This is a genomic window from Prevotella phocaeensis, from assembly GCF_900065875.1.
Classification (GTDB): Bacteria; Bacteroidota; Bacteroidia; order Bacteroidales; family Bacteroidaceae; genus Prevotella; species Prevotella phocaeensis.
This window is the reverse complement of sequence record NZ_LT160626.1, coordinates 230,686-346,028: the sequence shown is the minus strand read 5'-3', so window position 1 is coordinate 346,028 and position 115,343 is coordinate 230,686. Positions and strand designations below refer to the sequence as shown.

Sequence of the window (115,343 nt, the reverse complement as noted above, 5' to 3'; positions counted from 1 at the left end):
GAGCAGTTCAGTGGTAACCAAGCGGTCGTTACTGTAGGCCGAAACATCGAATTTCGTGCCCTTTACCACAACATCATAGCCTTTCGTCTTTACTGTAAACTCGATTCCGTCGTGCTTGGCCACTTCGAAATAAGCCTCACCTTGCAGTTCTACCTCGCGATGTTTATTATTAAATAAGGTAGAATAGCGCAAAGTAGAGCCGGCATTCAGCCATATTCTGGAGCCGTCGGGCAGAGTTACCTGCGACCGGCTGCCCATTGGGGCCTCACAGGTATAGAAACTCTCGGCGGTTGTCATATCTGCAAATTTCAACGTAAGTACCGACGATAGGGCTATGAGCGCCACAACCGACGCTGCCGCCACGGCAATACGCCACTTCTTGGTCATGCCGCCACGGTGCATATGCGCCGTTTCTTTCGTTTTATCGATATGTTTCTCAATGGCATGCCATGCCTTTTGAGTATCGGCATCGGCAATATGTATCTTCGCCCAAAGGTCTCCCCATTGGCGAAATAGTTCGCGGTTGGCATCGCTCTGCTCCACAAATTCCAGCAGTACATGCTCATCCTCGCGCCGAATACTCCCCTCGAAGTATTGCTTAGCAAGATTTTCCATATCTTGTAGATTGTTCATCTTCTTGTCTTGGTTGTCAGGTTATTTTCCGCTGTTTAGAGTTGCTTATTCTGTTTGTTCGCTCCTGTATTTTCATGCGGTTACATTTATATGACAACTCAAAAGTTCGTTACCCCCCTCTACTCCTACAAAAAAATATTTTTCCTTGCAGAAAATATAAAAACTCTCTGCACCACACGCTCCGCACAAACCGTACATCTATCGAAAACAGAAGTACGGTCTGTGCGTAATAAAGATATGCTCCGACCTCTGTAAACAGGCCGTCTATCGTCGGAACCTCGGCCAAGATGCCAAGAAAAAAGACCGTTTTTTCCTCGTTTCCGAATAGTTTTTTTATCTTTACAACCGAGATGCAAAACTTATGAACACAGAAAACAAAAAAGACAGAAGGAGACAACAAACAATGATATACATTAATATATATAAATCACCCATCGGAGATATCGAGCTTTTCAGCGACGGCAAAGCGTTGATAAGGTTACAGTTTACAGGACAAAAATATGCTGCCGACACATGCAATACCGATATCTCGCATCCCCACCTGCCAGTGTTTCTGCAGACAAAGGCATGGCTCGATGCCTATTTCAGCGGCACTAATCCAAACAATCCGCCTCCCCTGAGCCCGCAAGGCACGGCTTTCCGCCTCGAAGTGTGGCGCATTCTGCAGACCATTCCCTACGGAACAACCGTAACATACGGGCATATCGCCCGCCACATGGCGAACCTGCGCGGCATCGAAAGCCTATCGGCACAAGCCGTAGGCGGCGCCGTGGGGCACAATCCCATTAGCATCATCATTCCCTGCCACCGTGTTGTAGGCGTCGATGGCAGCCTTACCGGCTATGCCGGAGGTACGGAACGTAAGGCGTGGTTATTGGCTTTAGAGAAAAAGAACCCGCTTCGCACCGCAGGAACTCTGCTCATCTAAATCTTCTTAAAATAGCTATCATCCCCTCAGCGGCCTATTTCAGGGAGGCATGAAAAACTTAAACGAGCCAAATTCCCGCTATTCCCGCCTCTCATCTCCCATAAACCTGCCTCCCCTCTTTTTCCCGCCCATTCATCATCTCACCCCCAAACAGAAACAACAAACCGTACCGCAAAAACAAACCAATATATCGGAAAAAAGGAGAGAATATTTGCTATTTCTTATTTATTTTTGTATTTTTGCGACACAGTTTGCAATCTAAAGATGCCAAAAATTGTAGGAGAAGATCAACTATTTATAGCCATTAAAAACGGAGACAAGCATGCCTTTGAGTTCCTTTTTAAAACTTTATATCCTCGTCTCCGTAATTATGCGTCGCATTTTCTCGATGTTCAAGAAACATCTAAGGACATTGTTCAGGAGTGTTTCCTACAACTTTGGGAAGATCGCAATACCATCGTCGTCACTTCCCTGTCGTCTCTACTCTTCACAATGGTACGAAATCGTTGTCTTAACCATCTGAAGCATTTGGCCATTGTACAAGACTATAAAGCCAAAATCATGGTACATACACAGGGTTCGGAGTTGCTGTATCATACCGACTTCACAGGAAGAGCCGACGGAAAGATGCTCTTCGATGAACTGAGAGAAGAAATATATAAGGCGATGGAAGAACTTCCGCCGCGCACACGCGAAGTTTTCGAACTGAGTAGAATACAAGGACTCAAGAACAAGGAGATAGCCACACGGTTGGATATCTCCGTAAAAGTCGTAGAAAAACATATCACCAAAACGCTTTCGGCATTACGGAAACGCTTCCCGCAATATACGAAAGAGGTCATCAGCGTACTGATTCTTCTTTGGGCGGAGTCGCATGTAATGTAGATGCAGGGGCGAAACATACACGTCGCCACAGCCAATTGGGCAGCCTGCGCCATAGAAATACGAGCAGCCGATAACGCCAATCTATCACGCACACATGGCGCCTACGCCCGATAGCCCGCACAATCTGCCGCGCCACAGGGCCTTTTTGCATCAACATAGGATAGCTGTCGCCCGTCAAGAGGTCGGTATCTACGAAGCCGGGACGTATGTCTGTAAACGATATACCGAGCTTACGGCTGTTCGAGAGCTGCTCCAAAGCCTGAATATAGGTGCTCTGGAAAGCCTTCGAAGCGCTGTATGCCGCTGCCGGACCTAAGCCCTTGGTACCCGCAACCGACGAGATAACGGCGATATGTCCGCCCCCATGCGCCGCCATATAGCCGAACATGGTGTCGATCATGCTCGTAAAACCCGCCACATTGGTAGCTATCGTGCGTGCTTCAATGCCCGCTTCGAGCTGCCGGTTCTGCTTTCCGATGCCCGAAGCATGCAGGTACAACTGCACTCCGCCCATCGTTTCTACGAGTTGCAGCAGCCGTGCGGGAGCATCATCGGCCGTTATATCAATGCGCATTACCGTCGCCAAATCGGGATAGGCCTTGCGCATTTCTTCCATAGGCTCCGTGCGCCGCGCCGCCAAGCCTACGCTCCACCCTTCTTCCAACAGCAGTTTAGCCACCTCGCGCCCTATGCCCGACGAGGCTCCCATTACGATTGCATGCTTCATTTTCTTCCTCCTATCAAAAGATTATTTGCCTTCCTTGCGCGTTACAGAGAACGTCTCTTTGCGGAAAAGGAAGATCGGGATGACACAACAAGCCACCATACCGAACATAACCATTACCGTAAGCGACGAATTATGGAAGAACCGTGTAATATATTCGTTCGCCACATCGGGCATCTGCACTATATCTATCAGGTCGCGAACGGCTTTATAGGCAAACATTCCGGGCACCATAGCAAGCAAAGCAGGGAATGCAAAGCCCTCAGCCGGATAGTGTATCTTCATTGCAGCGGGCACTGCGAGCAATCCCACCACAAGTCCGGCAAGCGAAGAGGCTACCACTTGGTCGCACATGAATTGCGGATGGTGCATGAAGAAATAGCGAACGCCGTGCCCGACACACGAAAGACAGGCTGTTATAAATAATGCCTTTCGCGGCGGATTGGATATTATAGCGAAGCCGGTTCCCGCTACAGCGGCGAAAAGTCCATCGGCTACGGCTGCTGAAACGACATCCGGCCGCGTTAGTTTGGTAAACACGAAGGGGTTGACATCAAAGATGGTAAGCGTAAACGACAGTCCCAAGGCTATACTTACGATAAGCAATCCGGCATTGAGCAGTCGGGCGAAGCCGTTAAGTACATGCTTATCGATCGTATCCATTACCCCATTGATGATAGGAACGCCCGGTATAAGGTAAAGCATCGACGTTCCTAACGACATATCTTCGGTGCCTCCGTGGAAATAGAGATAATCGGTGGCGCCGATCATCGTGGAAACAAACGAACATATAGTGAACACCGCGAGCACGTTCCAACGGCGTTTTGTCAACTCCTGTCGTACGAAGAAGCCCACGAAAGTGGCTATCCAAACGATACACATCGAGGTATAGTTGCCATCGAACAGCCTGCAAAAGCAGGCATTGGCAAAGGCTACGAGGATCAGCACCGTCCAACGACTCTCACGGGGCTCACTTATAATCCTGCGAAACTCACTCCATAACGTCTCTAAAGGGAGCTTTTCGTCGAACGCACGCCACGAGAGATGCGACAGTTTCATATTTATTTTGAAGTTCAACGCCATGGCCGGCGTCTTTTTCACGTAGGTGTAGGAATGCTCGCGGTTCTCGTTGTGCAGCGTAATGCTGATAGTTTGCGGGAACATCAATATGTTGCACCAATAACCGAACGACTTGGCAATGCGGATAGTATTATACTGTATGCGCGACGTCTGTACGCCCACAGCCTCTAAAGTGGCCGCATACTCCGCAAGGAAAATGGCTTTTTCTTTCAAATCTTTATGAATATCCGCCACACTTTGCACCGGATGTGTTTCCTGAATGTTATCGTTCATATCTGTTTATTCTGTTGATAATACAATTCGGTCGTGCAAAGTTACTAAAAACCGTCATAAAACACGAACATTTTGCCAAGAACCTATCTCAAAAAAGCATTACCTGCATCGCAAACATTTCACCTTAATAATATATATAAAACGTTGTACCTGAAAAAGACTTCTTCACAGCATTCCACCGGTATACAGCATCTTTAGCAGGCATACAAATATGATACAATCTAAATAAAACATACAGATAATACAGACAAATTGCCTATATACAAACCATACAACTTATTTTCAATATAAAAACAACATATAAGCGCGTTCCTAAAAACCAGCCAATTTTTACAACACCTCGTTATCTACCCGCTTCTTGATGATAGGAACAAATTTCTTATCCAATTCAATTCCAAGCCCTACTCTACCCAATTTCTGGGCAGCTACCAATGTGGTACCACTACCAAGAAATGGATCCAGCACCACATCTCCCTTATGTGTAGTCATCTTGATAATACGCTCTATCATCGGCGTGGGAAATATACATGGATGTTCAGCAAGCCCAAGTTTGTTCTTAGTCATATTGTTTACACGGTCAAAATACCAGAAATCGCTCCCTTCCACATCGAAGTTCCACGTATCAGTCGGGTTTCTTCCTGCCCCTCCTTCTAATCTTTTGTCGTTTTTGGTTATATAAGGAATCCTTATATCATCCAAGTTAAATTGATAATTATCTATATCTTTCACAAACCACAATATAGCTTCCCATCTGCCACTTAATCTATTTACGCAATTTTGCATATTATTAAAATGCCACACAATGCTGTTCCTAAGAGCATAACCATGCCTTTTAAATATAAAATAAGCCATAGCATCGAGCGGTATAATCTCTTTTGTTTTCTTATCGGGTACAGGAGATACATTCAATAAGAAGCTACCATCATCGGTAAGAACACGCTTGGCAGCCTCGGCAACACGCCCAATTAAATTCTCCCATTCGGCAAAACTCCGGTTATCATTATACTTTCCATATTTTTTATTCAGATTATATGGAGGCGACGTAACGATCGTATTTACCGACTTCTCGCGCATTTTCTTCATCGTAGAGACACATTCCCCGATAGCAAAGAAGCAGTTGTTTACCGAATATACATTTCGTTGTTTCGGACTAAAATAAATCTGTCCCGCCATTATTCTCAAGTCTTTTATTTGCTATTTCGATATATTCCGGCTCTATTTCGTAGCCCACATAACGACGATTGAGCCTTTTGGCTACGACAGCTGTCGTTCCGCTACCCATAAACGGATCGAGTACGAGGTCTCCTTCGTGGGTTCCGACTTTAATGATACGCTCTACAAGTTCTTCAGGATACTGGGAAGGATGCTCTGTACGTTCCGGCGAATTTCCACTTACCAACGATATTTTCCAAACATCCGTAGGATTTTTCAACTGGCTTTTATACCTATCGGGACGATAGTTCAAGGCAGGAATTTTCACATCATCCAAATTGAATGTGTATTTATCCTTGTTCTTCGTAAAAAAGAACACATATTCGTATCTTGAACAGAAACGTTTTTGAGTAGCTCCCCCCCAGTCGAAATTCCAAATAACAATATTCTTAAGGTACATATCTTTAAAATATTCCATTATCCAAAACGGGGGCTGTATTACACAGTTCTCGTATCTATTCTTGATATTGAACCAAATTTGGCCGTCGTCTTTCAACACTCGTTTGGTCTCCTTGATCACCTTACCCAGCATCTTTCGGTAATCTGCTTCGGATTGCTTATCGGCATACTTCTTCCCTTTAGAGCTTACAATACGCCTGTTTTTCCACTTATTACCGTAAGAAATATCTATATTGTAAGGCGGAGAAGTAACCATAAGCGAAACAGACTTATCCGGAATTTCGCTCATGAACTCACTACTATGATTGAATATCTTATCCATAAAGCTAATTATAGTATGCTAAATTACTGTTTTTCCATAACTCTGCCAACTTTCTACCGAGCATTATACCTAAATACATCGAAATTATGAATTATTAACCTTGCCCTACACTCATAGGTATATGAGGAAGATTGCCCCGATTGATGCAGAAGAATACCTTTGAGTATTTCTTTCATATCAGACATATTGAAATATGCTACCTCCAACGCCGCCTCATGAAGTTTGAGTATTTTGCGGTATGTATCGGGAGTAATTCTAATCAATTTCTTCGTTACGTAATCAAAATAACCCGAAAAAGCCGTATTCTTTGTGTTACCGTCAATAGCTCTATTGTAAGCTGTAGTGTTATCTACAGAAAAACATTTATTATTTCCAAGCGTATTCTTTATTATTTCTGCTTTGGCTATACCGCCGCATCCCAAGAAATGAACCTTATTAAATCTTTCTAAATGCAATAGGTTATCCATTGCTTGTAAGCGTACCTGCATCTTATTTTTAGGATAATCGGCAAGTCCACCTATACCAAGTTTCGTCGGCATATAATCCAGTTGTGACAGATAATACTCTATATCTTCATTTGTCCAAGCGACATTTATAATGGTCAACAGCTTATCTGCATTCCTTCCGGTCCCGCGATATGTTATATTAGCATACCTGATGCAAGCATCTATCAACTGTCTCTTACTTAAGGTATCACTAAACAAATCCCTACTTATATTACCACTTTGTGTCCTTACTTTAAACAAGTTCGGAATATCAAAAGTAACGGCATTATCGATAGAAGAACTATTGATGACCGAGCAATACTTATCAAGTATCTGTTCTTTCTCCATAATATCATCGAACTTCCAAATAATTTCTTCGGCGTTGATATTATCATATTTTTCCGTTATATAGCTCACTATCTTGGTCGTTCCTACATCCATAATCAAATCACTCTGCCTCAGCATCACTGGATCATCGGTATTGTCACATACCCACTTACGGACATTATCGACCGTATTCCATATTTTAGGTTTTACAATACTCGTATGTGAACGATGATTAAAGAATATATCGCCGAACTTAATCAGTATATGATCCTTAAAATACTTGGGCATGTATTGTAAGAAGATACGATCTATACCGTTCCAATCTCCTGCACCACCACCCGAACTATATACAAAATAAAAGTCCATTATCGGTTATTATTTTAACGAAGTTATAAACTCTTTGAATGTTATCATATTCAACATCGGTGGATATATCTTGGTTATCTCTTGATGAGCGATGGCGTCTCCCTCGCGCGTTTTTCTTGTAAACTGATCGTTCTCTAAGTGATTATAATAATCAAACACCTCCTGTACCGGCATCGCAAATATGCCCTTAATATGGAAACTATCGAACCACCAAACGTAATATACCGGTATACCCAAAGGTAAAATATCATTTTCTATCTTCGTTCGTTGCAACTGCAATTTCTTTCCGGTATCTAATGTAAGAGAAGATTCATAATCATACCGAGACGTTGCATAAGGGTACGTATTCTGTATTTTAGTATTGGCATAAATAAACGGTATCTGAATATATTTCAATTCATAATAAGCAACTACTTTATTACCTGACAATACTTCAAAATCAGGAAAAGGAAACCCTTTCTTCTTTACATATATATCTTTCGTAGCAAGGAACATTTGCAGAGCTTTCTCATACCACTGTCCTTTCTGTATGTCCATTCCCTTTAAGAATTCATTCTTTCTTCCAAGGCATTTCGGTACTTCTTTTTTATATATTTCCGCAAGCCCTTGTATCTGTTCTTTCAGTTCTTTTACAGAAATCGGTGCCGATGTCCTTCTCTGTTTCCAAAACATCTCTTTATAACAGGTTACATTAAAATCAGTAAAAGTTAAAAGACGTTTGAATTTCTTCTCTATTTCATTCTGATGCTCGTTACAAAAATCGATGAGTTCTCTATATAATTCCACCTCTTGTTTCATAGTTCATTCGAGATTTTAAGTACCACTTCGGGCAAACGATCCATTCCGTTAAGGATAAACTTACTCAATTCATCCAACTTATGAGAGCCCAACATATATTCTCTTATTACGTTCCCCTCTACGACATTGGATACCCCATCATCGTCTTCTATAATAAGGAACAGAGGTCTGTCTAAAGTCGAAAACTGAAATTTTATAAACTTACCAAGCATACCACTGAAAGTTTCATGGTTCCAATAGGAACTCAAAATGGCATCACCCGACTTCTTACAAAAGATAAGATACGAGTGGATATTCCTTGTATGGTCAAGAAGAATATGCTTGGGTATACCATCAGTGGCAAAATTTGCCTCTTCTATATGGAATCGATAAAGCTTTTTCAGCCGTGCGACATAATTATTTTCAAATCGTACGATATCCATATCAGTCGAATAAATCTTTTATATCTATACCGAGTGCATCGGCTATCTTCTTTATATTACATAAAGTAACATTCTTTTCTGCCCGTTCGATCATACCAATATAAGTACGATGAAGACCTGCACGGAATGCAAGTTCCTCCTGCGAAATATTCATGTCTTCTCTATACCGCCGAACTATTTGCCCAAATCGAACAAGAACGTCTTGCTTTATATACTTCACATCTGCTATTTTTAGTATGCAAAAGTAGGATAAATACACAACCTATACAACATACTATAATTAGCATTATGCAAAAAAGAAATAAAATAAAATCGGTTATCCGGATATCTTTTCGAAACAGATGGTATATCTAAGGGCCTTAAATAGCATATCTAAGCAACTTAGAACACCTATCTGTCTGAGACATTTGTAAGATGTTTGTAATCAAAAAAATAGGCACAGGTCTGCAACATACGCCGTATCTCTCTTTCGAAGAGGGCGGAAAGACTACTCGAAATACATGCTCACCTCCCGACGGATATACAAACACTCGAAAACAGATATGCGGAACGTATGACACATTTGTCACACCACAGACTGACAGATGTGGCACATATCATCTTTGGCACACTTTTCGCATTGCCCCAAGTGTTCGCCCTGCAGGCCGAAAACCTTACGGACGGAGCATTTACCACGCCTGAAGCGCGTGCGAAAACGTTTAATCATATTAATATAATAATTATGAACATCAAACCATTAGCAGACAGAGTGCTGGTACTTCCGGCACAGGCTGAAGAGAAAGTAGGCGGTATTATCATCCCTGATACGGCCAAAGAAAAACCGCAACGCGGCAAAGTAGTTGCAACAGGTAACGGTACAAAGGATGAAGAGATGGTGCTCAAAGAGGGCGATACCGTGCTCTACGGTAAATATAGCGGCACTGAATTAGAGGTAGAAGGCGAAAAATACCTGATGATGCGCCAAAGCGACGTACTCGCAGTGGTAAAATAAGCATCCGAAACATAACTTTTAAAAATAACATTTAAAACATTTAGAACAAAATGGCTAAAGATATTAAATTCAATACCGAGGCACGCGACGTGCTCAAACAGGGCGTAGATCAATTGGCTAACGCCGTAAAAGTAACGTTAGGCCCTAAAGGTCGCAACGTTGTATTGGAAAAGAAATTCGGTGCACCGCAGATAACAAAGGACGGTGTTACCGTGGCTAAAGAGATTGAACTCGAGGATAAGCTCGCCAACACGGGTGCACAACTCGTAAAAAGTGTAGCTTCAAAGACCGGAGACGATGCTGGCGACGGTACTACAACGGCCACTATCCTTACACAGGCTATCGTTAATGAGGGTTTGAAGAACGTAACCGCCGGTGCTAACCCGCTGGATTTGAAGCGCGGAATAGACAAGGCAGTAGACAAAGTGGTGGAATATATCAAGGCTAATGCCGAGGTTGTAGGCAATAACTACGACAAAATAGAACAGGTAGCTACGGTATCTGCCAACAACGATCCCGAGATCGGAAAGCTCTTGGCCGACGCTATGCGCAAGGTATCTAAAGACGGTGTGATCACTATAGAGGAAAGCAAGAGCCGCGAAACCAACATCGGTGTGGTCGAGGGTATGCAGTTCGACCGCGGATATCTATCGGGTTACTTCGTTACAGATGCCGATAAGATGGAATGCGTGATGGAAAATCCGTACATCCTCATATATGATAAGAAGATCAGCAACCTCAAAGACTTCCTTCCGATACTGCAACCAGCAGCAGAAAGCGGCCGTCCGTTGCTCGTAATTGCCGAGGATGTCGACTCTGAAGCATTGACTACGCTGGTTGTGAACCGCTTAAGAGGAGGATTAAAGATATGTGCTGTTAAGGCTCCGGGCTTCGGTGATCGTCGCAAGGCTATGCTCGAAGATATCGCAGTGCTTACGGGTGGCGTCGTTATCAGCGAGGACAAAGGCCTCAAATTGGAACAGGCAACGCTCGAAATGCTCGGTACAGCAGACAAAGTTACAGTGTCTAAGGACTATACAACGATTGTTAACGGCGCTGGAAAGAAAGAGAATATCGCCGATCGTGTAGCTCAAATCAAGAATGAAATAGCAAACACCAAGAGTTCTTACGACAAAGAGAAACTGCAGGAACGCTTGGCAAAGCTCGCAGGCGGTGTGGCTGTGCTTTACGTAGGTGCCAACAGCGAGGTCGAGATGAAAGAGAAAAAAGACCGAGTTGATGATGCTCTCTGCGCTACACGTGCCGCAATGGAAGAAGGAGTGGTAGCCGGAGGCGGCACAACCTATATACGCGCACAAGACGCATTGAAGGACTTGAAGGGCGAGAATGCCGATGAACAGACGGGTATCAATATTGTTGCTCGTGCTATTGAGGAGCCCTTGCGCCAGATTGTTGCCAATGCAGGCGGCGAAGGTGCTGTGGTTGTCGACAAAGTGCGTGCCGGCAAAGGCGACTACGGCTTCAATGCACGTACCGAAGTTTATGAGGATATGCGCAAAGCAGGTGTCATAGATCCGGCAAAGGTTGCCCGCGTAGCGCTCGAAAACGCTGCTTCTATCGCTGGTATGTTCCTTACTACAGAGTGTCTCATTGTAGACAAACCTGAGGAAAAGCCCGCTATGCCGGCACAACCCGGTATGGGTGGCATGATGTAACAGCACATGCAACATCAGTAGGAAACTGAAATAAAAAACAAAGACAAAAGGGATGGATTGTTACAATTCATCCCCTTTTCGTAGTATTTTTATGTTAAAATCAACATTTAATCACCAAAAAGTTTTGTTATTAGCATGAAACTACTTAACTTTGTGGCATCAATTAGACAGAATTAAACAAAATCAATCTCTATTTACAATAAACTATACGGCCGGAAAACCGGCGAGATATTTTTGATTTGTTTTAGTAGATTAGTTTTTAAGTAGTTTGTTTTTGGAAATCGGTTGTCGTGATGACATCCGATTTTTTGTATATTTTCCCCACCTCCATACACCGTCTGCCATCACATGTTTATGGTATATTTCGGGCTATTTTATTTTTTTAGAGAAATTTCCGTAAGCGTTTTCATAAAATAGACTATCTTTGCAGCTCAAATAATTAGAATAATTACAAATTATAAACAAACAGAACAAATCATGAACAAGAAACTTAATACATTGATAGGAATAGTTCTCGAACTGTCTGCATCGCTTAAAAACCTCGGCATTCACCTCATCCGAGTAGCCATATTCATTATTTTTATTTGGATCGGCGGACTGAAATTCTTCAATTACGAGGCCGAGGGAATCGTACCGTTTGTTGCCAACAGTCCGTTTATGAGCTTCTTCTACGCCAAACAAGCACCCGAATATAAGGATTATAAGCTAAAAGAAGGCGAGTTCGATAAGGCTAAACACGAGTGGCACGAGGCCAATAATACCTACACATTCTCTAAAGGTTTGGGCATTCTCATTATGACCATAGGCACACTGACGCTGCTTGGAATATTCTTCCCCAAGGTAGGTTTCGTCGGTAGCGGGCTCGTCATTATCATGACTATAGGCACTCTGTCGTTCCTAATCACCACACCAGAAGTATGGGTACCCGATATGGGAAGCGGCGAACACGGCTTCCCGTTGCTCACAGGAGCCGGAAGACTGGTCATTAAAGATACGTGTATTCTTGCCGGAGCCATAGTTGTACTTGCCGATTGTGCACAACGTATCTTGGGCAGAAAGCCGTCTTCCCTGCACATTCATTAAACACAATTGGTACCTGCTTACACTTTTAAGATGGTTTCCACGATAATTGGCATCGATATTTTACTGATGCCAATATTATTTATTATCTGTTCGTGCACATTCGTTCCTATCAGAAAACAGCGTAATACAACGGCATACCCTATCCGTTAATAAACATTAACGCAGAAAAGAATTATGAATTACAAATCTTGAAGTATAAATTAAAAGTATTATCTTTGCAACCGCAAAAGGATAAACACATGGTGCCATAGCTCAGTTGGTAGAGCAAAGGACTGAAAATCCTTGTGTCCCCGGTTCGATTCCTGGTGGTACCACTCCTCCTTTCATTAACCCTGTTCGCATTAGCGGCAGGGTTTTTCGTTGGTAGACGGACATACGCCACCGCGATTTCTTAGGAACAAAGAAGGTAAAACAGGGAGCGAGGAGTGGCATTAATCGCTTTAAACAAATACAAACGCCATACGTACATTCAATAGAACCACCGTTGGCAGCCGATAGGCACGCTCACCGCCGATCACGCTCACAGCAACATTGTGCCCCAATTGTTCCGCCTGCTGAAACAACAGCCACGTTCCACTCATCCCCCCTCCCTCATCTTCCATCCCTATTCCACTCTTCCGAAGTAGGCGGAGGCGAGGCTTACCGCATGCTGTGCTACCGGACAAGACTATAAAAACAACTGCCGGCAGCCCTTAGCGAAACCATTCTGCCTTAATACAGGGCACCACCGTGTTTCACAAATACGGCAACAAGCGGCTGATCATCGGGTATATTGCGCTGTTCTTTGCAGCTATTCCGATCTACGCCCTGCTACTCTTCGTGTGGAGTACAACTGTTATAAAAACGCCAAACATGCCATTCGACATCTCCACATCTCTTGTTACGAAGCTCTACATGGCGGTAAACGCCATCATTCTTACCAATCTGGCCTGCGTAATAGCAAGGGGCGGCATCGACAAATTGCTCGATTTCCATCGGAAGTACAATACTTTGAACCTCGAAAAGCACCCGTTAAAGTTCGCTATTGCCCATCAACAACAGATTGTGAACATCTATAGATATTTCCTTCTGCCGCTATCTGTTTTTATACTATGCGCCATTTGGTTCAGATAAATCGGCCGACAGCACGCCCTGAACCCATGAAATAAAAATTAAAAAAAGGAAATACGATTGAGATAATAAAAGATATAAAGCACAGAAGATTATTGTACTTTATATCTTAAGTTGCTTTATTACGACACCTGCTTTCAACATTATAGCAAGCTACGAAACAGATTTGGCAAAGACGCCACTAAGGTCTTTCTCCCTCGACATCATAGTGCATGCCGGCAACAAATACCAACCAAAGAGTTGATACAACTGTTTCGTTAAAGCAGCCGATATCTTGTATCGCAGATAGAATATCTGTCTATACCCTACGAACCGCCCGTCTATCGGGTTTAGAATATCTATGTAAGCGCGTTATTTGCTCCTTCTCTCTTGGCCTTTCCTTGGAAAAACAAGAGGAAAACCGATCATCTATGCCGGCGATATGCCTTGTATATTTGCGCAGGAACGCCTTTCAACAGAGATGAAGTTATCTCCTTGGGCGAGAGTTTATAAAGCATACGGTAGTGAGAAGCCTTGAGCAACAGCGTTTCTACATAGTAACTTAAGCCCGAACGCACACGTGTTTTCTTGGCATACTGACCGAAGTTACCGCCCGTAAATACGATTTTCAGGATATGGGGCTCATAGCTTTTGTCCTTATCGGTAATGGTTATGGGAAATTCTTCCTGCGGAAAACCCAGCTTATCGATCAATATCCAACCGACAGCAGCAAAGGCATGCGTAAACGACATGGCATGGAGATGCCTCCAGAGCGCAGCTCTGTCGATGACATTACGATGATGATGCAGCAGACAAGCTACATCGCAAAACTGCCGAAAGCCCACTCCCAACTCTACAAGATGATGGTATAGGTGCAAGAAAGTATAGAGTACGTTCAGCGTAGGGCTCAACGTAACGACCGTAGTTCCCGCAACATTCACGGTTACAGGCTCGTCGCACGCCAGCAACTCCTCCCAATAACGCTGTATATCGCCGTTCTCGAACTTTATCATACGGAAATGCATCTCCATCGTAACACCGTTGTGTTCGAACTCTGCATGCTGTTCAGACTCTTCGTGTCCGACTTTTAGGTTCCATGTATGTTCGATTACGGCGACTGCCTTGGCATAATTAGCAGCATTGCAATAGAAGTCGATATCGCCCGGTTGCCTCTCTATCGGGCTCGGATAGAGCTGTGAAAGCGTTTGCCCTTTGAATATACGGTAATCGATGCCCTTGCTGTCGAACATATTTACAAGGTTTGTCACCTCGGCATTTATCTTATTGTTGGCCTGTGCAATGCTCTTTTGCAACATAAATGCCTTGAGTGCATCCTCTCGGTCGAGCCTAATATCGTTTTTGATGAGTGCTCCGCACACAAGACCGCATACAGTTTGCCGCGACGCAAGGTTCATCAACGGCACGAAAACATCATGAGGAATGCTCTCGAAAGGCAGTTGTTCGCCCCACAGAGCATTCCTCAACAATGCGAAAAAAACGTCGGTAACTGTTTTCATATATGCTACTCGTCTAATGAGGCATATACGGAATTCTTGCTGGTGAACTCGGGTACGATCTCTTTCATCTTCCTCACGATGTCCATATCGCTATATGTATCGGCAATACGGAACAGTTCTTCGATTTCTTTTTCCACATCCTTATAATCGTACTCGCGCACCTTGGCAATTCTAATCTTATCATTGAACGACGGCAATGTGCCCTCCTTGTCGTTCAACACCTCTTCGTAAAGCTTTTCACCCGCACGCAGTCCTGTGTACGAAATCTCCACATTCTGCGCTCCGGAGAGCTTTATCATTCTTCTGGCCAAGTCGGCTATGCGCACCGGTTTGCCCATATCGAACACGAATATCTCGCCTCCGTTGCCTTTGGTTCCTGCTTCCAAAACCAATTTACAGGCTTCGGGAATAAGCATGAAGAACCGAATAATATTGGGATCGGTAACGGTTACGGGGCCTCCCATCTTGATCTGTTTCTCGAACAACGGAATTACGGATCCGTTAGAGCCCAGCACATTGCCGAACCGAGTGGTAACGAAATGCGTGTTCCCCTGCACCGTACCCTCCTTCTCTGCCTTGTCGAGGCTCTGCACATATATCTCGCAAATGCGTTTGGAGCATCCCATTACGTTTGTAGGGTTTACGGCTTTATCCGTCGAAACCATTACAAACTTCTTCACACCGTACTTCACACTAAGATCGGCTATTACCTTTGTTCCCCATATATTGTTCAGAATACTCTCACTGGGGTTATTTTCCATCATGGGAACATGCTTGTATGCCGCTGCATGAAATACGTAATGGGGCTTGAATTCCGAGAATATTTTCTCCATACGTTCTTTGTTCGTAATGGATGCGACAATGGTTTCGGTCTCTATTTCGCCATAATCATGAGCCATCATCAGCCGGATATCGTGCTGCGGAGTTTCTGCCTGATCGATCAGCATGAGCTTTGCAGGCCTGAACTTGCATATTTGTTTAACCATTTCAGAGCCGATACTGCCCGCTGAACCCGTTATTAAAACGCGATAACCATTAAGTAAACGGCCCACACTTTCCATGTCTACCTGTATTTCATCACGCGGAAGCAGGTCTTCGATGTTGATTTCTTTTAAGGTAGACTTCGATATATTTTCGGTATGTACGTTCCATTCCTTCGCTCCATCGGTCATGTAGATGTGTACTCCGGCATTGATAAGGATATCCTGCAGCTTTTCATCATTCCTAAACTCATCGTTTCGCAGCGGTGAAACAAGCACTACCTTGATACGTCCGCGCCCTATAACATCGGTCAGTTCATCATTTACGGGATATACTTTCTTCCCCATCAGATAATGGTTCTTAAAACTCGGTTCATGAGATATAAAACCTTGTACACGAAAACGCTGCGGCTTCTCGTTCTGTGCATTCTTAGCAAGGCCGATACCACCATCCTTAATACCATATATTAAGGTGCGCTCGGCCTTCTCGTTGTCGAATGCAGAGTCGTAAACCAGCTTTACTATCACGCGAAAAGCCCACATAAGGATGGTGGCAACGATATATATACTTACGATATGGCGAAGGTGTAACGGAACCAACCAGCCGTTCCAGCCCCCCACCAAATAATGGGATAGTGCAAAATGGCAACGCAGATAAAACCTACACCCATGGCATAGCCCACTCGTTGCAGGTCTACAAATGAGGAATAACGAATTACACCGTAATAAGTATGGTAGAATTTAAACCCTAAGAGGTTAAATATCGTGTACAAAAGAAGGGTTCTGGTGATGGGAAATATATTGTCTAAGGTTGCAGCCCCGCGGAAGAAGAGCCAACATACGAATATTCCGGATACGTAACAGATCAGGCTATCGATGAACAAAATGCACCAATAAGGCAAAGACTCTCTCTTAAAATACCAATTAACAAGTCTATTTAGAAATCTCATAACATATTTCTTTATTAGATAAGGCAAAATTAAAACTTTTTTAGGAAAACACCTAACATACCTTTGAAAATTATGATATTTGCCGTCAACCGGTCTGATGAAGACGGAAAAACTTCTTCATAAACAAGATATACATAACCACAAGGACCGTTACAATAAGTAAAAAAGCAGGATATCTCGGGCTAAGAATGAAACAAATGCAAGCTATTCCTTGTATAGACATATAGATTAGCGAAACTACAACATGCGGAATGCGTAATTCGTTGGCCATTATTTGATAAGCATGCTTTCTGTGCGGAAGAGATACATTTTCGTGCAACATCAAACGGTGGATAATTGTAAGGCAGCCGTCTACACCATATACAGCAAGAAAAGCAAACCACGAAAGATCTTGCGTATGCAGAACTAACCGGCCGATATAAAAAAGTAAGATGAATGCAACGGACACCGAACCGATATCTCCGGCGAAACACTTGGCTTTGGTCCTAAAGTTAAAGAAGCAAAACACAGCAACCGCGATAGCTGTAATAAAGATGAAACGAACATCGACAAACTGTGTAACCCGCATATCCACATAACCTAAGGCCGCTAAAACGACCAATGCATAACCTCCGGTGATGCCATTGATGCCATCCATGAAGTTAAAAATGTTCATAGCTCCCGTACATACGACGAGTGCAACGGCAATCATCCACCAACGGTCGGCCGTAAACATGCCCAATTGATAGAACATAAGAAGCATACCCGCGAATTGCATCAGCAGTCGGAAGCGCGGACTCAACGAACGAACATCGTCCCAAAAACTGACGACCGATACAAGCGTGAGTCCTGCAATGAACCACGGATACTGCCAACCCGAATAAACAAAGTACACAAGTGCACCGAAAAAGAAAACTATACCGCCACCTCGCAGGGTTACATCTTTAGACGATCCACGCTCCGAAGGCTTATCGATAATGTTAAACCGATCGGCTATCCTGAAATAAAGCAATTCGAGCGCCAGAACGGACAACGCAATAACGATGTAAGACATAACAGTTTTATTTGTTAAACGACTCGATGGTTTCTCTCAAACCATCCTCAACGGTAATCGGCAGAGCCTCTATGCCGAACACACTTTTAATCTTTGCATTCGAAACAACATAATTCTCCGTAAGTTTCTCTATCCGTTCAGTGTTAAGAGGCAGATGAAGTACATCGCCAACCTTTGCCACTTTCTTCATCAACAGGGGAGATATATTGAGGATATGCGCCTTTCTTCCCAAGACTCTACAGATAATCGAGATCAATTCGTTGGTAGAAATAGCCTCATCGTCGGCAAGATTATAGATGCCACTCGGCGCATGTTCTTCCAACAGACGGCACACCAAATAGCACACATTGCCGACAGAAGCGAAGGAACGACGGTTTTTGAAAGCGCCTAAAGGCCACGGAATACCTTTACACACTACCTTGTAAAGCAGATTAAGATTGCCCTTGTTACCCGGTCCATGTATCATGCAGGGGCGCAAGATAAACACTTCTTTATCTTCAGCCGGATGATCGAAGATATATGTTTCGGCCTCTATTTTGCTCTCGCCGTAGGGGCCAACGGGCTTGGGCACGACATCTTCCGTAAGTACAGTGCCGTTTACGAAGTCGGCTGCTGCCTTTACAGAACTGAAAAAGATAAACTTTCGGGCCGCAGAATGACGAAAATAATCGTACACTTTAACGGTCAGATCGCGGTTTACAGTAAAATATACTTCTGCTCCGGTTTGCTTCTTCGTGTCATGGGCCTTACCTGCAAGATGGATGATTGCATCGACTTCGGGAAGCATACCACGATCTAAGTCCTCCCAAGTGTACATTTTTTCTACACCGGCCACATTCCCTACAGCTCTTCCAAGCCCATATACTGTATGATCGGCAAATAATGCAGGCACTAAATTCCGTCCGACAAATCCGTGTACACCAGTTATCAATATTTTCATAATTGCTATTATTTTTATCTAAGAAAATACCTTAATCTTCGTATAACCGTTCTATTTCCCTCCATACTTTCAGGTTATCGAAGCAATCTACCACCCATGCACGCCCCTTACTTCCCGAGACTTCGGTCTTTCCGTCGCGTATTTTCAAGATGTCGACAACCAGTTCACGAGCATCATGTTGTACAAATAAGCCCGTTACCCCTTCTTGTATCGAGTCGCAACAGCCCGTTGCTTTGGTCGTAATCACAGGAATTTCCATCGATTGAGCCTCGAGTACACCTGTTGGAAAGCCCTCTCTGTAGCTCGCAAGCACGTAAACATTCATCATAGAATAAAAATATTCCATGTCTGCATTTTGGAAATCGGTCCACACAATCTGCGGATCATTCCTGATATCCCGCTGTACATCTTCGGGCAGAGCATCTCTTATCTCGAACATTCCTACCAGCAGAAGTTTGAAACGAGGATCGTATTCTTTCAAAATTCGGAAAGCCTTTACCAGCTCGATTATACCTTTATCCCGCACAAGTCGACCTGTGTAACCTATCACCCAGTCGCTTTCTGCTACTCCCCACCGCATTTTCAACGCCGACAACTTACCGGCGTCTATCTTTGCAGGGTTGAATTTTCCTTGCGTATCGATGCCCGAACAAGTGCCTTTACCCAGAATAATTTGCTTATGTGCAGGCGCCAGCCGGTCTTCTATACTGTGTTGCAATACCGAGGGGCTCACGCAAACAATCTTTGTTGCCAAGCGCGAGGCCACTCTGTCTACCGTCATCAAGACAAAGCGCTTCAGGCCAGTAGACGTTTGATATACCAATCCGTGACGAAAATATATGCGCTTGGGCACACGCATCAGCCATCCGGCAATCATAGACAGCAATCCACCCTTGGGAGTGTGGCCTACTACAACACCTATATTCTGCTCCTTGATGTATTGGCAGATACGTCTGATAGACTTAATATCCTGTATCGGATCGATCGATCGCAGCACCGGTATCTCCCGATAGTCGAAATGCTGCTCCTTGGCATAGTCTTTCAGATAGGGACTTTCGGAACATACCACATGCAGGTTATAGCCCTTTTCGCGGAAATACCTGAATTGTCCGCCTATAAAATAGGGTATCACAAAATAGATATTTACCACATGTAATATATTTTTCTTATTATAATTCATCCTCAACGATTTATTTTTCTCCGACAAACATACCTCTCAAGGCCGTTACACATACCTTTTACAAGCGATATGCAGTACCTCTTCTTTACATACATATATCATATACTCATATTACTGCGAATATCCATATCAAGAAGCTGAACAACACACTATTCGCAACTGTGCGAATTATGTCCGACGGCAGCAGCATATTTAGGAGCGAGAACCTGCGACAAGGCTTTCGTACACGGCTTCGTATCCTTGCACCATCTTATGTATATCGAACTGCATGGCACGCTGGTAACAAGCTGCAGCCACCGTATCGTAATATTCCTTATCGTCCGTAAGACGACTGATGATATCGGCAAGCTGGGCACTGTTGCTTTCCTGAAAGAGGATGCCGGCACCTGAGGTAACTTCACGCAGGCCATCAACATCGCTTGCAATGAACGGCTTACCTGCCGACATACCCTCGATATTGGACAATGAAAGGCCCTCCCAATGAGAAGACATAACGACGATGTCGGCCGATTTCAGCACATTAGGAACGTCGGTTCTTAATCCGAGAAATCTTACTCTATCCTCCAACTTCAACTCTTTTACTAATGTTTTGACGGTATCCATTCTAACACCGACACCTGTCAGCCATACTTCGTAGCGCTCACTGTCAAGTCTGTTCAAAGCATTCACAACGGTATCTTGGTCTTTAGCCTCACGGAAACCGGCCACCATCACTACTGCTGTCCGACTTCCTTTCATCTGTAAAAGTTCATTGTCGGACTGCGCATCATGAATAGCCTCCACATCTACACCATTATTAACGGTCGAAATGCGATTGTAGTTTTTAGACTTACGATCGAGCCACCGGCCTCCCATGTATTCTCGCAGCTTCTGCTCGGCAATCTTGCTGATGCAAATTACATGGTCGTATCTTCCGTACATCCAGCTTTCTATGGGTGCATACCACTTCCAACCGCGCTTGCGATTGGAAGTGGTATGCTCGGTGGAGCATAGTTTCACCGAGCATAATACACTCGCAATTGCCACGAATAATTGAGGTGAAGAATTATGTGTATGCACGATATCATAATGCCTCATTATCTTAACCAGCTTAAATATGTATAGCGGATTATAATATCCGTGACCGAGTTTGTATATTCTGATAGTGGGAATTTCCGTACGCAGCTTCTGCATCAATGGTGTTTCTTCTCCGTTAAAAACAACTAAATCAACGGTATGCCCGTCAGCTGCCAAGCGTGGTATCATATCCACTACAAGTTTTTCGGCCCCTCCCATCAAGAGAGACGTAATAACATATAGTATCTTCATAATGTTCTATTCCAAAATATCGTTCTTGCCAGCGGATGTATAAGATGCCCTTTCCTTATATACCCACTTAAATTATCTGGCACACATTACTCTCCGCATCTCATTAAATCCCTCCTGTGCATCATCCATCCAAGAGGTTTAGCCCATCTCCACGCTTTGCCTATCTCTGGTTTATCCGCCACACGTGAACAGAACCAAAAACGCCAATAGTTAACGGCAGCACGCACCTTATCCTTAACGGGTATATTCAAAGCATTCATTTCTGCATAACACATCATGGATGCTACGGGACTTTTCATCCTTATCTGTGTCATCTTAGAAGTAAGACCGCCCTGCAAATAATCCCGATAATATATTACTTTCTTAAAAATACGCAACCGATATTCCTTGGAAATTCTGTTCCATATTAACGCTTCGGGACAAAACTTCTCGCCTTTAATCATCGGAAAAGGAAACTTTCTTATTACTTCAGTTCTGAAAATCTCTGCCATATCGCCAACGATACGATACTTATATCGCAGTTCGGATGAATTGGCATCAAGCACATCTTCTTCATTTCCGTGGCCTATAACGGTGCCATCGTGGTGAGACATATACCCACAAACACCTCCGAACGAAGCGTCTGCTCTAACTTGAGAATAGAAACTATTGATTATTTCTAACGAATTATCCGGCAAACTATCGTCACTATCGACAATAAAAAATAACTCGCCATGGGCATTATTTGCCCCTAAATTTATCGCTACATGCTTTCCTTTATTTTCTTGTCTGATATAACGAACCGAGATTTTATGCTCCTCTATGAAAGTTTCGACTACTTTTTGCGTATTATCTTCAGAACCGTCGTCGACAATAAGCCACTCGAAGTCGGAAAACGTTTGCCGGCAAAGACTTCGATACAATGCAGATAACAGTTCTGCCCTATTATAAGTCGGTGTAAATACAGTTATCAGCATGCTTATCTATAGAATTTGTCTAAATCATATTGTTCATCATATTCATCCATTTCATAAATACGATCACCTTCCCTATGTCCATTGGTAAAGAACGTTTTATAAGGATAAAGCATGCTATTCCATTGCAACAGAATACGCAAAAAAAGTAAAGCAGAGACCGCAATCATAGAAAAACGATAGGATTTGCTGCGTTCTTTGGTTACGGCAAAATAGGTTAACGTAGAGATAATACCTATCATATAATACCATCCTAAACGTCCTCCGTTTTCCGATTTAATAAAAACAAGCAATATTGCACAAAACAACAACGCCACATTGAGCAACACTATTCTTTTGGGATTTTCGGGAATTTTATGATAATTTGTTAGGATGAAAAATAAGAAGAAAATAACTTCAATCAAATAAGCTATACGAAATCCCGATGTATCAGCGTATCGAGAAGCTCTCATCTCCATATCTGAAGCGGAACCGTATATTTCGAACAATGAACTCGGTAGCCCCGTTATACCTAAAATAAAACAAACAGCCAATATTATCAGAACGGTAGCTTTGTCGAATTTTCTTATCGGTATCCAATACACAGGTATCAGTATCAAAGCGGAATTATGCATCAGGAAAGCGATGAACATGACAAGTAAAAACTTCCATACCTTACGCTCATACACATATTTAATGGAAAGCCATGCCACACCGACTCCCAATATTTGCCTTAAATAGGTAAAAGAGAAAAAGAACAGCAAACCTAAAAACAACAATAAGGCAAAAGGATAATTGTCTGTATAATCTTTAATAGATTTATAGAAAAGGGTATATATAATTAGCGTTATAATAAAAATAAATATGTATCGATTGGCAGTAAAAGTGGCTATCAGATAGTTCAAACCGACATAACCCAACTCTTTCGGATATGTTTGAAGTACCCAACTATCCAAAATACTATCCTTGTTTCGAATGCCATCTGCCAAATCATCAAAGAGCATGCCGTAAACGTACCGGTCGAAACCGCCGAGCATATCTGCAATACCGACAAACACTGCCAACCCTCCCAACAGCCATGCAAGTTGCTTATTGCTAATTCCACCTTTCTTCAAGGTAAACGAATACACCGATAAAACAAAAATAAAAATAAGGATATAAAGATACATTAGACTTATTTAAATAAATTAAAGAGCTGTTCGGAAATCGATCTGCGGCTGTGATATCGGCATACGATCTCCTTTCCTCGCTTAGCCATCTCTTCATATTTTTTCCTTTCCATCGGAATATGCCGTAAGATATCCATAACTTCAGCCGCAGAGCGGTATTCGATACACGACTCCCCTGACTTTACAGCAATATTCTCTAAAGCATAAGGGGTACCTATCACAAGCAATCCGTTAGCAATGGCATCGAGCACCTTTCCCTTTGTGCCTGTACCGATAGATATAGGTGTGAGCTGAATATCGTGCTTTCTGATTTCCTTAATATAATCAAGTGCAAACGGAATATGACTTACTTTCCATCCTTCTGCTTTCAAAATATCTACGGAATGCTCCCATCCTTTCCCCAAGAATAGTAATTCATAGTAATCACGAATATCTCTCCCATCGGGCAATACATCGCTAAAAGTACAAAACTCTTTTACCAGCATATCTGCATCACGACGCATATATAGATTATATTGCCCAGCTATAAGTAAACGTATGGGAGTATGAAATTCTCTGCTTTTAGTATCATCAATAGCTTCATAATGAGGATGTCTGATAAAATAGACTTGCAATTTTGGATTATGCTCCACAAGGAAATCACGATCTGCCTGTCCCACCAAATGATACTTTACATCTTTGGCATTCAGATAATGTTCCTCAAGTCTGTAAAACTTACGATAGTTGATTTTGGCCTTCAACTTATTTATACAACTGTTTAGTAATCCAGATTTTAACAATCTATAATAGTACAAGGAAGTACAATCCACAGTCGTATGCACTCGTTTTAAATTAGAAAATTGATTTATAACAAGAGACATTTCTTCTCCATATACCCATATTCCATCGGGATGAATACCCTCAATTTCTTTTGTATAAGACGAAGACAATCTTAAATAATGATGTAAAGGATATTTTAAGAACAAACGAAAAAAAAGTAAATGGTATTTAAAAAAGAATACGAACCAAAGAGGCAAAGGCATAATATGAATTTTCACTCCTAATTCTTGTTCTACCTCGTTGATCTTTTCCTTAGGCAATTCATTGATATTGAACGAATATATTTCAACCTCTATCTGCTCTCTCTGCGAATCACAAGACTCTAAAGCGACAACAACATCATTGCCGACCTTTACTGCATTACGATGATAAAGTAAATGATATAGGAGAGCTGATGTTCCATTAAAGTTCTCTCGATAAGGTGTCATATTGGATATTAATACGATCTTCATTTACTTATAGCCTCCACCAAACAACAACAGATTTGTATATCTATTTCTTTTTAGAAACAAAACGACATAATATGATAGTAAAGAAAACAAAATGCCAATTATAGGTGTGAGAACAAAATCGTTCACAGTATCTGATACAAAAAGATTAATGGTCGGACATAGCATATAAAATAAACGTTCCAAAAGCAACGTTTGAATAATATAAATACCTAAAGTATAACATCCAACATTACCCAACCATATAAAAATTTCATAAAGAGTGCTATTTACAGGTGTTATTCCACATATATAATAAGTAATACCAATGACAGAAAATGAACCAGCAATACTCACAAAAAATTGACGAACTAAATACAAAGGATGAGTAAATATAATTTCCGAAGTAATTTGTTGCACAGGTTGAGCCATATCAGTACATATTGCAAAAACAAATAACAATATCGACATCTATATTAACATTAATTTGCAATTCCTCTTCCCCCATTTACATTTATTAGCAAAATAACCTGTCCAAAACATTATAAGCAGAAAGTTTACTTGTAATGCCCCTCCATGTGGGAGAATTAGAAAGAGAACAATTGAACTAAGGCAAGCAATCCAATCCGGTAAATTTATATGTTTAAAAATATAAACTATCAGGTAACAAATGAACAGAGTTTTTAAAAACCATAATCCGCCATATAGCTCAGTTACAACAATATTCAAGGAAAATCTTTCTCTTGCAAAAATAAATATCAAGCAAAGCGATAGTATAATTCCAGATAAAGCAGGTAATAATAATTGTTTTGCTTTCTGCTTTAAAAAGCTTTTAAAGTCTTTTGAAAAAGAAGATATAGAAAAATATCCACAGATAAGCATAAACAATGGCATATGAAAAGAATAAATTACTGAACGAAAATAACTCTCATTTCCTATTGTCAAAGGATAACTATGTCCTATACAAACAAGTGTAATTGCAATAAATTTAACAAGATCAAGATATAATATCCTCTGTTTCACCATTATTTCAACTAATTATAATCCTTTCAAATTCTGCACCACCTATCTTTGCTGCATACTCGGGAAATGCGCTCTTCCACATTCCGGGAGCAACAATATTATAAACTTTCTTGGCTCCAGCTATCAGATAGTAGTCAATAAACATCTTGACGTTTTCCGTATCATTCGTTTCATTAGCAGTACCGATATGTCGTATTTCTCCCGGTACGATATATACATCAGGAAGCATTTCCCTAACATATTCGGTAAAGCAATTGCTATCTGTGGCTAACATTATTCGATAATACGGATATTCCTCTATTATTCGTTTCATTTCTCCTACAGACAGTTCCATCAGCTCCCGCCGCCGCTCCAAACACAATGTAGGATTTATATTGAACTCTGTATGATCACCCAGAAGATTTAAGAAGCGGAAATGAAGTACAATATAGTCTTTTCCGATGTCTTTTTTATAAAAATCTATATACTTCTGCAAATATATTGTAGGACGAAAAAGCTCATTATAAAGTTCTCCCCAATCATAGGCAACACCATATTTAGCACTTAGGTAGTCAAGAGAGTCATAACCATAATAAAAATGGGCTTCACACTTTCGGTTTTTAACAAGACGCCGAGGATACGAACATTCCCCATACAAGAATAGAGGACGAGATGAGGGATAATGATAATCCAGCTCTTTTTTATCAATTGTCCAATTATATTGGTTAGGCCTCAAATACTTTTCCAAACAAAAAGGGGAAGAGAAATTTAATTTGAACTCTTTCCCTCGAACTTTAGAAACAGCATATACAGAAATTGCTCCTTTTAAACGATCGAACATTCCCCCATGAGGAAATCTTCCATCAGCCATAAAAACAAAACGCTCTTCTACAGGCTTATGCACTGAAAAGCTAAATGGTTTATAATATTTCAGAATAAGTCTCGGCTCCCGAATAGACAAATCCAAGAGATAGGCAATCCAATATTTAGCTCTCATATAATCTTCAAATCGCAATCTTTGAACTTCACCTTCCTAAAAGCTTCTAAAAATAATTTAATAAATTATTCTTTATCTTTTTCTTAAAGGGCAAACTCCCAATATTATTCAATAATAATTATTTTATTAAATATTATATTATTAATATACAAAAGAAAAAACTTATTTATATCTAATTCTAATTTCATGATTTGTTATTTTCCGACAAGGCAGCAAATAACTTAAAACAATATAACATAAACAGAAAACTCTCTGTGTATTAATAAATGGGATTAGAACTGTCGTATTCAAAGATAGAGTCCGCCCCTTTATTGGATATAGCTTATTATCCTGCAAAAATTCATACATTTCTTTTATAAAGTCAATATCTGCCCATCTATATTTTTGCAGAATAGTCAAAAAAGTAGACACGATAATAGAATTACATGTTCGTAAATAATAAAATTTTAATTGCTTCGAAAGACCTATGATATTAGTATATTCCTTTGTCCTCATTGCAATATGGAGATCACTTAATAATCCTCTCTTTATCCTACTTATATCTCTACTCCTATCTGTCGAATCTGGATTCCAACTATATATATAAGTACATATATCCAAGAACATAATACGTTGAGCAAAGGCATAAGCATGCATATTAAAATCAACATCTTCATGCGCTATTCCAACAACAAAACTCAAATGATTTTTTTTTATAAATTCTAAAAGATAAACATTGGTACATACAGATGCAACAATAATCTTATTTAAAAGGGCTTCTTCACCTGTAAATATTTGATCAATAGGAAAAGGCTGAATTAATCCAATCTTACGATTCCCACAGTGATCGTATTCATACAATCGTGTTTCACAAATATCTAAACAATTTATTTCTGCAATACTAAGAACTCTTTTAATAGTATTTTCGATCAAATAATCATCGGAATCGACAAACATTACATATTTTCCTTTGGCTTTCTCTAATCCAACATTACGTGCTACAGCTTGTCCGGAATTTCCTTGAGTATAAACAAAAATATTTTCATGTTCTGAAGCTATAGCCAATGCAATATCATAACTTTTATCTTGTGAGCCGTCATCTATAATAATAACCTCAAATTCATTATCATTCAATCCTTGCTTAAATATGGAATCAACACAACGCCGTAAATAACTTTCAGCATTGTATGCAGGAATTATGATAGACAACAATTTATTCATTTAACTTCACTTAAAGCCTTTTTCAAAGCATCTATATATCCACGTCCATTAGTTAAATCTGGCTCCATATAATTTCCTTCTCCCCATTCATTCCAAGACTTTAATATAAGAAGTTGATATACTTCTGGTTTTTTTTCTACAGCTTTCAAAGCTTCTCTTACATGATAATAAAAATATTCAGGAGTAGAATTATAATAAATTGTGGCGGCCTTATTTCCACTACGTGGACTATGATCCCATTGAGGAACAATCTCAGGAATAACATCTATCAAAGAATCCTCCTCAGTAATAAATTTTGAATAATCTTTTTGATAATCTCTTGCACCACGAGGACGCCCAGTAACTATTTGCTTAATAATTCTTCCTATTCTATTATATTTTTTTTGAAAAGAATTCATTGCTTTATACTCACAATCCCAAAGGGAAACAACACGCCCATAAGTAACGGCATCATATCCCATTTCTCTAAAATATTGTGGTGACTTACTTACATCATAACTATTTGCGACTGCATAAATATCCTTTAGACCTTCATCTTTTATCCATTTCCGAAAATTCCGCAAATATTCTTGTGGTAATGTTATTGGATCAAATATATATATAAATGGTTTACCATCTACCTTAAAATAACGAGGATCTTTAAATGCTTTGAGCAAATACTCGAAATGTCTTCTCGCATCTTCAATCCCTGGATAGGTCTGTTCAATAAGTAATCTATCTGGAATATCTTTATTCCACCCTTTCGCATACCATGGATGATTAGCCCAAGCTAAGCAAAAAGGAAAAACAGGTTTGCCTGAATTTAAAACATCGTCAAATACATCTGCCAAAAGTCTTCTACCATTCCCAAACCAATAATGCCAATAACAGAAAGCAGTTATACCCGCTTCACGAGCCATCTTAGCTTGTTCTTCACGAACTTCAGACAACCTTAAATCATAATATCCTAAATCAGTTGGGACCCGAGGCTGATCATGCCCTCTAAACAAAGATTTAGCTTTCCCTACATTTGTCCATTCGGTAAATCCTTTTCCCCACCATTTATCATTTTCTTTACATGGATAAAATTGAGGTAAATACAATGCAATAACTTTAGGTTTAACATCCATAAATCTTCTTTTGAATTATCTCATTTTTGCTTTATTTTCTTAAATCTTCCCACAATCTTACGTAAACGTACTAATACTTCCGCTAAAGGATAAAATACTAATGCCAGTTTTATCAAATATCCATTATAATTTATTACTTCCATATCTTTCAGTTCATAGAAAGATTCAGAATATTCTTTTCCACTTATTACTCCATAATAAAGCGATAAATAAGCAATCCATGGCATCTCTTTTACAACATAAACAGACCAATATTCTCTGTATGGTGATAACAATTTACGAAATTCCATATTCATGATCCATGCATTATAACCATTTTTAGAATTATTATCCCGAGTAATGCTGTTCACATTCACATCTCGCTCATAATGATAATAAGCATGAGGTAAATAAGTTATTTTTATATTGTTAATCAACAATTTTATCATTACATAAAGATCTTCGCACAAAATTAAATTGTTTGGCATATCCTCATATAACAAATATTGTGTATAACAATCTCGACGTATTAACTTATTCCAATAAGTACCTTTTATCGTTTCAAACATTTCAAGCAACAGGTCATCATGTCTTAGAGATTTTGGTTGTTGGGATGAATACACTACATTGTTACCACAGTGTTCATAAAAATCACAAATTACCATATCTGCCTTCTCTCTATTTGCCACGTTCACCATTTCTTCAAGCATATTAGGTTCTACCCAATCATCAGGATCAATTTGAATTATATATTTACCTTTGGCATAATTGAAACCATATAATCGAGCGGAAACTAATCCTCCATTCATTTTATGGATAGATTTTACTTGAGAAAAATTTGTAGCATAAGAATCACATATATTACCAGAACAATCTGGACTTCCATCATCAACTAAAATAATCTCATAATCTTTATATGTCTGCGCTAACAATCCATTTACACATTTATGAAGATACTTCTCTGCCTTATATATTGGAACTATAATTGATACTGTCATTATACATTAATCACTTTTTATGAAGATAATTTAATCCAAGTATCCGGATAAACATCTCTTATAACAACTCCTTTAATAAACTCCTTTGGACAGATTGTTATTGAATTGTGGAAAATACTCAGCCATGCTCCCCACCAAGAAAAGGTACTATTCGCAATTATATGATGTTTGCATTGAGAAATAAGAAACATATCGCGCCAAGATTTTTCACCACAATTGCAATCAACAAAAATAAAATTATTTTTCAAAAATGTTGTTTTACACCACCCAATATCATCAGAGAAGACATAAAACGTTGGATTTTCGATTCGTTGATAGATTTCATCTATCGCTTTGTGATAATATTCAAGCGTTGCAACCCCTCCAAACTGAAAATAAGAATATTCGTTAGCACCAACATAATCTCCTCGCCTTATATGCAAAGAGACACTATTAATATCATTATGTATTAGAGAGTAAAACTCATAAAAATCAATATCTTTAATTTCATCATCTATTTTAAATGAAAAAGTATTTTTTATTTCTTGCAAAATTTCTGTATAATATTTTTCACTATGCCAACCACCAACGAAATAATTTAATCCCCATCTCGAAACTCTTGGTAACAAACTCGCCGTATAATCATAATTCCTTGGTTCTCTTATAATATGTATTCCCAAACTATTTAACTTTTTCCTCAATTTAGGTATTCCATCAAAAATATCATATATCTTACTGAGCAATTTGCTAAAGATACCTTTTTCATATTTAATCCCAAAAACCTTATCAAGTTCAGAACCATTATGAAAACCTGTAGAAACATTGTGGAAAATACAATGACAACGACTACCGCTTTTCCGTTTAGCTAAATAGAAAGCATATTGTGACATCTGGTTCCCCAAACCATTAAAAATAACAACTATATCCATTTTCTCATAAAATATAATTTAGAAAACATGATATTTTTTATCCATTTTTTTTCCGACATATCCAAGAGATAGAAATAAGAAAATCCTCCGACACTAAACATTCCAAGTATTCCTACAAGCAATAACCTGCAGAACGTTTCTTCCCTTAGTATAAGATGCATCAAATAACCAAGAAATAAAGCTATACAGCTTATAAAAAACAATCTAAATATTACTCGAATGAAAAATGCGACAACAGGAAAACATACTTTTTTTGATAAATAAAGAAAATTAGCAAGCAAGAAAAAAGATTGTAAGAATATACTTACCCATAAACATAATTCCGGCTTATGAATAAAATGCAAAAGCACATAACAAACAGGAATATATAACAACATAACAAAAGTGCTAAATATCTGATATTTTTTTATATCTCCATTAGCAAGATATAATGCCCCATATCCCTGAGCCAATGTGCTGATAATACATAAAATAATCATTAACCGAACGAACAATACGGTATAATCAGGGAAAGTGCCTAACCATAGGTATAATAAATAATGCGTCTCACACAACAAAGGAACAGCAATTAAAAGCATGATGACACCTTGAAATTTCACTTGTTCCCAAGTTAACTTTATTGCCTTATCTGTGTTTCCTGAAGCAAATTCTTTTGTTATTTGAGGATTAAATGGAACACCAATATTAGAACCAAACTGAGAAACTAAAGCCATTATTTGATTAGCAATACCCAATGCTGCATTATAAACTAACCCAAAAAAAATATTAACTAAAATATTTCCTCCCTGATCTTTCAATATGCCTGCTGCTGTTCCAATACCAATCCATATAGAAAATGAGAAAATTTTTTTTAATATTTCTCTATCTAACAAGAACTTATTCTTTACATTCTTAAAACAACACTTACAGTAAAGACCATATCCGAATCTATCAATAATAGCTATTATAACAAGTAAAAAAGCATAAAGCCGGAGCGCATTACTACCGAAAAAAGGTAACACTAACACTATTACCAACTTACCTACTGACACAAACATCCCCATGATCGCATAAAATCCCATCTTTTCATAGGCCATGACAAGTGATGTATATGGAAGAGCATACATATCCATCACAAAAACAAATAGCGAACAATAGTAAACAAAATATGCATCACCTAACTTCTCATACGGAATATTCAATTGAGATCGAATAAACCATGGACCAATAACTGCTCCAAGAATTGCAATTCCTATCGCAAACAATAATAATACAGTTAGTATTGTTGAAAAAGTCCTTCTTAGTTTATCTTCATTTCCAGTACCTAACTCATAAGTAATAAACCTGACAGAAGTTCCTGTTATAGCCGATGTTAGTATGCCTAATAAAGCGACAAAACCTCCCACAAGATTATATAATCCAAAATCTTCAACCCCTAAAGTCCGTAAAATAACCCTACTTGTATAAAGCGAAATAAAAAGAGTTACAATCATTCGAATATTAAGAGATAAGGCGTTTTTAGCTAACCGATTTGTTGAAGACATCAAATACTTAGAACTTAATTTATTTTTACTTTAGGTCATTTAAATTCATACATATTCTCCTACACTATACGATTTCCTATCAGGTGAGGACATCTTTTTTGCATCCATAAGATCGGATAATATAAAACTAACATTATCACCATGCTGAACAAAATCCTCCATCACAAAGAATCAGAAAGCCATAAAGGACTCACATGTTTCAAAATAGACTTTAGATAGACTACCGTTACCCGATGTAATCCCATAATGACGACGGTACCTGATGATAACACTATAATGAATTTAACTCCATATTTATTTAAAAGAGATGACAAACATATTGTCATGAATATTCCAAAAAAGCATGGATATAATATAACCACGCATAATTACCAAACAAACGTAAATAACGACACATAAGGTATTATTAGTGTCTTAAGACTTTTCTTTAACAATGCATGAACTCCACTCTTATCTTAAAGAGAAAACCAGAAATAAAGAAAAAAGAGGCATGTGAAAACTATATATCAAATTTCTATACCCCCATTCTACAGAATCTTTATCGTAAAGCTTATACCCTAATACCACAAGGTAAACGGCAAACACTTTTGCCCAATCAATCCAATTGATATGTTTTTCTATCATATTTTTGTATGGTAATTCGTACATCTCTTTCTTCTGTCTCTCATCTTTAGCAAATACTTTAAATTTATTAAATAAAAATATAAGTAACAGCCAAAATATATTTTAACTTCATCTCCACAATTCCCTACGCCTTCCCCTCCTCGCCTTGACTTACGAGTTATCTACATGATGGATATGACGCAACGACTGCTGTAGTTAAGATACCGCATCTGAGACGATCAAGAGCTTTATATGGTGCATTCCTCGGGTGCAACTGCCAAGAGTTCAGACTGTTGCCTTTTAGATTTTTTTCCTTTATACCCCCTCTCTAATCGGTCTCGCAGAATTGTAAATACGAGTCACATTACAAGTGCAAAGTTATAAAAAAATTGTGACATTTGCCATCATCAAATGCTTTTTTCTTTATTTCCGCACGCAATATTTGTCTTATCCATAAAAAGTTACGCAGAAAACTCATACAAATATCCCCCTTGTTTATAGATAAAAAACAACAAAAACTACAAAAAAACAACAGGCACCACCCTTTCAAAAGGAGTAACACCTGCCGATTTCCACATATAAAACAATACTATTTCTTGTGATACACTACTGCCTGATTCTCATCTACGACCTCATCTCCGAGCTTAACCTGTGTTATCGTTCCGGCAGCCTCGTCTACTTTCAACTCTATCAACAAGGGAGAAGTGTTAGATTGCGGCAATGTGATACGCAAAAGCGGTGCGGCATAAGTATATGTAGCGGTAACAGTGGTCTCATTCTCCCTCTTTGAATTATTTGAACCCGAACCATTTCCACTTTCTGTCCGCAACTTGTATCCCGATGTTACCAATACTTCAGTAGTAGAAATAAACTCTAATCTGCCCCAATGACGTTCGTGTTTAACGAAACTTCTATTATCTGTTTTCTCGAAACTCCATACAGTTTTCACTAACGAATTTGTTGCCTGCGACATGTCTTCATCATGGTTACTACACGCTATCAAACTGAAAACAACGGCTACCAAAGCCAATAAACTTTTTACTCTCATAATTTTAAATTTTCTATTTATGCGATGCAAAGGTACGGAAAAAGGTCGATATCTACGGCAATAATACAATTATTAAGTCATTTTTTATAAATAATGTTTCACTACATAGCCGATTTACAATATCTGCCAGCTCTCACCGATAGCATAATGAAGCTTGCCCGCAGCATCTGTTTACCCTACCGATTGCATTCGGTTCCTGCAAACAGGGCACATCTCTCATCGATTAACTTCCGTTAACCTAATGCCCTGTCAACCGATAAGCATGCATTTACGAGTGCATCCCATCCTTTATATGCACCTTTATCCCTGCAACCGCTTATCTCATCTTACCGATACAAGTTCGTCGATATCTTTTCTCGATGTAAATTTATCGGGCCGACTGTTCACATACCCTATCGGAACGATGGCCACGGGATATTCGTCTGTACCCAACCGAAAATTGGTTTTCAGCTGCTGCACATCGAAGTTACATACCCAACAGCTGCCCAATCCCTGATCGGTAGCTGCCAGACAAACATGTTCGGTGGCGATGGCGGCATCGATATCAGCATGATTTTTCCCATCGAAACTGCGCACCCAAGCCTCCGATACCTTCGTATATATAATAATGTATAGGGGAGCCTGTACGAACCAATCCCGCGGATAGCACTGTTGCACGAGGCACCTTGCCTCGTCGCTCTGCGCCACAATAAACCGCCAAGGCTGGTGGTTGACCGCCGAAGGCGCCCGCCTCGCACACTCAAGAATATAGTCCACCTTTTCTTGTTCCACCGCTTTGGGCGAATAGTCTCTCGCCGAATAACGCTTTCTTACCAATTCCAAAAAGTCCATATCGTTGTATTTTAAGTTTTTCTTTGTCAAAATGCGGTTTATAAATAGAAGCCCAATAGGTTTACGGAACATACGTATCGGCCTCTTCATTTTCTTTCCAAGGTACCTTAGCACCCTTCTTTATCACTCGCAAAGCAGGCTGGAAACCGTAAAGTTTGTTCCTGAAAGGAAACTCCACGCCGAGCTCTGTCGAGTATCCAACCTTGCTCTTCGTGCCTTCAGAATATCTCCCAATATAATCGGAAAGTACGACACCTCCCTTTATAAATGGCCCCGGGCCATTCTTTATATAATCGGTATTATCGCCTCCGAATATCTGTGCACGCCCTGCCAAGGGCAAGAAAATCAACAAAACAGCAAAAATAAAACTTTTCATGCGTATTAAAGTTGATGAGTATCGATAGATATTAACTTGGAACCGCATAGCAGAAACAACACTCCACCCTGCATTGCGGCGGCCTGCACATCGAGAGTAACATGCCCGACCGTACTGCCCGACGGTCTTATAATCCAGAAGTCATAACCTTTCTTCTCTCTCTTTCCAACGAAACAGCAGTCGCCATAGCGCTCATATACCCGATAGAAGTTATCGGCAGAATAGTCGTCTGTAATCTTCAATTGCCTATTGATACAGAACATTTTGCTCTTATCGGTAATCACAATACAGCGGTCTTCGGTGTTAAAAAGCGGTGTCGGTGCAGCATCACCCTCACGATAGGCGTAGATAGTATCTTGCGGCACCACGATTATTCTGCCGTAGGCTTTCACGTTCCACGGCCGAACGTGTGCCACGGTGTCTCCCAATGTCTGATACGCTATACTGTCATCAAACACGCTGAACACCCCGTCGGGCGACACAGCCGTACCTGCTGCCGCTTTCTTTTGGGCTGCATAACAGACGGTATTACGCCGTTCACCCGTCATCATATCGAACGATGAAAGCGACGGAACGCCCATCGGCTTCTTAAAGCCGCTGGCTTTCAGTCCGTAACCTTTATTGAGCAGATACAACGTTTCGCCTCTTGAAAACAGTTGTGATGCCCCCAAAGCCCCATGCGGAAAGCCATACGACCACACCACATTCAGGCGGTTGTCGAAACAATACAGGCTGTCGCGGTCGGAAACATAGCTATATTCGCCTCTTTGGAAGATATTCGATTTGAGATGCGACACTGCAAATTGGTTCACGTTCGGTATATAGTAGGCAGCATATCCTGCCATGCCACCCATTAATCCACCCGCTATACCCATGGCAAGTCCCGCCATAAATGCCTTTCCCGTCTCGGTGTAACCGGTTCGCGCACGGTGTGTTTTATATTCACCTGTAAGGAGATCGATCAGCATTAGATGGTCATTCATCACCAACACCGACGACTTACCCACACGCCTTGCACCATTCCAGCCCCAATTCGTGTCATGCGAAGCCTTCAGTTCCCAAAGCATTTCGCCCGTACTTAGCCGCAATGCACGCAATTTACCCGAGGTTACAGACTTATACCCCACCGCCACGTCCAAACTGTCGTCTACCATCAGCAGTGCGAGTTTGTTCTTCCATTTCTCCTGTTGTGTACGCGGATCGAGCATTCGCAGCGTATTTCCGTTGCTCAACAGCAGTCCCTGTCGTGTCCACATCATATCTTTGTCTCGGATTACACCCACTTCCATGAACGATACGGAGTAATCATCGGGCATCTTCCCGCCCAAGTATGTACCGGTCGTCCCTATCGGTCGTTCCCACAGCATCTGCCGCATGCGCATGTCGTACATGCAAAGTTTCCACGTGCCTGAGCCTTTGCGCGCACCGCGAAACAATCTTACGGCCAGCAGACCACCATCGGGTGAGAGCGAAAAAGAATATCCCTGACTTCCGAAGTCTGCATACGGAGCTTTCAGAGGAGTGCCGTCCGGCATTTCTGCAAACGCTATAGAGTCGCCCTGTGCATGTGTGCCGAGAGTAAACAGCAGATAAAATAAAATCGACAAATATTTTTTCATCGCGGATAACATTTCATATTAATAAGTGCTACAAAAATAGTTTTTCCCTGTCAAAATAGCAAGTCATAACAAATAAATCTTACAAATAGCAGTAAAAATAATTTGTATTATGAAGGAAAGAGGATGGATTAAGGAGGAACGTTTAACAGCTATATTATCGGGACTCTGCTTGCCTAAGTTCCCTTGTGCCATTCGGTTATTGTGATACGCGTACAAAAAGATGTGCAAGTTAGGTCGTTACAGTTCAACCGAAGTAACTACCTGCAAAGCATAGAGGCGCTGCCTAAGCCTGTTAGCAATACTACCTGAAGCCGACAGACATGCCTTCTAACGACAATACACATAACATATTCTCAACCTACAGATTATAAATAAAACACAAACACCATACTTCTCTCCTTAGTAAAGGGAGGTTGTTAGGGGATGAAACATGATAACCGAAAGCCATCCATCCCCTCTCCATCTCCCCTTTCCAAGGCGAGAAGTACGGTTAGACTGCAAATAGTTTTCATTTAGAACACTGAATAAAAACATTTTTACAAGCAATTTACCCATCTTCCGCAAGGCACTCCCCTCCTTTGGAGGGGTTGGGGGAGGTCCACACTCTTCCCTCCTCTCTAATCCATCACCTACACCCCCCTCCTTCGGAGGGGCAGAGGGAGGTTCACAAAATGCCTACTTTTAGGTATTGCATTCTTACAAAACAATCCGTATCTTTGCAAATTCGAAGAAAAGAATGTCATAGGGATGCCTAAAATCAAGTTATTCATCGCACTCTGTCTATACTGTCAGCTTGGCTTTTCACAGGCAACTACGGGCGGTGTCGTACTCGAACGTGCCACGAAACAACCCATCGTAGGAGCAACGGTTACACCGGAAAACTCAAAAAATATACTGGCCATCACCGATATTGCAGGGCATTTTACACTGAAAAACGCGGCGGGCAAGCTCATCAAAATATCCTACTTAGGTTATAAACCCATCGTGGCAAAAGCCTCGGCCAATGCGGTTTACTACATGGTAGAAGACTCCAACGCCCTCGGAGAAGTAGTTGTAACGGCGCAAGAATCGCACGGTTTAGCCAGTGCCTCCACCATCCGTCGCCACGCCATGGAGCATCTACAGCCATCGAGCTTTGCCGATTTGCTCGAACTTCTGCCCGGCGGGCGCGCCAGTGATCCCTCTCTAAGCACGCCGAATACCATCCATTTACGCGAAGTTCCCATTGCCAGCAGCAACTATTCCACCTCTTCGCTCGGCACACAGTTCGTAATCGACGGCGCTCCCATCAGCACCAACGCTAACATGCAATACCTTACGGGAGCCTACGACCGGCAGTCTACCTCGCGCGATTTTACCAACGAGGGCGTAGACATGCGCAGCATATCGACCGACGATATACAGGATGTAGAAATCGTGCGCGGCATTCCGTCGGCCGAATACGGTGACCTAACGAGCGGACTTGTCAAAATAAGACGCTTAAAGGGTGGGAATAACATCGTTGCAAGGTTTAAAGCAGACATGGATTCGAAACTCTTTTATATCTCGAAAGGCATGGAATGGCAGAATAGACGGCTCTCTCTCAACCTCAGCGCCGACTATTTAGACAGCAAAAACGATCCGCGCAACCTGCTCGAAACCTACAAACGCCTCACATTCTCCGCCCGTCTGAACAAGCAATGGCTCACCGATAAGTGGGACGCAGACGCAGGTTTGAACTTAGACTACGGCGGTTCGTTCGACGATGACAAGGTAGATCCCGAGATTAACTACGGCGGAGTAGACAGATACAAGTCCGAATACAACCGTTATGCAGCCAATCTGTCGCTGAATTTCAGCCGCAGGAACAGGCGAAGTTTTTTCCGGCGTGCCGAAATGGTGGCCGCTTTTTCTTTTGAAAAAGACATAACCGAGCGCACAAGACTGGTGCAGTTGAGCGGCGAAACACCTGCTGCAACGACGATGACCGACGGCGAAAGCGACGCCGTTCTTATCTCTCCTTACACCTACACCGCCACTCAAAAGGTAGATGGACGCCCCCTTAACCTTTACATAAAGGCAAATGCCACGTTCAGCATGCCCCTCAAGAGCATCTCCAACCTGCTGCTGTTGGGCGCAGACTTCCGGTTAGACAAGAATATGGGCGACGGACAGGTGTTCGACCAGCTGCATCCGCTCTATCCGGGTGTATCGGGCAGGCCTCGTAAATATTCCGATGTGCCTGCATCGCACGAGCTTTCGTTCTTCGCAGAAGAACGCTTCGGCACTAACATCGGGCGCAACAAACTGGAGATTGAGGCCGGTGTACGGGCGCAAACTATGCTCCGTCTGCCCGACAACCGCGCATTGAGCGGCAAGTATTACCTCGATCCGCGCGTTAACATCGGGTGGACTTTCCCCGCCATACGCATGGCCCGTCGCAACATGTTTTTCACCATAGCGGGCGGTATTGGGCAACATACCAAGTTTCCAACGGTCGATCAGCTCTATCCGGACAAGGCTTACATGGACCTGACCGAACTGAATTACTACCATCCGGTAAAGGCCTATCGCCGCATTTACCTGCAAACATACGTCATCGATCCCACAAACACGCAACTCAAAGCGGCCCGAAACCTGAAATGGGAGGTACGCACAGATGTGAATTGGGGCGGAAACAGGCTCACCGTAACCTACTTCCGCGAGGACATGAAGTCGGGTTTTCGCAGCATGAACAGCTATTCACCTTATTTATATAAGGAGTATATTACCGATGGAATAGATGCCAACAAACTCACGGCACCGCCTGATGTGGCCACGCTTCCCTATAATGTACATAACAGTCTGCGCGGTCATTACATCATTTCCAACGGTAGTCGGACGCTGAAGCGGGGCATCGAGTACACTCTTTCTACCATCCGTTTCCCCATTATCAACACCCGACTGACAATCAACGGCGCATGGTTCCGCACCGAATACCACAACTCGTTGCCCATTATGTACAAACCGTCGCGCATCATCGGGGGACAAGAGGTCGAAGTCGTAGGCATTTATAAAGACGACGACGGCTACATACGCGAGATGACCAACACCAATTTCACTTTCGATACGGACATCCCGAAGCTCAAACTGGGCTTCTCGGTATCGGCGCAGTGCCTTTGGATGACCGCCCGACAGTCTATGCGGAAGCAGAACGAGCCCGAACAATACATGGATTCCGACGGCAATTTGCATCCTTTCACGCCTGCCGACCGCACCGATTCGCGCCTCCGACTGCTCATACGCGATTATAACGAGGCTGCATTCGAGCGCGAGACAGTGCCTTTCAGCATGAACCTAAACCTGAAAGCCACAAAGAAATTGCTGAACGATAAGCTCATGGTAGCCCTCTTTGTGAATAAACTATGGGATGCACACCCCGACTATGAGCGTAGAAACTTTGTCATCCGAAGGTACGTAACGCCCTACTTCGGCCTCGAAATGAACGTAAAGATATGAAGAAGATATTACAAACGGCACTCTTGCTCGCCATGCTTTCGGCACTTATCAGCGCCTGTCATGCCGATAACGACGACTATTATACCACGGCTGTCATCACCATTAATGTGCCCGACAGCTTCACTGTGGTGCGCATGCAAGGCACGGTTACACTCAGCAACACCAGCAACAAACAAACCTACTCCTCGTCTTTGTTCCAAGGAACCTCGGTTTCCATCGACGTGCTGCGTGGCGCCTACGCCCTTAGCGGCGAGGGTACGGTGCTGCTGCGCAGTAGCGGCGGTACGGAAAGAGTGGCCAATTTCAGAGTGTCGTCAAGCTATTTGGAACTCGTACAGCACCCCTCTGCGGTGTCGACAGACATCATATTCATGTAGAAAATGAACGGAATACGCCTCATCATCATAGCCTTGGCAATGCAGACAAGTGCTGCTTTCGCCTCCGTGGCAGACACTACGGCCGCCGTAGAACATTACTCTCTGTGGCACGATGTGCTACAGGAAAGCCGTCAGAACCCCGTTTTCATGCTCGATGCCTACGCCCGTTCTTATTCCGAATTAGGCCTCTACGCCGATTACAAGCACGCCAACCGACCGTTACTCTACGAAGTCGGCAAGGGCAATTTGCTGTGGGGAGCCGCCGCAAAGTCGTATATACGCCTCTCAAAGCGTACATCTGTATGGGGCAGTGCTTCATATAGAACGGGTAGGAAGTATGCCGTGAAGTGGAATTCTACCTCTGATTACCTGCTGCTTCGCCCGTATGTGATGGGCGACACGCTGGGCGGAGACCTTCACAACGAACGTTATACCTTCTCAGGAGGCTATGCCGTGCAACTCGGAAAGCTGGCCTTGGGGGCCTCCATCGACTTCCGAGCCGAACATGAATACCGAACTACCGATCCCCGAATGCGCGGTATCTCGACCGACATGACGCTCCGAGGGGGCGCAAAGTATGCATTAGGCGACTATGAAGCTGGCATCGGAGTGGGCGGAACATTCTATAAACAGACCAATGACGTTAAGTTTTTCCGCGAAGCAGGCGTCATTCCCGAGTATCAGATGAGCGGTCTGGGAGCCGACTACGAACGCTTTTCGGGCAGCAACAGGTCGGCCTATTACAAATCCACAGGCGTTCTAACCGACATAGCCCTACGGCCTATCGCCGACAGGAGTGGCATCTATGTTACCGCAAACTACCGTTTTGCACCCTACAAACGTATCTTACCATCGCTCAATTCGTTACCGCTATCTACGCTATACCTAACGGACGGCGCCGTTACTGCAGGCTGGAAACACGAAGGCAACATCGGTTGGAGCGTCTTCGGCGGTATCTCTCACGAAGGTAGGAAAGGCGACGAGCATATCGCGGGCAGCCCTTCGGGCTCGGAATACCGTACTATCGCCACGCTCACCATGTACCACAGTCGGCTGAACGACTACCACGCAGGGGGCGCATGCAGCCTCGGCAGCGGTACCGGCCTTACCATTGAACTGCGCGGGGGGTATCAGGATTTCGCTTCAGATTATGTTTCTCCGGAGCGCAAAATGTCGTTCTCGAAGGCTTACGGAGCACTCGATGCACAATGGATAAGGGCATTCGGCAACATTACACAGCTTGTTTGGAACCTGCATACCGCTTTCTATGCCAACACCCGCAAGGCTATAACGATGCCATATGCCACGATGGACGAGGCAAGAACGGATCTTGTGAACCACACTTACGAGGCTCTAACCGCCAATTATGCCGTTGCCGGCACCGACGTTCGCCTGTTTTTTGCACCCAAGAAGTGGAAAGGATACGGCGCGTTCGTATCGTTTTCGGGCGGATATACGGGCAACGAAACCTACCACAGCCTGTCGCTAAAATGCTCGGCAGGCATCACATTCTAAAACAGATATATAATTTCTACATAAAAAATAAACCAAATAAATAAAGAAAATGATTAAAAAATTTTTAGCATTCACAATGGCCATCGTAGCCATGAGTATGGTATTCGTAGCTTGTAGCGACGACAACAAGACCGAACCCGAAGTATCTGTCAGACACGCTCTTACGCTCGACCTGCCGTTGAACGTACAGGCAGGCACGCTGACCGATGCAAAAGCCGTGTTTACTAATGTAAATACAAAGGCGGCATACACACTTTCCAACTTCAAAAAAGCAGGCACACAGTTCGCCGACACGCTGACTCTGCCGGCGGGAACCTATACCATCGAAGTGCACGGAAACGTAACCTATCAGCTCAACGGAGAAACGGTAAAATCGCCGGTAAGGGCGGTGAAGGAAAACGTACGCATAGACCAAGCGTCACCGAATGCCGCCATAGGCAGCACAACCGTGGCTCTCAGCACTTATAACGCTCAAGACGGCTTCGTTATTTCCGAGATATTCTTCACCGGAACACTCACTCCGGATGGCAAACAATACAGTTATGACCAATATATAAAGATAGGTAATAACAGCGACACGGTAATGTATGCCGACGGACTTGCCATTGCCGAGTCTGCATTCCTTACCGTTCAGAAGCAAAACTACACCCCTGATTTGATGAATCAGGCTATGACTGTCAGCTCTCTGTACGTTATTCCGGGCAGCGGAAAGGAACATCCGGTGAAGCCGGGAGAAGAACTTGTGCTTGCTTTGAATGCCAAAAACCACAAAGAGATCAATAGTAATTCGATTGATTTAAGTAAAGCTGACTTCGAATTTTATGATAAGTCGAGCAATCCGAACATAACTGACGACGACAATCCCGATGTGCCTAACCTGCTTAGCTGGACTACCTCAAGCGCCACTTTTTTCACTCTACACAACAGAGGCTTTAAGGCTTACGCCATTGCAAGGCCGCAAGTAGACCAAGAAACCTACACTTCGAAATACGCATACGATTACAAGTGGACATATACCTTTAAGGGGAACTCTTATCCGATGAAGAGAAATGCTTGCTTCCTGCCCAACACTTGGATCATCGATGCGGTGAACTTGAGTGTTACTTCAATGTATCAATGGGGCGTAGTTGCCGCAACTCTCGATGCCGGATGGTCGCATTGTGGCTCCACAGACCACGATAAAACACGCTATGGCAAGGCTGTTGTGCGTAAAAAGTCGGGCAACAAATGGACAGACACCAACAATTCGACCAACGACTTCGAGGCGGATGCCAAGCCTACACTGTTTAAATAACGGCGGCATACGGCATATATAAGCCGGACATACGGTACATGTAAGGCTGTTACATGTGCCGTATGATTTTTACAGGCAGCAGACGGCACGACAACATTCCGACCACTCCGTTGCCTTTAGGCATCATTTCAACAATAACAAACAAATCAAACAAGTAAAATAAATGAAAAGTAAAATCTTAGCATTCATAATAGCTTTCGTGGCTATGAATACGATCTTCATAGCCTGCAGCGACGACGACAAGACCGAACCCGAGGTATCTGTCAGGCATGCTCTTACGCTCGACCTGCCGTTGAATGTGCAGGCAGGCACGCTGACCGATGCAAAAGCCGTGTTTACCAATGTAAATACAAAGGCGACATACACACTCTCCAACTTCAAAAAAGCAGGCACACAGTTCGCCGACACACTGACTCTGCCGGCGGGAAACTATACCGTTGAGGTGCACGGAAACGTAACCTATCAGCTCAACGGCGAAACGGTAAAATCGCCGGTAAGAGCGGTGAAGGAGAATGTACGAATAAACCAAGCGCCCGAAAGCTCAGCTATAGGCAGCACGAACGTGGCTCTCAGCACTTATAACGCTCAAGACGGCTTCGTTATTTCCGAGATATTCTTCACCGGAACGCTCACTCCGGAAGGTAAACAATATACAGACGACCAATATATAAAGATAGGTAATAACAGCGACACGGTAATGTATGCCGACGGACTTGCCATTGCCGAGTCTGATTTTCTTACCGTCGATAAGCAGGATTATACCCCTGATCTGATGCAACAAGCTATGACCGTCAGTGCTCTATACGTCATTCCGGGCAGCGGGAAAGAACATCCGGTGAAGCCGGGAGAGGAACTTGTGCTCGCTATAGATGCCAAAAACCACAAGGAGTTCAATAAAAATTCGATAGATTTAAGTAAGGCTGACTTCGAATTCTATGATAAATCGAGCGATCCGAACATAAGTGATGACGATAATCCCAACGTGCCTAACCTGCTTAGCTGGACTACCTCGAGCGCCACTTACTTCTCTATGCACAACAGAGGCTTTAAGGCTTACGCCATTGCAAGGCCGCAAGTAGACCGCGAAACCTACACTTCGAAATACGTATATAATTACAAATGGACACTTACTTTCGACGGGGAGACCTATCCGATGGACAATGATGCCAACTTCCTGCCCAACACTTGGATCATTGATGCGGTAAATTTGAGCGTGGCTTCAGACTACCAATGGGGCGTAGTTGCCGCAACTCTCGATGCCGGATGGTCGCATTGCGGCTCCACAGACCAAGACCAATCGCGCTATGGCAAGGCTGTTGTGCGTAAAAAGTCGGGCAACAAATGGACAGATACCAACAATTCGACCAACGACTTCAATGCAGACGCCAAGCCTACACTGTTCAAGTAACAGCGACATGCGGCATATATAAACCGGATATACGGTATATGTAATTGCCTTACATATATCGTGTATCTTTCACAGGCAGCGGACGGATCGGCCACATTTCGGCCACTCCGTCGCTTTCAGATATTATTTTAACAGGAACATTCATGAAAAAAATAACTTTCATATTGTGCATTTTCGCATGGTGCACAGCAGCTTTCTCGCAGCAACTCCCGCAAGACAGCACCATCAGGAAAGGCGTTCTGGCGAACGGAATGACCTATTACGTGCGCCATAATGCACAAACTCCAAACGTTGCAGAGTTCTACATCGCCCAACGGGTGGGCTCCATATTGGAGGAACCAAGGCAACGCGGACTGGCTCATTTCCTCGAACACATGGCGTTCAACGGCACGCTGAACTTCCCGGGCGACTCGTTGCGCCCCGGTATAGTAAAATGGTGTGAGAGTGTGGGCATCAAGTTTGGCGCTAATCTCAATGCCTATACCAGCGTCGACGAGACCGTCTACAACATCTCGTCGGCCCCTGTAAAGCGCGAAGGGGTGGTAGATTCGTGCCTTCTGATACTGCACGACTGGAGTCACTACCTGCTGCTATCGGACACGGAGATAGATAAGGAGCGCGGCGTAATACACGAAGAATGGCGCACGAGGCGCGCCTCGATGGCGGTGCAGCGGCTCATGGAGCGTGCCATGCCGGTGGTCTACGCAGGCTCGAAGTACGCAGATTGCCTGCCGATAGGCTCGATGGATATCGTAGACCACTTCCCCTATCAGGATTTGAAAGACTATTATCAGAAGTGGTACAGGCCCGATTTGCAGGCTATCATTGTGGTGGGCGACATCGATATAGACCGCGTAGAACAGAAAATCAAGACACTTTTCGGTTCTATACCCATGCCCCAAAACGCTGCGGAGCGCATTTATTATCCCGTGCCCGACAATGATAAGATGATTGTTTTTACCGCTACGGATAAAGAGCAACCCACCGTAAACTTCACACTCTATATGAAGCGCGACGCTACCCCCATGGAGCAGCGCTCTACAGAGGCCTATTTTGCCGACGAATACAAAACGGATTTGGTCAGAACAATGCTGAACGACAGGCTTACAGAGCTGGTCAAGCAGCATAATCCGCCTTTCATATCGGCATCGGTACGCGACGGCAACTTCTTTTTGGCCGATACCAAAGACGCTTTCATGGCCTCTGCCATGTTCAAACAAGATAGTATTTCGAGCGGTATAGCGGCCCTCTTGGGCGAGATAGAGCGCACCCGAAAGACAGGATTTACACAGGTCGAGTTCGACAGAGCCAAGCAAGAGCAGCTCAACATGCAGCAAAGCAGCTACAATGAGCGTGCAAAACGCCGCAACAGGAGTTTTGTACGTCAGTGTTTGAACAACTTTCTGCAGGGAGAACCCATGCTGAGTCCCGACACCGAACTGGCGCTTATCAAGAAACTCACCGACCGGACAACGCTGGCAGAGCTTAACGATTTCGTGCGCGAAATGATCACCGACCGCAATCAGGTGGTAACGCTATATGGCCCCGAAAAGGGCAACTTCCGCATGCCTTCGCACGAGGCAATAGAAACAGCCATACTTCGCGCGCAGCAAAAGACATACGAACCTTACCGCGAAAAGAAACTCCCGAGCCAACTCATCGGCCGATTGCCCAAGCCCGGAAAGATTGTCTCGGAGCGCAACTTCAAGCATGGATACCGCGAAATGGTGCTCTCCAACGGTATGAAAGTATATGTTCGTCCCACAAATTTCGACGATGACGACGTGAACATGAATATATTCAGCGCTGGCGGAAAGAGTCTCTACCCCGCTTCTTCCATGCCCGATCTTACCTATCTTATATCGGGTGCCACGGCCGGAGGCGTAGGAGAATTTGATGAACTGACACTCGAAAAGATGCTGGCAGGCAAAACTGTCTCCGTAAGTCCGTTCATCAGAGACGAGACTGAAGGCATTAAAGGCAGTAGCAACGTAAAGGATATGAAAACTATGTTCGAACTTACGTACCTTTACTTCACGGCTCCGCGCCGCGATACCACGGCATTCCGCAATCTTATGACGCGCCAGAGCGAGTTCTTGACCAACCGTGATGCGAACCCGTCGGTAACCTATAACGACTCTCTCAGTGCCATCGTCTACGGTCATCACCCGCGTATGCTGCCCATGACCAAGGAACGTTTGAGCCAAGTAGACTACGACCGTATCTTGAAGATATACCGAGAACGCTTCGGCAACGCAGCTGATTTCAGCGTTATTCTTACCGGAAACATCGATTTGAAAGCGCTCCGACCGCTCGTATGTCAGTATCTGGCGTCGCTACCCGCCACGGGTAAGCGCGAAACAGTACACGACACGGGCGCCAACATCATCAATGCAGACGAGGTGCACCGCTTTGTGAAACCGCAAGACACGCCCTCTTCGATGACCACCATCATACTTACGGGCCGGATACCCTATACTGCCAAGAACGATCTAAGGCTGGATGCGCTCTGTCAACTGCTGCGCATAGCCTACACAGAGAAAGTTCGAGAGGAACAAGGCGGTACCTACGGCGTTAGCGTAAGGGGCGACTTGCAACGCTATCCCCACAGTGAAGCGATGGTAAAAATCGCTTTCCGCACCGATCCCGACAAGTATTCAAAGCTTATCCCCATTATCTACGACGAACTGAAGGCGATGGCAGAGAAAGGGCCCGATGCAAACGACCTCGCAAAGGTGAAAGAGTATGAGCTGAAGACCTACGGACAGGTGCAGATTATGAATAACTATTGGGAGCAAGTAATCTACAACGAGCTCTTCAATGGCATAGATCTCGACACCACGTTCAAGGCAGATGTCGAGGCTCTGACCACGGAATCGATACGCGACTTGGCCAAACAAATCTTCGATCAGCACCGCCGTATCGAAATCACCATGTCGTCGAAACCGCTGAAAACAGACTGACCGTCGGGGCCGTGAAGGCAGCGGCCCCCTCACACTCCTCCGCTACGAACGGAATGTTATTTTCTGTTATCATTGTTGCATATTCCCGATATTATTCGTAATTTCGCGCAGAAGCGCTGATAGGCAGGCCGTTCGACTGACCGTGGCGCACAGGAGATTTTAAAACTTTGAATAACCAACGTAAAACAGAATAACATGTTAGGAACACCGGAGATTATACTTATCGTGATCGTTGTACTGCTGCTCTTCGGCGGAAAGAAGATTCCAGAGCTCATGAGAGGACTGGGTAAGGGCGTTAAAAGCTTCAAAGAGGGCGTTAACGGAATAGAAGAAGACCTGAATACCGACAAGACAAAGAAGACAGAAGCACCGGAGAAAGACAACGACAAGACGGAATAAGGCGATGACAACGCCCAATGATCTCACTTTTTGGGAACATCTCGACGTACTGCGCGGCTGTTTGTTGCGCATACTTGGTGTTTCCGTGGCTTTCGGTATTGCCGCCTTCTGCATGAAAGACACGCTTTTTGCCGTGCTGTTGGCACCGAAAGACGGCGATTTTATTACCTACCGGCTGCTCCATATCGAGCCTTTCAGCATTCAGTTGGTAAACATAGGGCTGACGGAGCAATTCATGGTGCACATGAAAACGGCATTCTGCGTAGGCGCGTTGTGCGCTTCGCCCTACATACTCTACCAGCTCTACCGCTTTATTTCGCCCGCCCTTTACAGCAACGAGCGCCGTTATGCCGTGCGAACTGTGGGGTGCAGCTATGCTATGTTTATGGTGGGTGTGGCCGCGAACTACTTTCTGGTATTCCCGCTCACGGTACATTTTCTCGGTACTTATCAGGTGAGTGCGGAGGTGATGCCCATGCTGTCGCTCGAATCTTACATCGACACGCTGCTCATGATGTCGCTCGTGTTCGGATTGGTGTTCGAGATACCCGTGATAAGCGGACTTCTGGCAGTGATGGGCGTGCTGCGTGCCGATTGGATGCGCAAGTTCCGTCGCCACGCCATTGTGGCGATACTCATCGTAGCTGCCGTTATTACGCCCACTTCGGATATCTTCACCCTGCTCATAGTATCACTCCCGATCTGGCTATTGTATGAGGTCAGCATCGGTATAGTGAAGAAATGCGAGGGCACCACTGCCTTGCATAGCAACTAAAAGATAAGGAGCATCCCTTCCACACATCCTTTTTTAATACAACAATCTAATTACCTAAATACCTACCAGACATGATCAACCACGTATGAAACAGGATGCTCCTGTTTTTATTCTTTATGTCTAAGCCGCATATACGGTATATCTATATTCCGCAGGTAGTATATCTAAATTCGACAGACGGCGCGTCTATATTCTTTCAACATTCTTTCCGAAAGAAGAAAACGTCTAATAGAAATCGACATGACAGCTTCATAAACTGTTTTTATCTGCACTTCGAGAGAACTTGAACAAACCAAGCGCCTACGGCAGAACCATCGAACACTCCTCCCTAATCCCCCATCTCTCATCCCTGCTCCCCTACTTTGGAGGGGCTGGGGGAGGCCGCCGTTTATTTTTAAAGCACCTTTTTACGCTTTCCGCTATACTCCGTAAAGTCTATACGGATGATCTGTACGCGGCGAAAACTCTTCTCGGAATACTTCCGACCGAGCTCTTTAAAGTCGGGCGACAGCTTGTCTACCAACAATTCCAATGCATGCATACGCTCTTCGGGGGCAAGGTCGGCACGAGCGTTGCCCGTGAGTACCACGCTTTCATATTCGGTTGTGAACCTATCGGGCAATAAATTAACACGACCGACGATACAGAACGACACAGCCGGATGGCGTTCTATCGCCCGCAGTTTCTTGCCCTCGGGCGCACAGTGTATATAAACAGCATCCTCGCCATTCCACACAAAGTTCACCGGAATGCCGTAAGGTCTGCCTTCCTCATCAGCCATGGAAAGCACGCCATATTCCGACATGGCGAGCAGTTCGCGTGCCCGCTGTTCGTCCAGCAGCCTATCGCGCCGCCTCACGGTATCGTTTACATACTTCATCTCTTCGCCGAATGTATAATGATACAAAGATACATCATCATAACATACGTAAACGATAACAAATGTTACCGCAACACGTTAAATATAATTAAAAACAGTATATTTATTTTCTAAGGATTACAATATATTCATTGCTCATGGTATTCACCTTTCTGCCGGATATATTCGTGGGACTGGTCTTAGATGGCATTCTCTTATTGGGTATTTCTCTTACCAGCGTATCTACATAGTGCAATCCACAACGCTCAAAACATTCTGCCGTAAAATAGTCTAAAGAAATCCGTACACCTTTCACATTCCTATTGCCCACCACATAGCAAACCACGCCGCCTCTGCGTACTGTCTGCGCAACATTCCGAATGGAAAGCCAATAATCGTTCAGAAAAGAAACCACTTCTTCGTACCTTTTAACATCAACTTCGTGGATTTGCTGCAATTCCGAGGCTATCGTATCGGTAACAAACATCTTTTCACGACGCTTTTTACCGCCCATCAACAGGCTGTCGAGCTTCTGTGCATTCTCGAAAGAGAACCATTCATTGGCCCATCGAGAGAACTGTCCGTAGGCTACAGTGGTACGGCTGTCGCCGTAGGGAGGCGATGTAACGACCATATCCACACTTTCGGGCGCGATAAACGATAGGGGTATTCCCGCAGAAGTATCGAAATTACAAATTCGGGCAGTGGCATTACGGGCCACCTTTTCGTATTCTATCAGTCCTTCGATATTCCTCCATACCTTTTCTTCGAACAACCCGAATACGTCAGGATGAAAATCTTTTAGCTTTTCTTCATCCATACGGAAGCGTTTAAACTCTCCGTTACGAGTAAAAGAGGCCTCTCTTACGACCTCTGACAATGCTACATTGAAAAAGTCTTGATTACTGCTGTATTCCTTGATTGACTGGGATAGATAAGACAACCGCAGCAACACGGTTTCCGAATACCAATAAGTATGGTTCGAAATACGGTCGAAATTGCGGTCTACCACCCTATCATAAGAAAAAAATACATTGCGCTCTCGGATTTCATGAAACTCCTTTTTCAAGGTTTCAACATCGTAGAAAGTGGTCTTTACCCTAGATATCAGACGGGCAAGCGGGTTGATGTCCGTACCTACAGAGTGGATATTTGCGAGAGAGGCCTCTACTAAAGAGGTGCCGCTCCCCATATACGGATCGAAAAGAAGGTTACACTTTCCTTGGGGCCTGAACTCTTTAATGAGTGTTCTTGCCACTTGCGGTATCATCATTGCCGGATATATATGGTAACAATGAGTATATTCTTTGGTATTCGCATCTCGGAAATTCCACCGGTCATCAACTTGCCTATGATACATAAATGTATTGTTATAATACGATGGCAAAGATACGAAAAACTCTCAAATTGAGAGCACATTTCATTTAAAAATAATCTACTTTTGCATAAAAGCATTACTAAATGAAAACCGAATATCAAAATTATATCATTTACCGCATACGCCAATTACGCGAAGAAAGAGGATACACGCAAGGTAAAGTAGCAAGTGTAATAGGCATAAGCAATGGACAGATGGGAAATATAGAGAGTCCTAAAACTTCACACAAATACACTCTTTCGCATATCTTGCGTATTTGCAGGGAGTTTCGTTTCCCTATAGAACAGATATTTCTCGAAGATGAAGACTTCAAAAAGAATACCGATTTGATAAATTTGTTAATCGAAAAAATCGTAAAATATGAACAACAATAAGCAACAAATCATAGAGCGTTTCAAACAAGTTAAGGCACTTGGTTTTATAAAAAGCAACAGGAAAAACAATACAGGGATAGGAAAAACATTCGAAGACTATATCGGCGTGTTGGAAAATAATATAGACGAACCTGATTTGTTCGGCTATGAAATCAAATCACATCGTGAAGAAACGGCCTCTTACATTACGTTATTTACTAAAAGTCCGAACTTTCCACGTAAGGCAAACAGCTATTTAAGAGATAAATATGGTATGCCTTACGAGGATAATACCGATTTGAAAAAACTTCATACCTCTATGTTCGCCTCGAAATACAATTCTTTTGGCAACGTTTTCTCTTTCAGACTAATCAACGATCGTAACCGAAAAGCTGTAAAAATAGGTATATACGACCTCGATACAAAGAGACTTATTGATGACACAGTGGGCTATAGATACGATTGTCTGGATAAAATATTGAACAGAAAGCTAAAGAATTTGTTTTATGTAAGTGCTGAAAGACAGACCGAGAATGGCGATGAATACTTCTTCTTCAATAAGGCTGAGATATATTCGCACCCCACATTGGAGAAGTTTCTGACACTGATAGACGACGGTCTGATTATGTTCGACATACGTATAGGCAGTTATCGATCGGGGAAAAACTATGGTAAAACGCATGATCATGGTAGCGGGTTCAGAATATTGGAGTCTAATCTACGGCTGCTGTTCAGTGAACAAGAATACATCGATTAAGGTTTATTCTTGCATTCTGCGATTATTATATCCTAAACGAACACCCGCCCCAACGGTAAAGTTTTATTCGTTAATTTGATAAAAACTCTTTGGGCATGTCGCTCGGTTTGACTATCTTTGCATGCTACTTCATACAGGAAAGAAGAATGCAAACTATTTTTATAGGCTGATCTTGAGTATGATAATCTATATAAAAAAGTTTTTTGCGGTTTATTTTTCATGGGTGTTGGTGTTCATGATGCAGAAACCGTTGTTCATGTTATGCCATTTCGGATTATATAAAAGTTGCAACGCCATCGATTGGTTCGGCGTGATATTGCACGGACTCCCCCTCGATTTTGCTCTTGCAGCATACCTCACAGCACTTCCGGCATTGATTCTAATTGCAACGGTATGGACTTCTTCGCGCGCTCTACATATTATTGTACGCATATATTTCGGTATTGCAGCCACCATCGTGGCCACGGCTTTCGTTGTAAACATTGCCCTCTACAGCTTTTGGGGCATCCCTTTAGATACCACTCCCCTATTCTATTTCTTATCTTCACCTACCAATGCGCTCGCCAGTGTAAGCCTTTGGTTCGTATTGGGCGGTGCGGTTGCCATCATCGTATGTGCATTCCTTATCTATCGTATATTACTCATGGCGTGGAAAATCGGTGGAAAAGGCACCCCTAAACGAGTGCTCTGTACAGCACTGATAACCATCCTTACGGCGTCACTATTTATTCCTATCCGCGGCGGATTTACCACCTCTACCACCAATACGGGGAAAGTGTATTACAGTGAGCACATGCCTTTGAACCATGCAGCGGTAAACCCGCTGTTCAGTTTTATGGAAGCATTCGCCCATGAGGAAGACTTTACGGCACAATATCGCTTTATGGACGACAAACGGGCCACCGAGTTGTTTAACGAAATGATAGAACATAAGCCCGATACACTGAATGACAGTCTCTTTACAACAAGGCGCCCGAACATCGTATTCGTAGTATTGGAAAGCTTTTCGGTAAAGCTGATGCAGACACGCGAGAACGGTGTAAAAGTAACGCACTGCATAGACAGTTTAGCTCACGAGGGCATCTATTTCGACAATTTCTATGCTAATAGCTTCAGAACCGACCGAGGTCTCGTAGCTATTCTTAGTGGCTACCCTGCCCAACCCACCATGAGCATCATGAAATATCCCCATAAAACGGAACATATACCCTCTATCTGTAGCATTTTAAAGCAGAAGGGATATCGCTCGAAGTACTATTATGGAGGCGATGCCGACTTCTGTAACATGCGCTCTTACCTTGTTTCGTCGGGCTTCGGCAGCATTGTATCGGAGACAGACTTCCCCATCTCCACCAGAAGAAGTAAGTGGGGAGCCCCAGATCATGTGGTATTCGATCGCGTACTCAACGATTTTAAACGCTGCAAAAGTAAGGTCCCGACGTTCACTGTGGTGCAAACATTGAGTTCGCACGAACCTTTCGACGTGCCTTGCAACCGTTTCCGAACCCAATCACTCAATGCTTTTGCCTATACAGACAGCTGTTTAGGGCGCTTTGTCGACACATTTCGCACGCTTCCGCAGTGGAAGAACACCCTCATAGTAATCGTTCCAGACCACTTGGGAGCCTATCCCGAGAAACTTAGCTATTACCAGCTTTCAAGATACCATATACCTCTGATTTTCACAGGAGGCGCTATACGCCGAACACGCACGGTGCATACCATCGGTTCACAGCAAGATATCGCAGCCACACTGCTCGGTCAACTCGGCATAGATCACCGCAAAATGATTTTCAGCAAAAACATGTTGAACCCACATGCACCCCACTTCGCCTTCTTTGCCGTGCCCGACGCTTTCGGTATGGTGACCGAAGACAACCAACTGATCTACGATAATTCGTCGTCGAAAGTAAAACTCAACACAGGCAAATGCCCCGGGCAAAACCTTGAACGCAGCAAGGCATACTTGCAAAAGCTGTACGACGACATAGACAAACGATAAACTTAAAACACCGATAACGATGCCTATCCTGACAATAAACATCCTTCAACCGCTGTTAGATTTAGACCGCGATATGTTTCTTGCCATCAACAATTGGCACAACTCGTACTGGGATGTTTTCATGATGCTATGCAGCGACCGCCGTATATGGTTGCCATTCTACCTGAGTTTTATTTACATGATGTTCCGAAACTTCCCTCTTCGCGTCAATATAATCTGCCTTTCGGTCATCGTGATACTCATTACAATCTCCGATCAAGTAACATCTACCTTCATACGTCCGTGGATAGGTCGGCTCCGACCGGCTAACCTACATAACCCGATCAGCTCTTTCGTCCACATCGTAGACGGCTATCGGGGTGGTAATTTCAGTTGCCCGTCGGCTCATGCCGCCAACTGTTGGTCGTTTACTTTCTTCATCATTTACCTTTTCAGACGCCATATTCTGTCGGCTTTCATGATATTTTGGGCACTCGTAATATGCTATTCGCGCCTCTATCTCGGCGTTCATTATCCGTTCGACCTGTTGTTCGGCATGCTTATTGGTTTTGTTGCGGCCTCGGTCATCTACTATATTTTCCAACGACTGCGCGGAGAAGACACGCATATATATAAGCCCGCGGGCAAGAATTTGAAGCATGAATACGTGCCGCTATATGCAGGTATCATCACTTTTATTACCATGCTTGTGTGGGCGATATAACGTCTGCAGGCACTATTTCCTCATTCCGATGACTCCGATAGCACATTTCCATTCTCCTTTCAGTACCAAATTCGGCATTCCCAAGCAAAGCGGATTGGTGAAAGCGCTCGAAGGCGAAATCGTTTTCGAGCCCGAATACCGCAATCGGGATGCCTTACGAGGACTCGAAGAGTTCGATTATTTATGGATAATATGGCAATTCTCGGCCAACAAACACGAAACTATAAGTCCAACGGTTCGCCCTCCGTTACTCGGAGGCAACACGCGTATGGGCGTATGGGCTACGCGGTCGCCGTTCCGCCCGAACGGCTTGGGCCTCTCATCGGTACGTATCAAGAAGGTTGACTTCGAGCGATGTGTCATTCATGTGCTCGGTGCCGACCTGATGAATGGCACACCTATCTTCGACATTAAGCCTTACATTACCTATGCAGATAGTCACCCGAAGGCCCGGAGTGGCTTTGTAGACGCACATCCCATTGTGCGTTTAACAGTGAAGATACCCGCACATCTCGCTTCTCAGTTAGGGCCGGAACGCACAGAAGTACTGCGCAAAACGCTTGAACTCGATCCGCGTCCGCATTATCACAGCGATGACACCAAGACTTACGGCATGTCTTTTTACAACATGGATATCAAATTCAGAGTTTGCAATGGAAAGGTGGTAGTAATAGCTCCCCCTGCAGACTCCCCTCTACCCTCTCACGATGACAGAAAGAAAGACTGAGTAATGAAGATGGTCGTACAAAAGATAAGCGGTTATATCTTCCTTTAACTGTCATTGCAAGTAACTGAAAGCTATGCTTTTTCTCTACCTATCTTATTTAATTCCACAAAGTCAAAGAACGAAACTGTAAGAATGTTCGACTTATACAAACGTGCCATCCGCTCGAACCCACAAAATTAAGAATACAAAACAGTAGAAACTTAGACAAGCCAAGTCTCTACTGCCTTATGTAACAGAAGGATTTTTCGTTTACATTGCAGGGCTTTTCCCACCCACTTCCTACAAAATAAAACCTTTCTTCTGCTCCTCTGAAGAGGTTGAACAAGGTTCTCACTCCTCGCTAAATCCCTATTCCTTCATCCCTCCTCCCACTCCTCTCCTTAAAAGAGGGAAAGGAGAAGGCCTATCCTTCCAGCGTCTTCTGTCCGCCTAAGATACCGAGAATAGCGGTAGCGACGGTGATTACGATCTTGATGATTACCTTCCAATCGTTGTTATTCATAGCATTACTCATATTTTTTGTGTTTTACGTGGCCCCCGACTGCCATGTACGACAGCCGGCGACTACAAAGGTTAATAAAATTGGTTACCAATCCGTAGACCGTTCCTGTAACAATCGGGCCGAACAACTCTTAGGCATGTTCGCCGGGCTGGGCAGGTGTTTTGGTCTTCTCTACTTTATGCTCCGGACTCAACTGTGCCGTAATACCATGCAGAAATGCACGCTTGCGGTGAGAACCTTTGGTGCCTCCGCCCGTCATTTCGGGGCAGAAATTCAGATGATAGCCCTTGATATTCTCGGTAACATTAAAGTTTTTCGGCTCATTAGCGGGCGCTGTAGTCAGTCCAACCCTAAAGATACCGAAACCATTGAGCTTTACTGCATGGCTTGCCTGCAACTCATCGCGCATCACTTCTATGAGTTCGGTCAACACAGCTACCACATCACTGCGCTTCACCGTACAGTTGCGTTCGATCTTCTCTGCCAAGGCAGCCGTATCCACCATATCGGTCATCACCGCACGAGCATACCACTTACCCTTATAGGCAGACTTCTTGTTGTTGTTCTGATAAAGTTTAAAAAGTACTGACATAATAATACATTATTTATAAATTAAACCATTCGCGTTGCGGTTTACGATGTTTTTCATGCGTATCAGACTATAGCCGGCGTCATCCTCTGCACTTTTCGTTCCGCTGTGCGGTCAACCTTTCTGATTGACAATGCAAAGATAACACCCAAACACTGCCTTTCCTAATATAACGACTATAGTTCTTCATGGTATTTTTTATGGGATGTATCGGGTATATGAAGAAAGAAAAACGGGGAAAGAGGAGAGCCGAAACTGTCTTTCGTAATTCTACTAAAAATATTTCTCCCCGTATAAAGAAAAAATTGAGAAGGGATCGATTGAGTTGATTTATCATGTACAATTCCCACCACAGCTCCCTTTTCCAAGGGAAAGAATATGTTATAAATCTTAGACTTAGCCCATATTTAAAGGATAAAATAAAAGAATGGAGATAAAAAATAATTTGATTATGATGAATGCCTAATATCTGCATTACAGGAATTCAACTTGCTTTTAAATAAAAGACAAATGATGAAAGGTAGATGGTTGACTGCTGTACCATAAGGATTTAGCTTACCCAAATCTTTTAGGATAATATTGCTTTTATCGTATTTTTATAAGGACTTATGCATGGCAGGTCTCTATAATTCTATTAAACCATCTGTCTGCCGGGCACAAACGCCACGTCTAACCTACATAGGCAACACATCCGATAAAATTATCTCGTGGCAGTATCTGCTTTTGATGATTATTTTATCAAAAACACGACTACCATTTCTGCCCAATAAACATCAGCCGAAAAGCTTCACTTCCATACGGTTCCTTCTTACAGAAGTTTCATAAAAATCGATAATATCATCATAGTTTATAAAGTTAAACCTATTCTCTTGGGGCTTATATATCTCCAATTCAAGAGTCCGTTCGTATTTATTACGGTGCTTTTCGGGTGCCACGATCGTAAAACTCGTATCAAAATTCTTTAACTGAAAGCTTCTGTTAAAGGCCCCATTGAGTGTGCTAACGCTGTCGACCACTTCAAATACGCACTTCGGGAAAGCGTACCCTTGCTTATTGAACCATATTACATCTATGTATTTCGCCTCGTTTACAATTCCTTCATAAGAAAAACGGGGAATATCGGGCATGGTTGTAAAATCGCGAAGTTGCAGATGATCCCGATATGCAGCCGAAGGATCGGCCGTATAAGTAAGATAGTTATTCAAATTGCCCAATTCGATGCAGATACCTTCAATATACAAATGCATTCGCACTTTATCCGTTGTATCGGGCCTTTGTTCCTCCTGATAGTCAGACAGAGCATAAATACTCAATCCTATTTTCTTAAACCTACGGTTATTCTTCAGCTCTCTATACAACACGCCCGTTCACTCCACTCTCCACACTCCCTCGCTCCACGAAAGGGAAATCCCCCTGCAAAAGAGGCATTTCCCTAATCTGTTTTAGGTAAAACTCTTCTTTGATACGGCGAGGCTTGGCTACCTTTGCAGTAGATCAATACAGGAAACAATATTTCCTCGGAGATACAGAAAGAGAATGTCTAACAATATAAAAACCTACGATTATGAAACGATTACTGATGATAGTGGCTGCTTCGGTTGCAATAGCGCTGTCGGCCAACGCAATGGGGTACAGAGAAGCCTGCGAGGAGGCACGTTACTTAACCGACAAAATGGCATATGAGTTGGGACTTTCGCCACGAGAATACCGGCGCGTATACCGCACGAACCTCGAATATCTGCTTAGCGTAGACGATTACGACGACCTCTACACACGTCATTGGCGCACCCGAAACTCGGCACTGCGCGTGGCTCTGAGCGGCAGACAGTGGAGCCTATTCATCGGAACCGACTATTTCTATCGTCCGCTGTCGTGGCGTAACGGTGGCATAGTACTCAACATCCGTTCATATGCACCGCGTTATCGGGCGCCGCGTTACTGTCCTCCGCCTCCCAGACCATATTGCGGGCCGCGCGATGGGTGGGATCGACCGCACGGAGACTTCAAATATAAGCATCATAAACACCACAGACATTATAAACACTACGACGATGACGATGATTAATGATGCCACAGATAATTCTTGCTTTTCTTGGTATTGTTCTCCAAGAAAAGCGAGAATGTTCTTTCATTAGTTACTTCTTTGCAACGGGAAAGGCCGAAATTCTGAGACGAGCCGCACCCATCGGCACCAGAGTAATAGTCTCTAAAGTATCACTTTTTACAGCATCTTCGGCGGGAAGTACACCACAGAGGCCAGTTTCATCTATTTTCCACGAGGGAATGCGACGACCTTTAGCCCTAAATTCCAAGGGTACATTTTCTAACGAGAATGGGAAGTTATCCGCAGGCATCGGCTTTTTTAGTATCTCGAAAATACCAAGCGAACTATTTGGAGCTACCAATAAAGCATAGTTCCACGGGCTATCGGCATAAATCTCCCACGCAGGCCACTGCGATGCATCGGCATTTTTCTGCCATTTGCTGTCGCCGATAGCGGTTTCAGTGCTACTGCGTTGTACATATCGTTCTTTGATCTTGAGCGAGAGTGTCAGCGGGCCATAGTCGATGCTCGCACTGTTTTTGTTGACTTGCCACCGGCGTATATGCAGTGCCATCGGTACATGTAACGTTATTACATCGCCCTTCTTCCAGTTATACACCATACGAATATACTTGCCGCTTACAAGCTCCGCGTTCTGTTTCACACCGTTGATACTTACTTCGGCATTGTTTGTCCACGAAGGAATACGCAAATATATGGGGAAACGCCCGCCGCCCTTGCTAATGGTGAAACGTATTTTGTCGCTGAAAGGATAATCGGTTGTCTCCGTTATCGTTACTTTCTTGTTTCCTTCCACCTTCACTTCTGCCTCGCAAGCTGCATACAACGCCATGGCGACACCATTGTCGGGGGTGGCATAGATCAAGTTCTCGGAATAATAAGGCCATCCTTGCGAATGATTATGCTGGCAGCAACGGCTGCTGAAAGGATTCATGGAAAGGAAAGGGCCGCTGTTGTCTATGCCCGGATGATGGTTTTTAGAATCGCTCTGCACCATGTTGGGCGAGGTGATATAACGCAACGCCTTGAAGTCTGGCATGACGGCTGCAGGATAGGTATTAAAGGCAACATCTTCGCAATTATCTGCCCAATAAGTGTCTCCGGTGAACCGAAGCATAATCTCGTCGGATGCCATCTGCTCCACCATTCCGCAGGTTTCAACACCCTGACGCGGATCGATATATCCCATGCGTGCATTCTCATCGGCGCCGAACATGCCGCCCGGCACCTGTCCGAACGTACGACGAATGAGTTGCTGATCATTATACGAAGCATCAAGAAAAACCTTTTCGCCTGTGAGCATGTAATAAGTAGCAGGCTCGCGAAAGCATTCCGCAATATTCACGTTATGCCAATTGGGAAGCGTGGAGGCCTGACACCAGTCGGCGGTATTGCGGTGTATCTTCCGTGCCAAGTCGAGCAGAAAGGTATTGCCCGTACGGTTATAGAGCCAAAGCACGGTATAAAGGTTATCTCCACCGCGGCTTTTCTCCCAATAATCCTCAAGAAAATGGTCGTCGGGAAGCGAGAGTTCCCACTTGAAGTACTTGGTCATCAGGTCGATAACACGCCGGTCACCTGTATATTCATAGTAAGACTGCAGCGTGGTGAGCATGATCATCTGCGCCCAGAGCTCCGGTTTGCCGTTCGATAAGTTGACAGGTCCGAACGATCCGTCGGCACGCTGGCTCTTGAACACGGCCTCGATCCACGTCTTTGTCTCGGCTATCATCTTCTTGTCGCCGAGGATATAGGCAAGACTGCTGTAACCCTTGAGCCAGTAAGGCACCTCTTCCCAACCGTGGTCTCCGCCGTTTGTCAGCCATGCATTGTTGTTTTTATCCAGCCAAGCCGATATTTCGCCGAGATGACCGGTAAGTCCGTCGCGCTGTAATTCCAAGTAACGCCCCAACCATCCGGCAGGCCTGATGCTGCCAACAGGGAGTTTCATAAAAGCCACCTGCTGCAATGGAGCTCGACTATTAATATAATTTGTACTGCGGACATGGCGATCGGGACCGTCTACCACCTTTATTTTTGCCGTTTGGGCAGAAACTCTAACGGTACTGCCCCCAAAGAGAGACAGCACCATTAATATAATAGATAATCTGAATTTACTCATCCTGTTATTGCCCTTCCTCTGACCATTGAATTGCATAATCAGGATTTTTAATCTGTGTATTGAGCTTGCGTTCGAGTGTTAACGTGCCTTGGGCCGTGTAAGACATCTCATAGCCCGGCACAGAAGTATAATCCACGTAAGTGTAGTTTACATTATTGATGATTACATAGCGATGCTTCAGGTAAGGTCTCACCTCATCCATCTGCTCGTAGATACGGAAAGAAGCCTTGCCGTCTGTCTGGAATTTAAGATCGGCATTATCCGACCAAAAGGTAACCGTTCCTTGCGTCTCACCGTTAAAGCGGGCATATATTTTGTATTTGGCGCGGTCGGTACGAGTTTCATCGATATTTCCGGCATAAAAGAACACCGTATTTTCATCTACAACATAAGCACGCGACGTTTCAAGGCCGATGGCATTTGCCGGATCATCACTATTGGCAAGCGTCAACGTCGTAGCAGAATAATCTCCCGAGAAATTATTGTAAGGATAAATACGAAGCATTGCCTTTGCATAATTCTTGCGGGGATGGGGGACGTAGTTATACGACGCATCGTTCAATATTTTGATGGGCAGCACCCACTTGTCAACCATATTGATGTTCTTGAAATTGAAACGGATGTCGAGCAAACCTATATCCTCTCCCGAATTAACTGCAACTGTTTCCGGATATGTAGCATAGTTGCTCATGTCCACATAATAAAGGTCGCTGCGATTTTGATAGCGAGCGTAGTTCAGAATGCCTAATGTATCGGTATCATGCGCCACATGTACGGTAATATTATTGCCATTCTGTGTAGAACCGCTTATAATAAGCGGCAACAAATAGTTTGAAAGTCCGGCCTCTCCAAACTGCAGATTGCCGTCATCGGTATGGCGGCTATAAGGCACATAAACTGCAGTTACGCCATTATCATTGAGCGGAGCTTTGAAACTGACATACTGTACATATTGCTCTTTTGTCCATTCATCATTGCATGATGCAGTCAATAGTAACATTGACAACAGAAACATCTTGAATATAGATATGTGTTTCATATTCATTCTAATTTACAATTAATCATTATAAGTCCACCCCGGATTTTGGGTTAACTTCTTGTTTCGTTTCAATTCGCTATGAGAAATCGGCCAGAAATACATTCTGTCAGAGAAAGTTGCCGATAGGTTATAGGTAGGAATTACTTTCTGGAATTCGTCTCGTTTGGCCTGTGTTTGGAACACATTTAGACCATACACCCTTTTCGACTCCTCGATCGGAGCATCCATCCAACGGCGAAGATCGAAGTAACGCTTGCCTTCTCCCATAAATTCTATCATGCGCTCACGCTTGATTTTGGTACGCAGTACATCCTTATCTGAATATTCTGCACTTGTGTAGTCGGGCAATCCGGCACGAATACGAACGGGATTGATGCCCTTTTTCATCTCTTCTACATCACGGCCGATGGTATAAGTAGTAGAGCCATCCCATGAAGCGATTTGGTAAGTACCGTTGAGTTCGTTCAATGCTTCAGCATACATCAACAGGATATCTGCATAACGAATAGCGGTTTCTACTTTTTCACGAATTGTAGAATAACGATCGCTTGTATTCGAAATATAGTCGTAAGGGTTATACCATTTCCTGCAACCGATACCGGTACGCAGATAAGAGAACGCATTCAGATATCCGTTACCGCCTGCACGATAATAGAAAATCTGTTTATTGCGTTTAGCTACCGAGGGATCACCAAGGCACTCCCAAACAGAACCGTTGAATGCTACAGAGGCATAGAAACGAGGTTCACGCTTGACATATTGCAAAGATACGTTTATTCCGCCTTTCGAAACGCTGGCCGAAAGCTCCGGATAAAGTCCGTTACGGATATCGGCACGAGTAGTCCACCCCGTTACGCGCTCGGAACCATCCCCACCATTCATCTCGCTGTCTTTACCGGGAACATCTGTTCCGTCGTTCATATAGTAGGCATCTACCATCTTTTGTGTCAGTCCGTGAGTATTCCATCCGCCAAGACTTACGGGCATTTCATGCACAACCAGCGCACCAATACCGAACTCATTATCGCTTGTTGAGATGTTGCTGACGCGTGAGAAAATCAATTCGGGATTTTCTGCAGCATTTACAACTCCATCGAACAAGCTACGATAAGACAAATACGGATCGATATCTTTCCAGCCATTAGGCCAATTCTTCGTAGAGAAATTACCGTCATCGGGAGGAGTTATTGTAACCGGAGCATCATCTGTGGCCGAATTGCGATAGCTCGCATGATACAAGTCATACACACCAAGATTCATCACATCTTTACAAGCCGCTGCAGCACGTGCCCATTTAGCTTCATCGTACTGCATGGTGAGCAAGGGTGTACCATCGTAATTAACCAACTGTTTGGCTGCGGCATCCGTCACACCGGCAGGATGACTGCCGTTTGCCAATTGCCCATTTGCCAACGGACTCGCCGCATAAATGTAAGCAATAGCACGCGTTGCCAAGCAAGCCCCCTTAGTCGGACGAGCTGCATTTCCCTCATCACGCTTGGTGTACTTTATCTCTTTGGCAGCCTGTATCATCTCTGAAGAAATATAGTTGGCTACCTCTTCATAGGTACTGCGTGGCGTTGCAATGTCATCATAGCTCTGTGTGTAGTCTATGCCATCATCAGGAATAATTGGAACAGGACCGTATTTACGGAGCAATAACCAATAATAATAGGCACGTACAAAACGGGCTTGCCCCCGATAATCTTCGATCTGTTCGGGCGTCATCTCTTTATTACGGTAAATATTATGGATGAATACAGATGCTTGGAAGATGCCCTTGTAGCAATTATACCATGCTTCTTGTCCCACATTCTCGTCGTACCTGCCTTCATGAAATGCATTGTAAGAAGCGAAATTGCCGTCTTTACTATCACCATATATATTATCGCGGTCGCCATAATACATATCGTCGTCGAAGCAGAAAGGATTAAATGCCCCGCCACCGCCACCGGTTCCGCCCTTTGTTCCTACTTCTGCATTCACACCTTTGAGGAACGAATAGGCGTATGCAAGCCACTCCTCCGACTGTGTTTTTTCGGAAAACACAGATTCGAGCGTTTTACGATCCTCGAAATATTTGTCTGAGTCGAGGTCTACACATGAGTTGAGAAGAGCTCCTGCACCGATAATCGACATCAAGAATATAGAAAATTTCTTATTCATAATTATCATATTTTTAAAGACTTAATTGCACACCTGCCGTTATTGCCTTTGTGATAGGATAATCCTCACCACGTGGCTGGAGCGATTCAGGATCCCATGTATCGAACTTCTTGGACAAGAAAAGCAAATTGCTTCCCGATACATAGAAGCGAATATTCGTAAAATGGAGTTTGGTTACCAATGTTTTGGGCAAGGTATAACCAAAATCAAGATTCTTCAAACGGAGATAACGGCCGTCGCGAAGCCAATAAGTAGAAGCGCGATAGTTATTATTATTCCCTCCGTAACTCAAACGCGGATAAGATGCATTGGGGTTCTCGGTAGCCGTGGTTCCTGAAATATCAGAAGAAATCCAACGGTCATCGAGCATACCCTTGAAGATATTGCCCCACTGTCCTTCGCTGAATGCATAAACGCACTTACCATAAATCAGGAACGTAGACTTGCCCGCACCTTGGAAGTGCATATTGAAGTCGAAACCTTTCCACCGCACAGAAAAGCCGAGACCATAAATCAAGTTCGGTCTGCTTGTCGCACCGATCGCCACTTCATCGCCACTATTAATAACACCGTCGCCATTGACATCCTTATACTTGATATCACCGGGCTGGACGGTTCCGAACTGTTGCGTTGGACTGTTGCGGATATCATCATAGTCTTTGAACAATCCGAGAGCTACGAGTCCGCGCACTTGATCCACACGGTAGCCTTTCTGATTTTGGTAAGGATAAACATTATTTTCCTCATCGTATTCAAGTATCTCGTTCTTGCTGTAGGTAACATTGCCTCGCACGGTTACACCTACCTTTCCGATATTCTGCTCGTATTTGAAGTTGCCGTCGAAACCACGCGATCTTACAGCACCCACATTGGCTCTTGGGTAGTTGCTACTGTTAAGCTCAAGACCTGTTATTCCCGGCAGATATTTACGTTCTGTATAAATACCGGTACGCTTTTCATTAAAGTAGTCCATAGTCAGAGAGAACTTATTATCAAACAAAACAAGGTCTATACCGACATCATTCTTGTGTGCAACTTCCCAAGTAACATTGTTCGAAGCCATCTGCGTATAATGCAATCCGCGATACCAAGCCCATGTACTACCGGCCAATCCAAAATTATATTGTATTGCATCTCCGGTACTCCCGATGTTATAAAGATAGGGGAAGCGGATTCTCTCATCTCCTCTTCTCATATCATCATTCCCCACCTTACCATGTGAATAACGTACCTTGAACATGTTCAACCAAGGAGCCACCTTTTGAACGATAGGTTCTTCACCAATATTCCATGCCACAGACCATGCAGGGAAAAAGCCCCAACGATGTCCGTCGGCAAAGTTCTCGGAACCATTATAACCAAAGTTATAATCCAAGAAATAACGATTCTTATAATTATAGGTGAACTGACTGGCCAATCCCATATTCTTTCTTGAGACAGAATTCTTTATATCGGTACCAAGATTTTGCGTAGTGATGTCCTCATCTTGGGTAAACTTTACGTTTACACCCAAATTATGAGCCTTGGCAAACTGGCGATCCCAGTGCAAGAGCAAATCCAAGAATTCGCGACGCGAACCGTCGTTCTCCGTAAACTGATACATATCACGAGCATCTAACATCTTCTCGAATATTATCTCGCCCGTATCGGTATCGCGTTTAGTTGCCGAATACAGAGCAGGAATACGACGATGATGAATATTATTCTTATTATAGGTATCATAGCCAAAGCGGCCGGTAAAATGCAATCCTTTTGTTATGAAGTCCAAATTCTGTTCCAAGGTTACATTCGTCTGAATATTGTTCTCCCAATTTTGATTATATCCTGTTTGCGTTGCAGACACCCATGGATTAACATAAGCAACTTGAAGGTTCCCATTACTATCCTTATACCCTCTCGACGGTACGTATCCGTTTGAATACAATACAGGAGAATACAAAGGATTATAACCGAGTATCTGTCCCCATACTTGATCATCGCCAAGCCCCGGACTGTTGCGTTTAGATAAGTCGCCGGAGATACCGAGCTTCAATACAGTTGTCTTAGTTATATCGATATCCACGTTTAAACGGTAGTTCCAACGCTTATAATTGGCATTTGTATCGTACTTCTTTTTTAAAGTTTCATCGGTCTTATACATGCCTTGATCTTCGGTATACGACATGGAAGCATAGTAACGTGACGTTTCACCGCCGCCACTAAGGTTCAGATTGGCACGATAACTGAAAGCTCCGTCTTTCAATAACAAATCTTTCCAGTCTACATTAGGATACATATCAGGATCAAGTCCCGACTTGATAAGTTCTATTTCTTCCGGTCTGTAAAGCACACCGTAGTTACGTGTGATACGCGCCTCGTTAATTAAATTGGCATATCTTTCTCCGTTTTCGAACTCCGGAGTTATCGTACGTGTGTTATAAGAAGTTTCTACTTTTCCACTAATATTGATCTTTCCGGCTTTACCGTGCTTGGTGGTAATCAAGATAACGCCATTAGCACCTTTGGAACCATAAATAGCCGTTGCCGAAGCATCTTTCAGAACCGAGAAAGATTCGATATCTTCAATGTTGATATCATTGATATTCTCACGTTCGAAACCGTCTACAAGAATGTAAGCAGATTTACCTGCACCGAAAGTAGAAATTCCGCGAATCCAGAATTCCGATGTATTCCTACCGGGCTGTCCAGATGTTTGGAAAGCCATGATACCCGGGACATTTCCGGCAAGGGCATTCGTAAAGTTAGAGGTGGAATAATGTTTTAAATTATCCACGTCAACATTCGTAACAGCTCCCGTTACCGTAAGTTTCTTTTGGGTTCCCATACCCGTAACCACCACTTCGTCGACTGCATTGATTTTTTCTTCACTCAATGTTACATTGACAACAGTCTTGTCGCCTGTAATCAGTACTTCCACATTCTGGAAACCGATATAAGAGAACACCAGTGTCTTGTAACGTTCCACTCTTATCTTATAGTGACCGTTGATGTCTGTAATTACACCAAGTCCTGTAGCGTCTTTAACGGTTACATTAACACCGATGATCGGATCGCCCTGCGCATCGGATACGGTACCGGTAATTTCAAGCCGTTCCTGTGCCAAGGCATTAACAGCCATACCCAACAGCACAATCAGCATTACTAAATATTTTTTCATATTCATAGATATTAACAAGTTTTACTTAATTACTTGTATTTTCTTCCATCGTAATCGTTCTAATAGTACAGTTTCGAGAATCCAAAATATAGAATATAAGCGTATTCTCTCCTGTAATAGCATCTCTATGGAAATCATTCACCAATCCTGTAGGATTATTGAAACGCGCAACACTACGAAGCTCTCCATTTTCATTTCCTTCCGTTTTACCATCGGCATGAGTTGCAGCGCTTCCTCCGGCATAAGTTCTAACAATACCCTCCGGAGTAAGATACCTGATTGCATTATTATAACTATCGCAAAAATAAAAGTCGTACACATCATCGCGTCCTTCTTTTACATATTCATCGTTCTTAACGAAAGTACCCTGATAAGGATGATTCATCAGTACATTCTTTCCTACACCATCGGTAAAACCGCCTACTTTCATCTGGCCTGCAACTTGATAAGGAGGAGAGAAACGTTTAGTACGCTCATCATAATCAGTACGGAGAATATAATTGCGATTGATAACGACAATATAAGCATACTTGCCAGAAGGATGGATGTCTATTTGAAATTCCCAAGCCGTATCTTGAATAGTGAACAGTTTTTCAAAAGCACCCGTTCCTGTAGAAGAACCGCTCGCAGAGTCATACAAATTATCATTGGCATAAGGATTCCATGCTGTCGATGCCTCAACAGACTCCCAATACTTTTCCATATCAAGGCGTAAAACCTCGCCATTGGTGTAGCTGGTAAAGTAAAGTTCGCCGTTTACAGGATGGAGCGAGGCACCATTACACTGGCGATAGCAAGCAAGAAGACGATGAGGAGAAGTGCTGCTGAACTCTCCATTTGCATCACGGTCTACGATATACACGGAGTGGGCTTGATAATTATTATCGTCATTATCGGCAGAAATGATAAGATGTTCACGCCAACGCTTTTGTTCGGCAGTAGCACTTGCGAGCCACGCATCATCGCTACGTCCTAAAATCGTGCCGCTGTCATCGTACTTGAACGGATCGACAGCAAAATCGATCGTACGCAAGCGTTCGTTGCTAAACATGCTTAAAGGCAATATGGTTTTTACATTCTTCTCCTTTAAGTCGAGTAATTGGATACCATGCGCAACATTTCCGTAATAAGGTTCTTGATCATAAACAATAAACAGTTGATCATGATTATAAGGCGAGAACTGCATAACACCGTAATTACGGAAACCGGAACAGGTTTCAAAAGGCCCGTCGTTCCACCCTTGATCGTCGCGTTCGTTCTTGTATCCGCACAACTTACCGACCACCATCTTCCGCAAATAGTCAAAATTCTTAGAAGCCTCTGCGGTTTGAGTTCCTACAGAAGTATCGCCCACAGTAACGGCTATTTTTCCAGTAAAAGCTCCCGAAGGCACGTAGCAATACAAACAATTGCCCTTTACACTGACAAGTCGGGCCGCCTTTCCTCCTATATTAACCTTCACTTTAGAGGTGTCGTTTCCGAAATTGCTGCCATAAATAACGAGTTGCTGCCCTACACCGCCTGACTCCGGAGTAAACTTGGAGATGCTTACCGGCTTGGAAGGATCATACGGATCAGAACTCTGTACTCCGACATAGTCCTGTACAGTTGTCGAATCGTTACAACTCGTCATTACAAACAGCATCAACAACGCTGCGAAAATCCCTAACGGAATAAAACGCATAGTTTTAAGGTTTCTATTCATAATTATAGTTATTAAGTTATTATCAAAATTTTATCGTTTCTTTGCAAGTTTATCGGCAAGCACTTTCATCCAATAGCCACCGATCACGGAACGCGCTTTAAAACCTATCATCTTGGCGGTCTTAGTGTCATGCCAGTCGCTGATAGGCACTCTCGAGGGTGTCTCTTCAATATATGTATACAAAGGATCGACGAACTTGAGGAACGTTTTGTTATCGTTAGACATGGCTGCAGTCCACATAATCCAGTCGCTCTTAGTATAATCCTTACGGCTGTCGAGTGGCAAACCGTACTTATTCTGGCGGCCGAGATAATACTTAATTTCGCGGTTCATGGCATCGTTAGGAAAGATATTCGTGCCCCACAGCTTGTCCCACACCATATTATATTTCTGGCTCCATGTGCCTGTACGGTCGAAAGCCAGCCGATAATGGTCGCCTTCGCGGGCATCCTGCTCCCACTTGGCAGCCATTTCTTTAGCCTTTGCCATATATTTGTCTGCCGTTGCAATATCTCCTTTCATGCGTGCCATCTTTGCAAATCCGGCCACACCCATAATGGCTTTGATGGAAAGGTTGCAATTGTGTGCCCAATGTCCGGCGAAATCGTCGGTACATAGTTGGTTAGAAGGATTCTGTCCATTCTCGGCCAAATAGTTTGCCCACGTCTGCATAATGTCCCAGTATTTGCTTACATAATTCACATTTCCATCAAGGTCGGCAAGTATCGCAGCAAGAGTAAGCATATTGCCAGCCTCCTCGAGTGGCATATCGCCGCCATACACCTGTCCGTTTGCCCGCGGATAAGTTCCCAAATCATGCGCAGCGAAAGGTTTCGTCCATCGTCCCGAACGGCTATACTCGAAGATACTCGTCATCATTCCCTTTTGTAATTCGGGATTATATATAAGGAACAGCGGTGCACTGGGATAGGTAAGGTCTACCGTATTTACGCACCCGTTGGAGTTATTCTCCTTGGAGAAGAAGAGCAGATTTCCCTCATTATCGCGGAAGAGCTTGTGTGCAGCGATGACATGTCGATAAGAACCCGAAAGTATTTCGGCATATTTTGCATTTCCGGCGGCCAGCCCGTCGTCGTAGATACGCTTGTCAAGCGCACGACATTCGCCCATTATCCGTCCATATCCCTGCTTCAGTTCGTTGAAAGCTTGGAAGATGGTCTTACCATCGCGTGCCCAATAACCTTTATAACGATGATACATGTACTCGATATCGTATATTTCGTCGTAGCCAAGCATGGCGAAGCTCGCCCCCGTTTGCATTGTTCCGAAGTCGTGTACATACGCCAATGCAGGCATTTGCGATGCCTTGTAGCTCACAATCTTTTTCTGCGAAGGTGCTAATTTGCCTGAAGAAATAAAACTATTTTCCATCTCTTGCACCGGTGCAAGGCTCACTTCGCCATTCACCGCAGGCAGATACAGGTAGCCCCAGTCTATACAAATACCGTCACCCGTCTTGGCTAATATCGGCTGATCGATGGTTCCGGTCTTCAGGAAATCAATTCCGTCTTTGCTTCCATGCGTAGACACCGTTGGTTGATTAGCCTTGTTTACGGCCATTAGCGGCGAGGCACCGAGGTAGAACTGCACATTGTGCGCTTTCTTATCCGTGGAACGAACTTGATAGGATATATAATTAATAGGTGTAGACAGCAGATCTAAATTATCGATTAACATCGGTGCGGTAAACACAACATCAAGCTCTACCGGCCCGCACTTAAAAGTATAATAGGTGTTCGTGGCAAGTACGTCGACGCTCTTCTGTACAGCAGTCTTCACTTCGGCACCTTTCTTCTTCACGTTCTTGAACACTCCGAAGTCCAAATAAGCTCCTCCGGTAGTGTTATGACAGTGAGCTGCAATCAGATTACGGCCCGATTTCAACAGTCCTTTCAACTTTCCGTCAAGGTGAAGTACCTCGCCTGTTTTCCACGTTTCGCCCGTATCGACCACTTTCGTGCCGTTGATATACAATTCGAAAACGTCATCATGAGAATAAATCAGATACAGATCGGCGTCTGCATCCGCATTGTTCAGCTCGACTGTACGGCGCACATAGATATCGGAATGCTCCTCTGTCCAGCGTGTTCTTACATCCGGATACTCCTGCGAACCGAAAGCGCCCTGTTCATCTTTCCATCCATTCGCATCAAAGTTTACGGTCTGCCACCCCGTTTCCGGCTTTTTACGGGTAACAGATGCACTCCACGCCGCCTCATCTGCCATAGGTACAACCGGTTCAAGAATATATTCCTGCTCCGCACCCATAAAACGATAGGTCACTCCATCTACCCGAAGCAGTCCGTCCAACGGCTTTTCATCGTTCGTCCAATGCCGTGTTGTTCCGTCGGTTAGCTTGTCGTAAGGCGACCAAACAGAGAAATAAGGATCCGAAACCACTAAAGGTACCGATGGCAAACACAGGTTTGTAGCCTTATAAGGCTTAAAAACCTCTGCTGTCTGCGCCCCTACATACATAGTTAAAACGCATGCGACAGCAAGCATAAAAATTCTTTTCATTCAAGTTTTATGTTCTTAGTTAATCTAATTTAATATCCAGTCTACGATCTTTATCACCTAAAAGGATGATGTTGATCAAAAGAAATTACTTTTTTATGTATTTCAGTTAAGGTGCTACAAAGATATAACTTTTTTTGGTAAAAAAAGAAAATATGCTTCAAATTATCAAAAATAACCGATAAAAATACGAAAATATTCAAGAAGCAGACATATAGCATCCGAATTATATACATATAAGATATTTTTCGCAATTATTTATCGCCATCCTCAGTTAATCATTGTTTTTCAACTACTTACGCATCGAGTTACGCCTATAGAGACTGCCATACGCAAGAGGTTTACAGTCAACATAACGACCATAAACCCCAAAATTAAAAAATCTATATTTAATTATCGTCTGGCTTGAACGAGCAAGTCGATCTTTCCATCATCTATCAGTTTCAGTATCAGTTCGCCGAACAGCGTGTTTTGCCATGCGAACCACGAGCGGGTAAAGTTCGCTGCGTCGTCTTTATTAAACGATTCATGCATAAATCCGGTGCCTGCATCCGTGCGCTGCAGTGCCTCTATACACTGCTTAATCTCCGCATCATCGGTGCTTGTAAAGGCTTTCATCATAATCGTCATGGGCCAAATCATGTTGTAGCCCGTATGCGGACCGCCGATACCTTGCCCTGCTTTTCCTTTGAAGAAGTAGGGATTGTCGTCGCTCCAAACGAAACGACGGGTATTCTGATAAATGGGATCGTTCGCATCTACATCTCCTAAATAAGCCATACCCAACAGGCTCGGCACATTGGCATCGTCCATAAGTAGCTGACTTCCATAACCGTCTACCTCGAAAGCATATATTTTACCGTATTTGGGATGATCGTAAACGGCATATTTTTTCAGTGCTGCCGCCACTTCATCGGCCAAAGTCGTGCACTGACCGGCCAATGCTGCATCACCGTTCACCTTATTCAATATCTCTGCAGCCTTGCGCAACGAGCTTACAGCCATAAAGTTAGAAGGAATAAGGAAGAGGAATGTGGTTGCATCATCAGACGGACGGAATGCCGATGCAATCAGTCCGACAGGCTTCACCGGCGTTCCTAATCCGCCATTGGCCATGGTTTCGGTTGGGCGAGTAGTCCATCTTTCGAACTTATAAGGCCCGTAACCACTTTTACGTTGCTGATCATGGAATACTTTTAGAATGTTCTTCATCGCCTGCATCCACTCTTCGCCGAACACAGATGTATCGCCCGTGACCTGCCAATAGTAGTAGGCAAGGCGCAAGGGGTAGCAAAGCGAGTCGATCTCGTACTTGCGTTCGTGCAATTCGGGCTTCATGTCGGTAATGTCCTTATCAAATTCGCTCCCCGTAGGCCCCATGTTGAAAGCGTTTGCATAGGGATCGATATTGATGCACTTCAACTGTCTGAGGATGACACCCCGCAGCATCTTCTTGAGTTTGGCATCCTGATTGGCGAAGCGTACATAAGGCCAGACCTGCGCACCCGAGTCGCGCAACCACATTGCATGTATGTCGCCGGTGTACACGAAGGTATCGTCTTTGCCGTCGAAATGCACGGTCGTGTCCATCGTATTCGGGAAACAGTTCTCGAACATCCACGCAAGATAGGGATTATCTTTTAGGAGTTTCTTCACTTCTTTGATTTTTTTCTCCACTGCATCCGACACAAACAGGCGTTTCTCCATAGGTGGACGATTGGTTTTCAGCTTTGTATTGTCTTGAGCTGCCACTTGTATCTCGGATAAGGCATTGTTATTTTTCGCCGACACGGTGTTGGCAGACGTGCCGAACATTATAGCTACTCCAGCCAAAAATTCAATTTTTCTATTCATGATATATCATTTAACAGTAATAAAATTCCGATTTCTTCCGCCCTCTCTTACAACGAAGCAAAGACAAACATTATAGTTAAGCTGTGTTTTCGTCCGATTTTCGTGCGGTCATTATTGGTGGCAAAATTAACGAAAATAATATTTATTGCCAAATATCCATTTCGTAAATTGCGTTAAATGGATAATATAACCGGATTATTATTACCAAATAATCGAATTAAATGGGGAATATAACGACAGCAAACAGCCATTCTATAAAAAATAAATACTATTTTTGTACATTAACTCACATTATTATAATAGAACGACATGAGACAGTTATTTATTTTACTCTTTGTACTCGTGCTTGCTACAGGCGCAAGTGGACAAGACAAATACAAGATAATCAAAGACATTCCTTATGTATCTGCCGGCGATACTTCGACTTATCGTAAGGAAAGGTGTAAGCTCGATATCTATTATCCTACCACGAAAAAGGGGTATAAAACAATAATCTGGTTCCACGGAGGCGGCTTGGAAGGCGGCAATAAGGAATTTCGCGATGAGCTGCTGAATGCGGGCATCGCCATGGTGTCGCCCAATTACCGACTGTATCCATACTGTAAAAATCCGCAATATACACAAGATGCCGCTACTGCCGTGGCTTGGGTATTTCATCATATTGAGGAATACGGAGGCGATCCGTTACAGATATACGTGGGAGGGCATTCGGCCGGCGGTTATCTAACCTTGATGCTCGCCTTAGACAAAGCATACCTAAATGCAGAAAACATAGATGCAGATGCCGTAAAAGGTTATTTTTCCGTTAGTGGACAGACGGCCACACACTATACTATACGCAAGGAACGGGGATTGTCTTTCAGCTCTCCCTTCGTTGACCGGTATGCCCCGCTCAACAATGTACGCAAATTGTCTACACGATTGGTCCTCATCACGGGCGACAGACACTTGGAACAAATGGCACGTTATGAAGAAAATCTCTATCTGAAAGCGGTACTCGAAGGAATTGGTAATAAAGAAATTCCCCTTCATGAGCTTAGCGGATTTGATCATGGCGGTGTGCTCCGTCCCGCCGGACTGCTCATTAAAGAATATCTGATGAAACTTTAAGCCCGAGAATTTATCATATTTACAGCAAACGGAATAGGTACCTCGCATCAACACTTACCATATAAAAAGCACATACGCTTTACATATGATTATGCATAGTCTGCCATACTTATACATATCCCAGCCGGTTATGTAACGGCTATGCAATTCTCTGTTACCGATACCGGAATGATTATGACTTCAAGCAACTTGGCTATATTTTATATTGTCATATTTATCATCTATTAAATAACTGGTATGCTCACCGTATGTATCGATACTTTATGGAATACATTTAAAACAAATTATTCTACGATTAGGTTATCGTACGAAAAATAAAAAATGACAGGAATTTCCTTTTCCTGCCATTTTAACTAAAACTGGAATGCAACCTGTCTGCCACATTCTATTGTTCCCAATACCTAACCTTTATTCTTGGTTATACTGACTTTCCCAGTTCGCCTCTTCTGGAGCGTCCCCCTTTCTTCCTTCCAACTGAATAACGAAACTCTTTGCTGGGAAGTATGGAGTAAGATGGATATCAAGCAAAACTCGGTCTTTCTGTTTCGGATCTTGCTCAATCCTAATAACTTTGAATTTTTCAATCAAACGTGTCGGCCCCTGTATGCTATCAAGAAACTTCACGATCTGACTTCTCAAATCGGCTTCCGTACGTGTTGTCCAATTCTCGAAAGCCCTCCTGTTGAGGAAATCGAACAGCACCTTGGAGATATAATCGAACACACGTACGACAGAATAAGTCTGAAGACCGAGGTTATCGCCATTGAAAAGTGTCTTCGCAGAGAATGCCATAACCTTACTGTACTCATTGACCATAGGCACAAGTCCCATGCGTTCGAGTTCTGAAATCTCGCTCTTCTTCAAATCGAAACGCACGCTTTCCACTTCGTCAAGGCTTCCGAATTTCTTTCCGGCAACAACCTGCGACATCAGCGTACTATATATTTTGCCTGCCAATGCAGAAGAACCGGGAACATACAGGTTTTCTTCTTCGCCTACTTCTGCCACCCGCTGTCTTCCCAACAGCCAGTTACAAGTCATGATGATATTGGACTTATACACATCTCCGCCCGTATGGTCGGCATTAAAGAATATATCAACGACATCGTCCGGCGTTTCCAAATCCTGAAAGTCTGTCACAAGCATCACCTTGTTATTGTGTGCCATCTTCCCCCATTTATCAAGTACGGCATTAGAACCGAGATAGCCCGGTATAATAAGGAGGGAATAGTTACGACGCAAATCCAACCTATCAAAGTTTTGTTTAAGCTCATTACCGATATAATCGATAAAAAGCGTATTATCCAAGTCTTTCAGCTGTGCCATGTCTGCATTGACAATCGTCACATTCTTGACCTTGCTACTTTCTGTATTCTTATAGAAAAGGGCCACAGAACGATAGACAGTCTCCAAATCATGAACACGATTTAATGCAGTGTGCAGGTTCTTGTAAAGTAATTCCTCTACACTTTTAGCCTTATCTTTGGCTTTGTCTCGCATCTTCTCGGCAGATTCACCTGTTTTAAGTAAGTCCAACCATACGCCAAGACGGTTTGCAAGCACCTTGCGTTCATTAGCCCATTGGTCGTCTGTCAGAAATATATTACGACGCGCCTTGCGTGTAGGGTTCAGATTTGAGAAGCCATCAATGATATTTTCAAGGAATGCGAAACCACCATATTCTTTCAACTTGTCTAATGAGGAGGCTGCCGATGAGGTTTCTTTCTTTATCGCCGACTTGCCTGTAACAACTGTCTGCTGCTGTTCTTTTGCTTTTATCTCATTTTCCATTGTAATAATATTAAAAGGTTATTTGGCATTCATACCTTTGATTTCTTCAAGGGACTCTTCCAACAAGTCAATAATTGCCTGTCTCTTCTCCGGATTTTCTAAAGCTTTCAACAACGCTTTGTTGGAAGACAGCTGTCGGGCAATCTTCGTATTCTGCTCTTTCTCAACACTGAGTTTACTTAGAAATTCGCTGTGTTCCATAATGCTCTTTGAGTCGAAATCACCCAAATTCTTGAAAGCCATTGTCTCTGTAACATCTTCTCCATTTTCGTTCTGCATTTCAAGTTCGATAGATGGAGCAAAATGTTCAAATACATCTTCAACTGTTTAAAGTCCATAAACTGCCTCCGGACTGACAGGAGCATCATCCGTAAGTTTCTGTACCAATAACTTTCGGTTGAAGTAATATCCGCGATAGACTTATTAGCGTCGACATTGACTTCGTTGCCCCCAACTCCATAATTATAGATTGCCATAATTATATGTTTTTAATATTATAATTTTATATTCTTGCTTATACAGCGTATATTATATTGCTTACAAAGACATGAAAATAATTCTAAATGGCTTTATATTTAAGCATAAAATTTTAAACTTGGCGTTAAAACCTTTCAGTTCGTGTATTTTGGTAGACTACAAAATTGAAGGTTACACAAGTTGGCTATAAATATAAAACTGCTATTATCATAGCGCTTGTAAATGAAGTGCCTCCTATAAAATCGTTAATTTCTATTGATACACGCCATATTTTCAGAACATCCCGGAAGAAAGGTATCAATGAACTTCACTTACAGCTATCATACTCCAAGTCAAGGTGTTTTCAAAAATGGACACAATAAGCATTTGTTGGTTCCTTCACTCGGTAAGCAATTTAAGTTTGGCGGCATATTGAGCTTCGACGTGTCAAACTTGCTAAACTATAAGCCAAGTTATTATTATGAATCTGACATTCATTCAACAAATTATACACCTTATACGAACAACATTTCAGTCCAAGTGTTTGCATTTAATAACAAGAACTGTATCTCCGCTATCTAAGTAAACTTCTTATGGCATCACCCAACCACGGCTTCTTCATCTTTTCCCAGAAAGCGTCGTATTTGGGCATTTTGAAAGCGTCTTTGTTGATGTTATCCCCCTTAGAGGTTGAATACGTGGGGACGCTACAGACTACCGAACTGAGATGTGTGGTATCTGTTACAACCTTAGCTTGACTTTTCATTGCCAATGAGTCTTTAACCTCTTTCGGAAATTGTTCTGTTTTCGTTTGCGCAAAGAGTACACAATGAGCAGAAAAGACTAACAATAACATCACCAATATCTTTCTCATACACATTATTTTATATATAAGCACCACACAAAAATACATAATTCATCTTTGAAAACAGAAATAAATATGAAATATCTTTTTTAATTTTATCATTTTTTATACCTTTGCATTTATGGGTTAGAATGCCCACAAAAGAAAATCAAGAACCATATCAAATATAATTATCATGAAGACCAAACTTTTGTCATTTTGCATTTTATGCAGCATTGCATTAACCTTCTGCTCATGCGAAAAGCCGGTATTCGAAGAGAATACAAAAGAAGAAGAGAAAACATCCGATAAGTTTAATCTGACATTCGATATAGCGCAATTCGAACAAATACCTTTCGCCCATGCCATAGCCTATTCACGTTCAAAGGATATCAGGCAGGTGTGCACACGACTCAACTTTGCCGTATTTAAGGATGATACCAAGATTGCATCGGTTAACCAGATTTCTTCAGACAAGAATTTCGGAAAGATATCCGTATCGTTACCGGCCGGTACCTATCGTTTCTTGGTACTTGCCCACAATTGTACGGGCAATGCAACGATTACAAACCTTTCGAAAATCAAGTTTCCCAATAACAAAATTACCGACACTTTCTATTATTGTGAAGAGATAAACGTAGATGCCGCCGCCTCTTATCAGTTGGAATTGCGGCGATGCGTTGCCCAATTCAAACTGATAGTAGAGGATGCCATCCCCGATGAAGTGAAGAAAATGAAGTTCTTCTATACCGGCGGAAGCTCTACGTTCGATGCCATCAACGGAAACGGAAGCGTAGCCTCGCGCCAGACGGAGGAGCGAAATGTAAAGGAAGAGCAGCGCTCCGGCAATGCCGAGTTCGGGGTTTATACCTTTCCACACGATAGCAAAGGCGAGCTAAAAGTTATCGTAACGGCTCTCAATGCATCAGATGTGATGGTGAAAGAACAGCTTTTCGAACACGTACCTATTACGAAAAACCGCATAAGCCTGTGCAAAGAAAACTTCTTCGGTACGCCTATAAACACCAACAATAATACTTTTTCGTTCGTCATCAACGATGAATGGGAACAGCAGGAATATACACATTAACACATATCACCAATTCATTACGGAAAAAGTTTATACCATTTCGACAATCAAACGGTATAAACTTTTTTCGTATTTATACGATTTTTCTGCCTTCAAACTGCCATTTTTTATACTTTTGGGGTTGGGAAATCGTTGTTCAGAGGATATTATAAGTAAACGGCAAGGTTATGCAAACAGACAAAGCAACGGCAGAAACGCTTTTCAATACGCACCGCAACAAGATGTATGTGCTGGCTCTAATCATGCTGCACGATGCTGCTGAAGCACAAGATGCGGTAAGCGAAGTGTTCATGCACATCGTAGGCAATGATACCGAAATACAGCCCGAACGGGCGGAAAGCTACCTCTTAACGTGTGTGCGCAACCAATGTTTGAAAACAATTCGCAGCATGCAACTGAAAGAAAGAGTGCGAAAGTTGCTCTCCATCGGCGACTCTGTGGAAATGATACCGTTCGATGAACAGAAAGACCGCCTGCAAATGGTGCTCGAATACAGCAGCAATGAGTTCACTAAACAGACCTACAGGATTTTCAGGATGCGCTACGAACAGCACTTATCCTACAAGAAAATAGCCGAACAACTGCGCATCAGCGAGGCTGCCGTTTACAAACATCTGGCACAGGCACTGCTGAAATTAAAGAAACATTTTAATCCTTAGACAATGAAAACAAAGGAAGAACGCATCGAGTTGCTTCTGAAAATGCAGGAACATCCCGAAAATTACACGGAAGAACAGCTGCAACAACTGCTCAACAACGAGGATTGCAGGCAGATATACGAGATGATGAGATGGAGCGAAGAGGCTTTTCTGCTGCCCGAAGCCGGTCATACGAAAACCTTACGCCGGTCGCATTTCGGCGCATGGCATAAGGTTGCGGCGGCCTGCATCAGCTTCGTTCTGCTGGCGGGTGTGGCATTTGCCGCCTATCGCATACAGTCATCGAGGCACGAGAGCAAGCAAACAACACCGTCGGCTGCCATGCAAAACACAGCCACAGACGGTGCTCAAAGGGTACACCCCTCATCCGCAGCAGACAAAAGAACACCTGCCACCGTGATTTTCTCCGATAAATCGCTGCCCGAAATATTATCTGCAATAGCAACGTTCTACCATGTTTCCGTAGATTACCGCACGCCCGAAGCCCACCATCTGCGCCTTTTTTACAAATGGCAACAAGGTAATTCAATAGAAAATGTGGTAGAAGACCTCAATCATTTCGACCGTGTGAGTCTGCGACTCGAGGGCAATACGCTCATCGTCGAATAACACTATGCACACAGATGAAAAACAATAATATCCTTATTTTGCTGATATTGTGCAGCCTTGCAGGTACCGTGTCGGCGCAGCAGCTCACACGCAGCTATCACGCCGTATCGCTCTCAAAGGTTCTGGAAGACTTGGGAAAGGCGACAGACCGCTACACCGTTAACTTTATCTACAACGAGTTGGAAGATTTCACCGTAACGGAATCGTTCAAAAACCTGAGCGTTCCCGATGCCGTACGCACCGTGTGCGGGCTCTACCCCATCAAGATAACGTTCGATAACGACCGCATTTACGTAGAATGCACGCAGAACATGGCGCAAAAGATTACTGGTAAAGTGGTGGATAACGGTAACAATCCCATCGAATTTGCCAATGTTTCGCTGCTTTCTCCGCGCGACTCGTCGTTCATCAACGGCGGTGTTACCAACGAAAACGGTGACTTCGTAATCCCCTGCAACGTATCGAACGTGCTCGTAAAAGTAACATGTATCGGCTACAAACAGTGCTTCCATCGAGCTTACACTGCACATGTAGGCATCATACACATGGCAAATAAAGCTTATTTCGTTAACGGAGTAGAGGTAAAGGGCGAGCGTCCGCAGTACAAAATGACCGCAGGCGGCATGACTATAGATGTGGAACATTCGCTTCTTTCGCAGATGGGAACGGGCCAAGACGTGCTTGTTCAGCTGCCTCGGATAACGGTAAAAAACGACGGCACTATCGACGTGTTTGCCAAAGGCAAGCCTCAAATCTACATCAACAGTAAGCTGGTGCGCGACAACAACGAACTGCTGAGGCTGAAATCTGCCGATATCAAGTCCGTCGACCTTATCACTAGTCCGGGTGCACAGTACGATGCAACGGTAGAGGCCGTTATCCGTATCAAAACCAAACGTAAGCAGGGCGAAGGCTTCAGCTTCCGTTCAGACGCGAACATCGGGTACGGTCATAAGGGGAAAGGATACGAAGATGCCTTTCTAACCTACCGCCGAAACGGTTTCGAACTATCGGGCAACCTCTATTGGTACAACAAATATTACGGCGAAAATAACCATATGGGAGCAGATATCTATGCCAACAACAACCACGTCAACATCAGACAGTATGTCGATACAGACGCGAGAAGCTCTTATCTATACGGAAATATCGGCGCCAGCTACGATATCGACGACAACAACTCCGCGGGCGTATCGTACACAGTGAGCAAACAACTCTTTTTCAACGCATGGATGAACGGCGGTACACAGACCATCTATCGTAACGGGGTGTTGGAGGGAGAAGTCGTACAAGATATGAAGCGCACTGCAACCGGTGCCCCCAAACACGAATGGAACGTATATTATACAGGGAAAGCAGGACGCCTCGGCATCGACTTCAACGGCACCTACATGTGGAACAAATCGGAAATGAAGATGCACGAACGCGAAAACAGCACGACGATAGAGAGCCGTAACATCAATACACAGACAACCAAACACAATCGGCTGGTTGCCGGAAAGCTCGTACTTCGCTATCCGGTAGCCAAAGGCGAACTAAGTATGGGCTCTGAACTGTCGCATACCAACACTGAAAGTACGTATAAGAACGAAGAGAGATACATTCCGGCGTCGGAAACCGATATTCACGAAAGCAATACAGCTGCCTTCGCCGAGTTCCAGATGCCGTTGGGAGACTTCAATATTCGTGCAGGTTTACGCTTCGAACATGTAAAGACCGACTATTATTCGTTCGGTTCGTGGATGCAAAATCCCAGTCTGCGGCACAATAACTGGTTTCCTAATCTCTCTGTTTCGTGGGCGAAAGGCTCGTGGGAGCTGCAGCTGAACTACGTAAACAAAACCAAACGCCCCTCTTACAATTCGCTCCGTAACGAGGTTCAGTACGATAATCGCTACTTATACGAGGGCGGCAACCCTTATCTGCGGTCTGCCCGAAACCACAACATAGAGTTCGGAGCAACGCGAAAGTGGCTTAGCGTCAGTGCCGGATATACTTACATAAAGGATGCTATCGTATGGACACCGACTTTATACAACGGGCAGGAGATTGCTTTCCTGCGCAACTTGAACTTCAATCACAGCCAAAATGTCTACGTATCTGTAGTGGCTTCGCCCAAATTCAGGTGGTATCAGCCCACGTATGAAGTCGATTTCGTGCACATGTTCTTCAATGCTGCGAAGTATGACAGTACCCGTCCGGCCGCCAAACCGCAGTGGACATTTGCGCTGAAAAATAAAATCGTGTTCGATAAGACCTGCTTCGCCTTCCTCAATATGCAGTATAAAACCGACCAAACCACCGATTTCATGGTTTCGAAACACAACGGTTACATCAATTTGGGCATCATAAAAACGTTCTTCAACAAGGCTCTTACCGTTAATCTCTCCGTAAATGACCTGCTGAAAACCGACAAAGAACACTGGACGCTCTACGGAATAAACGCCAATTTAAGCAAAGACTGCTATAATTACGAGCGCAATATAAACCTCACCGTAAGCTATAATTTCAACACTACGCGTAGCAAATATAAGGGAACAGGTGCCGGTAATGAGGAGAAACGCCGTCTGTGAAACAGCGGTAGGCAGGTGCTTCGGTTTTGCTTTTTATGCTTCCCCTAAACCATAGGCGATGGCGGTTTTTGTATTTCTTTTCTTGTGTAATGTCGGTTTATTTTGTATATTTGCGACAATAAAAACTGCTTAAAGAAATACATTCAACACCATTCCGTATGAAAGGAACCATATCAACCGTGCTTGCTTTGGGGCTGTTAGGCTCGCAGGTGCAGGCACAAAACATCGATTACACGGCAAAGAAAATAGCTGTCTGTAAGGCGAATGCCAAGAACCAAGTACACTTCGTTCCGCTCGAAATAGGCGAAATACGCCCCACAGGCTGGCTCTTAGACTGGGCAAAGGATGCTGCAGCGGGCATAACCGGTCATCTCGACGAATACGAACCGGTGTACGGCAACGGCTGGAGAGGCTTCGGATTTAAAGCGCGCGGTGCGGATGAGCGCGACGGAACGGGGTGGCCGATAGAACAGTGCAGCTATTGGTTAGACGGAGGTGTAAAACTTGGCTACATTCTCAACGACGAACGTCTGATACAAAAGACATCGGAACGCCTCGATCTTGTAGTAAACGGCGTACTTAGAGGGGCCTCCACGTTCATTTATTGGAAACCGGATACGATCGTTAAAGACGGTTTCAACAACTGGGGGCACGGCATTATGGGGCGCGCATTGGTATCGTATTATCAGGCCACCCATAACCCCAAGATACTTCAGGCATTAGAAAAAGTGTACACAGAATACCGCATGATTGCCCCTTCAGACCGCGACATGCTGACGCTCGACACCGCCCTTATAAGAGGTGCCACCAACGTAGATGCCATGACAGAAACCTTTTTATCCACGGGAAACCGTACCATTATGGACTCTATCATAGCCTACAGCAACCGCGACAATGTAGAAAAACTGAACCGGAAACTATGCGCTATGACCGACAGAAGCGGCAGAGGTTTCGAGTCGCTCCACGGTGTAACTTTTTACGAAACAAGCCGTGTGCCGGCCATCATGTCTGTATGGACGGGCAAGCAATGGGAAATGGATGCCACAAAGAACTTCATCGACTGGGGACTGCGCTACAACGAAATGCCCTACGGGCTCACTTCGGCACAGGAATGGCTGTCGGGTGCGGGCAGTATGCACCATATAGAAACCTGTATTGTGCCCGCTTCGATGTGGACATACACATGGCTTATGCGCATTACAGGGGAAAAGAGCTGGGGCGACCGTATAGAGAACGTGTTCTTCAATGCCGGTGCAGGCTCGATAGCTCGCGATTTCAAGACGATGAGTTACTATCAGACACCCAACAGGTTTAGCGAAGACCTGCCCGAGGATCCCTCTATTCCGGGCCCGGGCGACCAGAAATTCACGCCTTTCGGTTACGAAGTGCTGTGTTGTGTGGGCAGTTGTAACTGGATAATCCCTAACTATATCAGCAATATGTGGATGGCTACCATAGACGGCGGACTGGCCTTCACGCTCTACGGGCCGTGTACGGTAGCCAAACACCTTAACGGTGCCGACGTCAGAATAGTCTGCAACACCGACTATCCGTATGGCGAAAAACTCGATATTACCTTCAATACCACGCACAGCACAAACATGCCGCTCTATTTCCGCCTGCCTTCATGGTGTACGAAACCGGCAATCAAGGTGAACGGCAAGCTGGTTTCGGCTCGTCCTGTAGACGGTTTTGCGCGCATAGACCGCACATGGACCGACGGCGATAAGATAGAACTCCGTTTCCCCATGCACGTTTCGGTAACCCAAGGCAGAGAAACTCCCTACCCCAGAGCGCACTACTTCAACGGAGGGTTCGGTGCTCCGACGCCAGCATACAAGGACACTGTGGCCAACCAGCCCTACGAATACGTGAACTACGGCCCGCTGCTGTTTGCCCTGCCGCTTTACGATGTAGATGAAAACAAAGTCGTCCGAGGTCAGAAATTCAACTATGCGCTCGACATACATCCCGCGCGTCTCGCAAGCGAAGTACGCGTGCAACGCTCGCAGATGCCCGTCCGCTGGCGATGGAAGATAGACGAAGCGCCCGTAAAGTTACTGGTAAAAGCACGCGAAACGGAGTGGAAACCGAGCATCACCGCCCCGCTTCCGCAGCAACCCGTAACGGGCGGTGCCGACAAAACAATTATCCTCGTGCCCTACAGCTGCACAAAGTTCCACGTAACCATGTTTCCCGTTACCAAGCGCACTTGGGTAAAAGATTGACAAACAGACGCCCTAACGGCGACAAAGCGCCCTTTTAATGCTGATAGGCACATGCTCTATCGGCGTTAAAAGGGGCATCTTTTAAATTTATCTTGACAAGATTACCGACACGAAAGAGAATTATAGGTTTGTTCGTTGGAGTACTTAGGACGAGCAGATATTGTCATTTACAATTCACTTTCTTAGAAATAACGGAAAAAGAAAGTCTTTATTTTCTTCACATTTTCTATCTTTTCATAGAACGATTATTCCAAGAAAGAAAAATATTTTATGGTTAAATAAGTTGTTCTTTCAGATAAATGCAACAAAATTCCTACATTTTTCACTACCTTTGCAACAAAATAGCAAAAAACGAGTTTATAAAATAGGTATAATACAATCTCTTGTAAATTCAAACAACAGCAAGTAGAAGGTACGGAACACAAAATAAGTAAGAAATTCAAAATGAATATGAAAAAGCTGATCATATATCTTATGTTGGCAATGTTCTGCCCTGCAAGCATGATGGCACAGTCGGCTATGACCGACGAACAAGTTATGCAATTTGCAGCCAAGGAACACGAAGCAGGCACATCCAATGCGCAAATCGTTACCAAACTGATACAAAGGGGCGTAGATATCCAGCAGATACGGCGCGTAAGGAGTAAATACGAGCGACAAATCAAGCAGAGCGGACTCGGTAATATGGCCGATAAAACGCAGGCAGATGTGGAAAGTCGCATGCGCAAGAATAACGGAAAAACCAAAGAATACGATAACGAAGACAACCTGAAAAGAGGTGCTACCACAACTAACCGAATACAAAGTAACACCGGTTGGCAACAAGGATATGACGAAAACGGCGAAGAATTCTTGTCTATACAGACCGAACTCGAACAGATATTGCCCGCAGATACGGCCCAACTCGTAAAACAATTGCTGGCAGAACGCGAGAAATCGAAGCGTCAGGTATTCGGACGTAACATCTTCAACAATAAAAATCTTACGTTCGAACCGAGCATGAACATCGCTACACCGCAGAACTATCGCCTCGGCCCGGGCGATGCGGTAATCATAGATGTTTACGGTGCTTCTCAGAAATCTATCAATTCTACCGTCTCTCCCGACGGAGATATCGTGATAGAAGGCTTCGGACCGATTCAAGTTAGCGGACTTACCGTGAGCGAAGCCAATGCCCGTATTCGGTCGCAGCTCGGCACACGCTACACCAGCAGCCGTATCAAGATTTCTTTGGGGCAGACACGCACGATAACAGTTAACGTAATGGGCGAAGTAAAAGCACCGGGCACTTACACTCTGTCGGCCTTCTCTACAGTGTTTCAGGCTCTTTATATGGCGGGAGGCACCAATGATATCGGAACTCTGCGCAACATCAAAATATATCGCAGTAACCGTCTCGTCAGCGTATGCGATATTTACGACTATATTCTGAACGGAAAAATGACGGGCAATGTGCGCTTGGCAGATGGCGATGTGATAGTAGTCGGCCCTTACGATTGTCTTGTAAACATCAGCGGTAAGGTAAAAAGACCGATGTATTACGAAATGAAAAAGAACGAGAGTGTGGGCACGCTGCTGAAATATTCGGGCGGTTTTACGGGCGACGCCTATAAAAAATCGGTGCGACTGAACCGTAAGACAGGGCGCGAATATTCCGTATTCAATATTGGTGAATTCGATATGAACAGTTTTCATGTTGCCGATGGCGACTCGGTAAGCGTAGACTCTATACTACCTCGCTATGCGAACACAGTAGAAATAAAAGGAGCGGTATTCCGCCCGGGGATGTATAATTTGAGCGGTGAAATCAACAGCGTGCGCTCGTTGATAGAGCATGCGGAAGGACTCACCGAAGAGGCTTTCAGCGCCCATGCTGTAATGCACCGCATGAAGAGCGACCGCACACTTGAAGTAGTACCGGTAGACGTGGCCGGCATTCTGAGCGGAAACGTGGCAGACATACCGTTGAAAGAGAACGATGTGCTATTCATTCCCACCAAAACAGAGAGGATGACACAGCGCACGATCATCATTCATGGCGAAGTACAATATCCGGGTATCTACAAATATGCCGACAATGAAACCATTGAAGACTTCATCTTGCAGGCGGGCGGACTTACTGATAGGGCATCGACGGTAAAGGTTGACGTGGCTCGGCGCGTGGATAATCCCAAAGCATTCACCACAGATAGCATCATTGCCAAGACCTACACCCTCTCGTTGAAAGACGGTTTCGTGATCGATGGCACACCGGGTTTCAAACTTATGCCTTTCGATGAAGTGTACGTGCGCAAGAGTCCGGGCTACGTAACTCAACAAAACGTGACCATAGAGGGGCAGGCTATGTTCGCAGGAACCTATACCCTCTCGAACAAGAATGAAAAGCTGAGCGATTTGGTGAGGAAAGCCGGTGGCGTAACCGATCTCGCCTATGTGAAAGGTGCACGCTTGGAACGCCGCATAACTCCCGAAGAACGTCTGAAAATGCAAACGGTAATGAAACTTCTGCAGGCACAGGCAGGAGAGAAAGACAGCATAGACGTCAGCAAGCAACAGCTTGGCGACACCTACTATGTGGGGATAGAGTTGGACAAGGCATTAGAGAAACCTAACGGAGACGCCGATCTTGTGCTTCGCGAAGGCGACAAACTCATTATTCCGGAATACAACGGAACTGTAAAGATCAGTGGCGATGTGGTTTATCCGAATGCCGTAGCCTACGAAAAGGGCAAGAAAGCGTCTTACTATATAGACCAAGCTGGCGGCTGGGGAAACCGTGCCAAGAAGAGTCGTGCCATCATTGTATATATGAACGGCACGGTGGCTAAGATCAGTCATAACGCAAAAGTTCTGCCCGGCAGCGAGATTATAGTGCCGAGCAAGCCTAAGCCTACGGGTAACACTCTCGGCCAGTGGCTCACCATCGGCACCTCTGTAGCCAGCATAGCCACCATGATTGCCACCATCGCTAATTTGATAAAGAAATAAATACAGTATAAAAAAGCACCGACGGCAGTACCCATACTAAGATGATGGTTTAATGAATATTCTACAAATATTAGGCAATAACAAACGAACCGCATTGATGCGAAAGAATATATTAGCTTCTTTTCTAATCAAAGGATGGACAGGATTAATATATCTACTTATTGTTCCTATAACCCTAAAGTGTCTTGGAGAATATGAAAATGGTTTATGGCTTACTATCAGTGCCCTATTGATTTGGATCGACAACATGGATATCGGACTCGGAAACGGATTACGGAACAACCTTGCATCCTGTATTGCCCATGGTGAAACAAGGCAAGCTCGTCAATTTGTTTCCAATACTTTCTTCATGCTTATATTTATAATAGTTCCCACTCTACTGCTACTTATATTTTTAATTACCCACACCGATATTTATACTTTTTTAAATATTGATCACAAGTTGGTGCTCAATCTTGATAAAATCATCATCACTGCATTAATATTTGTATGCAGCACGTTTATCTTTAAATTTATAGGAAATCTATATCTCGGATTACAATTGCCAGCAGTCAGTAACTTGCTGGTGTGCTGTGGATATACACTGTCTTTTGTGGGGACATATATTCTCTATGTTATTCATCATGGAACTTTATGGAATATAGTCATAGTAAATACAGCATCTCCTCTCATCGTATATCTTATTAGTTATCCTTATACATTTTTTATCAGATATCCACAATTAAAGCCAAAATTGAAAGATTTAAACTTTCAAATAGCAGCCAATTTATTTAAAATCGGAATAAAATTTTTTTTATTACAGATGTCTTCGTCTTTCGTATTTCTTACATCAAGCCTTCTAATGGAAAAACTTTTTTCTCCTATTCTTGTAACTCCTTATCAAATTACATATAGATATTTCAGTATAATATTACATGCTTTTACCATTATTTGCAGCCCGTATTGGTCAGCTACGACAGATGCTTATGAGCGCAAAGACTTTGAATGGATTTTAGATGCCTCAAAGAAAATAAAGAAAATCATATTGGGAAGTTTTGCTGTTATTATTCTATTAATTATCTTATCCCGACCTATATATTCCATCTGGATCGGTAATCAAGTAGATATCCCAATAACATTCAGTATCGGGATGGCACTATATATGATGATTACCATTTATTGCCTTGCATATTGTTATTTCCTGAATGGTATAGGTGCACTGAATATACAGCTTTTTTGTACACTTACCGGTACAGCATTATTCTTCATATTAGTTTTTACACTAAAAGAAGTCTTTAACGATGCATTAATTATCATTATATCGTTATGTATCTCAAACTTGCCCAGCTTGGTTTGCAACAGAGTGCAATTCTACAAAATATCCCATAGAACAGCTAAAGGAATATGGAAAAAATAAAAATATCAATTATCACAATTTGCTATAATAATAAAAGTGGATTGGAGCAAACCATAAGAAGTGTAGGTTCCCAGATATATAATAGTAAAGAATTTATCATTATTGATGGAGGAAGTAGGGACGGAAGTACCGACCTTATAAATAATTACCAAGAATTTATAGATATATTTGTAAGTGAACCTGACAATGGCATATATGATGCCATTAACAAAGGCATCTCAAAAGCTACAGGAGAATGGATCATATGTATGAATGCCGGAGATACTTTCACAGATAAATACGTTTTAGAAAATATATTTAAAGAAAATATTCCGGCCTCTGTCTCTGTTATCTATTCCGACTATTGGGCAAAAACTTATGATGGTTTCAAATATATTTGTTACATGGATCGCTCTAAAGGAACACTCATGCACCAGTCCTGTATTTATAGGAAAAAACTCCATGCGCAGTATGGACTCTATCTTGTTACAAAGCCCTATATTTGCTCAGATTTACAATTTCTATTAATGATACCTAATGAAGAATATTTCAAGGCACCATTTCCTATCTCCATAAACGCTTGTGGAGGAGTCTCACAAAATAATACTTGGTGCGATGAATGTTCACAAGGGTTAAAAGTTGCATTCAGAATAGAAAGTATGAATCATGCTTTTTTTAATTATCATAAAGCTGTAATAAAAAATGCAATACCGTATAAAATTAAACGTTTAATAAAACAAATTATACTTAGACGTGAGTTTATAAAAATAAAATCTTAGTTTGAAATTGATACAAATGGAAGATAAAACACATAAATCGAATATCAGTATTTCTAATATACTGCACATTATAAAAAGCGATCAAAAAAAAATGATCCAATTCATTATCGCTTTCGCAATCATAGGTATTATTATTTCTTTCAGTATACCAAAGGTATATAAAGCTAAAGTTATGCTGGCACCAGAGATACCCAATACAAGTAATTTTACTTCAAATATATCATCACTTGCCTCTATGATTGGTATGGACATGAATTTTGGCAATATAAACGATGCCATCTATCCAGAAATATATCCAGATTTGATGGGATCTATGGATTTCTTATTCAGCCTATTCCCTATCCAAGTACACACTATTGACGGAACAATAAATTCTTCATATTATAACTACAAGTTGAAATTCCAAAAGGTTTCATGGTGGTATTATCCTTTCAAATGGCTTCAATCTCTTTTTAATAACGAGGGAACTTCAAAGGATAAAAAAATATATCAGAATAATGCTTTTGAACCTTCTAAAGAACAATACGGTATTGCGACATCTATCGAAAAAGACATTAATTGCCAAGTTGATAAAAAGACAAATGTTATTACTATAGAAGTAACAGCCCAAGATCCACTCATTTCAGCTATACTTGCAGATTCCATAAAAGAAAAATTAAAATCCTTTATCATCCAATATCGGACAAATAAGGCGCGTAACGACTTAGCATATATGGAACAACTTTACAAGGAAACCAAAATGCTATATACTCAGGCAAGATTGCAATATGCTTCTTACTCAGATGCAAACGAAGACCTACTTCTTCAAAGCTATAAAAGTAAGCAGGAAGATTTGGAAAATGAAATGCAACTACGCTATAATATTTACACACAAGTAGTACAGCAACTCCAATTATCTAAAGCAAAAGTACAAGAGAAAACACCTGTTTTTACAGTACTTCAGTCTGCTACAGTTCCTATTAAACATAGCAATAAACCGAAAATTCTTATTCTGCTTGAATTCATACTTATCGGATTTTTCCTAAGAATTAGCATTCTACTGTATAAGAAAAGAGAAGAACTTTTCCAAAAAGATGCAAACTGTCTCTAAAATCAACAAGTCGATGGATAAAGAGAATCCCTTTCAAAAGAACAATTCAACAAATTTATGGAGTATATTTAAAAAAAACAAAACTTCATATTTCATAACTATAGCACTATGCATATTAATTGATATTATTTTATGTCTTTCCATGCCTAAAATATATGCATCCCAAATTAAAATTTCGGATGAACCAAAAGAAACGGATATCCTTATCGGATTAAGCAATTTTGCAGCTTTGGTTAATAAGGGAGCAATTCCTTCCTTACAAGAGAAAGGTATAAATAATCCTGAAGTTTATCCTTATTTTCTTTCATCTCAAGAATTTGCAATTAAGATTTCCCAGACTAATATAAAAAAATATAATTACAATTTGTTTTACCATATAAAAAAAACTCATAAAGCGACTATAATAGAACGGTTCTACGAAAAAATTATGGGAACGGAAATAAATGATTATATGAGAATCATAAAAATAATACAAGATAATATAAAATATTCTATTACTCCATTTAATCATACAATCACTATCCAATACACCGATAAAGACCCGATTGTAGCTTATACAATAGTTATATCTATACAAAAGCAACTTCAAAAAAGGCTGGCTGATCAAAAATACGATCTCAATAAAAAAAGGTTAATTAACGCAACCAGAGAACGCAAAGATGCTGGCGTAATATACCATCGTCTCCAAAAATCATATGCGAACTTAGTAGAGACAAACACCGATCCGACACTCCCAAGTACAATCACAAAATTAAATCAATTGAGAGAAGAAAAGGATCATGCTTTTGAACTATATCAAAAGGCGTGCACTAAAGAACAACGATACAAATTCTTATCAATAAAAAATACTCCTACTTTCTCTATAATAAGAAAACCATATACCCCATTAAAACCAATATCCCCCAAACCTATTCCCTATTTTTTCACGATTTTAAGTGTCGGATTTATAATAACTACATGGAAAATTCTTTTATTAGAAAAATTAAAATATAAAAGAACTAACCAATATAAAAGTGAATAATGGACTGGATTATAATTATATTCTTAGTTTTTTTACTCGTTTTATTTCACTATTTCAAAATAGGGGATTATTTTTCTCCATGGTTTATAACCACACTTGTCTGGTTTGGAATTATGTTCTTGTTTCAATTCGAGAATGGATTATTATATCCTATAGGAGAGCATTTCTACACTTGTTTGCTGATTTGGGTGCCAATTTTCTGTTTCTCTTCAATTACAACATATATTCTTCTCCCAACTCAATATAGAAAGAAAGCCTCTAAAATCGGTACTATAGACATCAATTATACACTTTTCTATATATTATTTTATCTAACATTAATAGCTACGCCATTATATCTATACCAAATCCTAAAGGTAGTTACAATGTTTGACTCGACAGATTTATTGTATAATTTACGTATATTGGCAACTTCACAAGAATACGATTTCGGAATAATAAAATATACTTACATTCTAAATCAAGCTCTTTTTATTATCGCGTTATGGAAATATCCTCGAATTCCTTTATGGCAAATTACACTCATATTAATTGCTTACCTCATGGGGCAATTCGCCCTAATGGAAAAAAATGGAATATTCATGTTAGTAATATCTACTCTATTCATACTTTTTGAGAAAAAAATCATAAAGCCACGCTCAATAATTATGACATTAGGGGCTATTGTAATTCTATTTTTCTTAATTAATTTTTCAAAAGAAATAAAATCGGACGTGACAGTTGAGAGTATGTCTTTCATTGATTTTATTGGTGTATATATATTGTCACCTGCAGTAGCTTTTGAATATGTAACAGAAGATTTATCCAATCAATTCGGAGCTCATACATTTGAATACTTTTATGGCATTTTACATAATCTTGATATTGGAAATTTTATTGTATATCAAAGACTCCAAGAATGGGTTTGGGTTCCTTTACCAACAAATGTATACACCATCTTTATGCCCTTTTATGAAGATTTCGGATATATTGGCATCGCTTATTTCGGTATTACATATGGTACAATGTTTGGATATATATATCATAAATTCAAAAGCGGTAGTTTTATCGCAGGATGCATCTATGCTTTCATTGTAAAAGTTCTTTTTGTACAATTTTATCACGAAGATTTTATTATGAGCATAGCGACTTTCGTACAATATACTCTTTTGATCATTATAATATCACAAACTACAGTAACCTTGTTTCCAAAAAGTCCATCATAATCTTTGGTTTAATCATTAAAAATTAGTATTTTTGCAAAGAATAAAAAGATATTTATGACAACGATAGCTATTGTAGTACTATACAACGACAATACCCAAGAAGCAGAAAATAATATCACAAAACTTTCTAAACAGGTAGACAAAATCTACTTAATTGACAATTCTGCAAATTCATATGAAAAGAGATTCTGTAAATGGGAAAATGTCATATATTTACCACAGCATAAGAATCTTGGTATTGCTACTGCCCAAAATATAGGATTGAGATATGCACTGGCAGAAAAACCCACTTTTATCGCCTTTGCCGATCCTGATAGTTCTATTCCTGACAATGCTATAAAGGCACTTACTAACAAGTATTTATTACTTAAAGAATGGGATGATAAAATTGGTGGCATCGGCTCTTTTGCATTTGATCTTTTAACTGACAGGCCAATTTCAACCTATCCAAATCTTATTAGGAGAATTTCTCACTTCAAAGTTAACCAACTAACCTATTTAATGAACTCTATATCACTAATTCCTGCAAAACTTTTTGAGGAGGTTGGTTTGATGTGCGAATCACTTTTTATAGATGATGTTGATTGTGAATGGTGCTGGCGAGCAACAAGCAAAAAAGATGTTCATTTCTACCAAGACAGAGAAGTCATTATTTATCATAAATTAGGCAAATCAAGCAGAAAAATTGGAAAGAAATTAATATCTATCGGTTCTTCTAACAGGTTATTCTATCAATATAGAAATTATTTATGGCTTTTTAAAAAAAAATATGTACCTAAAAAATGGTTACTTTACAATGGTGGAAAATACATCATTAAATTATTTTATTATCCATTATTTGTAACCCCAAGATTCAAAAATTTAACAAATATTTTATTAGGTATAAACAAAGGAATTAAAACCAAATAATAATGAAAATACTAATCACCGGAGGAGCTGGATTTATAGGTTCTCATCTATGTGACAGACTCATATCTGAGAATAATATGATTATTGCCATAGACAATCTCGTATTAGGAAAAAAAGAAAATATTATTCATCTACTGAAAGATAAAAACTTCAAATTCTTTAAAGTTGACATTCTCCATACAGAAACAATGCGACATATATTTAAAGAATATGAATTTGACATGGTTTATCATCTTGCAGCAAATTCTGACATCCAAAAAGGAGGGGATGATCCTCTTGTTGATTATAATCTTACCTTTAATACAACTTTCCACCTGCTTTTACTCATGAAAGAATTTAAAGTAAAAAAACTTTTTTTTGCCTCCACTTCGGCCATATTTGGTGAAACTACAGGTAAATTGGATGAGAATTTTGGTCCACTGAATCCTGTTTCCAATTATGGTGCCGGAAAACTAGCAAGCGAAGCATTTATCAGTGCTTTCAGTAATACTTATAATATTCAAACATGGATTGTTCGTTTTCCGAACGTTGTCGGTGAAAGATTTACACATGGCGTGATATTCGACTTTATAAAAAAGCTCCACAATAATCCAAATGAACTCGAAGTTCTAGGAAATGGGGAACAATGTAAACCATACATTTACGTCAGGGATCTTATAGATGGTATTCAGTTCATTATCCACCATTCTAATAAAGGATACAACGTTTACAACCTTGGCTCTGAAAGTCGTACAAAAGTTAAAGAAATAGCTGCGATGGTCATTGAGGAAATGGGATTGAATGCTACAATAAAATACACTGGCGGAGACCGTGGATGGACAGGCGATGTTCCAGAATTCAGATATGACGTTTCTAAAATCAATGCTTTAGGGTGGGAGAATCCTAAGACTTCCAATGAGGCTGTCAGAATAGCTATTCAAAAAGGTTTAGGCAAATGAAAGTCGTTATTATAGCTGGCGGACAAGGTACTCGTATAGCATCTGTCAATAAAGAAATACCAAAAGCCATGATTTCTGTATGTGGGAAACCGGTATTAGAACGTCAAATAGAAATAGCCAAGAAATATGGTTATTATGAATTTATTTTTCTAATTGGTTATTTGGGAAATCAGATACAGGAATATTTTGGTGATGGTAGCAAATGGAATATCCATATAGATTATTATCACGAAAATAAACCTTTAGGTACAGCAGGAGCATTAGCTGAAATAAAAGATTTATTGTCAAACGATTTCTTTATTTTCTACGGTGATACTATTATGGATATCGATATGAATCGAATGCTGGATTACCATTTTTCACATCATGCCGACGCAACCCTATTCGTGCACCCCAACGATCATCCTTTCGATTCTGACATAGTTATCCTTGGTAAAGATAATCGCATTAAAAACTTTGCATATAAACCCCATTCTAAGAATTTTATTAGTCATAACATCGTTAATGCCGCACTTTTCATTTTTAATAAAAAAATTATCAATCTCATAGAACGTGGGAAAAAGGCTCATATAGAAAAGGATATTTTTCCAAAATGTATAAAAAAAAATATGAAACTTTATGGATATATCTCTTCTGAATATGTAAAAGATATGGGAACTCCCGAGCGTTATTATGCCGTATGCCATGATTGGGAAACCGGAAGAGTACATGCATTGAATATGGACCATAAACGTAAAGCTGTGTTTCTTGATAGAGATGGAGTGCTCAATATTGACAATGGTTTAGTCTTCACACTTGATAAAATGGAACTTATAGAACAAGTAGAAAAAGGGCTTAACTATATTCATCAAAAAGGTTATCTTGCTGTCGTAGTCACTAATCAGTCTGTCATTGCCAGAAATCTTTGTACTTTCAATGAACTTGACACAATAAATGCTAAAATGGAAACGTTATTAGGTAAAAAGCATACATATATTGATGCTCTATACTTCTGTCCACATCATCCAGACAGTGGTTATCCAGAAGAACGAAAAGAATATAAATTTCAATGTGAATGTCGCAAACCTGCTCCAGGGCTTCTTCTAAAAGCTGCAAAAGAATTAAATATCAACTTGGCAGAATCTATTATGATCGGAGATAGAGAAAGTGATATTTCTGCAGGAACTAATGCACATGTAAAGCGCTCAATCTTAATTCCGACTAATATCCCCGGTGCTCTTTTGACAGCATTGAAAAAAGAAATTTAGAAAAATGATCATAACAAGGACACCTTTTAGAATATCCTTTGCCGGCGGTGGTTCTGATTTACCTGCTTTCTTTCATAAAGAGCAAGGAGCGGTACTAAGTACAACTATTGACAAATATATGTATTTAGTTATTCATCCTTTTTTCAATAAAAATAAAATTCAACTTAAATATTCAAAGACAGAGCTTGTTGAACAGATAAAAGATATCCAACACCCTATCTTCAGAGAGGTGCTCAGCATGTATAATCTTGTAGGCGTCGATATAAATTCTATTGCAGATATTCCAGCCGGAACGGGGATGGGATCCAGCAGTTCTTTTACTGTAGGCCTACTTAATGCTGTAAGAGCATATCTTGGCAAGTATTCCAGTGCAGATAAGTTAGCCTCCCTTGCCTGCAAAACAGAAATCACAAAAATAGGGAGCCCCATAGGCAAACAAGACCAATATGCTGCAGCATATGGAGGAATGAACTATATCATATTCTATCCCGATGACACGGTGAAAGTCGAAAAAGTTTTAATGAAATCAACCACTAAAAAGCAATTAGAAGAGAATCTTGTTCTTATATATATAGGTGGTGAACATTCTGCTAATGATATTCTCAAAAGCCAATCTAAAGCAATCGATGCACAAGAAAAATTTCAAATTCAAAAAAGAATGGTTATTTTGGCAGATGATTTACGCAAATCGATTCAAGAAGATGAGATAGACGACTTTGGAAGAATACTGGATGAGGGATGGAGACTCAAGCGTTCACTTGTATCGGGAATATCCAATAACAATATTGATCACATCTATAACAAAGGTATTGAGGCAGGAGCTTTGGGAGGAAAACTTCTTGGCGCAGGCGGAGCTGGATTTATATTATTTTACTGCCCTAAGGAAAAACAAGACTCTTTCCGAAAATGCATGATCGATTTCGATGAAATAACTTTCGGTTTTGATAATTTCGGTTCGCAGGTCATCTACGTTGGTGATAAATTCATTTAAATATAAAAATATGGATTATAGAAAAGATATAACGGCATATTTTGAACGGGAAAAAGAAATTATAGATCAGATTTCAAAAGATGATATTAATACGTTACTCAATTTATTGAATAAAGCCCGTGATGAACAGCATTTCGTCTTCATTTGCGGTAATGGAGGCTCTGCTGCAACAGCTTCACACTACTGCTGTGATTTTAATAAAGGCATATCCAATAATCAGAAAATCAAGTTCCGATTTATATGTCTAAATGACAACATTCCGTCTATGATGGCCTATGCTAACGATTATAGTTGGGAAGAAATATTTGTTGGCCCACTTCGTAATCTTTTTAAAGAAGGAGATTATGTTATAGGTATCAGCGGTTCCGGAAATTCTTCTAACGTAATTAAAGCACTTCAATACGCAAATGAACATAATGGCACATCCATTGGTATTACTGGATATGACGGTGGCATTATCAAAAAAATCTGTCAATATAACGTTCATATACCTATTAAAGATATGCAAATATCGGAAGACCTTCACATGATGCTTGATCATTGTATGATGAATATTCTATGTAAAAATGGCGAAAACAGATAATCATCCGCTTGTATCAATAATTATGGCAACTTATAATGAGCCAGCTTTGCTCATAAAGAAATCCATACATAGTATTCTAAATCAAGATTACTCAAATATAGAACTACTTATTGCTGATGATAGTACTAATATTGAAACAATAGATATTATAAATTCTATTGCAAACGAGAATAATCGCGTAAAAATTATACGTAAAGATAATAAGATGGGATTTGTGCCTGCCTTAAATTATGCCTTAAGAGAAGCAAAAGGCTCTTTGATAGCAAGAATGGACGGAGATGATGTGGCACTGCCTGATAGAATTACCAAACAAGTAAATTATGCATTAAATAATCCAACCATCGATGTGTTTGGAGGAAGTATGAATATCATTGATGAAAATGACAAAATTATATCAGAAAGGTACTATCCCACCTCATCTCTAAGCATCCAAATCATGTTTGCTTTCCGTTCCCCATTTGCACATCCGACAATCATGTTCCGCCGTAAAATAATTGATGCAGGTTTCTTTTATAATCCTTTTTATAGAAAAGCCGAAGATATAGACTTTTTCATACGCCTATACAAACATGGATATAAATTTGGCAATCTAAAAGATAAACTTTTAAACTATCGGGTTCCAAACGATTTGCAGGAGAAACGTAATAGAGAACAGTGGATTTTCAATCATAAAGCACGGAAAAAATTCATATTGCGGAGACCCTTTTTCAGTATTGCCTCTTTCGTTATTTCTTGGACATACAAACATATTCCAAATACTTTTGTTGCAAGATACTACAGAAAGGAGAATAACAAAATATCCTAAGATTTAATAATTAATGGCAATCATGTAACCATGTCCTTTAAAGAATAAGGATATGGATAATTAGATAAGCGAAAATATCATCGTTTATGAGGTTTACTGGATAACAATTATTTTCCATACATACTATTGATTAGTAAATACAATATTTTCAGTAAAATTATGTTTAAATTATAAAAGAAGAATATACAAGTCGGTGCGTATGACAAACATAGACGTAATAATTATTATTGGTGCCCTTTTACTTAGCATGATATGCGGTTTTCTATCAATTCCTCTCATTCTCAATTATTGTAAGAAAGAGAAACTTTACGATGCCCCCAACTCCCGCAAAATGCATAAAATACCAATTCCGCGTTTAGGAGGAATATCTTTTATGCCCAGTATGCTTATTGCTGTTATTATCGCTCTATTTGTCCTTAACAAAAATAGTGATGGACACAATACACAAATTAATCTTTGGTCATTGTATTTTCTCATCAGTCTGTTCATTATCTATATAGTTGGTCTTATCGACGATCTTATCGGCCTGAATGCAAATATAAAATTTACAGTCCAATCTATAGCTGCAACCATAATACCACTATCCGGTTTATATATCAACAATTTATATGGACTATTCGGAATACACGACATACCTTTTTGGGTAGGTGTTCCTCTTACCGTTTTTATTATTGTCTTTATAGACAATGCCATGAATCTGATAGATGGTATTGACGGACTATGTGCAGGTATCTCTGTCATTGCATTAATAGGATTTATGATAGGATTTTACACCGAAGGTTTAGAAGTTTACTGCATTATGATTGCCAGCATGATAGGGGTTCTTATTCCATATCTATACTTTAATCTATTTGGCAAAGTAGAGAACAACAGAAAGATTTTTATGGGAGATAGCGGAAGTTTAACTCTCGGATTTATCCTTAGTGTCCTTTTCATTAAATACTCCATGGATAACCCGAACGTGATGCATTTCTACCTTAGTCGCATGCCCATAGGTTACTCACTACTAATAATTCCGACATTCGATGTTGTAAGAATTATACTGTATCGCATACGTAATCATCGCTCAATTTTCGATGCCGATAAAAATCATATTCACCATAAACTCATGAGGATAGGGATTTCCATGCATAACACACTCATCATAATTCTTATTATCGATATAGCTTTTGTCGTAATTAATATATTACTATATCCAAAATTAGGATTTACCATAATTTTCTTACTTGACATTTTTATTTACACTCTTTTTCATCTTATACTTAACTATTATATCGGTAAAAGAAGAAAAAAAGAAATTATATGAAAAGATTTATCGACTGTATCATTGCCATCTTGTGCTTAATTGTGTTTTGTCCATTATTTTTTCTTTGTGCTCTTGCCATTTGCATAGAAGATGGATTTCCAATTATCTATAGCCAAGAAAGGATTGGAAGATATGGGAAAACCTTTTTAATTTATAAATTCAGAAGTATGCGAATAGATGCAGAAGAATATGGAGAGCCGCAATTACACGAAAAAGATAAAGACACTCGTCTCACGCGCATCGGGCGTTTTCTGCGATTACACCATCTTGATGAACTGCCGCAATTGTGGAATGTCATCAAAGGAGATATGGCTTTCATCGGCCCGAGGCCCGAACGAAAGTTCTATATCGACCAAATTATGAAGCACGATCCGCGCTACACTTTCCTCTACCAGATACGTCCGGGCGTAACGTCTTACGCCACTCTCTACAACGGATATACCGACACGATGGAGAAAATGCTGCACCGACTGGAACTCGACCTGTATTATCTGGAACACCGCTCATGGTGGTTCGACACTAAAATACTGGTCAAAACTTTCATCAATATCGCTTTCGGCAAGATTTTCTAAAAGAAGAAACACCTGCGCTTCCGTCAGAAACTATCGAAATACAACCGCAATCGGGAAGATTTAAGTATCATTTTGCTTCCATCCAATGCCTCTGTTTTAAAATGTTCCTCTAAGCGATTAATGCCAAAAGGCGCCAATAACTTGGCGTCGTCTACGGGAATATCTCCTCCATCCGCTCCCTGATCCTGATGCAAATGGTTAGCATAAGGGGTGTGTACAAACAAACTGTCTTTCACCCGCTCGAAGCGCAAATAATATCCTTGTTCATTGCGGTCGGCATCTTTCACATTGATTAGCTTATATTGCACGCCCCAGAAGATGCGTTGACGCGACAGATCTCTGCTTTTTCCGGTATCTAAAGTGTCTACACGCACAAGATGCCAGAAGCCATCAAATTTGCCATTCCTGCTCGTTTCGATAGTACAACTTGCGAACATTGCCGCAAACACCGCTGCTACAATAAAATTTCTCTCTGTATATTTCATTCGTATATATTCTTTATAGAGTGCATTTAATAGGTTTGTAAAGTATGTGTACGGGCGATAGGGGCATCATCTGATTCCGAAAAGCCCGCTTTTCGACAACGTAAACTGAAAACCCGTATTGCGTCCGAGTATCCCTCCGAAGTCCATAGCATAAGCACCTTTCACCTTCCAATTATACTTAAAACGGTAAGATGCCTCTAAAAGAAAACTCACATTGTGGTGCACTTTCGTATAAGTATCATAATAAGTGCCCCACCCTTTCTGATAGGTAGCAAGCATGCGATAGCCGATATGTTCCGTCGGACTGCCGTCTACACCGGCATGGAACGCTATAAAACGATTGTTGCTCACTCGAATTGTTCCGTCTTCATTATAGATAGGCGACCGATAGAGCGGATTTCCCATCACCTGTCCCCAATGCTGCCAGCCGGTATAATTGCCATGGTTATAATAATTGTCCATACCCGCGATGTGGTCGGGAATGTTCTTCGTGCGGTCGTGGTTATACGGACCGCTTTGATATTTGGTATAAATATACTCGAAAACAATATCTCGCAGCCACGATCCATACTTCAGATTAATCTCCGTACCGAGCATGATATCTTTCAAATTATACAGAAAGAAACGCCTTTTCTTTTTCACGTTCCACTCCTCGCCCGTACCATAACCATTGTAATCTACCATAAACATCTGACTGTGATCTTCGAAATAATGGTCGGCATAGACGTGTGCAGCCCATGTATCAGCATCATAATTCAGCCTCATCACCCAACTTCCCAGCTGGTTTCCGGCGATATTGCCGTATAATCCGTCCGTTTCGTCCTGCCCGCCCGGCAAGAATGCATGCCAAAAGTCCTTAAAACTCGTTCCTCCTTTTATAATTCGATCTTTCGTACCATTCACCAAATGGGCCTCTCCACCGAAAGTACATGCCATTTCCAAGCCCAACTCCAACGACATAGGCATAAATCTATCGGGATTTCCGATCATAAGATAACCGGCTTTACTATGGTAGAGCACGTTGTCGGCATAGCGGTGCCGTTTCGCCGTGAAGTCGTGTTGCCAGCCATCATCGGTCATCATACCGTAAGCAATGTGACCTTTTAAATGGAGCCACCCCTTGCCGAAAGGGAGTCGCCAATAGTCCGGCAGAGCCAAACGCACCTGCGGTACCGGTCGTGCATTAATGCCTAAAGTCTGCGAACCGCTGCTTAGAAGATTGTTTTTCAGCTGCATGGGATATTCTTTACTGCCCAAACTCAACACACCATGAAGCCATCGAGCCTCCACAAAGGCCTGCTGTACCACAAATTTACTTGTATAATGCAACGGCACAGCCATGTCTATACCGTAACCGATGCCCCATCGTCGGGCCGAATCCGTATCGAGTTGTCTGATAATAGCGCCGCGCACATATCCGTTAGTTTTATCCAACGAACTCAGTCCATACTTGTTGGCATTGAGCCACAAAGGCGTCTTCCCATCGGAAAACGATCCCTGCATCTCTACCCGATAGCCGATTTCCTTTATCGGATCGAGCTTTTTGGTATGATCTACATCTGTCCATGCTTGTGCAAAGACCGTGGTTGTGGCGATAAATGCCAAAGACAACGTGATGAGTTTTTTCATTATTCTATTCTTATCTTTCAAATAGTGGTAACTTACTGTTTATTTTTCCAACCAATGGCCGGCCCTTTCGTAACAGCCGCCCATTGTCTGTAATAACGCTGATATATTCTTTATATTGCGCAAAATTTCATGTATATAGCAGAAAGATTATAATATAATATTAACCTTCCTCTATATGAAACACATCATTTATCAAATTATAATCATAAAAAACTCTATGTTTCCGATAAATAACACCCCTGAAAATACGACTGAATTATTACAAAAACACAGAGAAAAAACAAGAAGAAAGTTGCACAAAAGTTATGTTAACAATTCTTGATCGTTCAACTTAGTTGTAATTTAGTTGCAACTTTGCGCTTATAATTTATTAAAAATCAGCACCTGTTCCTATATATAGAAGATAGGAAAGATAATATGACAGAAGATAATAGATAGAAAATAACTTCGTCGAAGAAAGAAAATCATTCGGTCGTCACCGATTTCTTCTTTTCACTGTTTGTAAAAATGAAATCAACAAACAGACGATGGAACAGTGGAAGACTCTCGGAATTTACATCCCGTCTTTAACTCTTCGCCTATTCACAGCAAACTATCGAGGCAGAAATCCCCCTTCCACAAGCGCTACAGGAGTATGCCCTACCTTCTTCACTCCTAATACCTATCGCCCCTAAACGACACCTCTAACAGCGATAAACAAGACAACATGAAGAACTATGATCGATATATAGCGACAAAAGAACAAACTGTTGTTATCTTTACAGCAATAATTCGAACCGCATGACACCAAAACCTCGAAACAGAAGGCACTACAAAGCTGAGAAATAGAGAAAAGAACCTTTAGGGATTTTCCCCTGCAGTTTAGGGAAAATCCTTTCCAAGTTCAAACTATTCTTCGTTTCTTTGCAGCGTGAAGATGAAGAAACTACAGCAGTTAAATCACTCACAAAGAGAATATCAACAAGTAAAAATATACGATTATGAAAAAGTTTATATTAGCCCTTACAGCACTGTTGACCATAACAGTTTCGGCAAGCGCCATGAGTTATGAGCAGGCCCGTCAGCAAGCTTTGTTCCTTACAGACAAGATGGCTTATGAGCTTAATCTGACCGATGACCAATACGAGGCGGCTTACGAGATCAACCTCGACTATCTGATGAGTATCAGCGACTACAGCGATCTGTACGGTGCTTACTGGCAGCAGCGCAATATCGACCTGAGTTACATACTTCTCGACTGGCAATATCGTGCCTATATCAACGCTACTTACTTCTATCGTCCGCTTTATTGGAGCGGCGGTTACTGGCACTTCGGTATTTATGCACGTTATCCCCACCGCGACTATTTCTTCTTTGGGCGCCCTGATTTCTACGGAGTTTACCGGGGTAGCCACAGTTGGAGCGTAAACGGAGGACGTTCTTGGTACAACGGACGGCGTTTCGGACCGCGTCCGGGCTACGAAGGAATAGGCATGCGCGACGGTTTTAACCGCGGAGATTACGGACGGGGCAGCAATAGAGTGTTCGGAAACGGTATAGATCGCAGCAACGGAAGCGGCAGAAATTCATTCGGCAGCCAAAGTTATCCGCGACAGAACAGAGGTTCGTTCGGCAATGGTGTTCCGTCTACCCGCAACAATTCGACTTTTGGCAACGGTAGTTTCGGCAACCGTCAGAGCAGCACACGCTCTACAGTTACACGCCCCGAAACATCCGGTAGCGGTTACAGCCATTTCGGTTCAAGGAGCAACGGCAGCCTGTCTAACGGATATGTATCTCCTCCCAACAATACATTCTCGCCGAGTCGCTCCACTTCGCCCCGCTCATCATCAGAATCTTCGTTCGGTTCCACATCACGCAGCACGGGTACGTTCGGCTCAGGTTCACGCAGTAACAGCGGTTCATACTCGCCAAGTACCCGCAGCAACAGCGGTTCGTTCGAGACAAGTCCGCACAGCGGTTCCCGTTCATTCGGTTCCGGCAGCCGGAGCATGGGAGGTTCGTTCGACGGAGGTATGAGCAGTTCCGGCTCTTTCTCACCGAGCACTCGCAGCAATACAGGCTCTTTTGGCGGAGGAGCACGTAGCAATTCCGGTTCTTTTGGTTCCGGTAGTCGAAGCATGGGAGGCTCTTCATTCGGCGGAGGAGGCGGCAGCACCAGCCCGAGTCAGAACAGCGGAGGCGCTCACTTCGGCAGTCGAAGATAGGAAAACAAAGCAATTTAATGTAAAAACTCATATAGGCAAGAACTTCAAAGGTAAGTTCTGCAAGGTAAAAGATTTGTTTGAAGGACCGAAATTATAGAGTTATAAAAAAGGATTATTTTTAGGTAACAAAATTAGAGAGTTATAATTAAATTGGGAATGTGCGGGTTCTAAAGTATTAGGATCCGCACTTCTGCGTTCGTCATCTTCTGCACTTCGTTCATCGGCAGTTTAAAATAAACGCTCTGAATGGCCTTATTAATAATGCCGTGCCCCACGGCAAGCACTTTTTTATCGGGATAGTTCACCTTAATGAAGGTAAGAAAATTCTGCGCACGCGACTTCAGTTTTTCTATCGACTCTACGTTTTCGGGCCACTCTTTGTCTTTCAGATCAGGGATAAACGCACCGGTAAAGTCGCCCCAATCGCGTTCTCGCAGCAACGGAGTAGTCTCCACATCCTTATGATGCGGTTGCGCAATAATCCTGCAAGTATCGACCGAACGCTTCAGATCGCTTGCCACGAAAGCATCTATATCCTCATCGGCCAGCCTGTCGCGCACCTCTTCCGCCTGTCTGATGCCATTCTCGTTCAATTCTCCCTGCTGTTGTCCTTGCAAAATCTGTGCTGCATTGTCCACCGTTTCGCCGTGGCGCACCAAATACAATGTTGTCATATCCAATATATTTTATCCTGCAAAAGTACAAAAAAACTCTGTGCAAACGGAATATACCGCAGGTGTATTGCAAACAGGGGGCCATGCTATGCACGAAAGAAATACTGTCTATCGTGCTTACATATAGTAAAATCTGTTACCAAAAACAAATCTTTTCTTGTGCTGTTTCGTTTTTCTATCGTATCTTTGTATGCGGAATAAACAGCATGGAAAAACGATCTGTTATAAACAACAGCCGCAAAACATCACTTTCTCCCGCCACGGAAGAGGCGCTATACGGCTATGTTCCCGATACCGAGAAAGATTTCTACGAGGCATTGCGACCGGTTGTACGACTGCCGCAACCGCCGGTCGGGCGCATTTATCATGTGTTCGAACAGGTGCTGCGGCTGGCTGTAGACCGCAAACTCCGCCACAATAAAATTCATTTTGCGGGCATGTTTGCCAAGATAGATTACTTGGTAAAAGAGTTCCGCATTACGTCTCAGCTCGCTATCGATATCAACGGTGCCCGAAACAGAATAAGAAATGTGGCATCGACAGCGCCGGACGAACTCCGAAAAGCCTGCCGCTACGACCTGAAAGCAATATGCGAATTTATTCATGAACTCTATCCCGACACTGCTATTCCTGCCTTCTTAGCCAAATTCTTCCCCGAAGACAGACTGACAACCGTGCCCCCTCGGCGACTCATGGGCAACAGATTGCGAGTTGCCGTGGGCTCTTGGGACGACGAATACATATACGGCATTGCCGAAGAAAGCGGCGAGCAAATCAAACTCTGCTACCGTTTCGACAGCGAATACGGCATGGGCGACTGGTCTTACCTGCGCTCCTTACTGCGCAACGGCACGCAACTCAACGTAGTAAACCCGCGCGAGAATGACGGTATCGTGTATCCCGAATTGCTCATCTACGAACCTGATTACTTGGTAGACATATCGTCTGTAGCCGCTTGTTTCGAAACTTATGCCCACGATGCGCGCATCCACCTGCTCAATAAAATAAAACCCAGCGTGAGTACCGATGCCATATTGCTGGGAAATTTCGCCGGCCAACTGCTCGATGAGGAGGTGCATTCCGAAAATAAAACCTATGCGCAGAGCATCAAGAGTTTCTTCAAACGCAATGCACTCGGCATGGCGGCCTGCGATACACTGGACAAACAGTTCCACGAGAACGCCAAACAGCAGAAACGGAACATACGCCATGCGCTCAAAGAGGTGCTACCCGAGGAAGTCGGCAGCTTCGATTCGCAACGTCTTTTGCTCGAGCCGTCTTTCTTCTGCGAGCTGCTCGGCATACAAGGACGCATGGACTTCCTGCAATCCGATTATCAGGTACTTATCGAACAGAAGGCGGGTAAGGGCGCTTTCCCGCCCGATCCCGATCCCAATACGCCGCGACATCAGGAACGACATTACGTGCAATTACTGCTTTATCGCGCCCTGTTGCACTACAACTTCGGCAAACAAAACAAGGAAGACAAGGCACTTAAGAGGATTTACACCTTCCTTCTTTACTCCAAGTATGCCAATAGTCTGCTCGAATTGGGCAATGCTCCGCGGCTTTTGTTCGAGGCCTTCCGCATTCGAAACGAACTGGTGTTCCTCGAACAGCAATATGCCACCACCGACGGCATGCGTCTTTTGGAGCGGTTGACGCCCGAAAATCTAAACATATCGCATGCTTCAGGACGTCTTTGGGAGCAATACATCCGTCCGCAACTGAACGCTCTGTTGCAGCCCATCCATACGGCAACGCCTCTGCAACGAGCGTATTATCTGCGCTTCATGGCATTCATAGAAACCGAACACCTGCTGGCCAAGGTTGGCAACAAAACCAAAGAGGGTTCCGGTTTTGCCGCCGTATGGAACGATTCCGTGGAAGAAAAGCGGCAGGCAGGCAACATCTACGACAATCTGTCGTTGGCTCCGATCGCATCGGAAGGTAAGGAAGTCGGCACCGTTACGTTACTCTTTGCCCGACAGATGCAGACCGATATGTCGAACTTCCGCACGGGCGACATCGTGATATTGTATCCCTACCCAATCCACAGCGAACCGGATGCACGGCAAACGATGGTGTTTCGTGCCACCATCACCGACATACAAACCAACTGCATACGCCTCGCACTGCGTCATCCGCAAACAGATAAGCGGGCTTTCCTGCGTCCGCAAACCGACAGATGGACCGTAGAACACGATTTCTTCGAGTCGTCTTTCGGGGCTCTCTACCGCGGGTTGCACACCTTTCTGTCGGCTTCACAGGCACGAAAAGACCTTATTCTTGCACAAAGAGCACCGCAACAAGACACACATCTTGCCCTGCAAGGCGATTACGGTGCGTTCAACGAACTCGTTCTAAGAGCCAAACAGGCACGCGACTTCTTCCTCATAATAGGCCCACCCGGTACGGGCAAGACCTCTTTCGGGCTGCTCAACGTGCTCAAGGAGGAACTCTTATCGCCCTCATCCGCCATTCTGCTGACGGCATACACCAATCGTGCGGTCGACGAAATATGCAGCAAACTGTGCGAGGCAGGCATTGATTTCCTCCGTATAGGTTCGTCTTTGAACTGTGAAGAGCGCTATCGAGGGCATTTGTTGGAAGAAAGAGTACAGCAATGCGATACGGTGAGCGACGTTAAAGAGCTCATTGCCCGCACGCGTGTGGTATGTGCAACCACATCGGCCCTTAATGCCAACATTGCATTGCTTACTATGAAACGCTTCGATCTTGCCGTTATAGACGAAGCATCGCAGATACTCGAACCGCATATCATCGGCCTGCTCTGCGCTCAATGTGGCGGCAAAGAGAGCATAGGGCGCTTTGTGATGATAGGCGACCATAAGCAATTGCCGGCCGTGGTGCAGCAAACAACGGAAGAATCGCGCACGGACGAGCCCGAACTACACGCCATCCATCTTACCGACTGCCGGCTCTCACTGTTCGAACGTCTGCTGAAAACGTACCGTAACAATGCCTCCGTAGTCTACATGCTCACCCGTCAAGGACGCATGCATCGCGACATCGCCCGCTTTCCCAGCCAAGCATTCTACGGGAATGCGCTGCAGACAGTGCCTCTACCCCATCAGGAAAGAGTCCTTGCCCCCGTCCTCCAAGGCGCAAAGGGCATAGAAGCGCTCCTGCTGACTCGCCGCATAGCCTTCCTGAACGCCCCTGCCATGGAGGACGAAAGCGCCGTATCCGACAAGACCAACAAGGCAGAAGCGGAGATGATCGCCGCTACTACGGTGGCTGCCTACCGCCTGCATGCACACAATTTCAGCGTGGCGCACACGATAGGCATTATTGTTCCCTACCGCAACCAGATAGCCACGGTGCGCAATGCCATAGACCGATACGGCATAAAGTGCCTGCACGACATCACTATCGATACCGTGGAACGTTATCAGGGAAGCCAACGCGACATTATCATCTACGGCTTTACCGTAAGCAAACGCTACCAGTTAGACTTCTTGTGCAACAATGTGTTTGAGGAAGACGGCGCCGTTATCGACCGCAAACTCAACGTGGCAATGACGCGAGCCCGCGAACATCTCATCCTTATCGGCAATGCCCTGCTGCTTCAGGATAACCGCACATTTGCCCAGCTCATTGCATTTATACGCAACAGACAGAGCTTTTTCGACATCGCCCCCCATGTCTATTGCCGCAGTGAGTTTACCCTGACGCCCGTAAAGGAAGCAGAAACGAAACCAACATAACCGAACGGCGGGCACTCTGCACACTGCAAATAGCAGATATATATACCGTATAAACTCCTTATACGGCACATATTGAAACGATATGCCTACGGTCTGTAGTTCATAAACATAGCATGCATGCACACAGCCGTTACGTTATCGCAATCTTTCAAACGCCAAACAAAGCCATCGTAAGCTCTTTACGCTTCCGAATAATTCCCTTGCTTTTGCACTTTGTTTTCAGAATTAAATACTATCTTTGCAACATTAAACATTGAAATTATGAAGATAATACAAAGTTCATTGTTCCGCGCAATCTGTGCGATTATTGTGGGGGTGTTGCTTATCAAATACAGAGAGCAGACCGTTACATGGATCACGATTTGCATAGGAGTGCTGTTTTTTCTTTCCGGCGTTATATCCTGCACCACCTATTATAGCACAAGGAAGCAGACGGGCGACACAATTGTCTACGACGCCGACGGCAACCAGCTTACCGGTATTAAGCCTACGTTCCCGATAGTAGGACTGGGCAGCCTTATTCTGGGCGTAATACTCGCCCTGATGCCCGATACTTTTATCAACGGACTGGTATATATTCTCGCCGCTATTCTTATATTGGGAGCCGTCAGTCAGTTTGTTATGTTGGCATCGGCCACCAAATACGGACGCATCGGATTTTACTTCTGGATCGTGCCGTCCGTCATTCTACTCATCGGTATTATAGCCATCGTCTACCCTACAGCTATCGCTTCGGCGCCGCTCTTTATCATCGGATGGTGCATGTTGCTTTACGGCGTTACCGAATGTATCAATGCTTTGAAGCTTCATAACCTTAACCGTGCGAACAAAAACGACGGCATTGAAGAAATAAAACAATAACTGCAACATAACCCGATGCAGCAAAAAACATCGCTAACCATGACTTTACAGGAAATTCTTGAGCACAGACGTGCCGTGAGACTCTTCGATTCGTCGAAGCCATTGGATGTGGAAAGCGTGCGCCACTGCATAGAATTGGCCACACTTGCACCCACAAGTTCGAACATGCAACTATGGGAATGTTATCACATTACCGATAAGAATATGCTTCATAAGCTTGCAACAGCATGCTTGGGACAGCGCTCTGCCACCTCTGCACAGCAGATGGTAGTTTTCGTAACACGTCAAGATCGCTACAAAGACCATGCACGCAAGGTACTCGAAGCCAATATAGATAACATTCGGCACAACAGTCCGACAGAAAGACAACCCCATCGTATCAAGCTCATGCAGCAATACTATGGCAAGCTGATGCCTTTTCAATACTCGCGTTTTATAGGCCTATGGGGATTGGTGCGCAAGGCTCTTATCCAATGCGTGGGGTTGTTTCGTCCCATTCCGCGCCAAATGTCGGAAGGCGATGCACGCATTGTGGTGCATAAAAGCTGTGCTTTGGTAGTACAAACCTTCATGCTGGCCATGAGCGAAGTGGGATATGACACCTGTCCTCTTGAGGGCTTTGACAGCTATTTAGTGAAAAAGGCCCTGCATTTGCCCCATACAGGTGAGATAAACATGATTATCGCCTGCGGTATTCGTAAACCCGAAGGCGTACAGGGAGACCGTTTTCGCCTGCCGTTCGATGAAATGTACCGCAGAATTGGCGATTAGAAACTTCGGTCGATAAGATATGAAACGAACTGCAGAGTTACATCTAAGCGTTGCACAATACAAGATAAAGAAAAACAGGCATTACATCTGCCGCCGATAAAGATGCTTTTCATCTTCTTTAAACATGCCGCCTTTTACTATTTCACAACTCGTGTACAAATGCATAACCTTTAGAGTTTGGCATCGAAATTTTTCTCTTATCGGAAATGCAATAATCAAAAATATGGAAATATAATATGAGAATATAATACAAGAAGCCTGAAAGGATCAAGTTCTTTCAGGCTTTTTCTTTTTTATGGCAGTAGTCTGTCCAACTGATAAACTACTGGGTAATAAATACTACTCTTTTGTTCAAATCGTCTAAACGACGCTGTACTTTTTCTATATTCTTCTGTAGTTTATCGAGTTTTTTCTGGCTCTTCACCACCTTCTTATTTGCGTTCTCCACCTTATCTAAAACCTTTGCACGCTCTTTGGCGGCCTTTGCCGATGCTGATGCATCCATTATTGTATAAGACGAAACAGCCTCAGAACTCGCCTCGGCATTGATATCAGAAGCCTTTTTACATAATTCTTGATGGACTGTAAGTGCTTTGTCGTACTTTAATCGCAAGTTCGTTAATTGGGTATTGAGTTTCAGTACTTCTTTCTGAAGTTTAAGATTTTCAACATCTGGAGAACCTGCAACCACACTATTTATTCCTAAGAAAAGTAGCATCAAAGATGCGCATAACATTTTTTTCATAACCTTGTTGATTTTAATTAGTACAATCCTTTTATAAATACTTCACTGCAAATTTAAGAATATTATAACATTTCCACAACAAAAACAAACATAAAATATATATTTCAAGTGTTATTATTGACGTTTATCAAAAGCCTTCTTACTAAACAACCGCGGACATCAGTCCTTCGATATACTTGCAAAGGATGGCTATTCCTCGCACATTCTCTCCTCCTTGCGGAATGATAAGGTCGGCATAACGCTTTGTGGGCTCTATGAACTGTTCATGCATGGGCTTGAGCACCTTAAGATATCGATCGACAACCATTGAAACGGTACGCCCACGGTCCATAATATCGCGCTGGATATTACGGATAAGGCGCTCGTCAGAGTCGCAATCCACGTAAATCTTTAAGTCCATCATCTCACGGAGCTTCTTGTTGAGCAGCGTCATAATGCCTTCTATGATGATTACGGGCTTGGGCTCTACATGAATAGTCTCGGGTAATCGGTTACATTGAAGATAGGAGTAAGTAGGCTGTTCGATGGCTATACCGTTGCGAAGATCGTTAACTTGCTGTATCAAGAGTTTCCAATCGAAAGCATCGGGATGATCGAAATTGATGGCATGACGCTCCTCTTCGGTCATTGAAGAGGTATCGTTGTAATAAGAATCGAGCGGTACAACGGCCACATAGTGTGGGGGCAGGGTTTCTACAATACGTTTTACAACGGTCGATTTGCCAGATCCTGTGCCTCCGGCAATACCGATAATCGTTACTTTCTCTTGAAAGTTCTCCATAAATATATTTACTCTAGAATGTCGTTGAACATGATGCGATAGCGTTTGGCTTTATCCTCAACACGCATAGGATATGCCCTCGAACTACTCGGCATGCGGTACAACCGTAAGTTTCTGCCCTCGAAAGGAAACTCGGTATAACCTCCCATTGCAGGAACGGCAATACCATAGTGCTTTGTAAATACGTTTGTAGCCAGCTGACCGGCGGTTAAAACGCCTCTACATTGGGGCAATGAGCGCAACAGAGCATCAAGGTCGGCGGGTTCTACAATCTCTAAATCTTTGTCGGAAGCTGTGTTTTTTGTACGCCGAACGCGCAATGCGGTGTCTGAAATAGCCACTCTTTTGGCCGTAAGAAACGCTTTCAGCGCAGCTACATCGAATGTCCTTTTGCCCTGAACGACGAAATGATTTTTATCGTCGAAGTAGATGTAGCCGAAAATACGCCACATATCGTTCTGAAAGTTGGGATAATAAAACTCCATACACCAACGCTTGCGAGCCGGCGGAAAGGTGCCCAACATGAGCAAGCGTGCATCTCTTGGCATAAAAGGCACAAAGGGATGCGTTTCTATACCTATCATCTAAGTTCCTTTAACAGGTAAACTACAACCGGTAGATGGTCAGAATAACCATCCTGCCATACCCCTCCGGCCGTGGTACGTTTAGGACTGCCTTTATATTTGCCTTCGGTTTGAAAGAGATAGGGCATCCGCTGAATTTGGCAACTCCAATACTTTAAGGTAGAAAAGTCTTTCGAACCGTCTTTATTGAGCAGATTGGGAGTCATTACGATTTGGTCGAACAAGTTCCATGCACCGTTATACATCAGCGTTCCGGTGCCCTTCTTTACCAAGACATTGTACCATGGATTGTACATATCTCCTACTCCTACCTGATTTATCTCTGCCTTTGCCGAAAGTTTCTCGTGCATACTCCTGTCGACAGGATCATCGTTCATGTCGCCCATAACGAAAACTTTACAGGCCGGATCGGCTTTCAAAAGCGAGTCTTTTACCGCTTTAACCTGCTCGCCCGCTATCTCTCGATAGAACGAACCGCTGAAACGGCTCGGCCAGTGGCACACGATAGCTGCGACATGCTCGCCGGCCATCGTCCCGCTCACGGTAAGAAAACCACGCGATTTATATGCACTGTCTTTCTCAAGGCGCTGAACATAAGGCACTAATTTCACATTTCGCACCGCGAAAAGCGAAGGATTGTAAAGCAAAGCACAGTCTATACCGCGCCGATCAGGCCCTTCTACGTGTACATATTTATATCCCCGCGCTTTCAATTCGGGCTGGGCGGTAAGAGCATCGAGCACCTTTGCATTCTCAACTTCGCTAAGTCCGATGATTGCACAACCTATATTGGGCAATTTGTCTGTGCCCATATCGGCCAAAGCCCGTGCCATATTATGAAGTTTATGCGAATATTTCAGCCCGTCCCAATGATAAGAACCCGACGGAAGAAACTCATAATCGTTCTTTCCTGCATCGTGACAAGTATCGAAAAGGTTCTCTTGATTATAGAAACCTACGGCATATACCGAGAATTTCTTTTGCGCTGACACCGAGAAAGTTATCAACAATAAAGCTACAAAGATAATAAATTGTTTTTTCATTTACTTCATTTGTTTTTAAGTACCATGCTAAAAAGCACGCTAAATCAACATGTTTATAAAGTTTTGCAAATATCGGTAATTAATATGACAAAATAGAATGTTTCGTGAAAAATTAAATAAAAAGGTTCTCTTTTTTAAAATATATTTCGTTACTTTGCACCAAATGTGTAATATCTATATAATTAATCGACTATGCAGAACAAGCTGAAATTAGCTGTGATAGCTTTATGTTATTCCCCTTTAGTCTTTGCCCAAAAAGGCGAAACCGACGGACAGAAAGCTAAACCAATAGACGAATCGGCATTTACTTTTACAGAAGCACAGTTGGGAGAAGACGATGATATGTCGCAAAATGTTACGATCATGAATTCTAACACCAATGTCTATGCTTCCGAAGTGGGATATCTGTTTTCCCCATTACGTTTCCGATATCGTGCTTTCAACCAGAAATATAACGACGTTTACATCAATGGAGCACCCATGAACGACATGGAATCCGGCCAATTTCGTTACTCCTTGGTGGGCGGTCTGAACCAACAAACACGAAATATCGACTTCGCTTTGCCTTTCGAAAGTAACAACTTCGCTATTCCGGGCATGGCCGGAAGCAACAATTATAACTTCCGTGCGGGAAATATGGCGGCAGGGCATCGCCTTACTTTAAGCGGAGCAAACCGCAATTATACCCTTCGGGGCATGTATACATACGCCTCAGGATTTAACAATAAAGGCTGGGCTATCGCCGCCAACATTACTTACCGATGGGCTAACAGAGGCTATGTAGAAGGCACATTCTA

97 protein-coding genes, 1 tRNA gene and 2 pseudogenes (2 of these 100 only partly in view) are annotated in these 115,343 nt (G+C 42.8%); 47 read left to right on the top strand and 53 right to left on the bottom strand.

Annotated features, from left to right (window positions below; genetic code table 11):
- On the bottom strand, positions 1–633 hold the 5' portion of the coding sequence (locus BN3912_RS09625) for a FecR family protein (protein ID WP_036858997.1). The gene continues 351 nt to the left of window position 1, outside the view; 633 of the gene's 984 nt are visible here — the first part of the coding sequence; it begins with the start codon at positions 631–633; the stop codon falls past the left edge of the window.
- A 403-nt stretch (positions 634–1,036) separates the two neighbouring features.
- Between BN3912_RS09625 and BN3912_RS09620 the strand changes: the two genes are divergently transcribed.
- Both BN3912_RS09620 and BN3912_RS09615 read left to right on the top strand, forming a co-directional pair.
- Entirely contained in the window at positions 1,037–1,561 is a 525-nt protein-coding gene (locus BN3912_RS09620) for a methylated-DNA--[protein]-cysteine S-methyltransferase (protein ID WP_195906778.1), read from the top strand.
- A gap of 264 nt (positions 1,562–1,825) precedes the next feature.
- Positions 1,826–2,446: an RNA polymerase sigma-70 factor gene (locus BN3912_RS09615; RefSeq protein WP_004370035.1), complete on the top strand. Its 621-nt coding sequence runs from the start codon at positions 1,826–1,828 to the stop codon at positions 2,444–2,446.
- Here BN3912_RS09615 and BN3912_RS09610 read toward each other — a convergent pair.
- The 8 genes from BN3912_RS09610 to BN3912_RS09575 all read right to left on the bottom strand — a co-directional run bounded on the left by BN3912_RS09610 (position 2,403) and on the right by BN3912_RS09575 (position 9,074).
- A complete protein-coding gene (locus tag BN3912_RS09610; protein ID WP_023983457.1) occupies positions 2,403–3,173 on the bottom strand; it encodes an SDR family NAD(P)-dependent oxidoreductase in 771 nt (256 codons plus the stop codon). The two genes, BN3912_RS09615 and BN3912_RS09610, sit on opposite strands and share 44 nt — an antisense overlap.
- 21 nt (positions 3,174–3,194) lie before the next feature.
- The gene (locus tag BN3912_RS09605) at positions 3,195–4,523 is read right to left on the bottom strand and encodes a threonine/serine exporter family protein (protein WP_004370033.1); all 1,329 of its coding nucleotides are present in this window, start codon (positions 4,521–4,523) and stop codon (positions 3,195–3,197) included.
- Positions 4,524–4,853: 330 nt separating this feature from the next.
- The gene (locus BN3912_RS09600; protein ID WP_023983458.1) at positions 4,854–5,696 is read right to left on the bottom strand and encodes a DNA-methyltransferase; all 843 of its coding nucleotides are present in this window, start codon (positions 5,694–5,696) and stop codon (positions 4,854–4,856) included.
- Entirely contained in the window at positions 5,674–6,456 is a 783-nt protein-coding gene (locus BN3912_RS09595; protein ID WP_023983459.1) for a DNA-methyltransferase, read from the bottom strand. The genes BN3912_RS09600 and BN3912_RS09595 overlap by 23 nt, the downstream gene beginning before the upstream one ends.
- 53 nt (positions 6,457–6,509) lie before the next feature.
- Positions 6,510–7,634, bottom strand: a complete 1,125-nt coding sequence (locus BN3912_RS09590) for a hypothetical protein (protein ID WP_023983460.1) — start codon at positions 7,632–7,634, stop codon at positions 6,510–6,512.
- Between the two features lie 9 nt (positions 7,635–7,643).
- Positions 7,644–8,432: a hypothetical protein gene (locus BN3912_RS09585; RefSeq protein WP_023983461.1), complete on the bottom strand. Its 789-nt coding sequence runs from the start codon at positions 8,430–8,432 to the stop codon at positions 7,644–7,646.
- Positions 8,429–8,854 carry a hypothetical protein gene (locus BN3912_RS09580; protein ID WP_023983462.1) on the bottom strand — a complete coding sequence of 142 codons (426 nt, stop codon included), beginning with the start codon at positions 8,852–8,854 and terminating at the stop codon, positions 8,429–8,431. Before BN3912_RS09580 ends, BN3912_RS09585 begins: the two co-directional genes overlap by 4 nt.
- A gap of 1 nt (position 8,855) precedes the next feature.
- Positions 8,856–9,074 (bottom strand): helix-turn-helix domain-containing protein, encoded by a 219-nt coding sequence (locus BN3912_RS09575; RefSeq protein ID WP_016665210.1) that lies wholly within the window; start codon positions 9,072–9,074, stop codon positions 8,856–8,858.
- Between the two features lie 501 nt (positions 9,075–9,575).
- On the opposite strand from BN3912_RS09575, the gene BN3912_RS09570 reads away from it, so the two are divergent.
- The 4 genes from BN3912_RS09570 (at position 9,576) to BN3912_RS09555 (ending at position 12,918) form a co-directional block, all read left to right on the top strand.
- Positions 9,576–9,845 carry a co-chaperone GroES gene (locus BN3912_RS09570; RefSeq protein ID WP_036859172.1) on the top strand — a complete coding sequence of 90 codons (270 nt, stop codon included), beginning with the start codon at positions 9,576–9,578 and terminating at the stop codon, positions 9,843–9,845.
- A gap of 50 nt (positions 9,846–9,895) precedes the next feature.
- Positions 9,896–11,521: a chaperonin GroEL gene (gene groL / locus BN3912_RS09565; protein ID WP_023983464.1), complete on the top strand. Its 1,626-nt coding sequence runs from the start codon at positions 9,896–9,898 to the stop codon at positions 11,519–11,521.
- 477 nt (positions 11,522–11,998) lie between these two features.
- Positions 11,999–12,604 (top strand): DUF417 family protein, encoded by a 606-nt coding sequence (locus tag BN3912_RS09560; protein WP_023983465.1) that lies wholly within the window; start codon positions 11,999–12,001, stop codon positions 12,602–12,604.
- A 241-nt stretch (positions 12,605–12,845) separates the two neighbouring features.
- Positions 12,846–12,918 (top strand) — tRNA-Phe (locus tag BN3912_RS09555).
- 126 nt (positions 12,919–13,044) lie between these two features.
- On the opposite strand, the gene BN3912_RS12540 is transcribed toward BN3912_RS09555, so the two are convergent.
- Complete coding sequence (locus BN3912_RS12540) at positions 13,045–13,185, bottom strand: hypothetical protein (protein WP_230204687.1); 141 nt, start codon at positions 13,183–13,185, stop codon at positions 13,045–13,047.
- 148 nt (positions 13,186–13,333) lie between these two features.
- Between BN3912_RS12540 and BN3912_RS09545 the strand changes: the two genes are divergently transcribed.
- Positions 13,334–13,717: a hypothetical protein gene (locus tag BN3912_RS09545; protein WP_036859000.1), complete on the top strand. Its 384-nt coding sequence runs from the start codon at positions 13,334–13,336 to the stop codon at positions 13,715–13,717.
- Positions 13,718–14,118: 401 nt separating this feature from the next.
- Here the strand turns inward: BN3912_RS09545 and BN3912_RS09540 are convergent, their stop codons facing one another.
- The 21 genes and pseudogenes from BN3912_RS09540 to BN3912_RS09440 all read right to left on the bottom strand — a co-directional run bounded on the left by BN3912_RS09540 (position 14,119) and on the right by BN3912_RS09440 (position 37,142).
- Positions 14,119–15,210 (bottom strand): nucleotidyltransferase domain-containing protein, encoded by a 1,092-nt coding sequence (locus tag BN3912_RS09540; RefSeq protein WP_023983467.1) that lies wholly within the window; start codon positions 15,208–15,210, stop codon positions 14,119–14,121.
- Positions 15,211–15,215: 5 nt separating this feature from the next.
- A pseudogene (locus BN3912_RS09535) lies at positions 15,216–17,140 on the bottom strand (polysaccharide biosynthesis protein).
- An 85-nt stretch (positions 17,141–17,225) separates the two neighbouring features.
- The gene (locus BN3912_RS09530) at positions 17,226–18,173 is read right to left on the bottom strand and encodes an MraY family glycosyltransferase (protein ID WP_023983469.1); all 948 of its coding nucleotides are present in this window, start codon (positions 18,171–18,173) and stop codon (positions 17,226–17,228) included.
- 7 nt (positions 18,174–18,180) lie between these two features.
- Positions 18,181–19,113 carry an NAD-dependent epimerase/dehydratase family protein gene (locus tag BN3912_RS09525; RefSeq protein ID WP_023983470.1) on the bottom strand — a complete coding sequence of 311 codons (933 nt, stop codon included), beginning with the start codon at positions 19,111–19,113 and terminating at the stop codon, positions 18,181–18,183.
- A gap of 31 nt (positions 19,114–19,144) precedes the next feature.
- A complete protein-coding gene (locus BN3912_RS09520; protein WP_023983471.1) occupies positions 19,145–20,293 on the bottom strand; it encodes a glycosyltransferase family 4 protein in 1,149 nt (382 codons plus the stop codon).
- A gap of 192 nt (positions 20,294–20,485) precedes the next feature.
- On the bottom strand, positions 20,486–21,601 hold the full coding sequence (locus BN3912_RS09515; protein ID WP_023983472.1) for a glycosyltransferase: 1,116 nt from the start codon (positions 21,599–21,601) through the stop codon (positions 20,486–20,488).
- Positions 21,602–21,687: 86 nt separating this feature from the next.
- Positions 21,688–22,557 carry a glycosyltransferase family 2 protein gene (locus BN3912_RS09510; RefSeq protein WP_023983473.1) on the bottom strand — a complete coding sequence of 290 codons (870 nt, stop codon included), beginning with the start codon at positions 22,555–22,557 and terminating at the stop codon, positions 21,688–21,690.
- Positions 22,558–22,559: 2 nt separating this feature from the next.
- A complete protein-coding gene (locus BN3912_RS09505) occupies positions 22,560–23,648 on the bottom strand; it encodes an EpsG family protein (RefSeq protein WP_230204684.1) in 1,089 nt (362 codons plus the stop codon).
- Between the two features lie 59 nt (positions 23,649–23,707).
- On the bottom strand, positions 23,708–24,973 hold the full coding sequence (locus BN3912_RS09500) for a glycosyltransferase (RefSeq protein ID WP_023983475.1): 1,266 nt from the start codon (positions 24,971–24,973) through the stop codon (positions 23,708–23,710).
- Positions 24,974–25,381: a hypothetical protein gene (locus tag BN3912_RS12105; RefSeq protein ID WP_154665156.1), complete on the bottom strand. Its 408-nt coding sequence runs from the start codon at positions 25,379–25,381 to the stop codon at positions 24,974–24,976.
- 39 nt (positions 25,382–25,420) lie between these two features.
- Complete coding sequence (locus tag BN3912_RS12635; protein ID WP_023983477.1) at positions 25,421–25,975, bottom strand: acyltransferase family protein; 555 nt, start codon at positions 25,973–25,975, stop codon at positions 25,421–25,423.
- Positions 25,976–25,979: 4 nt separating this feature from the next.
- The gene (locus tag BN3912_RS09490; RefSeq protein WP_023983478.1) at positions 25,980–26,948 is read right to left on the bottom strand and encodes an O-fucosyltransferase family protein; all 969 of its coding nucleotides are present in this window, start codon (positions 26,946–26,948) and stop codon (positions 25,980–25,982) included.
- A gap of 162 nt (positions 26,949–27,110) precedes the next feature.
- Positions 27,111–28,148, bottom strand: a complete 1,038-nt coding sequence (locus tag BN3912_RS09485; protein WP_023983479.1) for a glycosyltransferase — start codon at positions 28,146–28,148, stop codon at positions 27,111–27,113.
- On the bottom strand, positions 28,145–29,257 hold the full coding sequence (locus BN3912_RS09480) for a glycosyltransferase WbsX family protein (RefSeq protein WP_023983480.1): 1,113 nt from the start codon (positions 29,255–29,257) through the stop codon (positions 28,145–28,147). Before BN3912_RS09480 ends, BN3912_RS09485 begins: the two co-directional genes overlap by 4 nt.
- Positions 29,258–29,277: 20 nt before the next feature.
- Positions 29,278–30,234, bottom strand: a complete 957-nt coding sequence (locus tag BN3912_RS09475) for a glycosyltransferase family 2 protein (protein WP_023983481.1) — start codon at positions 30,232–30,234, stop codon at positions 29,278–29,280.
- Between the two features lie 17 nt (positions 30,235–30,251).
- Positions 30,252–31,142, bottom strand: coding sequence for an alpha-1,2-fucosyltransferase (locus tag BN3912_RS09470; RefSeq protein WP_023983482.1), 891 nt, complete (start codon positions 31,140–31,142; stop codon positions 30,252–30,254).
- Entirely contained in the window at positions 31,133–32,665 is a 1,533-nt protein-coding gene (locus BN3912_RS09465; protein WP_023983483.1) for a lipopolysaccharide biosynthesis protein, read from the bottom strand. The genes BN3912_RS09470 and BN3912_RS09465 overlap by 10 nt, the downstream gene beginning before the upstream one ends.
- 1,192 nt (positions 32,666–33,857) lie before the next feature.
- Positions 33,858–34,316: a hypothetical protein gene (locus BN3912_RS09455; RefSeq protein ID WP_023983486.1), complete on the bottom strand. Its 459-nt coding sequence runs from the start codon at positions 34,314–34,316 to the stop codon at positions 33,858–33,860.
- A 321-nt stretch (positions 34,317–34,637) separates the two neighbouring features.
- Complete coding sequence (locus BN3912_RS09450; protein WP_023983487.1) at positions 34,638–35,147, bottom strand: nitroreductase family protein; 510 nt, start codon at positions 35,145–35,147, stop codon at positions 34,638–34,640.
- A 61-nt stretch (positions 35,148–35,208) separates the two neighbouring features.
- Positions 35,209–35,523 (bottom strand): hypothetical protein, encoded by a 315-nt coding sequence (locus BN3912_RS09445; RefSeq protein WP_023983488.1) that lies wholly within the window; start codon positions 35,521–35,523, stop codon positions 35,209–35,211.
- Positions 35,524–35,528: 5 nt separating this feature from the next.
- Positions 35,529–37,142 carry a hypothetical protein gene (locus BN3912_RS09440; protein WP_051403420.1) on the bottom strand — a complete coding sequence of 538 codons (1,614 nt, stop codon included), beginning with the start codon at positions 37,140–37,142 and terminating at the stop codon, positions 35,529–35,531.
- Positions 37,143–37,889: 747 nt separating this feature from the next.
- On the opposite strand from BN3912_RS09440, the gene BN3912_RS09435 reads away from it, so the two are divergent.
- The 8 genes from BN3912_RS09435 (at position 37,890) to tatC (ending at position 49,350) form a co-directional block, all read left to right on the top strand.
- Positions 37,890–40,619, top strand: coding sequence for a TonB-dependent receptor (locus BN3912_RS09435; RefSeq protein WP_023983490.1), 2,730 nt, complete (start codon positions 37,890–37,892; stop codon positions 40,617–40,619).
- Complete coding sequence (locus BN3912_RS09430; protein ID WP_004369989.1) at positions 40,616–40,996, top strand: hypothetical protein; 381 nt, start codon at positions 40,616–40,618, stop codon at positions 40,994–40,996. The genes BN3912_RS09435 and BN3912_RS09430 overlap by 4 nt, the downstream gene beginning before the upstream one ends.
- A gap of 3 nt (positions 40,997–40,999) precedes the next feature.
- Positions 41,000–42,511, top strand: coding sequence for a DUF6850 family outer membrane beta-barrel protein (locus tag BN3912_RS09425; protein ID WP_004369987.1), 1,512 nt, complete (start codon positions 41,000–41,002; stop codon positions 42,509–42,511).
- A gap of 49 nt (positions 42,512–42,560) precedes the next feature.
- Positions 42,561–43,805, top strand: coding sequence for a DUF4876 domain-containing protein (locus BN3912_RS09420; RefSeq protein ID WP_036859004.1), 1,245 nt, complete (start codon positions 42,561–42,563; stop codon positions 43,803–43,805).
- A 163-nt stretch (positions 43,806–43,968) separates the two neighbouring features.
- Complete coding sequence (locus BN3912_RS09415; RefSeq protein ID WP_004369984.1) at positions 43,969–45,213, top strand: DUF4876 domain-containing protein; 1,245 nt, start codon at positions 43,969–43,971, stop codon at positions 45,211–45,213.
- A 143-nt stretch (positions 45,214–45,356) separates the two neighbouring features.
- The gene (locus BN3912_RS09410; RefSeq protein ID WP_023983492.1) at positions 45,357–48,176 is read left to right on the top strand and encodes a M16 family metallopeptidase; all 2,820 of its coding nucleotides are present in this window, start codon (positions 45,357–45,359) and stop codon (positions 48,174–48,176) included.
- Between the two features lie 195 nt (positions 48,177–48,371).
- Entirely contained in the window at positions 48,372–48,575 is a 204-nt protein-coding gene (locus tag BN3912_RS09405; protein ID WP_004369981.1) for a Sec-independent protein translocase subunit TatA/TatB, read from the top strand.
- A gap of 4 nt (positions 48,576–48,579) precedes the next feature.
- Positions 48,580–49,350: a twin-arginine translocase subunit TatC gene (gene tatC / locus BN3912_RS09400; RefSeq protein ID WP_023983493.1), complete on the top strand. Its 771-nt coding sequence runs from the start codon at positions 48,580–48,582 to the stop codon at positions 49,348–49,350.
- A gap of 394 nt (positions 49,351–49,744) precedes the next feature.
- On the opposite strand, the gene BN3912_RS09395 is transcribed toward tatC, so the two are convergent.
- Positions 49,745–50,230, bottom strand: a complete 486-nt coding sequence (locus tag BN3912_RS09395; protein WP_023983494.1) for a pyridoxamine 5'-phosphate oxidase family protein — start codon at positions 50,228–50,230, stop codon at positions 49,745–49,747.
- Between the two features lie 103 nt (positions 50,231–50,333).
- Positions 50,334–51,569: a class I SAM-dependent methyltransferase gene (locus BN3912_RS09390; RefSeq protein ID WP_023983495.1), complete on the bottom strand. Its 1,236-nt coding sequence runs from the start codon at positions 51,567–51,569 to the stop codon at positions 50,334–50,336.
- A gap of 101 nt (positions 51,570–51,670) precedes the next feature.
- On the opposite strand from BN3912_RS09390, the gene BN3912_RS09385 reads away from it, so the two are divergent.
- The 5 genes from BN3912_RS09385 to tsaA all read left to right on the top strand — a co-directional run bounded on the left by BN3912_RS09385 (position 51,671) and on the right by tsaA (position 56,129).
- Positions 51,671–51,961, top strand: coding sequence for a helix-turn-helix transcriptional regulator (locus BN3912_RS09385; protein ID WP_023983496.1), 291 nt, complete (start codon positions 51,671–51,673; stop codon positions 51,959–51,961).
- Complete coding sequence (locus BN3912_RS09380; RefSeq protein ID WP_023983497.1) at positions 51,948–52,697, top strand: MvaI/BcnI family restriction endonuclease; 750 nt, start codon at positions 51,948–51,950, stop codon at positions 52,695–52,697. The genes BN3912_RS09385 and BN3912_RS09380 overlap by 14 nt, the downstream gene beginning before the upstream one ends.
- 178 nt (positions 52,698–52,875) lie before the next feature.
- Complete coding sequence (locus BN3912_RS09375) at positions 52,876–54,699, top strand: LTA synthase family protein (RefSeq protein WP_023983498.1); 1,824 nt, start codon at positions 52,876–52,878, stop codon at positions 54,697–54,699.
- A 19-nt stretch (positions 54,700–54,718) separates the two neighbouring features.
- Positions 54,719–55,402, top strand: a complete 684-nt coding sequence (locus tag BN3912_RS09370; protein ID WP_023983499.1) for a phosphatase PAP2 family protein — start codon at positions 54,719–54,721, stop codon at positions 55,400–55,402.
- Positions 55,403–55,430: 28 nt separating this feature from the next.
- Positions 55,431–56,129, top strand: a complete 699-nt coding sequence (tsaA, locus tag BN3912_RS09365; RefSeq protein ID WP_023983500.1) for a tRNA (N6-threonylcarbamoyladenosine(37)-N6)-methyltransferase TrmO — start codon at positions 55,431–55,433, stop codon at positions 56,127–56,129.
- Positions 56,130–56,532: 403 nt separating this feature from the next.
- Here tsaA and BN3912_RS12215 read toward each other — a convergent pair whose 3' ends face one another.
- The 3 genes from BN3912_RS12215 to BN3912_RS09355 form a co-directional block, all read right to left on the bottom strand.
- Positions 56,533–56,643 (bottom strand): smalltalk protein, encoded by a 111-nt coding sequence (locus BN3912_RS12215; RefSeq protein ID WP_016665218.1) that lies wholly within the window; start codon positions 56,641–56,643, stop codon positions 56,533–56,535.
- A 118-nt stretch (positions 56,644–56,761) separates the two neighbouring features.
- A complete protein-coding gene (locus BN3912_RS09360) occupies positions 56,762–57,223 on the bottom strand; it encodes an HU family DNA-binding protein (protein ID WP_023983501.1) in 462 nt (153 codons plus the stop codon).
- 770 nt (positions 57,224–57,993) lie between these two features.
- A complete protein-coding gene (locus tag BN3912_RS09355; protein ID WP_051403421.1) occupies positions 57,994–58,581 on the bottom strand; it encodes a hypothetical protein in 588 nt (195 codons plus the stop codon).
- A gap of 203 nt (positions 58,582–58,784) precedes the next feature.
- On the opposite strand from BN3912_RS09355, the gene BN3912_RS09350 reads away from it, so the two are divergent.
- Positions 58,785–59,285: a hypothetical protein gene (locus tag BN3912_RS09350; protein WP_023983503.1), complete on the top strand. Its 501-nt coding sequence runs from the start codon at positions 58,785–58,787 to the stop codon at positions 59,283–59,285.
- A 70-nt stretch (positions 59,286–59,355) separates the two neighbouring features.
- Here BN3912_RS09350 and BN3912_RS09345 read toward each other — a convergent pair whose 3' ends face one another.
- The 7 genes from BN3912_RS09345 to BN3912_RS09315 all read right to left on the bottom strand — a co-directional run bounded on the left by BN3912_RS09345 (position 59,356) and on the right by BN3912_RS09315 (position 73,866).
- Positions 59,356–61,377 (bottom strand): beta-L-arabinofuranosidase domain-containing protein, encoded by a 2,022-nt coding sequence (locus tag BN3912_RS09345; RefSeq protein ID WP_230204699.1) that lies wholly within the window; start codon positions 61,375–61,377, stop codon positions 59,356–59,358.
- Between the two features lie 34 nt (positions 61,378–61,411).
- The gene (locus BN3912_RS09340; RefSeq protein WP_036859006.1) at positions 61,412–62,452 is read right to left on the bottom strand and encodes a DUF4973 domain-containing protein; all 1,041 of its coding nucleotides are present in this window, start codon (positions 62,450–62,452) and stop codon (positions 61,412–61,414) included.
- A gap of 12 nt (positions 62,453–62,464) precedes the next feature.
- Complete coding sequence (locus BN3912_RS09335; RefSeq protein WP_023983506.1) at positions 62,465–64,612, bottom strand: RagB/SusD family nutrient uptake outer membrane protein; 2,148 nt, start codon at positions 64,610–64,612, stop codon at positions 62,465–62,467.
- Positions 64,613–64,625: 13 nt separating this feature from the next.
- On the bottom strand, positions 64,626–67,775 hold the full coding sequence (locus tag BN3912_RS09330) for a SusC/RagA family TonB-linked outer membrane protein (protein ID WP_064972305.1): 3,150 nt from the start codon (positions 67,773–67,775) through the stop codon (positions 64,626–64,628).
- A gap of 19 nt (positions 67,776–67,794) precedes the next feature.
- Positions 67,795–69,474, bottom strand: coding sequence for an IPT/TIG domain-containing protein (locus BN3912_RS09325; protein WP_023983508.1), 1,680 nt, complete (start codon positions 69,472–69,474; stop codon positions 67,795–67,797).
- Between the two features lie 30 nt (positions 69,475–69,504).
- A complete protein-coding gene (locus tag BN3912_RS09320; RefSeq protein WP_023983509.1) occupies positions 69,505–72,015 on the bottom strand; it encodes a glutaminase family protein in 2,511 nt (836 codons plus the stop codon).
- A 390-nt stretch (positions 72,016–72,405) separates the two neighbouring features.
- Positions 72,406–73,866, bottom strand: a complete 1,461-nt coding sequence (locus tag BN3912_RS09315) for a glycoside hydrolase family 125 protein (RefSeq protein ID WP_023983510.1) — start codon at positions 73,864–73,866, stop codon at positions 72,406–72,408.
- 309 nt (positions 73,867–74,175) lie between these two features.
- Here BN3912_RS09315 and BN3912_RS09310 point away from each other — a divergent pair, with 309 nt between their 5' ends.
- Complete coding sequence (locus BN3912_RS09310) at positions 74,176–74,976, top strand: alpha/beta hydrolase fold domain-containing protein (protein WP_023983511.1); 801 nt, start codon at positions 74,176–74,178, stop codon at positions 74,974–74,976.
- A 408-nt stretch (positions 74,977–75,384) separates the two neighbouring features.
- Here the strand turns inward: BN3912_RS09310 and BN3912_RS09305 are convergent, their stop codons facing one another.
- From BN3912_RS09305 to BN3912_RS09290, 3 genes and pseudogenes are all read right to left on the bottom strand, one after another.
- The gene (locus tag BN3912_RS09305; RefSeq protein ID WP_023983512.1) at positions 75,385–76,767 is read right to left on the bottom strand and encodes a DUF5458 family protein; all 1,383 of its coding nucleotides are present in this window, start codon (positions 76,765–76,767) and stop codon (positions 75,385–75,387) included.
- Between the two features lie 18 nt (positions 76,768–76,785).
- Positions 76,786–77,243, bottom strand: a pseudogene (locus tag BN3912_RS09300) (hypothetical protein).
- A gap of 554 nt (positions 77,244–77,797) precedes the next feature.
- Complete coding sequence (locus BN3912_RS09290) at positions 77,798–78,097, bottom strand: hypothetical protein (protein ID WP_023983515.1); 300 nt, start codon at positions 78,095–78,097, stop codon at positions 77,798–77,800.
- 166 nt (positions 78,098–78,263) lie between these two features.
- Here BN3912_RS09290 and BN3912_RS09285 point away from each other — a divergent pair, with 166 nt between their 5' ends.
- The 19 genes from BN3912_RS09285 to BN3912_RS09195 all read left to right on the top strand — a co-directional run bounded on the left by BN3912_RS09285 (position 78,264) and on the right by BN3912_RS09195 (position 101,035).
- Complete coding sequence (locus tag BN3912_RS09285) at positions 78,264–79,157, top strand: FimB/Mfa2 family fimbrial subunit (RefSeq protein WP_023983516.1); 894 nt, start codon at positions 78,264–78,266, stop codon at positions 79,155–79,157.
- Positions 79,158–79,324: 167 nt separating this feature from the next.
- A complete protein-coding gene (locus BN3912_RS09280) occupies positions 79,325–79,816 on the top strand; it encodes a sigma-70 family RNA polymerase sigma factor (protein ID WP_023983569.1) in 492 nt (163 codons plus the stop codon).
- Between the two features lie 3 nt (positions 79,817–79,819).
- Positions 79,820–80,425: a DUF4974 domain-containing protein gene (locus tag BN3912_RS09275; RefSeq protein ID WP_023983570.1), complete on the top strand. Its 606-nt coding sequence runs from the start codon at positions 79,820–79,822 to the stop codon at positions 80,423–80,425.
- A 14-nt stretch (positions 80,426–80,439) separates the two neighbouring features.
- On the top strand, positions 80,440–82,998 hold the full coding sequence (locus BN3912_RS09270) for a TonB-dependent receptor domain-containing protein (RefSeq protein WP_064972304.1): 2,559 nt from the start codon (positions 80,440–80,442) through the stop codon (positions 82,996–82,998).
- 158 nt (positions 82,999–83,156) lie between these two features.
- Complete coding sequence (locus BN3912_RS09265; protein ID WP_023983573.1) at positions 83,157–85,226, top strand: glycoside hydrolase family protein; 2,070 nt, start codon at positions 83,157–83,159, stop codon at positions 85,224–85,226.
- Positions 85,227–85,676: 450 nt separating this feature from the next.
- Entirely contained in the window at positions 85,677–88,214 is a 2,538-nt protein-coding gene (locus BN3912_RS09260) for an SLBB domain-containing protein (RefSeq protein ID WP_195906777.1), read from the top strand.
- Positions 88,215–88,311: 97 nt separating this feature from the next.
- The gene (locus BN3912_RS09255; protein ID WP_023983575.1) at positions 88,312–89,610 is read left to right on the top strand and encodes an MATE family efflux transporter; all 1,299 of its coding nucleotides are present in this window, start codon (positions 88,312–88,314) and stop codon (positions 89,608–89,610) included.
- Positions 89,598–90,368: a glycosyltransferase family 2 protein gene (locus BN3912_RS09250; protein ID WP_023983576.1), complete on the top strand. Its 771-nt coding sequence runs from the start codon at positions 89,598–89,600 to the stop codon at positions 90,366–90,368. Before BN3912_RS09255 ends, BN3912_RS09250 begins: the two co-directional genes overlap by 13 nt.
- 16 nt (positions 90,369–90,384) lie before the next feature.
- Positions 90,385–91,458 carry a Wzz/FepE/Etk N-terminal domain-containing protein gene (locus BN3912_RS09245; protein ID WP_023983577.1) on the top strand — a complete coding sequence of 358 codons (1,074 nt, stop codon included), beginning with the start codon at positions 90,385–90,387 and terminating at the stop codon, positions 91,456–91,458.
- A 13-nt stretch (positions 91,459–91,471) separates the two neighbouring features.
- Positions 91,472–92,479: a GumC domain-containing protein gene (locus BN3912_RS09240; RefSeq protein WP_023983578.1), complete on the top strand. Its 1,008-nt coding sequence runs from the start codon at positions 91,472–91,474 to the stop codon at positions 92,477–92,479.
- Positions 92,479–93,684 carry an O-antigen polymerase gene (locus tag BN3912_RS09235; RefSeq protein ID WP_023983579.1) on the top strand — a complete coding sequence of 402 codons (1,206 nt, stop codon included), beginning with the start codon at positions 92,479–92,481 and terminating at the stop codon, positions 93,682–93,684. Before BN3912_RS09240 ends, BN3912_RS09235 begins: the two co-directional genes overlap by 1 nt.
- 54 nt (positions 93,685–93,738) lie before the next feature.
- On the top strand, positions 93,739–94,593 hold the full coding sequence (locus tag BN3912_RS09230) for a glycosyltransferase (protein ID WP_023983580.1): 855 nt from the start codon (positions 93,739–93,741) through the stop codon (positions 94,591–94,593).
- Between the two features lie 2 nt (positions 94,594–94,595).
- Positions 94,596–95,531: an NAD-dependent epimerase/dehydratase family protein gene (locus BN3912_RS09225; RefSeq protein ID WP_023983581.1), complete on the top strand. Its 936-nt coding sequence runs from the start codon at positions 94,596–94,598 to the stop codon at positions 95,529–95,531.
- The gene (gene gmhB, locus BN3912_RS09220) at positions 95,528–96,778 is read left to right on the top strand and encodes a D-glycero-beta-D-manno-heptose 1,7-bisphosphate 7-phosphatase (RefSeq protein WP_023983582.1); all 1,251 of its coding nucleotides are present in this window, start codon (positions 95,528–95,530) and stop codon (positions 96,776–96,778) included. Before BN3912_RS09225 ends, gmhB begins: the two co-directional genes overlap by 4 nt.
- Positions 96,779–96,782: 4 nt before the next feature.
- Positions 96,783–97,769: a GHMP family kinase ATP-binding protein gene (locus tag BN3912_RS09215; RefSeq protein WP_023983583.1), complete on the top strand. Its 987-nt coding sequence runs from the start codon at positions 96,783–96,785 to the stop codon at positions 97,767–97,769.
- 10 nt (positions 97,770–97,779) lie between these two features.
- A complete protein-coding gene (locus tag BN3912_RS09210) occupies positions 97,780–98,352 on the top strand; it encodes an SIS domain-containing protein (protein ID WP_023983584.1) in 573 nt (190 codons plus the stop codon).
- The gene (locus BN3912_RS09205; protein WP_023983585.1) at positions 98,336–99,157 is read left to right on the top strand and encodes a glycosyltransferase; all 822 of its coding nucleotides are present in this window, start codon (positions 98,336–98,338) and stop codon (positions 99,155–99,157) included. The genes BN3912_RS09210 and BN3912_RS09205 overlap by 17 nt, the downstream gene beginning before the upstream one ends.
- A gap of 199 nt (positions 99,158–99,356) precedes the next feature.
- A complete protein-coding gene (locus BN3912_RS09200) occupies positions 99,357–100,463 on the top strand; it encodes an MraY family glycosyltransferase (protein ID WP_023983586.1) in 1,107 nt (368 codons plus the stop codon).
- Positions 100,460–101,035, top strand: a complete 576-nt coding sequence (locus BN3912_RS09195) for a sugar transferase (RefSeq protein ID WP_004369939.1) — start codon at positions 100,460–100,462, stop codon at positions 101,033–101,035. Before BN3912_RS09200 ends, BN3912_RS09195 begins: the two co-directional genes overlap by 4 nt.
- Before the next feature lie 23 nt (positions 101,036–101,058).
- Here BN3912_RS09195 and BN3912_RS09190 read toward each other — a convergent pair whose 3' ends face one another.
- Together BN3912_RS09190 and BN3912_RS09185 are read right to left on the bottom strand one after the other, a co-directional pair.
- The gene (locus BN3912_RS09190; RefSeq protein WP_023983587.1) at positions 101,059–101,520 is read right to left on the bottom strand and encodes a lipocalin-like domain-containing protein; all 462 of its coding nucleotides are present in this window, start codon (positions 101,518–101,520) and stop codon (positions 101,059–101,061) included.
- Between the two features lie 66 nt (positions 101,521–101,586).
- A complete protein-coding gene (locus BN3912_RS09185) occupies positions 101,587–103,149 on the bottom strand; it encodes a capsule assembly Wzi family protein (protein ID WP_023983588.1) in 1,563 nt (520 codons plus the stop codon).
- Between the two features lie 527 nt (positions 103,150–103,676).
- Here BN3912_RS09185 and BN3912_RS12210 point away from each other — a divergent pair.
- Positions 103,677–103,823, top strand: coding sequence for a hypothetical protein (locus BN3912_RS12210; protein WP_154665155.1), 147 nt, complete (start codon positions 103,677–103,679; stop codon positions 103,821–103,823).
- A 306-nt stretch (positions 103,824–104,129) separates the two neighbouring features.
- The gene (locus tag BN3912_RS09180) at positions 104,130–105,356 is read left to right on the top strand and encodes a hypothetical protein (RefSeq protein ID WP_004369936.1); all 1,227 of its coding nucleotides are present in this window, start codon (positions 104,130–104,132) and stop codon (positions 105,354–105,356) included.
- A 167-nt stretch (positions 105,357–105,523) separates the two neighbouring features.
- On the opposite strand, the gene BN3912_RS09175 is transcribed toward BN3912_RS09180, so the two are convergent.
- On the bottom strand, positions 105,524–106,030 hold the full coding sequence (locus tag BN3912_RS09175; RefSeq protein WP_004369935.1) for a histidine phosphatase family protein: 507 nt from the start codon (positions 106,028–106,030) through the stop codon (positions 105,524–105,526).
- A gap of 206 nt (positions 106,031–106,236) precedes the next feature.
- Between BN3912_RS09175 and BN3912_RS09170 the strand changes: the two genes are divergently transcribed.
- From BN3912_RS09170 to BN3912_RS09160, 3 genes are all read left to right on the top strand, one after another.
- Positions 106,237–109,761, top strand: coding sequence for a DEAD/DEAH box helicase (locus BN3912_RS09170; protein WP_004369933.1), 3,525 nt, complete (start codon positions 106,237–106,239; stop codon positions 109,759–109,761).
- Positions 109,762–110,022: 261 nt separating this feature from the next.
- Positions 110,023–110,622 (top strand): HdeD family acid-resistance protein, encoded by a 600-nt coding sequence (locus BN3912_RS09165; protein ID WP_023983589.1) that lies wholly within the window; start codon positions 110,023–110,025, stop codon positions 110,620–110,622.
- Positions 110,623–110,661: 39 nt separating this feature from the next.
- Positions 110,662–111,393 (top strand): nitroreductase family protein, encoded by a 732-nt coding sequence (locus tag BN3912_RS09160; RefSeq protein ID WP_016665228.1) that lies wholly within the window; start codon positions 110,662–110,664, stop codon positions 111,391–111,393.
- Positions 111,394–111,715: 322 nt separating this feature from the next.
- On the opposite strand, the gene BN3912_RS09155 is transcribed toward BN3912_RS09160, so the two are convergent.
- The 4 genes from BN3912_RS09155 to BN3912_RS09140 form a co-directional block, all read right to left on the bottom strand.
- Positions 111,716–112,138 (bottom strand): hypothetical protein, encoded by a 423-nt coding sequence (locus tag BN3912_RS09155; RefSeq protein WP_004369930.1) that lies wholly within the window; start codon positions 112,136–112,138, stop codon positions 111,716–111,718.
- A 142-nt stretch (positions 112,139–112,280) separates the two neighbouring features.
- Positions 112,281–112,919, bottom strand: coding sequence for a uridine kinase (gene udk, locus BN3912_RS09150; RefSeq protein ID WP_004369929.1), 639 nt, complete (start codon positions 112,917–112,919; stop codon positions 112,281–112,283).
- Positions 112,920–112,927: 8 nt separating this feature from the next.
- The gene (locus tag BN3912_RS09145; protein WP_004369928.1) at positions 112,928–113,503 is read right to left on the bottom strand and encodes a uracil-DNA glycosylase family protein; all 576 of its coding nucleotides are present in this window, start codon (positions 113,501–113,503) and stop codon (positions 112,928–112,930) included.
- Positions 113,500–114,546, bottom strand: coding sequence for an endonuclease/exonuclease/phosphatase family protein (locus BN3912_RS09140; protein ID WP_023983590.1), 1,047 nt, complete (start codon positions 114,544–114,546; stop codon positions 113,500–113,502). The genes BN3912_RS09145 and BN3912_RS09140 overlap by 4 nt, the downstream gene beginning before the upstream one ends.
- Before the next feature lie 192 nt (positions 114,547–114,738).
- Here BN3912_RS09140 and BN3912_RS09135 point away from each other — a divergent pair, with 192 nt between their 5' ends.
- Positions 114,739–115,343: the start of a TonB-dependent receptor gene (locus BN3912_RS09135; protein ID WP_023983591.1), read on the top strand. It continues 1,954 nt past the right edge of the window; the window shows 605 of its 2,559 coding nt (coding positions 1–605); the start codon lies at positions 114,739–114,741; its stop codon lies off the right edge, out of view.

What these genes read in the sequence shown, in the direction of transcription:
- BN3912_RS09620 (WP_195906778.1), top strand. Translation starts at nt 1,037, where the DNA reads ATGATATACATTAATATATATAAATCACCCATCGGAGATATCGAGCTT.
- BN3912_RS09615 (WP_004370035.1), top strand. Translation starts at nt 1,826, where the DNA reads ATGCCAAAAATTGTAGGAGAAGATCAACTATTTATAGCCATTAAAAAC.
- BN3912_RS09610 (WP_023983457.1), bottom strand. Translation starts at nt 3,173, where the DNA reads ATGAAGCATGCAATCGTAATGGGAGCCTCGTCGGGCATAGGGCGCGAG.
- BN3912_RS09605 (WP_004370033.1), bottom strand. Translation starts at nt 4,523, where the DNA reads ATGAACGATAACATTCAGGAAACACATCCGGTGCAAAGTGTGGCGGAT.
- BN3912_RS09600 (WP_023983458.1), bottom strand. Translation starts at nt 5,696, where the DNA reads ATGGCGGGACAGATTTATTTTAGTCCGAAACAACGAAATGTATATTCG.
- BN3912_RS09595 (WP_023983459.1), bottom strand. Translation starts at nt 6,456, where the DNA reads ATGGATAAGATATTCAATCATAGTAGTGAGTTCATGAGCGAAATTCCG.
- BN3912_RS09590 (WP_023983460.1), bottom strand. Translation starts at nt 7,634, where the DNA reads ATGGACTTTTATTTTGTATATAGTTCGGGTGGTGGTGCAGGAGATTGG.
- BN3912_RS09585 (WP_023983461.1), bottom strand. Translation starts at nt 8,432, where the DNA reads ATGAAACAAGAGGTGGAATTATATAGAGAACTCATCGATTTTTGTAAC.
- BN3912_RS09580 (WP_023983462.1), bottom strand. Translation starts at nt 8,854, where the DNA reads ATGGATATCGTACGATTTGAAAATAATTATGTCGCACGGCTGAAAAAG.
- BN3912_RS09570 (WP_036859172.1), top strand. Translation starts at nt 9,576, where the DNA reads ATGAACATCAAACCATTAGCAGACAGAGTGCTGGTACTTCCGGCACAG.
- groL (WP_023983464.1), top strand. Translation starts at nt 9,896, where the DNA reads ATGGCTAAAGATATTAAATTCAATACCGAGGCACGCGACGTGCTCAAA.
- BN3912_RS09560 (WP_023983465.1), top strand. Translation starts at nt 11,999, where the DNA reads ATGAACAAGAAACTTAATACATTGATAGGAATAGTTCTCGAACTGTCT.
- BN3912_RS12540 (WP_230204687.1), bottom strand. Translation starts at nt 13,185, where the DNA reads ATGAGTGGAACGTGGCTGTTGTTTCAGCAGGCGGAACAATTGGGGCAC.
- BN3912_RS09540 (WP_023983467.1), bottom strand. Translation starts at nt 15,210, where the DNA reads ATGAAAACAGTTACCGACGTTTTTTTCGCATTGTTGAGGAATGCTCTG.
- BN3912_RS09530 (WP_023983469.1), bottom strand. Translation starts at nt 18,173, where the DNA reads ATGTCTTACATCGTTATTGCGTTGTCCGTTCTGGCGCTCGAATTGCTT.
- BN3912_RS09525 (WP_023983470.1), bottom strand. Translation starts at nt 19,113, where the DNA reads ATGAAAATATTGATAACTGGTGTACACGGATTTGTCGGACGGAATTTA.
- BN3912_RS09520 (WP_023983471.1), bottom strand. Translation starts at nt 20,293, where the DNA reads ATGAATTATAATAAGAAAAATATATTACATGTGGTAAATATCTATTTT.
- BN3912_RS09515 (WP_023983472.1), bottom strand. Translation starts at nt 21,601, where the DNA reads ATGAAGATACTATATGTTATTACGTCTCTCTTGATGGGAGGGGCCGAA.
- BN3912_RS09510 (WP_023983473.1), bottom strand. Translation starts at nt 22,557, where the DNA reads ATGCTGATAACTGTATTTACACCGACTTATAATAGGGCAGAACTGTTA.
- BN3912_RS09500 (WP_023983475.1), bottom strand. Translation starts at nt 24,973, where the DNA reads ATGAAGATCGTATTAATATCCAATATGACACCTTATCGAGAGAACTTT.
- BN3912_RS12105 (WP_154665156.1), bottom strand. Translation starts at nt 25,381, where the DNA reads ATGGCTCAACCTGTGCAACAAATTACTTCGGAAATTATATTTACTCAT.
- BN3912_RS12635 (WP_023983477.1), bottom strand. Translation starts at nt 25,975, where the DNA reads ATGGTGAAACAGAGGATATTATATCTTGATCTTGTTAAATTTATTGCA.
- BN3912_RS09490 (WP_023983478.1), bottom strand. Translation starts at nt 26,948, where the DNA reads ATGAGAGCTAAATATTGGATTGCCTATCTCTTGGATTTGTCTATTCGG.
- BN3912_RS09485 (WP_023983479.1), bottom strand. Translation starts at nt 28,148, where the DNA reads ATGAATAAATTGTTGTCTATCATAATTCCTGCATACAATGCTGAAAGT.
- BN3912_RS09480 (WP_023983480.1), bottom strand. Translation starts at nt 29,257, where the DNA reads ATGGATGTTAAACCTAAAGTTATTGCATTGTATTTACCTCAATTTTAT.
- BN3912_RS09475 (WP_023983481.1), bottom strand. Translation starts at nt 30,234, where the DNA reads ATGACAGTATCAATTATAGTTCCAATATATAAGGCAGAGAAGTATCTT.
- BN3912_RS09470 (WP_023983482.1), bottom strand. Translation starts at nt 31,142, where the DNA reads ATGGATATAGTTGTTATTTTTAATGGTTTGGGGAACCAGATGTCACAA.
- BN3912_RS09465 (WP_023983483.1), bottom strand. Translation starts at nt 32,665, where the DNA reads ATGTCTTCAACAAATCGGTTAGCTAAAAACGCCTTATCTCTTAATATT.
- BN3912_RS09455 (WP_023983486.1), bottom strand. Translation starts at nt 34,316, where the DNA reads ATGAGAGTAAAAAGTTTATTGGCTTTGGTAGCCGTTGTTTTCAGTTTG.
- BN3912_RS09450 (WP_023983487.1), bottom strand. Translation starts at nt 35,147, where the DNA reads ATGGACTTTTTGGAATTGGTAAGAAAGCGTTATTCGGCGAGAGACTAT.
- BN3912_RS09445 (WP_023983488.1), bottom strand. Translation starts at nt 35,523, where the DNA reads ATGAAAAGTTTTATTTTTGCTGTTTTGTTGATTTTCTTGCCCTTGGCA.
- BN3912_RS09440 (WP_051403420.1), bottom strand. Translation starts at nt 37,142, where the DNA reads ATGAAAAAATATTTGTCGATTTTATTTTATCTGCTGTTTACTCTCGGC.
- BN3912_RS09435 (WP_023983490.1), top strand. Translation starts at nt 37,890, where the DNA reads ATGCCTAAAATCAAGTTATTCATCGCACTCTGTCTATACTGTCAGCTT.
- BN3912_RS09430 (WP_004369989.1), top strand. Translation starts at nt 40,616, where the DNA reads ATGAAGAAGATATTACAAACGGCACTCTTGCTCGCCATGCTTTCGGCA.
- BN3912_RS09425 (WP_004369987.1), top strand. Translation starts at nt 41,000, where the DNA reads ATGAACGGAATACGCCTCATCATCATAGCCTTGGCAATGCAGACAAGT.
- BN3912_RS09420 (WP_036859004.1), top strand. Translation starts at nt 42,561, where the DNA reads ATGATTAAAAAATTTTTAGCATTCACAATGGCCATCGTAGCCATGAGT.
- BN3912_RS09415 (WP_004369984.1), top strand. Translation starts at nt 43,969, where the DNA reads ATGAAAAGTAAAATCTTAGCATTCATAATAGCTTTCGTGGCTATGAAT.
- BN3912_RS09410 (WP_023983492.1), top strand. Translation starts at nt 45,357, where the DNA reads ATGAAAAAAATAACTTTCATATTGTGCATTTTCGCATGGTGCACAGCA.
- BN3912_RS09405 (WP_004369981.1), top strand. Translation starts at nt 48,372, where the DNA reads ATGTTAGGAACACCGGAGATTATACTTATCGTGATCGTTGTACTGCTG.
- tatC (WP_023983493.1), top strand. Translation starts at nt 48,580, where the DNA reads ATGACAACGCCCAATGATCTCACTTTTTGGGAACATCTCGACGTACTG.
- BN3912_RS09395 (WP_023983494.1), bottom strand. Translation starts at nt 50,230, where the DNA reads ATGAAGTATGTAAACGATACCGTGAGGCGGCGCGATAGGCTGCTGGAC.
- BN3912_RS09390 (WP_023983495.1), bottom strand. Translation starts at nt 51,569, where the DNA reads ATGTATCATAGGCAAGTTGATGACCGGTGGAATTTCCGAGATGCGAAT.
- BN3912_RS09385 (WP_023983496.1), top strand. Translation starts at nt 51,671, where the DNA reads ATGAAAACCGAATATCAAAATTATATCATTTACCGCATACGCCAATTA.
- BN3912_RS09380 (WP_023983497.1), top strand. Translation starts at nt 51,948, where the DNA reads ATGAACAACAATAAGCAACAAATCATAGAGCGTTTCAAACAAGTTAAG.
- BN3912_RS09375 (WP_023983498.1), top strand. Translation starts at nt 52,876, where the DNA reads ATGATAATCTATATAAAAAAGTTTTTTGCGGTTTATTTTTCATGGGTG.
- BN3912_RS09370 (WP_023983499.1), top strand. Translation starts at nt 54,719, where the DNA reads ATGCCTATCCTGACAATAAACATCCTTCAACCGCTGTTAGATTTAGAC.
- tsaA (WP_023983500.1), top strand. Translation starts at nt 55,431, where the DNA reads ATGACTCCGATAGCACATTTCCATTCTCCTTTCAGTACCAAATTCGGC.
- BN3912_RS12215 (WP_016665218.1), bottom strand. Translation starts at nt 56,643, where the DNA reads ATGAGTAATGCTATGAATAACAACGATTGGAAGGTAATCATCAAGATC.
- BN3912_RS09360 (WP_023983501.1), bottom strand. Translation starts at nt 57,223, where the DNA reads ATGTCAGTACTTTTTAAACTTTATCAGAACAACAACAAGAAGTCTGCC.
- BN3912_RS09350 (WP_023983503.1), top strand. Translation starts at nt 58,785, where the DNA reads ATGAAACGATTACTGATGATAGTGGCTGCTTCGGTTGCAATAGCGCTG.
- BN3912_RS09345 (WP_230204699.1), bottom strand. Translation starts at nt 61,377, where the DNA reads ATGGTGCTGTCTCTCTTTGGGGGCAGTACCGTTAGAGTTTCTGCCCAA.
- BN3912_RS09340 (WP_036859006.1), bottom strand. Translation starts at nt 62,452, where the DNA reads ATGAATATGAAACACATATCTATATTCAAGATGTTTCTGTTGTCAATG.
- BN3912_RS09335 (WP_023983506.1), bottom strand. Translation starts at nt 64,612, where the DNA reads ATGAATAAGAAATTTTCTATATTCTTGATGTCGATTATCGGTGCAGGA.
- BN3912_RS09330 (WP_064972305.1), bottom strand. Translation starts at nt 67,775, where the DNA reads ATGAATATGAAAAAATATTTAGTAATGCTGATTGTGCTGTTGGGTATG.
- BN3912_RS09325 (WP_023983508.1), bottom strand. Translation starts at nt 69,474, where the DNA reads ATGAATAGAAACCTTAAAACTATGCGTTTTATTCCGTTAGGGATTTTC.
- BN3912_RS09320 (WP_023983509.1), bottom strand. Translation starts at nt 72,015, where the DNA reads ATGAAAAGAATTTTTATGCTTGCTGTCGCATGCGTTTTAACTATGTAT.
- BN3912_RS09315 (WP_023983510.1), bottom strand. Translation starts at nt 73,866, where the DNA reads ATGAATAGAAAAATTGAATTTTTGGCTGGAGTAGCTATAATGTTCGGC.
- BN3912_RS09310 (WP_023983511.1), top strand. Translation starts at nt 74,176, where the DNA reads ATGAGACAGTTATTTATTTTACTCTTTGTACTCGTGCTTGCTACAGGC.
- BN3912_RS09305 (WP_023983512.1), bottom strand. Translation starts at nt 76,767, where the DNA reads ATGGAAAATGAGATAAAAGCAAAAGAACAGCAGCAGACAGTTGTTACA.
- BN3912_RS09290 (WP_023983515.1), bottom strand. Translation starts at nt 78,097, where the DNA reads ATGAGAAAGATATTGGTGATGTTATTGTTAGTCTTTTCTGCTCATTGT.
- BN3912_RS09285 (WP_023983516.1), top strand. Translation starts at nt 78,264, where the DNA reads ATGAAGACCAAACTTTTGTCATTTTGCATTTTATGCAGCATTGCATTA.
- BN3912_RS09280 (WP_023983569.1), top strand. Translation starts at nt 79,325, where the DNA reads ATGCAAACAGACAAAGCAACGGCAGAAACGCTTTTCAATACGCACCGC.
- BN3912_RS09275 (WP_023983570.1), top strand. Translation starts at nt 79,820, where the DNA reads ATGAAAACAAAGGAAGAACGCATCGAGTTGCTTCTGAAAATGCAGGAA.
- BN3912_RS09270 (WP_064972304.1), top strand. Translation starts at nt 80,440, where the DNA reads ATGAAAAACAATAATATCCTTATTTTGCTGATATTGTGCAGCCTTGCA.
- BN3912_RS09265 (WP_023983573.1), top strand. Translation starts at nt 83,157, where the DNA reads ATGAAAGGAACCATATCAACCGTGCTTGCTTTGGGGCTGTTAGGCTCG.
- BN3912_RS09260 (WP_195906777.1), top strand. Translation starts at nt 85,677, where the DNA reads ATGAAAAAGCTGATCATATATCTTATGTTGGCAATGTTCTGCCCTGCA.
- BN3912_RS09255 (WP_023983575.1), top strand. Translation starts at nt 88,312, where the DNA reads ATGCGAAAGAATATATTAGCTTCTTTTCTAATCAAAGGATGGACAGGA.
- BN3912_RS09250 (WP_023983576.1), top strand. Translation starts at nt 89,598, where the DNA reads ATGGAAAAAATAAAAATATCAATTATCACAATTTGCTATAATAATAAA.
- BN3912_RS09245 (WP_023983577.1), top strand. Translation starts at nt 90,385, where the DNA reads ATGGAAGATAAAACACATAAATCGAATATCAGTATTTCTAATATACTG.
- BN3912_RS09240 (WP_023983578.1), top strand. Translation starts at nt 91,472, where the DNA reads ATGGATAAAGAGAATCCCTTTCAAAAGAACAATTCAACAAATTTATGG.
- BN3912_RS09235 (WP_023983579.1), top strand. Translation starts at nt 92,479, where the DNA reads ATGGACTGGATTATAATTATATTCTTAGTTTTTTTACTCGTTTTATTT.
- BN3912_RS09230 (WP_023983580.1), top strand. Translation starts at nt 93,739, where the DNA reads ATGACAACGATAGCTATTGTAGTACTATACAACGACAATACCCAAGAA.
- BN3912_RS09225 (WP_023983581.1), top strand. Translation starts at nt 94,596, where the DNA reads ATGAAAATACTAATCACCGGAGGAGCTGGATTTATAGGTTCTCATCTA.
- gmhB (WP_023983582.1), top strand. Translation starts at nt 95,528, where the DNA reads ATGAAAGTCGTTATTATAGCTGGCGGACAAGGTACTCGTATAGCATCT.
- BN3912_RS09215 (WP_023983583.1), top strand. Translation starts at nt 96,783, where the DNA reads ATGATCATAACAAGGACACCTTTTAGAATATCCTTTGCCGGCGGTGGT.
- BN3912_RS09210 (WP_023983584.1), top strand. Translation starts at nt 97,780, where the DNA reads ATGGATTATAGAAAAGATATAACGGCATATTTTGAACGGGAAAAAGAA.
- BN3912_RS09205 (WP_023983585.1), top strand. Translation starts at nt 98,336, where the DNA reads ATGGCGAAAACAGATAATCATCCGCTTGTATCAATAATTATGGCAACT.
- BN3912_RS09200 (WP_023983586.1), top strand. Translation starts at nt 99,357, where the DNA reads ATGACAAACATAGACGTAATAATTATTATTGGTGCCCTTTTACTTAGC.
- BN3912_RS09195 (WP_004369939.1), top strand. Translation starts at nt 100,460, where the DNA reads ATGAAAAGATTTATCGACTGTATCATTGCCATCTTGTGCTTAATTGTG.
- BN3912_RS09190 (WP_023983587.1), bottom strand. Translation starts at nt 101,520, where the DNA reads ATGAAATATACAGAGAGAAATTTTATTGTAGCAGCGGTGTTTGCGGCA.
- BN3912_RS09185 (WP_023983588.1), bottom strand. Translation starts at nt 103,149, where the DNA reads ATGAAAAAACTCATCACGTTGTCTTTGGCATTTATCGCCACAACCACG.
- BN3912_RS12210 (WP_154665155.1), top strand. Translation starts at nt 103,677, where the DNA reads ATGGAACAGTGGAAGACTCTCGGAATTTACATCCCGTCTTTAACTCTT.
- BN3912_RS09180 (WP_004369936.1), top strand. Translation starts at nt 104,130, where the DNA reads ATGAAAAAGTTTATATTAGCCCTTACAGCACTGTTGACCATAACAGTT.
- BN3912_RS09175 (WP_004369935.1), bottom strand. Translation starts at nt 106,030, where the DNA reads ATGACAACATTGTATTTGGTGCGCCACGGCGAAACGGTGGACAATGCA.
- BN3912_RS09170 (WP_004369933.1), top strand. Translation starts at nt 106,237, where the DNA reads ATGGAAAAACGATCTGTTATAAACAACAGCCGCAAAACATCACTTTCT.
- BN3912_RS09165 (WP_023983589.1), top strand. Translation starts at nt 110,023, where the DNA reads ATGAAGATAATACAAAGTTCATTGTTCCGCGCAATCTGTGCGATTATT.
- BN3912_RS09160 (WP_016665228.1), top strand. Translation starts at nt 110,662, where the DNA reads ATGACTTTACAGGAAATTCTTGAGCACAGACGTGCCGTGAGACTCTTC.
- BN3912_RS09155 (WP_004369930.1), bottom strand. Translation starts at nt 112,138, where the DNA reads ATGAAAAAAATGTTATGCGCATCTTTGATGCTACTTTTCTTAGGAATA.
- udk (WP_004369929.1), bottom strand. Translation starts at nt 112,919, where the DNA reads ATGGAGAACTTTCAAGAGAAAGTAACGATTATCGGTATTGCCGGAGGC.
- BN3912_RS09145 (WP_004369928.1), bottom strand. Translation starts at nt 113,503, where the DNA reads ATGATAGGTATAGAAACGCATCCCTTTGTGCCTTTTATGCCAAGAGAT.
- BN3912_RS09140 (WP_023983590.1), bottom strand. Translation starts at nt 114,546, where the DNA reads ATGAAAAAACAATTTATTATCTTTGTAGCTTTATTGTTGATAACTTTC.